The organism is Acinetobacter sp. 24-47-66, from assembly GCF_056779755.1.
In genome coordinates this window covers 1-99,843 of record NZ_JBWYIL010000011.1, presented here as the reverse complement: position 1 = coordinate 99,843, position 99,843 = coordinate 1, and the positions used below count along the sequence as shown (strand labels likewise).

The 99,843-nt window shown below is 38.4% G+C and carries 94 protein-coding genes, 1 pseudogene and 1 riboswitch; of the genes and pseudogenes, 52 read left to right on the top strand and 43 right to left on the bottom strand.

What is annotated here, in order from left to right; genetic code table 11:
- The 4 genes and pseudogenes from AC1M84_RS11015 to AC1M84_RS11000 all read right to left on the bottom strand — a co-directional run.
- Nucleotides 1–271, bottom strand: a pseudogene (locus AC1M84_RS11015) (transposase); the annotation flags it as partial.
- An 863-nt stretch (nt 272–1,134) separates the two neighbouring features.
- Entirely contained in the window at nt 1,135–1,353 is a 219-nt protein-coding gene (locus AC1M84_RS11010) for a hypothetical protein (RefSeq protein WP_481594993.1), read from the bottom strand.
- A gap of 107 nt (nt 1,354–1,460) precedes the next feature.
- Nucleotides 1,461–3,245, bottom strand: a complete 1,785-nt coding sequence (aspS, locus tag AC1M84_RS11005) for an aspartate--tRNA ligase (protein WP_481594992.1) — start codon at nt 3,243–3,245, stop codon at nt 1,461–1,463.
- Between the two features lie 147 nt (nt 3,246–3,392).
- Nucleotides 3,393–4,163: a DUF4184 family protein gene (locus AC1M84_RS11000; RefSeq protein ID WP_481594991.1), complete on the bottom strand. Its 771-nt coding sequence runs from the start codon at nt 4,161–4,163 to the stop codon at nt 3,393–3,395.
- 180 nt (nt 4,164–4,343) lie between these two features.
- Between AC1M84_RS11000 and znuD the strand changes: the two genes are divergently transcribed.
- Together znuD and AC1M84_RS10990 are read left to right on the top strand one after the other, a co-directional pair.
- Nucleotides 4,344–6,491: a zinc piracy TonB-dependent receptor ZnuD gene (znuD, locus tag AC1M84_RS10995; RefSeq protein WP_481594990.1), complete on the top strand. Its 2,148-nt coding sequence runs from the start codon at nt 4,344–4,346 to the stop codon at nt 6,489–6,491.
- 87 nt (nt 6,492–6,578) lie between these two features.
- Nucleotides 6,579–8,042 (top strand): phospholipase D family protein, encoded by a 1,464-nt coding sequence (locus tag AC1M84_RS10990; protein WP_481594989.1) that lies wholly within the window; start codon nt 6,579–6,581, stop codon nt 8,040–8,042.
- Nucleotides 8,043–8,073: 31 nt separating this feature from the next.
- On the opposite strand, the gene AC1M84_RS10985 is transcribed toward AC1M84_RS10990, so the two are convergent.
- Entirely contained in the window at nt 8,074–8,520 is a 447-nt protein-coding gene (locus AC1M84_RS10985) for a hypothetical protein (RefSeq protein WP_035265570.1), read from the bottom strand.
- 199 nt (nt 8,521–8,719) lie between these two features.
- On the opposite strand from AC1M84_RS10985, the gene AC1M84_RS10980 reads away from it, so the two are divergent.
- Nucleotides 8,720–9,187 (top strand): RcnB family protein, encoded by a 468-nt coding sequence (locus tag AC1M84_RS10980; protein WP_481594988.1) that lies wholly within the window; start codon nt 8,720–8,722, stop codon nt 9,185–9,187.
- A 33-nt stretch (nt 9,188–9,220) separates the two neighbouring features.
- Here AC1M84_RS10980 and AC1M84_RS10975 read toward each other — a convergent pair whose 3' ends face one another.
- From AC1M84_RS10975 to AC1M84_RS10960, 4 genes are all read right to left on the bottom strand, one after another.
- Nucleotides 9,221–9,718 (bottom strand): phosphate-starvation-inducible protein PsiE, encoded by a 498-nt coding sequence (locus AC1M84_RS10975; RefSeq protein WP_035265636.1) that lies wholly within the window; start codon nt 9,716–9,718, stop codon nt 9,221–9,223.
- 160 nt (nt 9,719–9,878) lie between these two features.
- A complete protein-coding gene (locus AC1M84_RS10970; RefSeq protein ID WP_481594987.1) occupies nt 9,879–11,660 on the bottom strand; it encodes an acyl-CoA dehydrogenase C-terminal domain-containing protein in 1,782 nt (593 codons plus the stop codon).
- Nucleotides 11,661–11,829: 169 nt separating this feature from the next.
- Nucleotides 11,830–13,632, bottom strand: a complete 1,803-nt coding sequence (locus AC1M84_RS10965; protein ID WP_180028280.1) for an acyl-CoA dehydrogenase C-terminal domain-containing protein — start codon at nt 13,630–13,632, stop codon at nt 11,830–11,832.
- A 310-nt stretch (nt 13,633–13,942) separates the two neighbouring features.
- Nucleotides 13,943–14,569, bottom strand: coding sequence for a hypothetical protein (locus AC1M84_RS10960; protein ID WP_481594986.1), 627 nt, complete (start codon nt 14,567–14,569; stop codon nt 13,943–13,945).
- 133 nt (nt 14,570–14,702) lie between these two features.
- Between AC1M84_RS10960 and baeS the strand changes: the two genes are divergently transcribed.
- Together baeS and AC1M84_RS10950 are read left to right on the top strand one after the other, a co-directional pair.
- Nucleotides 14,703–16,364, top strand: a complete 1,662-nt coding sequence (gene baeS, locus AC1M84_RS10955; protein WP_035265564.1) for a sensor histidine kinase efflux regulator BaeS — start codon at nt 14,703–14,705, stop codon at nt 16,362–16,364.
- Nucleotides 16,365–16,382: 18 nt separating this feature from the next.
- A complete protein-coding gene (locus AC1M84_RS10950) occupies nt 16,383–17,069 on the top strand; it encodes a response regulator (protein WP_092767563.1) in 687 nt (228 codons plus the stop codon).
- A gap of 149 nt (nt 17,070–17,218) precedes the next feature.
- Here the strand turns inward: AC1M84_RS10950 and AC1M84_RS10945 are convergent, their stop codons facing one another.
- The 8 genes from AC1M84_RS10945 to AC1M84_RS10910 form a co-directional block, all read right to left on the bottom strand.
- A complete protein-coding gene (locus tag AC1M84_RS10945; protein ID WP_481594985.1) occupies nt 17,219–17,482 on the bottom strand; it encodes a hypothetical protein in 264 nt (87 codons plus the stop codon).
- Between the two features lie 16 nt (nt 17,483–17,498).
- Complete coding sequence (locus AC1M84_RS10940; protein ID WP_481593575.1) at nt 17,499–17,642, bottom strand: hypothetical protein; 144 nt, start codon at nt 17,640–17,642, stop codon at nt 17,499–17,501.
- Between the two features lie 383 nt (nt 17,643–18,025).
- On the bottom strand, nt 18,026–18,394 hold the full coding sequence (locus AC1M84_RS10935; protein WP_481589239.1) for an MmcQ/YjbR family DNA-binding protein: 369 nt from the start codon (nt 18,392–18,394) through the stop codon (nt 18,026–18,028).
- Between the two features lie 69 nt (nt 18,395–18,463).
- Nucleotides 18,464–19,909 carry a protein adenylyltransferase SelO gene (locus tag AC1M84_RS10930; protein ID WP_481593543.1) on the bottom strand — a complete coding sequence of 482 codons (1,446 nt, stop codon included), beginning with the start codon at nt 19,907–19,909 and terminating at the stop codon, nt 18,464–18,466.
- A gap of 148 nt (nt 19,910–20,057) precedes the next feature.
- Nucleotides 20,058–21,224 (bottom strand): acyl-CoA desaturase, encoded by a 1,167-nt coding sequence (locus AC1M84_RS10925; RefSeq protein WP_481593544.1) that lies wholly within the window; start codon nt 21,222–21,224, stop codon nt 20,058–20,060.
- Nucleotides 21,225–21,455: 231 nt separating this feature from the next.
- Nucleotides 21,456–22,169: a glycerophosphodiester phosphodiesterase gene (locus AC1M84_RS10920; RefSeq protein ID WP_481593545.1), complete on the bottom strand. Its 714-nt coding sequence runs from the start codon at nt 22,167–22,169 to the stop codon at nt 21,456–21,458.
- Between the two features lie 138 nt (nt 22,170–22,307).
- The gene (locus AC1M84_RS10915; RefSeq protein WP_481593546.1) at nt 22,308–22,892 is read right to left on the bottom strand and encodes a cob(I)yrinic acid a,c-diamide adenosyltransferase; all 585 of its coding nucleotides are present in this window, start codon (nt 22,890–22,892) and stop codon (nt 22,308–22,310) included.
- 96 nt (nt 22,893–22,988) lie between these two features.
- Nucleotides 22,989–24,836, bottom strand: coding sequence for a TonB-dependent receptor plug domain-containing protein (locus AC1M84_RS10910; RefSeq protein ID WP_481594984.1), 1,848 nt, complete (start codon nt 24,834–24,836; stop codon nt 22,989–22,991).
- Between the two features lie 37 nt (nt 24,837–24,873).
- Nucleotides 24,874–25,089: riboswitch (cobalamin riboswitch) on the bottom strand.
- A gap of 142 nt (nt 25,090–25,231) precedes the next feature.
- Here AC1M84_RS10910 and AC1M84_RS10905 point away from each other — a divergent pair.
- The 6 genes from AC1M84_RS10905 to AC1M84_RS10880 all read left to right on the top strand — a co-directional run bounded on the left by AC1M84_RS10905 (nt 25,232) and on the right by AC1M84_RS10880 (nt 31,905).
- Nucleotides 25,232–25,876: a phosphoribosylanthranilate isomerase gene (locus AC1M84_RS10905; RefSeq protein WP_481594983.1), complete on the top strand. Its 645-nt coding sequence runs from the start codon at nt 25,232–25,234 to the stop codon at nt 25,874–25,876.
- The gene (gene trpB, locus AC1M84_RS10900; protein ID WP_035265544.1) at nt 25,857–27,101 is read left to right on the top strand and encodes a tryptophan synthase subunit beta; all 1,245 of its coding nucleotides are present in this window, start codon (nt 25,857–25,859) and stop codon (nt 27,099–27,101) included. The genes AC1M84_RS10905 and trpB overlap by 20 nt, the downstream gene beginning before the upstream one ends.
- Nucleotides 27,102–27,653: 552 nt before the next feature.
- Nucleotides 27,654–28,166, top strand: coding sequence for a DUF1543 domain-containing protein (locus AC1M84_RS10895; protein WP_481593548.1), 513 nt, complete (start codon nt 27,654–27,656; stop codon nt 28,164–28,166).
- A 230-nt stretch (nt 28,167–28,396) separates the two neighbouring features.
- A complete protein-coding gene (locus AC1M84_RS10890) occupies nt 28,397–30,040 on the top strand; it encodes a nitrite/sulfite reductase (protein ID WP_179998965.1) in 1,644 nt (547 codons plus the stop codon).
- Nucleotides 30,033–30,518, top strand: coding sequence for a DUF934 domain-containing protein (locus tag AC1M84_RS10885; RefSeq protein ID WP_179998966.1), 486 nt, complete (start codon nt 30,033–30,035; stop codon nt 30,516–30,518). Before AC1M84_RS10890 ends, AC1M84_RS10885 begins: the two co-directional genes overlap by 8 nt.
- Nucleotides 30,519–30,918: 400 nt before the next feature.
- Nucleotides 30,919–31,905 carry a diaminopimelate dehydrogenase gene (locus AC1M84_RS10880; RefSeq protein ID WP_092767536.1) on the top strand — a complete coding sequence of 329 codons (987 nt, stop codon included), beginning with the start codon at nt 30,919–30,921 and terminating at the stop codon, nt 31,903–31,905.
- 164 nt (nt 31,906–32,069) lie between these two features.
- Here AC1M84_RS10880 and AC1M84_RS10875 read toward each other — a convergent pair whose 3' ends face one another.
- Together AC1M84_RS10875 and AC1M84_RS10870 are read right to left on the bottom strand one after the other, a co-directional pair.
- Nucleotides 32,070–33,245 carry a thiolase family protein gene (locus tag AC1M84_RS10875; RefSeq protein WP_481594982.1) on the bottom strand — a complete coding sequence of 392 codons (1,176 nt, stop codon included), beginning with the start codon at nt 33,243–33,245 and terminating at the stop codon, nt 32,070–32,072.
- A gap of 101 nt (nt 33,246–33,346) precedes the next feature.
- Nucleotides 33,347–33,877, bottom strand: a complete 531-nt coding sequence (locus AC1M84_RS10870) for a GspH/FimT family pseudopilin (RefSeq protein ID WP_481594981.1) — start codon at nt 33,875–33,877, stop codon at nt 33,347–33,349.
- Between the two features lie 372 nt (nt 33,878–34,249).
- Between AC1M84_RS10870 and omp38 the strand changes: the two genes are divergently transcribed.
- Entirely contained in the window at nt 34,250–35,302 is a 1,053-nt protein-coding gene (omp38, locus tag AC1M84_RS10865; RefSeq protein WP_481594980.1) for an outer membrane protein Omp38, read from the top strand.
- A gap of 108 nt (nt 35,303–35,410) precedes the next feature.
- Nucleotides 35,411–35,869: an OmpA family protein gene (locus AC1M84_RS10860; RefSeq protein ID WP_481593554.1), complete on the top strand. Its 459-nt coding sequence runs from the start codon at nt 35,411–35,413 to the stop codon at nt 35,867–35,869.
- Between the two features lie 48 nt (nt 35,870–35,917).
- Here the strand turns inward: AC1M84_RS10860 and AC1M84_RS10855 are convergent, their stop codons facing one another.
- The 3 genes from AC1M84_RS10855 to AC1M84_RS10845 all read right to left on the bottom strand — a co-directional run bounded on the left by AC1M84_RS10855 (nt 35,918) and on the right by AC1M84_RS10845 (nt 39,834).
- Nucleotides 35,918–37,372, bottom strand: a complete 1,455-nt coding sequence (locus AC1M84_RS10855) for an amino acid permease (protein WP_481594979.1) — start codon at nt 37,370–37,372, stop codon at nt 35,918–35,920.
- A 10-nt stretch (nt 37,373–37,382) separates the two neighbouring features.
- Entirely contained in the window at nt 37,383–38,408 is a 1,026-nt protein-coding gene (locus AC1M84_RS10850) for a class I SAM-dependent methyltransferase (RefSeq protein ID WP_035270594.1), read from the bottom strand.
- Nucleotides 38,409–38,469: 61 nt separating this feature from the next.
- Nucleotides 38,470–39,834, bottom strand: a complete 1,365-nt coding sequence (locus AC1M84_RS10845; RefSeq protein ID WP_035270592.1) for a uracil-xanthine permease family protein — start codon at nt 39,832–39,834, stop codon at nt 38,470–38,472.
- A 177-nt stretch (nt 39,835–40,011) separates the two neighbouring features.
- Here AC1M84_RS10845 and typA point away from each other — a divergent pair, with 177 nt between their 5' ends.
- On the top strand, nt 40,012–41,844 hold the full coding sequence (typA, locus tag AC1M84_RS10840) for a translational GTPase TypA (RefSeq protein ID WP_035270590.1): 1,833 nt from the start codon (nt 40,012–40,014) through the stop codon (nt 41,842–41,844).
- Between the two features lie 233 nt (nt 41,845–42,077).
- On the top strand, nt 42,078–42,512 hold the full coding sequence (gene mscL, locus AC1M84_RS10835) for a large conductance mechanosensitive channel protein MscL (RefSeq protein WP_035270698.1): 435 nt from the start codon (nt 42,078–42,080) through the stop codon (nt 42,510–42,512).
- Between the two features lie 161 nt (nt 42,513–42,673).
- Here mscL and AC1M84_RS10830 read toward each other — a convergent pair whose 3' ends face one another.
- Together AC1M84_RS10830 and mutM are read right to left on the bottom strand one after the other, a co-directional pair.
- Nucleotides 42,674–42,958, bottom strand: coding sequence for a peptidylprolyl isomerase (locus AC1M84_RS10830; RefSeq protein ID WP_481594978.1), 285 nt, complete (start codon nt 42,956–42,958; stop codon nt 42,674–42,676).
- Nucleotides 42,955–43,809 carry a bifunctional DNA-formamidopyrimidine glycosylase/DNA-(apurinic or apyrimidinic site) lyase gene (gene mutM, locus AC1M84_RS10825; protein WP_481594977.1) on the bottom strand — a complete coding sequence of 285 codons (855 nt, stop codon included), beginning with the start codon at nt 43,807–43,809 and terminating at the stop codon, nt 42,955–42,957. The genes AC1M84_RS10830 and mutM overlap by 4 nt, the downstream gene beginning before the upstream one ends.
- A 247-nt stretch (nt 43,810–44,056) precedes the next feature.
- On the opposite strand from mutM, the gene AC1M84_RS10820 reads away from it, so the two are divergent.
- Entirely contained in the window at nt 44,057–45,175 is a 1,119-nt protein-coding gene (locus AC1M84_RS10820) for an NADH:flavin oxidoreductase/NADH oxidase (protein ID WP_481589231.1), read from the top strand.
- Between the two features lie 97 nt (nt 45,176–45,272).
- Nucleotides 45,273–46,196: an AEC family transporter gene (locus tag AC1M84_RS10815; RefSeq protein WP_481593557.1), complete on the top strand. Its 924-nt coding sequence runs from the start codon at nt 45,273–45,275 to the stop codon at nt 46,194–46,196.
- A gap of 108 nt (nt 46,197–46,304) precedes the next feature.
- Here AC1M84_RS10815 and AC1M84_RS10810 read toward each other — a convergent pair whose 3' ends face one another.
- Nucleotides 46,305–47,105, bottom strand: coding sequence for a tetratricopeptide repeat protein (locus AC1M84_RS10810; RefSeq protein ID WP_092767509.1), 801 nt, complete (start codon nt 47,103–47,105; stop codon nt 46,305–46,307).
- Between the two features lie 291 nt (nt 47,106–47,396).
- On the opposite strand from AC1M84_RS10810, the gene AC1M84_RS10805 reads away from it, so the two are divergent.
- The 3 genes from AC1M84_RS10805 (at nt 47,397) to AC1M84_RS10795 (ending at nt 49,583) form a co-directional block, all read left to right on the top strand.
- Nucleotides 47,397–47,642 (top strand): hypothetical protein, encoded by a 246-nt coding sequence (locus AC1M84_RS10805; protein ID WP_092767507.1) that lies wholly within the window; start codon nt 47,397–47,399, stop codon nt 47,640–47,642.
- Nucleotides 47,643–47,810: 168 nt separating this feature from the next.
- On the top strand, nt 47,811–48,374 hold the full coding sequence (locus AC1M84_RS10800) for a TetR/AcrR family transcriptional regulator (protein ID WP_481594976.1): 564 nt from the start codon (nt 47,811–47,813) through the stop codon (nt 48,372–48,374).
- Nucleotides 48,375–48,401: 27 nt separating this feature from the next.
- The gene (locus tag AC1M84_RS10795) at nt 48,402–49,583 is read left to right on the top strand and encodes an MFS transporter (protein WP_481594975.1); all 1,182 of its coding nucleotides are present in this window, start codon (nt 48,402–48,404) and stop codon (nt 49,581–49,583) included.
- 44 nt (nt 49,584–49,627) lie between these two features.
- Here the strand turns inward: AC1M84_RS10795 and AC1M84_RS10790 are convergent, their stop codons facing one another.
- Together AC1M84_RS10790 and ygfZ are read right to left on the bottom strand one after the other, a co-directional pair.
- Entirely contained in the window at nt 49,628–50,851 is a 1,224-nt protein-coding gene (locus tag AC1M84_RS10790; protein ID WP_481594974.1) for a TPM domain-containing protein, read from the bottom strand.
- A 98-nt stretch (nt 50,852–50,949) separates the two neighbouring features.
- A complete protein-coding gene (gene ygfZ, locus AC1M84_RS10785) occupies nt 50,950–51,672 on the bottom strand; it encodes a CAF17-like 4Fe-4S cluster assembly/insertion protein YgfZ (RefSeq protein ID WP_481594973.1) in 723 nt (240 codons plus the stop codon).
- A 272-nt stretch (nt 51,673–51,944) separates the two neighbouring features.
- On the opposite strand from ygfZ, the gene acnD reads away from it, so the two are divergent.
- The 11 genes from acnD to AC1M84_RS10730 all read left to right on the top strand — a co-directional run bounded on the left by acnD (nt 51,945) and on the right by AC1M84_RS10730 (nt 61,841).
- Nucleotides 51,945–54,560 (top strand): Fe/S-dependent 2-methylisocitrate dehydratase AcnD, encoded by a 2,616-nt coding sequence (acnD, locus tag AC1M84_RS10780; RefSeq protein ID WP_481594972.1) that lies wholly within the window; start codon nt 51,945–51,947, stop codon nt 54,558–54,560.
- A 135-nt stretch (nt 54,561–54,695) separates the two neighbouring features.
- Entirely contained in the window at nt 54,696–56,267 is a 1,572-nt protein-coding gene (locus AC1M84_RS10775; RefSeq protein WP_481594971.1) for a hypothetical protein, read from the top strand.
- Between the two features lie 50 nt (nt 56,268–56,317).
- The gene (locus AC1M84_RS10770; protein ID WP_481594970.1) at nt 56,318–56,545 is read left to right on the top strand and encodes a zinc ribbon-containing protein; all 228 of its coding nucleotides are present in this window, start codon (nt 56,318–56,320) and stop codon (nt 56,543–56,545) included.
- Nucleotides 56,546–56,663: 118 nt separating this feature from the next.
- A complete protein-coding gene (locus AC1M84_RS10765; protein WP_481594969.1) occupies nt 56,664–57,236 on the top strand; it encodes a DUF4126 domain-containing protein in 573 nt (190 codons plus the stop codon).
- Nucleotides 57,237–57,272: 36 nt separating this feature from the next.
- Entirely contained in the window at nt 57,273–57,995 is a 723-nt protein-coding gene (locus tag AC1M84_RS10760; RefSeq protein ID WP_481593566.1) for a hypothetical protein, read from the top strand.
- Nucleotides 57,996–58,240: 245 nt separating this feature from the next.
- Nucleotides 58,241–58,444, top strand: coding sequence for a hypothetical protein (locus tag AC1M84_RS10755; protein ID WP_180028325.1), 204 nt, complete (start codon nt 58,241–58,243; stop codon nt 58,442–58,444).
- 526 nt (nt 58,445–58,970) lie between these two features.
- Nucleotides 58,971–59,636, top strand: a complete 666-nt coding sequence (locus tag AC1M84_RS10750) for an RluA family pseudouridine synthase (RefSeq protein ID WP_180028302.1) — start codon at nt 58,971–58,973, stop codon at nt 59,634–59,636.
- A 166-nt stretch (nt 59,637–59,802) separates the two neighbouring features.
- Nucleotides 59,803–60,183 (top strand): ribonuclease E inhibitor RraB, encoded by a 381-nt coding sequence (locus AC1M84_RS10745; protein WP_035269856.1) that lies wholly within the window; start codon nt 59,803–59,805, stop codon nt 60,181–60,183.
- 140 nt (nt 60,184–60,323) lie between these two features.
- Entirely contained in the window at nt 60,324–60,662 is a 339-nt protein-coding gene (locus tag AC1M84_RS10740; RefSeq protein ID WP_035269853.1) for a zinc ribbon domain-containing protein YjdM, read from the top strand.
- Nucleotides 60,663–60,899: 237 nt separating this feature from the next.
- Nucleotides 60,900–61,364 carry a YybH family protein gene (locus AC1M84_RS10735; RefSeq protein WP_092767489.1) on the top strand — a complete coding sequence of 155 codons (465 nt, stop codon included), beginning with the start codon at nt 60,900–60,902 and terminating at the stop codon, nt 61,362–61,364.
- A 72-nt stretch (nt 61,365–61,436) separates the two neighbouring features.
- Complete coding sequence (locus AC1M84_RS10730; RefSeq protein ID WP_035269847.1) at nt 61,437–61,841, top strand: NUDIX hydrolase; 405 nt, start codon at nt 61,437–61,439, stop codon at nt 61,839–61,841.
- A gap of 10 nt (nt 61,842–61,851) precedes the next feature.
- Here AC1M84_RS10730 and AC1M84_RS10725 read toward each other — a convergent pair whose 3' ends face one another.
- From AC1M84_RS10725 to AC1M84_RS10695, 7 genes are all read right to left on the bottom strand, one after another.
- Nucleotides 61,852–62,802: a tRNA dihydrouridine synthase gene (locus tag AC1M84_RS10725; protein WP_035269844.1), complete on the bottom strand. Its 951-nt coding sequence runs from the start codon at nt 62,800–62,802 to the stop codon at nt 61,852–61,854.
- Between the two features lie 114 nt (nt 62,803–62,916).
- On the bottom strand, nt 62,917–65,658 hold the full coding sequence (locus AC1M84_RS10720; RefSeq protein ID WP_481594968.1) for a hypothetical protein: 2,742 nt from the start codon (nt 65,656–65,658) through the stop codon (nt 62,917–62,919).
- 41 nt (nt 65,659–65,699) lie between these two features.
- Nucleotides 65,700–66,362 (bottom strand): PilW family protein, encoded by a 663-nt coding sequence (locus AC1M84_RS10715; RefSeq protein WP_092767483.1) that lies wholly within the window; start codon nt 66,360–66,362, stop codon nt 65,700–65,702.
- 3 nt (nt 66,363–66,365) lie between these two features.
- Nucleotides 66,366–66,812, bottom strand: a complete 447-nt coding sequence (locus AC1M84_RS10710; protein WP_092767481.1) for a PulJ/GspJ family protein — start codon at nt 66,810–66,812, stop codon at nt 66,366–66,368.
- Complete coding sequence (locus AC1M84_RS10705; protein WP_092767479.1) at nt 66,784–67,311, bottom strand: pilus assembly FimT family protein; 528 nt, start codon at nt 67,309–67,311, stop codon at nt 66,784–66,786. Before AC1M84_RS10705 ends, AC1M84_RS10710 begins: the two co-directional genes overlap by 29 nt.
- 1 nt (nt 67,312) lies before the next feature.
- Nucleotides 67,313–67,726 carry a type IV pilin protein gene (locus tag AC1M84_RS10700; protein WP_481587214.1) on the bottom strand — a complete coding sequence of 138 codons (414 nt, stop codon included), beginning with the start codon at nt 67,724–67,726 and terminating at the stop codon, nt 67,313–67,315.
- 356 nt (nt 67,727–68,082) lie between these two features.
- Nucleotides 68,083–68,892, bottom strand: coding sequence for a cytochrome C assembly family protein (locus AC1M84_RS10695; RefSeq protein ID WP_481593569.1), 810 nt, complete (start codon nt 68,890–68,892; stop codon nt 68,083–68,085).
- A 143-nt stretch (nt 68,893–69,035) separates the two neighbouring features.
- On the opposite strand from AC1M84_RS10695, the gene ffh reads away from it, so the two are divergent.
- Both ffh and AC1M84_RS10685 read left to right on the top strand, forming a co-directional pair.
- A complete protein-coding gene (ffh, locus tag AC1M84_RS10690; protein ID WP_035269264.1) occupies nt 69,036–70,442 on the top strand; it encodes a signal recognition particle protein in 1,407 nt (468 codons plus the stop codon).
- A gap of 123 nt (nt 70,443–70,565) precedes the next feature.
- Nucleotides 70,566–71,120, top strand: a complete 555-nt coding sequence (locus AC1M84_RS10685; RefSeq protein ID WP_481593570.1) for an RBBP9/YdeN family alpha/beta hydrolase — start codon at nt 70,566–70,568, stop codon at nt 71,118–71,120.
- 30 nt (nt 71,121–71,150) lie between these two features.
- On the opposite strand, the gene AC1M84_RS10680 is transcribed toward AC1M84_RS10685, so the two are convergent.
- The 3 genes from AC1M84_RS10680 to AC1M84_RS10670 all read right to left on the bottom strand — a co-directional run bounded on the left by AC1M84_RS10680 (nt 71,151) and on the right by AC1M84_RS10670 (nt 73,240).
- Entirely contained in the window at nt 71,151–71,618 is a 468-nt protein-coding gene (locus tag AC1M84_RS10680; protein ID WP_481593571.1) for a hotdog fold domain-containing protein, read from the bottom strand.
- 102 nt (nt 71,619–71,720) lie between these two features.
- Nucleotides 71,721–72,461, bottom strand: coding sequence for a type III pantothenate kinase (locus tag AC1M84_RS10675; RefSeq protein WP_481593576.1), 741 nt, complete (start codon nt 72,459–72,461; stop codon nt 71,721–71,723).
- Between the two features lie 26 nt (nt 72,462–72,487).
- Nucleotides 72,488–73,240, bottom strand: coding sequence for a biotin--[acetyl-CoA-carboxylase] ligase (locus AC1M84_RS10670; protein WP_092767469.1), 753 nt, complete (start codon nt 73,238–73,240; stop codon nt 72,488–72,490).
- A 27-nt stretch (nt 73,241–73,267) separates the two neighbouring features.
- On the opposite strand from AC1M84_RS10670, the gene AC1M84_RS10665 reads away from it, so the two are divergent.
- The 5 genes from AC1M84_RS10665 (at nt 73,268) to ligA (ending at nt 81,635) form a co-directional block, all read left to right on the top strand.
- A complete protein-coding gene (locus AC1M84_RS10665; RefSeq protein ID WP_481593572.1) occupies nt 73,268–74,068 on the top strand; it encodes a sulfite exporter TauE/SafE family protein in 801 nt (266 codons plus the stop codon).
- Nucleotides 74,069–74,230: 162 nt separating this feature from the next.
- Entirely contained in the window at nt 74,231–74,926 is a 696-nt protein-coding gene (locus tag AC1M84_RS10660; RefSeq protein WP_035269253.1) for a GntR family transcriptional regulator, read from the top strand.
- A 10-nt stretch (nt 74,927–74,936) separates the two neighbouring features.
- Nucleotides 74,937–78,389, top strand: coding sequence for a chromosome segregation protein SMC (gene smc / locus AC1M84_RS10655; RefSeq protein ID WP_035269251.1), 3,453 nt, complete (start codon nt 74,937–74,939; stop codon nt 78,387–78,389).
- Between the two features lies 1 nt (nt 78,390).
- Nucleotides 78,391–79,494, top strand: coding sequence for a cell division protein ZipA C-terminal FtsZ-binding domain-containing protein (locus AC1M84_RS10650; RefSeq protein WP_035269249.1), 1,104 nt, complete (start codon nt 78,391–78,393; stop codon nt 79,492–79,494).
- A 95-nt stretch (nt 79,495–79,589) separates the two neighbouring features.
- Nucleotides 79,590–81,635: an NAD-dependent DNA ligase LigA gene (gene ligA, locus AC1M84_RS10645; protein ID WP_481593573.1), complete on the top strand. Its 2,046-nt coding sequence runs from the start codon at nt 79,590–79,592 to the stop codon at nt 81,633–81,635.
- Between the two features lie 61 nt (nt 81,636–81,696).
- Here the strand turns inward: ligA and AC1M84_RS10640 are convergent, their stop codons facing one another.
- A complete protein-coding gene (locus tag AC1M84_RS10640) occupies nt 81,697–82,761 on the bottom strand; it encodes an SDR family oxidoreductase (protein WP_481594994.1) in 1,065 nt (354 codons plus the stop codon).
- A 321-nt stretch (nt 82,762–83,082) separates the two neighbouring features.
- On the opposite strand from AC1M84_RS10640, the gene ftn reads away from it, so the two are divergent.
- From ftn to bioD, 6 genes are all read left to right on the top strand, one after another.
- Complete coding sequence (gene ftn / locus AC1M84_RS10635; protein WP_035269243.1) at nt 83,083–83,547, top strand: heteropolymeric bacterioferritin subunit Ftn; 465 nt, start codon at nt 83,083–83,085, stop codon at nt 83,545–83,547.
- Nucleotides 83,548–83,710: 163 nt separating this feature from the next.
- Complete coding sequence (locus AC1M84_RS10630) at nt 83,711–84,436, top strand: alpha/beta hydrolase family protein (RefSeq protein ID WP_212771600.1); 726 nt, start codon at nt 83,711–83,713, stop codon at nt 84,434–84,436.
- 82 nt (nt 84,437–84,518) lie between these two features.
- Nucleotides 84,519–85,802, top strand: a complete 1,284-nt coding sequence (gene bioA / locus AC1M84_RS10625) for an adenosylmethionine--8-amino-7-oxononanoate transaminase (protein ID WP_035269226.1) — start codon at nt 84,519–84,521, stop codon at nt 85,800–85,802.
- Complete coding sequence (locus tag AC1M84_RS10620; protein WP_035269224.1) at nt 85,799–86,956, top strand: 8-amino-7-oxononanoate synthase; 1,158 nt, start codon at nt 85,799–85,801, stop codon at nt 86,954–86,956. The genes bioA and AC1M84_RS10620 overlap by 4 nt, the downstream gene beginning before the upstream one ends.
- 8 nt (nt 86,957–86,964) lie before the next feature.
- Complete coding sequence (gene bioC / locus AC1M84_RS10615; RefSeq protein ID WP_035269234.1) at nt 86,965–87,744, top strand: malonyl-ACP O-methyltransferase BioC; 780 nt, start codon at nt 86,965–86,967, stop codon at nt 87,742–87,744.
- Complete coding sequence (gene bioD / locus AC1M84_RS10610) at nt 87,741–88,385, top strand: dethiobiotin synthase (protein ID WP_035269221.1); 645 nt, start codon at nt 87,741–87,743, stop codon at nt 88,383–88,385. The genes bioC and bioD overlap by 4 nt, the downstream gene beginning before the upstream one ends.
- Before the next feature lie 46 nt (nt 88,386–88,431).
- Here bioD and rluB read toward each other — a convergent pair whose 3' ends face one another.
- Genes rluB through AC1M84_RS10595 form a run of 3 tightly spaced genes read right to left on the bottom strand, consistent with a single transcriptional unit; the run spans nt 88,432 to nt 91,018 of the window.
- On the bottom strand, nt 88,432–89,598 hold the full coding sequence (gene rluB, locus AC1M84_RS10605) for a 23S rRNA pseudouridine(2605) synthase RluB (RefSeq protein WP_081403293.1): 1,167 nt from the start codon (nt 89,596–89,598) through the stop codon (nt 88,432–88,434).
- Nucleotides 89,599–89,639: 41 nt separating this feature from the next.
- The gene (gene scpB / locus AC1M84_RS10600; protein WP_035269219.1) at nt 89,640–90,230 is read right to left on the bottom strand and encodes an SMC-Scp complex subunit ScpB; all 591 of its coding nucleotides are present in this window, start codon (nt 90,228–90,230) and stop codon (nt 89,640–89,642) included.
- Nucleotides 90,227–91,018 carry a segregation and condensation protein A gene (locus AC1M84_RS10595; protein WP_035269217.1) on the bottom strand — a complete coding sequence of 264 codons (792 nt, stop codon included), beginning with the start codon at nt 91,016–91,018 and terminating at the stop codon, nt 90,227–90,229. The genes scpB and AC1M84_RS10595 overlap by 4 nt, the downstream gene beginning before the upstream one ends.
- Before the next feature lie 281 nt (nt 91,019–91,299).
- Here AC1M84_RS10595 and AC1M84_RS10590 point away from each other — a divergent pair, with 281 nt between their 5' ends.
- Nucleotides 91,300–92,031, top strand: coding sequence for a GNAT family N-acetyltransferase (locus tag AC1M84_RS10590; protein WP_035269215.1), 732 nt, complete (start codon nt 91,300–91,302; stop codon nt 92,029–92,031).
- Nucleotides 92,032–92,063: 32 nt separating this feature from the next.
- Here the strand turns inward: AC1M84_RS10590 and AC1M84_RS10585 are convergent, their stop codons facing one another.
- Nucleotides 92,064–92,681, bottom strand: coding sequence for an L-threonylcarbamoyladenylate synthase (locus tag AC1M84_RS10585; protein WP_035269212.1), 618 nt, complete (start codon nt 92,679–92,681; stop codon nt 92,064–92,066).
- 81 nt (nt 92,682–92,762) lie between these two features.
- Complete coding sequence (locus AC1M84_RS10580) at nt 92,763–93,425, bottom strand: elongation factor P hydroxylase (protein ID WP_035269210.1); 663 nt, start codon at nt 93,423–93,425, stop codon at nt 92,763–92,765.
- Between the two features lie 97 nt (nt 93,426–93,522).
- On the opposite strand from AC1M84_RS10580, the gene AC1M84_RS10575 reads away from it, so the two are divergent.
- The 7 genes from AC1M84_RS10575 to AC1M84_RS10545 form a co-directional block, all read left to right on the top strand.
- Nucleotides 93,523–94,080 (top strand): YceD family protein, encoded by a 558-nt coding sequence (locus tag AC1M84_RS10575; RefSeq protein WP_035269208.1) that lies wholly within the window; start codon nt 93,523–93,525, stop codon nt 94,078–94,080.
- Nucleotides 94,081–94,157: 77 nt separating this feature from the next.
- The gene (gene rpmF / locus AC1M84_RS10570; RefSeq protein WP_035269206.1) at nt 94,158–94,343 is read left to right on the top strand and encodes a 50S ribosomal protein L32; all 186 of its coding nucleotides are present in this window, start codon (nt 94,158–94,160) and stop codon (nt 94,341–94,343) included.
- 214 nt (nt 94,344–94,557) lie between these two features.
- Complete coding sequence (fabD, locus tag AC1M84_RS10565) at nt 94,558–95,544, top strand: ACP S-malonyltransferase (RefSeq protein WP_035269203.1); 987 nt, start codon at nt 94,558–94,560, stop codon at nt 95,542–95,544.
- Nucleotides 95,541–96,275, top strand: coding sequence for a 3-oxoacyl-ACP reductase FabG (fabG, locus tag AC1M84_RS10560; protein ID WP_035269201.1), 735 nt, complete (start codon nt 95,541–95,543; stop codon nt 96,273–96,275). The genes fabD and fabG overlap by 4 nt, the downstream gene beginning before the upstream one ends.
- An 84-nt stretch (nt 96,276–96,359) precedes the next feature.
- Nucleotides 96,360–96,596 carry an acyl carrier protein gene (gene acpP, locus AC1M84_RS10555; RefSeq protein WP_035269198.1) on the top strand — a complete coding sequence of 79 codons (237 nt, stop codon included), beginning with the start codon at nt 96,360–96,362 and terminating at the stop codon, nt 96,594–96,596.
- A gap of 197 nt (nt 96,597–96,793) precedes the next feature.
- Nucleotides 96,794–97,267, top strand: coding sequence for a peptidoglycan-binding protein LysM (gene lysM, locus AC1M84_RS10550; RefSeq protein WP_035269196.1), 474 nt, complete (start codon nt 96,794–96,796; stop codon nt 97,265–97,267).
- 654 nt (nt 97,268–97,921) lie between these two features.
- On the top strand, nt 97,922–99,843 hold a 1,922-nt coding region (locus AC1M84_RS10545; RefSeq protein WP_481594967.1), incomplete at its 3' end, for a GA-like domain-containing protein.

Sequence of the window (99,843 nt, the reverse complement as noted above, 5' to 3'; positions counted from 1 at the left end):
TCATTGGCGCGTTGCAGTTCTTTATTTTCGCGTTCGAGTTGTTTGATACGTTCTTGGTCTGAAAGCTGCTGTACTTTAACTGGATTTTGTTGATCGAGATGTTTTAAATACCAAACACGTAGTGTTTCAGGAGTACAACCCTTGCGCAGTATACTGCTCAGGGTGCAATTGCTGTGATTGCAGCCCAATTCGATGGATAATCTTTTTCGGATTCAATCACAAGTTGAACCGCTCTATCTCTGATTTCAGGGGTATATTTTACTTTTTTCATCGGGGCATTCTCTCAGGAAAGTTGGTCTCCGACAAACCCGGTACGGTTCAGACAAAAGAAAGTGAACGATTAATTCGCTTACCTTTATGGTATGGGATTTCGAGTGATGAAATAGATTATATTACAAATACGATTATTTGTTTTTTTAATAAACAGTAGAGTATGACTTTGAGTTTCTAAACCGCTTATACCTCCACAGATACTGCTTTAGAGTGGTCTTAATCATACGCTCCATTTCTTGATTCAGTGCGGTGACAGACACGTGTACATCTTTGGATAAAATATCCGAGAGCTGTGAAATATGAGGATCTAAGTCTTATCTTGCTGTGTGGCCTAAACAAAAAATTCTAATTAAGCGAATTTAGGTTTTAGTAAGTGACCATGAGACCAATGTCGCAGATAAATCATCAATACTAAAAATAGTATATTAAAGCTGCTAGCTTAGCACTCTGATTTAGCGAAATAACGGAGATTTTCTATTTTACATGTTTAAATGAAGTGCGTACGGCACTGTAATTTCTCCATACGAAAGTTATTTAAACGTTGATGAGTTTCTAAGAAAGGAAAGTGATTAATGTCAGTATTGTTTTTCTAGTCTATATTGGGAGGATATTTAGTAAGCCCGCATTTTAAAGATGCTACTCACCGTATTCACTAATTTTATAAGCTTGATTTGACACGTTAGTAATTTCTTGTTTTGTAAGCTTGGTATAAGCTGATAAAGATTAATTTCTGTTACTCGTCGAGCAGACGATTAAAATAGCTATAAAATGCTACTGGCTATTTTATTAGACTTTGATGAAAGCCTAATGGTAATTTAGTGAAGTTTTTAAGTAATATATAGATAGAGGAAGAAAACAGAATTAGTCCTTTTCAGCATTTCCTTTAATCACCATATAAATCAGTGCAGCGATTGAACCAAAAGCGGCAATAAAACTACTCGTACTAAAGAACACGATGCGTTGATAAGTGGTGAGGTTAAATAATTGTTCATTTAAGATATAACGCATAAATGCCCATTGCACGATGCAAAATACAATAATAATGATTGTATGACGACGAACATCAGGACGCATAGCCATATGAATGAACTCTAAAATATTTTCTGCGATTATGCCATTTTTGAGCGTTTATCTCAATGAAATAAAAACCCTGCAGTTGCAGGGTTTTTATTTAGATCAACAAAACGTTATTCTTGTGATTCAGCTTTTGGTTTTTCACGTAAGCGAATACCAAGATCACGAAGTTGAGTTGATTCAACTGGTGCAGGAGCTTGTGTTAAAGGACATTCCGCAGTTTTCGTTTTCGGGAATGCAATCACATCACGTATAGAAGAACCACCTGTCATTAACATCACAAGACGGTCTAAACCGAATGCCAAACCACCGTGTGGAGGTGCACCATAACGTAAAGCGTTCAATAAGAAGCTGAATTTCTCTTCTGCTTCTTCTTCACCAATACCTAAAGCTTCAAAAATTGCTTTTTGCATTTCTAGGTTATGAATACGAAGCGAACCACCACCGATTTCAGTACCGTTAAGCACCATATCGTAAGCAACAGACAATGCCGCACCAGGATTGTTCTTCACTTCTTCTACGCTAGATTTAGGCAGCGTGAATGGGTGGTGAACAGACGTCCATTTGCCATCATCAGTTTCTTCAAACATTGGGAAATCAACAACCCAAAGTGGTGCCCACTCGCAAGTTGCCATCTTCATGTCATGACCGACTTTGATACGTAAAGCACCCATTGCATCGTTTACAACTTTCGCTTTATCTGCACCGAAGAATACGATATCGCCATTTTCAGCACCCACACGTTTTAATAGATCAAGCACGATTGGCTCGATGAATTTCACGATCGGAGATTGTAAGCCTTCAATGCCTTTTTCCAGCTCATTGACTTTAATATAAGCTAAACCTTTTGCACCGTAGATGCCGACGAATTTAGTGTATTCATCAATTGCAGAACGTGGAAGTGAACCTGCACCCGGAACACGTAACGCAACAATACGACCTTTAGGATCTTTAGCAGGACCTGCGAATACTTTGAACTCTACATCTTGCATTAAATCTGCAACGTCAACGAGTTTAAGTGGAATACGTAAGTCAGGCTTGTCAGACGCATAGTCGCGCATGGCATCTGCATAGGTCATACGTGGGAACTTATCAAATTGAACATTAAGAAGTTCTTTAAACATCTTAACTGTTAAACGTTCCATTAAATCCATGATGTCATCGTCACTCATGAACGATGTTTCAACGTCGATTTGTGTGAATTCAGGCTGACGGTCAGCACGTAAGTCTTCGTCACGGAAACATTTAGCAATTTGGTAATAACGATCAATACCACCCACCATTAACAATTGTTTAAATAACTGTGGTGATTGAGGAAGAGCGTAGAAACTACCATTTGATACACGGCTTGGTACTAAATAGTCACGCGCACCCTCAGGAGTCGCACGTGTCAAAATAGGTGTTTCAACGTCTAAGAATCCGTTTTCTTCGAAATAGTTACGAATAAGGTTTGTTAATTTAGAACGGAAACGTAAACGCTCTAACATTTCTGGACGACGAATGTCCAAGAAACGATATTTCAAACGAATTTCTTCTGAAATATTAGTATTATCATCATTTAATGGGAATGGTGGAGTTTCAGACGCTGCTAGAACTTCAATTTCTTTACCTAATACTTCGATTTGACCACTCACCATGTTGGCATTTTCAGTACCAGCATAACGACGGCGAACGCGACCAGTTATTTTTAATACAAATTCAGAACGAGCTTTATCAGCTGTTTCGAAAGCTTCTGGTGTATCAGGATCAATAACCACTTGAACTAGACCATCACGGTCACGCATATCAAGGAAAATTACACCACCGTGGTCACGGCGACGGTGTACCCATCCGCAAAGTGTAACGGTTTGATCAATTTGAGCTTCGGTTAATGAACCGCAGTAATGAGTTCGCATCATAGCGTTAAAAATCCAACTATATGGGTTAATGAAAGCGTATACGTAAACAGCGTAACGCCTTTATACAAAGGGTGAATTATGCCTCTTTGAGACTACAGTCACAAGGAGAAGATTATGAAAGCCCTATTATTTAATGCAAATTTAAAATTAAGACGATCCTTCGAATAATTCCAATTGATCTAGGATTTGAAAAACAAGCGCACAAATCGTAAACGTCAATAGAAAGCCTCTAAAGAAATAATTAATTGAGAAGCCAATGTAACCATATAGGTCATATAAAATGGCTGTATTGTAATTAGAGTTGAAATGAATAAATCCAAATAATCCACCTAATATTGAAATTAGCACGGATACCACAGCAAAAATAGTGATAGAACGAGTTACTCTGAATGGTTGACGGTAAGTACAAAAATATTGTTTTGCAAACCATAAAATAAAGGGCAAAACGATAATAGAGGTACCAACCTGTAAAATGCGATGGAGGGGATAGTATTGCCCCAAAAGATTGATTTGCTTAGCTAATAGATCATGAAAAGCAAAGGTTCTGTAATCAACATGAGTTAAACCATCCCAAAGGATATGACTGCTGATACCCAAGATTAATGAAATATTGATCAGCACCAAGAATTGAAAGACAGATCTAAAGTTCGAGAGTTTTAAGGGATTGTAAATACCAATCCATCTAAAAAAAGTAGGTCGTAATAGTGCATACCACAATAGACAGAATGCCATTCCCACCAATAAATTGGGATATAGCAATGCGCTCCATTGATGTGAGATTTGGATATGTTCGTCTGTAAAAAGACGAAATAAGTCAGGGACCATGCAACCAATTGCTAGAGCAGAAATAGGAAGTGTTCCTTTCGATGCTTTATGCAAAATTGGTGCGAGTACAGCATGTGAAATTGTAAAGGGCATTGCTGAAATATATCAAAAAAATGCTATCTGAATTTTATAGATTAACATTGATATGTAACCCATTGGTTTAATTATATGAAGGTAATTAATTTGGAGTAAATGAATGAAATATGATTGAAGTTTGGTTGAAATGTTATATTATAACAACAATTGTAAATTCTCGAATTTTGAGCTTGTCGTATGAACTTTCATAAAAATATCATTACTGCCTCCGTCTTGGCAGTGATAGCATCCGCAGCACATGCTGATCAAAAACAAAAAAATGTTCAATTAGATACAATTTCTTCTACCGCACATCCATTGGTTCAAACAGCTGCTGACTTCGCTGTAGCAGATCATGTGATTGATCAAAAAAAATTATCTGAAAGACCAACAACCATAGGTGATGCGTTAGCCGATGAGTTGGGTGTTTATTCTAATCAGTATGGAACAGGTGCAAGTCGTCCTGTGATTCGTGGCCAAGATGGACCGCGTGTAAAAGTTTTACAGCATGCTTCTGAAACTGCTGATGTATCAACACTTTCTCCTGACCATGCCGTAACGGTTGATCCTATTTTGGCGAAGCAAGTGGAAGTTATCCGAGGACCTTCAACATTACTGTACGCAGCTGGAACTGTGGGTGGTTTAGTCAACGTGACTGATCAAAAAATACCGACACAAATGCCAGCTAATGGTCTAGAGGGGCAAGTGGGCGTCCGCTACAACTCTGGGAGTGATGAAAAACTTGCGAGTGCAGGTGTAACAGCAGCTATAGGTGAAAATTTTGCACTTCGTGTTGAAGGCACGAAGCATAAAGCCAATGATTATATCCCTTTCAAAGGTTACTTCACTGAACATCATCATGAGGGTGAGACAGAGCCTCATCGTGAAAGTGCTAAACGTGTAGAAAATACCTTCTCAGAAGGTCAAACAGTTAATGTCGGCGGCTCATGGATCCATGATCGAGGTTTTGTGGGGCTGTCATATAGTAATCGACAAGATAAATATGGATTACCAGGTCATAGTCATGAATATCATGGATGTGAATTGCATGGAGATCATTTCCATTGTCCACCACCTAATTCAGCGCACGACCATGAACACGAAAATGCTGCAGGTCCATGGGTTGACTTAAAATCTGAACGCTATGATTTGCGAACTGAATTAAATGATCCATTAAAAGGATTTGAAAAGCTGCGAGCTCATTTAAGTTTTACAGATTACGAGCATGATGAACTAGAAGAAAATGAAGTTATTAGTAACTTTAAAAGTAAGGGTTATGATGGTCGTTTAGAGTTGGTTCATATACCGTTGTTAGGTTGGGAGGGTGTTGTAGGTGTACAAGCATCTCAGCAAAAAATAAAACTTAATGCGCCTGAGGGACATGACCATGATGAAGTTGATCATGGTGACCATGATCATAGTGATCACGATCATGAACATTATGGTCATAGTCATGATGTTCTGATGGCGGATACAAAAACCAATAAGTACAGTTTATTTGCACTAGAACATAAACAGCTTGGTCCTGTGCATGTCGAATTGGGTGCTCGTGTAGACCATCAAAAAATTGATGTCGATTCCAATCAAAAGAACTACTCAGGGACTGCTGTTTCAGGATCAGCTGCAGCTAATTGGGAGTTCGCGCCAAATTATAAGTTGTCTCTAGTGGGGTCTCATCAACAACGTTTACCGCTAGCTCAAGAGTTATATGCAGATGGTCTTCATTTTGCAACAAACACATATGAGCTAGGTAATCCAGATATTGATAAGGAAACATCAAATAATCTAGAGTTAGGTCTCCATTATGAAGGTGATCAGCTCGATTATCATGTTCATGTTTATCACAATTGGTTTGATGACTATATTTATGGTGCAACTGTAGCTCAACAAGGCAATTTACGTGGACTTAAATATACGCAGGATAAGGCACGTTTTTATGGAACTGAGGCTCAGCTAGGCTATCAAATTAATGATACTTACAAGGTGAGTGTGTTTGGTGATTATGTAAGAGGCAAGATAGAGGGGGAAAATGCTCCACGTGTTCCTGCTGGACGACTTGGTACAAAGGTGGAAACCAATTTTGCTGATGGTTGGTCTGGTTTAGCTGAGTATTATCATGTATTCACGCAAGATAAATTTGCTGACTTTGAAAAAGAAACCCAAGGTTATAACATGGTCAATGTTGGTGTGTCTTATGCTGGGCAGTTAAACAATCGCAACGATTATCGCGTTTATTTAAAAGCACACAACTTATTGGATGATCAGGTTTATTCGCACAATTCATTTTTGTCGAATATTCCACAAATTGGACGTAATTTTACCGTCGGCGTTGAATACGGGTTCTAATTTAATTCAACGTGTTAAAAACAGTTTAATGCTTGAAAAAACGTAAATTAAAACCTAGTCTGAAAGTATCGGACTAGGTTTTTTGTTATGCGTCTATTTAAACGAATTCACCAAAAATTAAATTGGTCAAACCGACGTTATGTTGGTCTGATTCTAGGTATGCTGACCATCGGCTATTTAGCCTCAGCGCTTTATCATATTTATAAACCATTACCAGAAGGGCTTAATTATTCCGGTAAATTACGGCATGCAAATGTGAAATTCCTAGCAGACCAAACTTATATAGATACGGCGGGTCAGCGACAGCAGCATCAGATTTTTGATGAAATTCTCAATCTTATTGAGCAAGCGCAAACCACAATTGTGTTAGATATGTTTCTGTTCAATCCTGAAACTGGTCAGTCTCAAAATCAACATCGCGCCTTAACACAAGAACTAACCCAAGCACTCATTCAAAAAAAGCGTCTAACACCGAATATTGAAATTAAATTAATCACTGATCCTATAAATTCAGTTTATGGTGGAATAATCCCAGAGCACTATCGACAACTCAGACAAGCAGGAATTGATGTCATAGAAACAGATTTATCACCATTACGCGCATCGAATCCACTGTGGTCGGGCATTTGGTATTTTTGTTGTCAGAGTTTAGGAAATAATGCTGAGAAAGGTTGGTTAAGTAATCCTTTCGGGGAAGAAAAAATTACCATTCGAAGTTATTTAAATCTTTTTAATTTTAAAGCGAACCATCGTAAAACCATCATAGTGGATACATCCGAGGGATGGAAAACACTAGTGACTTCAATGAACCCGCATGATGGAAGCTCAAGCCATTCTAATGTAGCACTTGTGGTCGAAGGGCATACAGCCGTCGATATTTTAAAAACTGAACAATCAGTGGCTTTATTTTCTAAAGCAAATATTCCAATGGTTATTGTGGGAGATGTACCAGAAGATAAACAGTTGCCGCAAGTTCAAGTACTGACAGAAAAGGCAATATATGATGAACTGCTGAAACTGATTGAATCTGCTCAAGGTGCTGATGCAAAAATAGATTTGGCAATGTTCTATTTATCAGAGCGAAAAATTATTGAAGCCTTAATTGAAGCTCACCAACGCGGTGTTGAAGTTCGTGTATTACTAGACCCGAACAAAGATGCATTTGGACGTACTAAAAATGGTATTCCAAATCGTCCTGTCGCGACAGAGCTCTATAAAGCTGGAATAGACGTACGCTGGTGTAATACACAAGGTGAGCAGTGCCATTCAAAAATGATTATTAAGCGTAGTTCAGATCAGGTTGAACTGATTTTGGGGTCGGCTAATTTTACTGCTCGTAATTTGAAAAATTATAATTTAGAAACTGATTTACGTGTTATTGGCTCTTCAAATCAGCAAGTTTTTAAAGATGCAGTACAGTATTTTGATACTGCTTGGATGAATTTAGAGGGTAAGCAAATGAGTGTTGATTACTCAGAATATGCAGAAGATTCAAAAATGAAATATGCCATTTATCGATTCATGGAATGGAGTGGTCTCTCAACCTTCTAAAAAAAATCCCTCTAAAGAGGGATTTTTTCATTTATGGATTCGGTGGAACTAATTTATCGAGTTCCTTATCATCAATCTGATCGAGCTCTTTAATGTCAGTTTTAATTTTCCACTTAGACTCATCCTCAACAGGTTGAGGTAAACGTGCTTCTAACCAATCACAAACCACATCTGGCGTAAAATCAGGATGATTACACTGAATCACCCAAGATAAGAATTGTTTCGCCTCACCATTCATATAGGGTGGAGGAGACACAGGTAAAAACTGAGTGGGTAGGCGTTCATTTTTAGAAATGTAATTCAATACATGACCAAGTTCTTGAACCGTTTGCCAAGCTAAGGCATGGTCGATATTGATTTGAAATTTAAACCACCATGCATGTTCACCATCAGTGCCATAAGAATCGATAAAGTTTTCTTGGACACTCGGAACTTTACAAAAAAATTGGTGCAGGCGATCAAAACTCATTTCAGGCACGGTGGATAATCTCGCAAAGTTAAAAATGGTTAGTCTAGCAGATTTACAAACAGACTCATGCAGATAAATAAAAGGTCTAAAGTATTAAATTTAAAATTTTAAATAATGTTCAAGATTTCTACATGATTGATCTATATTTAAGCTTTAGAATGAATTTTGAAAATAAAAGTAATCTTAAATTTGGAATGAGGTAATAGAGATGAACAATACATTATTGGTTAAGACTCTATTGGGTTCAGTGATTCTTTTAATAACGAGTCATACTTTTGCAGATAGTTGGGCTAATTACCAAGGTTCTAAGGTTCGACCTGTAAAACCAATACAGACTCCAATATATACTGGTAATGCAGATCGTCTAAGTAAGCCAGTCCCATTGCAACAACCACGTTTTGCTCAGAATAGACCTCAATTACAGCGACCATATCCTCCTTATCCAGCGTATCCGCAGCAGAATGGGATTACAGTGATCTATCAACAGTCTTTACCGACCACGACGACATATTCTAGCAAGCAGTCAAGTTTCGTAAATGGGCAGGGTGGTACTATTGAAATGAGTCAGTATATGCTGATTTCAGATTGGCGTCGTTATGGTCTTCCTGCACCACAAGTTGGAATGCATTGGATATACCAAAATGGTCGATATATCCAGATGCCAAATGATCGTTAGATGCTTAATCCAATTTGTCTAAGCCATCTTTATCTAAGCCAACTCATCATCTTCAGGGCGTGGTGTTTTTCCAAGTGGTAAAGGTTTATCTTGGTGTTTATCTCGGATCACTGATGGAAAATTCCAAGAAGCAAAACGCACGACCAATATAGCGAATGCTAGGATTAAAATTGATCCTGTAATAATGACTAAATCAATATCAGCTTTATGGTCATGTTGAATATCTGAAATTAACAGACGTGTCAGGGCAGTGATGGCGATATAGATTAGAAATCTGACGGGCATATGATTGGTCTTAAAATAAATACCTACCATCGCACCTAGCTCTAAATAGATAAATAACAACAGAATGTCATCAATCGTTGCATATTGTTTTACCGTAAGAATATCAATCACGGTATGTCCTGCAGACCAAATTACCATGCAGCCAATAATAAAGAGCGCAATATAGTGGAAGCTCTCAACTGCTAGATTTCCAAAACGATCTAATAAGGATTCGATTTTTTCTACGCTAATATCTTTTTTACTCATGACATCTCCTCCTTTGAAAAAACCTGATGGTTTCATTGGAGTGATGCAAAATTCATGCTCATCTTATGTCTAAGCAGGGAAGACTATTATGAGTTGCTTTGAAAATAAGCAAATTTCAGGTAAAAAAAGCCTGAAGAATCAGGCTTTTTTAAGATAAAACTTATGATTGATTTATGAAGTAATCTTCGCTAAATCCCATCACGATTTCAGAGCTAGCTTTGATGCGAGCTAAACGTGTATTTAATTCAGGTAAAACGCGTTGGATGTAGTAGTTCACTAAAGATAATTTGTTCTCATAGAACTCACCTGATTTTTCACTCGCAGCTTTAGCAATTTTAGCAAACATATAGGTAAAGCTGAGTAAGCCTACCGCATGTAAATAATCAACCGCAGCAGCATTCGCATAATCAGGATTTTCCGCAGCACGTTCAAGAACAACTTGTGTAATCGATTCAAGTTCAGTTGCAGCATCAAGAGTGGCATCTTTGATGTAATTTAAGTCCGCATCTAATGCATTTGCAAAGTCACGAATTTCTTCGATATATTCTGCGATGAATTGTCCATTACATTTAATCGTTTTACGACCAATTAAATCTTGTGATTGAACGCCGTTCGTTCCTTCATAAATTTGTGAGATACGAAGATCACGGATACATTGTTCCATACCCCATTCACGAATATAGCCGTGACCACCAAAGACCATTTGGGCATCTAGTGTCGCATTGAAAGCAGTGTCTGTTAAATATGCTTTTGCGATTGGTGTGAGCAAAGCAACACGATTATTTGCTTTTGCAACTGCTTCTGGATCCGTCGAGAACTTTGTAATGTCAAGTTGTTGACCTACATATACTGCAAATGCACGTGAAGCTTCATTGTTCGCACGAGCATTTAAGAGCATACGACGTACATCACCGTGTACAAGAATACTATCAGCAGGTTTATTCGGAGATTTCACACCTGTTGCACTACGACCTTGTAAACGATCAGTGGCATATTGAGCAGCATTTTGATAAGCAAATTCAGAAGCGCCTAAACCTTGGATACCCATGGACAAACGTTCATAGTTCATCATCACGAACATTGCAGCAAGACCTTCGTTTTCTTTACCGACTAAATAGCCTTTTGCACCGTCAAAGTTCATCACACATGTTGCAGAGGCTTTGATCCCCATTTTGTGTTCAATAGAACCAGGGCCTACAGGGTTACGATCACCCAAGGTACCATCTTCATTCACTAAGAATTTAGGTACAATGAACAGAGAAATACCGCGTGAACCAGCAGGAGCATCAGGCGTTTTTGCTAATACAAGGTGAATAATATTTTCAGCTAAATCATGGTCACCACCGGTAATAAAAATTTTCGTACCCGTGATGTTGTAAGTACCATCTTCATTACGTTCAGCCTTAGTTTTAATAATGCCTAAATCAGTACCTGCGTGAGGCTCTGTGAGACACATCGTACCTGACCATTCACCTGAATAGATTTTAGGAAGATAAGTTTCTTTTTGTTCTTGAGAAGCATAGCTATTTAATGCCATACCCGCACCCACAGAAAGAAGTGGGTAAAGCATAAATGATGGGTTGGTTGCAAAAAGCATTTCATCTGTAAGCACAGTCAGCATTTTTGGCATGCCTTGACCGCCCCATTCTTCGTCAGCACCTAAGCCAATCCAACCACCTTCTGCATACTGTTGGAACGCTTCTTTAAAGCCCGCTGGTGTGGTAACAGATCCATTATTATAAGTTGCGCCTTCTTCATCACCTGTGCGATTTAGGGGAAGGGTTACGTTTTGAGCGAATTTAGCCATCTCTTCTAAAATAGCTTCAGCTGTCGCAGCATCAACATGAGCTAAATTCTCATTTGATTGCCAAAATTGTTCAGCTTGAAATACATCATTCAAAATGAACTTCATATCTGTAAGAGGCGCATTATAGATTGGCATTTTCGTTCACCTTTTTTTGTTTAAATATCTTTAGTTCTTAGCAGTCTATCGAAGCATATTAGGACTTGTTAGACGACTAAAGGTTAATATCTCGAATTATTTATAAAGAAAAAGGACGGCCAAATCTATGACTGTCCTTTTTCTTTTTACACATATTTAATGTGGATCATTAGAATGCAAAGTGTTCAGCATCTAAAGTCATTAATGGCTCTAATCCACCTGCAATTACGTCAACATGTGAGCGAACGCGTGGAAGGATCTTCTTGAAGTAGAAGCGAGCTGTCGTGATTTTCGCATTGTAGAAGTCAACTTCAGTTGAACCTGCTGCAAGTTGTTGTTGAGCAACCTGAGCCATGCGAGCCCATAAGAATGCTAGCGTTACATAACCAGAGAAGTATAGGTAATCTACTGCAGCAGCACCGACTTCATCAGGGTTTTGCATCGCGCGCATACCGATCTGCATAGTTAAATCACCCCATTCTTTATTGAGCGCAGCCAAAGGTTCAACAAACTCTTTCAAGTCTGCATTATCTTTGTTTGCTTCAGCAAATTTATGAATGATTTTGGTGAAATCTTTCAACATCGCACCTTGGGTTTGCAGTACTTTACGACCTAACAAGTCAAGTGCCTGAATTTCAGTGGTACCTTCATATAAGCAAGCAATACGTGTATCACGAACAATTTGCTCCATACCATGCTCTGAAATGAAGCCGTGACCACCAAATACTTGTACGCCTTTGTTTGCAGCTTCATAACCAACTTCAGTTAAGAATGCTTTAGCAATTGGCGTTAATAATGACAGAATATTATCTGCAAATTTACGTTCTTCTTCAGTCGCGCCTTTTTCAACGATATCAGCATAGTGAGCGAGGTAATACACTAGAGCTCGACCACCTTCAGCAAAAGCTTTTTGCGTTAATATTAAGTTACGAACTGCTGGATGCACAATAATAGGATCTGCTTCTTTTTCAGGTGCCTTAGGACCAGAAAGTGAACGCATTGCTAAACGATCTTTCGCATATGCCAAAGCACCTTGGAAAGATGATTCAGCAGCAGACAAACCTTGTACAGCTGTACCAATACGTGCAGTGTTCATGAAGGTGAACATTGCATTCAGACCACGGTTTTCAGGGCCAATCAAGTAACCTGTTGCACGATCAAAATTGATCACACATGTTGCGTTACCATGGATACCCATTTTATGTTCAATCGAACCACAACGAACAGCGTTGCGCTCGCCAACTTCACCATCAGCAGTTAAGTTAAACTTAGGTACGATGAATAATGAGATCCCTTTCGTTCCCTTCGGAGCACCTGGTAAACGCGCAAGAACGATGTGAACAATGTTGTCCGCCATGTCATGCTCACCAGCGGAAATAAAGATTTTCTCACCTGAAATCGCAAAGCTACCATCTGCATTAGGTTCAGCTTTTGTGCGGATAATACCAAGGTCAGAACCCGCATGAGATTCTGTTAAACACATGGTACCTGTCCACTCACCTGAAATCAGTTTTGGTAAGTAAGTATTTTTTTGCTCTTCCGTACCATGGTGTTCAATTGTACGAACTGCACCATGAGATAGACCTGGGTACATACCCCATGCCCAGTTCGAAGAACCGATCATTTCAGAAATGATAATGCCTAAAGAGTTTGGTAAGCCTTGACCACCATATTGTTCTTCAGCAGCTAAAGAGGGGAATCCCAATTCTACGTATTTTTTATATGCTTCTTTGAAGCCTGTTGGAGTAGTGACTACACCATCATTCCAAGTACAACCTTCACGGTCGCCTACTTGGTTGAGTGGAGATAATTCGTTTTCACAGAAATCTGCAGCAGCTTCTAAATATTGATCAACCAACTCACGGCTTACGTTTTCTTGGAATGCAGGGAGTTTTGAAAAGTGTTCTTCAGCATTTAATAATTCATGCAAAACGAATTGCATATCACGTAAGGGCGCTTTGTATTGTGGCATATCGGGTTCCTCAATACTGGTTAAACCAGATTTATAATCCTAATAAAAAATGTCGTGTCATCCACGACACCTATTTTGTTCTATTACATCGTGCAATAAGTTATTGCTTGGTACAAGTTTTATAGCCATATTCTGTGTGACTGTAAAGTCAAAGAAAAAATATTAATTTTGGCTAAGTATTTAGAGTATAAAGTTTTTTCGTGAATTATATGTGAACAGAATAGTCAAAAACGTAATAAGTTATAACATAAAAAAAGGCGCAACATGCGCCTTTTTTATATTCAATCACTTAGTAGTGAGTTGAATTGAATTATGCGGATTTTTTTAAGTCTGGTTTAACGAGTGGTTGATTTGGTTTGAAATAAACTTTACATACACCGTTGATAGTCTGTTCACCCACTTTGATTTGAACTTTTTTACCATCAGTTTGCCCATTGCATGCTTGAAGTTTTGCATTTTGACTAACTTGCTGTTGCATCAAACGTTGATCAAATTTTTGAACAAGCTCAGCACGTTTGGCATCTGTGAGAGGTTCACCTTTTTGTGAACGGTTAGCTTGGACCGAAGTTGGCTTTTCAGCTTTAAATTGGGCACGTGCTTGCTCATGCATTTTTTTCATATCAGCACGATCCGCTACGAAACGGATATGACAAGTACCATCAATATTTTGTTTATCAGTTTTGATTTGAACAGTTTGACCGACAGCTTTGCCGTCGCATGCTTGACGAATTTGCTGCATCATCGCTTTACGGTCAGCACGCGCTTGTTTGAATTGCTCGCGTTGTTCAGGTGTTAAACGTTCTTTATGATGATGTTTTTTATCATAGTGACCCTTTTTAACTTCTTGAGGTGCTTGAGTTGTTGTTTGACATGCAGTAAGTGCGCCCATACTGATTAAACCAGTGGTCACCAATACAATTTTGTTCATCGCTTTCATTATGTTTATCCCCAAAGTTGTTTGGATTCGGTATAGGTAAAGATTAAATAATAAAGATGAAGAAACAATGGAGAGTTTTTTGAATCAGTGTTAGATACAATACTGAAAAACGAAGAAATAATGTGAGTTCAATTTGAATATACGTCGCGTACCAATCGCACTACGCTTATTTTTTACAGTACTGTTAACGACATTGCTCATTACGACGGTTAGCTTAAGTGTGCTGCATTGGACGATGCAAAAAAACTTCACCAAATATGTAGCTGATGTAGAAATGCAAAAGCTTGATCATCTGATCGATAATTTAGCGGGCGTATTCTCTGTTTATCAGGATTGGGGTAATGCCGTTCAAGCTCAGATTTTACAAATTGAAGGTGAAGCTGCACCCGATGATTATGATCGACTATCACGTTGGTGGTTACGTCGCCAATATGATATTGCATTGCAACAGCGTTATTTCAAAGAGCATACATTAATTAGCGAAATTGAGTCGCAAAGAACGCAAACCATTAGTCCTGAAGAGTTGAAAGTCTTAGAAGAAAATTTACCTTCTGCATTTCAGCCATTTGAAGGATTGCGTTTTCCATTGAGTTCAAATCAGAATCAGACAAGAACCACGAACAGTTCTGATAAATCACATGAAAATAAGCTTTCAAGTTTGAGAACCTCTGAATACCAGCAGGGAAAAAAACTATTTATATCTATGTCTGATCACTTAGGTCTAAGCTCTAGACTTTCCTTATACGATGCAAAACAACAGTTTATCTTGGGTGAGCCGTCAGAGAATATGGTGTCGTATCGACCGATCACAGTTGATGGCAATATTGTGGGGTATCTCGGGCTAAGACCTGTTTTAGATCAAGATGATGCTTTAAGTATTAATTTCTTTAGCAATCAAAAGCGTTATTTATTTTTAATATATATTCTGACATTTATTTCGAGTTTGGTTGCTGCCTTATTATTAGCAACTTATTTTAGAAAGCCAATTCAACGCTTATTAAATGCAACACGAGAATTAACCAAAGGGAATTTTCAGCATCAGGTGAAAGTAAATCGTAACGATGAGCTTGGCGATCTTTCGACTGAAATTAATCAGTTAGCTGTGATTCTAGATCAGCATGAAAATTCTAGAAAGCAGTGGGTTGCAGACACTTCGCATGAGTTAAAAACGCCGCTGGCTGTTTTGCAAGCACAAATTGAAGCAATGCAAGATGGAATACGTAAACCAACGCCTGAACATTTTGCTTCAATGTTGGCACAAGTTTCGAGTCTGAAAAAATTAACACAAGATTTGGCTGCGTTAGCACAAGCTGAAGCTCAACAACTCAATTTCGATTTCAATGAAATTGACCCTTGGAGTGTCGTGTTAAATGAGATAGAAAATTTCAAACCTAAATTTGAACAAGCCGATCTCACGATTAGCGCAGAGGGACATGGAACGAAATTACAATTAGATGTAGATCGTTTTAAACAAATTATGGTCAACTTACTCGGCAATACCATTCGCTATACGGAAGCCGGTGGAAGAATTCATGTGCATACGATCGAAAACGATAAGACTTGGTCGGTGATTGTTGACGATAGCCCATTAGGTCTTACTGATGAGCAATTGGCTCATTTAGGTGAGCGTTTCTATCGAGCGGATGATTCTAGAACACGTAGTACTGGCGGAACTGGATTAGGTCTAGCATTATCGTGCAAAATTGCACAAGGCATGAAGGGCTCCTTGAAGTTTGACCACTCACCATTGGGTGGATTGCGCTGCATCCTCACATTTCCAAAGAAATCGTTTTAAATTGAAGAAGGGTGACATATGAAACATGTGATGCTGGTTGAAGATGAAGTAGAACTTGCTCAATTGGTGCGAGATTATCTTGAAGCAGCTGGCTTTGAAGTCAGTATGTTTCACGATGGTCAAGAGGCTTATGATAGCTTTTTACAACGTAAACCAAGTCTAATGGTTTTAGATTTGATGGTACCTCGTATGGATGGTCTCACGATCACCCGTAAAGTCCGTGAGCAGTCTGATTTGCCTATTATCATGGTGACAGCACGAACGGAAGAGATTGATCGTGTACTTGGTTTGAATATGGGGGCGGATGATTATGTGTGTAAACCATTTAGCCCTAAAGAGTTAGTTGCTCGTGTTCAAGCAGTGTTGCGACGTTTAGATCGTAAAGCAGAACCTGAAGAAAATAATTTATTCCGTATGGACAAAGGTCAACAACGAATTTGGTATCAAAACAAATCTTTAAATTTGACACCTACAGAATTTCGACTTCTTGAATTATTTTTAGAACACGTAGGTCAGGTGTACTCTCGTGCGCAATTATTGGATCATATCAACCCAGACAGTTTTGAAGTGGCAGATCGTGTGATTGATAGCCATATCAAAAACTTGCGCCGTAAAATCTCGGATGCCGCGGAAACAGGTAATCGCCATGAATGGGTTCAAGCTGTTTATGGGGTGGGATATCGTTTCGAATATCCTGAAGATTGATTCTTTGTGATAAAAAAAAAGCGAATCTAGAAGTTCGCTTTTTTTTGGTGCGTTGGTTTTGGTTAGGGTCTCTACAATTGGCCATTTCATATGCAACTTTCATGTAACTTTGTTAGGATATGAGCTTATTAGAGGTGGCTATCGCATTTTTATTTAAAGTAAGCTTCGACTCTAGCTTTTACTATAGGATCAACATCATCAACCATATAAAAACAATATCTATATTTTTCGATCAAAACACTAATATATTTTTGTTTATCAGGAACTGTGTGCTTTAAGATTATCTGTGCAGCTACGGTTATTAAGTTATTTGATTGGCGCATCAAGGTGATCAGCATCTCATCTTCATATCCCATAACATCTCTAGTAAATGACTGTTTTACAGTATGTACTATGGAGTTAAGTTGCTTCAAATGATATTTTTTGAAATCACAAAGGGTGAATAGCCACCAAAATTATTGGCTGAGCAGGTAAGTTTGCAGCACCAAGCTTATCAAGCATTTCAGAAATCATTGGACATGTGTCGGATTCAAATTGCTCTTCAAATGTGTAACTAAATTGCAATTTTGATATTTGATGATTACTTGCAAGAAATAATAACCAATATGCTCTGACTACAGCTTCAAATTGTCATCTAAGTAGAATCATAGCTTGTGTTGGTAGATTTGAAGATAATAAACCACTTACTCCAAGCCCATGCTCAAATGAGATGTAAATACATTGTTTAACTAAGTCCAAACGCGGCCCACAATCGATAATGTCACTATTAATAATTTCTTGTTTTAGCTCTAAGATCATCTGAGTTGATAATCCAAAAAGTTGTTATATATCCATAATAAATATCGTACTCATAGAGTTGTAATGATATAACCCAAATATAGAATAAGTTTTTCGTATTACTACTATTTATTAATTTAGCGTAATTATTGTTATAGAAAAGCAATTTTTAACTTTATTCAAATGACTCTGAGTAAAGCGATATGCTTTTGTTCGGCTTTTTTAAGCTTCGATACCACAAGATTATAGGAATTGGAGATCAAATCTTTGATAAGCTCTTCATCCAATTCAGATTCATCATAGATTGAAACCCAGTGTCGTTTATTCATGTGCCATCCAGATCGAATATAAGGATAAATATCTTTTAACATATGTCCATGATCTGGTTCGACTTTTAAATTAATCGCAGCTTTGCCTTGTAAATGAAATGCGAGCAAAAAGACTTTATCCATAATTTTATAAACATCACATCCCTCACCAAACGGTTGACTGACAGTGACTTCAGGAAGTTTTAAAGCTTGTGATGCTGCCAATTGATGTAAATGCATAGTCAAAACGAATGGTTATTGTGGATAATGATTAAATTATCCACAGAATGAGAGAGGTTTGTGAATAACTTATGATGAACAACTGACTTGAATTTCAGGGACATCACTAGCTAAAGGGCCTAAGTCTTCTGGTTGTTCAAGACGTTCTTGTTTGGTGTATGGTGTTTGAAGAAGTTTGAACAAGCGATCAACTTCAGAGAAATCATCACGTTCAGCAAGTTCAATTGCTTTCTGTGCCATATGGTTTCGTAGAACGTAGTGTGGATTGGCTGTTAACATCGCTTGATCGAGATCGTCAGTGTCTTGATTTTCTCGTATTGAGAGATATTGGTGAAGAAACCGCTCAAATGCGATACGATCAAGGCAATCATCTTTGATTTGTTCATACGCTTTATTCTGTAAACGAATAAAACTTTGGGTGTAATCAAGTTGTTCTGTTTGTAAAATATGTAGAAAAGCCATACCACAATCAAAGCTATCTTTATGAAAACTTGGTAATCCCATTTTTTGACTTAAACCAAGTTTATAGTGTTCCAGGAACGTTGGTTCATAGTGTTCTAAACAGTAAGACAAGTCTTGTTTCCATTGCTCTCGATCATAATTTTCTGGACAAAGATAAATGAGACTATTTAACCAAGTCCATAAATTCCAGTGCCCGATACTCGGTTGGTTCTGATACGTATAGCGTCCTTGGTAATCAGAATGATTGTTGATCCAATTAGGACGGAAACGCTCCATAAAACCATAAGGTCCGAAATCTAAAGTTGAGCCGGTAATATTCAGGTTGTCAGTATTCATGACCCCGTGCGCAAAACCAATCAGTTGCCACTTGGCGATCATGATCGCAGTACGTTGAATGACTTGAGTTGCAAAAGAAAGAACAGGTTGTTCTGTCTCCAAACATTCAGGGTAGTGCCATTCAATGCACTTTTGCGTAAATTCTTGCAGTAGATCTGGCTGAAATTGATTAATCCATTCAAAGTGACCCAAGCGAATATGTGTCTCGCACGTACGCAACATCATCGCGCCACGTTCAAGTTTTTCTCGTTGTACACCTTGATCTGATGATACAAAACCAATCGCATTACTGGATTGAACACCTAGGGCATTGAGGGCGTGTCCAGCCAAATATTCACGAATAACGGAACGTAACACTGCACGACCATCGCCTCTCCGAGAATAGGGGGTAGAGCCAGCACCTTTAAGGTGTAAATCGACCGTGTTGTTATTTTGGTCTAGGATTTGAGCAATGAGTAAACCGCGACCGTCACCAAGCTGTCCAGCCCATTGTCCAAATTGGTGACCCGCGTATACCATCGCCAAAGGTTCAAACTCAGCAAAAGTTTTTTGCCCGCTACAGATTTCTACCCAGTTCATCTTATCTTCTTGAGTCCACAGTAACTCATCTGCAAGTGCTTCATTAAAATGACCAGGTTTAGCCCCTTTTAGAGGAAGAGGTTGTTGATGATGATACAGTCGAGCGGGTAGTGTGTTATAGCGAGAATTGAACTGCATATAATTTTTCAAAATGTGATGAACAACTTTGACTATAGCAAAATTCGATACATAAAACTGTGACTGCTACATTGGAAATGGTATCGAAAAAATAAAAAAAGCCCCGATCAACGGAGCTTTGGAGTAACTGAAGAGTCTCTTGAATGAGTTATTCAGATACTGGTGATTTCTTTAAATTACGAACCAATAAGTTCAATGTCTCTCTATGATGAGATAAACGTTGTTCAACCAATTGGAATTCAACTTTCAGTTTACTATCCATTAGGTGAATTTTTTCAGCAACAGCTGCTTTTTTGGCATTAATTTCTTGCTCTTTAAGCTTCGCCCAATCATTTAGAGTTTGCGTAAATGCTTCATATTCTTGAGCAATTTTTGTTTTAACTGTCACGATATCATCATTCACGTTATGGCCGTAGACAGCGAGATCTTGTTGCGCATATTTAAACTTCATTGCAAGCTCAGCTTTTTTAATATTAAAGCTTGGAATACGTCGTAAGTTTTTTGCTAACCCTAGTTTTGAACACGTCCAGATCAACCATTTAGTTGGGTCGTATTGCCACCATTTTACGCCATTGCGATAGTCGTATTGGAAGATATGATGGTAGTTATGATAACCCTCACCCCAAGTCGCAATAGCAAGAACGAAGTTGTCACGTGCAGTATTTTCATCTGTGTAAGGACGTTTGCCCCACATATGGCATAGCGAGTTGATAAAGAAAGTCACATGATGGCTTAAAATTAAGCGCATTAAACCACCCAACAATAACACTCCCCAGACATCACCAACTGCCCATCCAATAGGAAGAAGAATAGCGGCATGAACGACAATCACGAGAGGGATGTAATATTTATCCTGGAACATGACAATTTTGTCAGCCAATAAATCAGGGGCGTTTTTGTAATTTGCTTCAGCTGCTGGATAGTTGCGTAGCATCCAACCGATGTGCGCGTACCAGAAGCCATTGTTAATTGAGTAGGGATCTTTTTCTACATCATCAACATGACGATGATGGGTACGGTGACCTGAGGCCCAATACAAAATGCTGTTTTGTACAGCAAAGGTTCCCATAATCATTAAAATGATTTTGAGTGGTACAGTCGCTTCATAAGCACGATGTGCCCATAAGCGGTGATAACCTGCGGTAATGCCAAGACTACTCAGACCCAACAGCGCAAACATACTGATCCACGCAGCAAGCGAGAAATCATGATGATAAGAATAAAGTGGAATCGCAATAACGGCGACAATAGGTAAAAACACCAATGCAAATACTGCAATCCAGTTGATTGGGGCTTTGGGTAGGGGAGCATTCATCTCCAACAGCACTCCTAGAACCTTTAATAGGTTAAAACTAAATCCACTCACAAATTTGTGAGGTTAGACTCGTTAATACTAACATGGGCGAACATGTGTTCACTAGCATTATTGTACAGTTGTATTGTTTAAACCGTAACAGAATACATAATTGTATAAATTCGACTTTGGACGAATTTCAAAAAATAAATTAGAGAAAAATAATCACTTAAAGCTATGAATTTAAATATATTATAGGTGAGACATCATTAACTTGGGATAATCAGTAATTAAGCCTTGGACTCCTAAATCCTTAAGCTGTTTCGCACGATCTATATGATTGACTGTCCAAATACTAATATTTAAATTTGCGGAAAGTGTGGATGCAATGATCTCATTTGTAGCAAGTTCGTTCATCCAACCAATTTGACAACATTCAAATTTCAAAGCTTGATCAATGGCTGCATGCTTTATATCGGTTTCAACCAGTAATCCACGCTTAAACCTTGATTTTTGCTTTTGAAGGGCTTGATGAATTTTAGGATCGAAACTGGTGATAATGGCTGAATCTTCAAAGCCAATTAATTGTTGATCTAAGGCATCGACAATTTTTTCTGCGGCCTTCATCGATTCAACAGCTTTGACCTCAACTTCAATATGATTAAAATTATGAATAATTTTGAGGGTTTGGTCGAGTAGCGGTGTAGTTTCGACTTTATTCCATTCAGACCACGTTACGGCATGATTATACTGCGCTAAATCTTGCTCATTACATTCGTATAAATGTTTAGCTTGGCCCGTAGTACGAATAAAGTCATCATCATGCATCACGATCAGCGCATTATCTTTGAGTTGACGGACGTCAAATTCTACAGCGCTTATACCAATATCTTGAATATATTGAAAGCCACCGAGGGTGTTTTCAGGTGCTTCCCCACGCGCACCACGATGACCAATTATTTTCATAAAACACCCTGAAATTTCAGGGTGATTTTAGTGCTAAATCATGAATGAAATATGACGATTTTAAATCAAAATTTTGATCAAAAAAGCATTTTAAGTGGATGGGGCAATCAACATGAAGAACTTTTTACACTTTTAAGGTCAGGGCTCAATCGTCTCATTGATATTCTTTTGCCAAAGCACTTCTGAACCACCTTCAGCACGTTGTAGGGTACGAGATGCGACGAATAACCAATCAGATAAGCGGTTCAAAAGTTGCAATGATGTAGCTTGGATATTTTGATCACGTTGATGGACAGACATCACGCTGCGTTCAGCTCTACGGCAGACAGCACGTGCTTGATGTGCATAGCTACAGACTAATGTACCAGCTGGCAAAATAAAGTCTTTTAGCATGGGTAATTCTTCGTTCATACGATCAATATCTTTTTCTAAGAACTCAATTGATACTGGTTGAACCAAGTTAAAGCCCGGGATACATACTTCACCGCCTAAATCGAATAACCAGTGTTGTATCAGACTGAGTGATTTATCCCATTGAGTTTTGTTTTCAATGCTGCTTAAAACAATGTGCGAACGTAATACACCAATGGTCGCATTGAGTTCATCGACATCACCTAACGCATCGATACGTAAATCATCTTTAGGTACACGTGAACCATCTCCTAGTCCAGTCGTTCCGCAGTCACCTGTGCGTGTGTAAATTTTACTTAAACGGTGTCCCATGTTATTTCCTTAATATTTAGATATCGCAATTTAAAAAGGATAATGCCACAGCTGTGACATTATCCTCAAAAAGTATTTAGCTATAGGTTGATGAAATTAGTACTTGAACGTAACACCAACGGAAGCTTGGCGACCACCATTGATGTAATAAATACCATTCCCACTAGAGTATTCAGTTTCATATTGAACATCACCAATATTTTCAATATTAGTGAATAGTTTAATATTGGGGTTTATATTCCAGTAAGCATTTACATCGATGGTTGCATAACCAGGATTATTGTATTGAGTGCTGTAACTTTTAGACTTAGAGCTACCAACTATAGAAGTGCTAATTCCGTAAACCTCATTTTGTAAGCCTGCTGATAGTGTTGCTTTTTGACGAGGGCGCTTTTGCAAATCTTCATCTGTTTCTAAGTTTTTTGCTTGCACATAAGCGTAAGAAGCATTTAAGAATAAATCATCTGTATTCCATTTATAAGAAACTTCACCACCTGTAAATTTAGACTTATTTACATTTATGAGGGTGCTATTTTTTGAAGTAATCAGATTGTCTACTTCATTACGATATACAGATAAAGAAATTAAAGAGTTTTCTGTAACTTTCTGATCTAAACCAACTTCATATGAAAAGCCTTCTTCAGGTTTTAGGTTTGGGTTGCTACCCCAATTTTTTGCATATAAATCATTCATACTTGGTGCTCTAAATGAGCTACCAATATTGGTATAGATACTTGTAGATGGGCTAAAGTGATATTTTACAGCCCCTTGACCAACGGTATGTGAGCCGAAACGTTCATCATCTTCCAAGCGAATGCCAAATTGCGCATCGATATTATTTGCTTGGTATTGATGTTGAGCAAAATAGCCTGTGCTGTTGTTTTTACGACTATATTCAACATCATACATAGGATCCCAATCACTTTTAGATAAAATATCTGCTTCAATATTTTTATGAGTTACCCCCATTAGAATATTTTGAGAAGGTGTGAATTGCCATTTTCCATAAACTTCAGTTTCTTTAGAGGTATTGTGAACAAAGTCAGGCTTGTCCATTTGGTCTAAATCATCTTTAAACTGTGATAAACGGGCATTTAATTCAAGATCTGATGTGATTTTAACCTTACCCTTTAAGTTCACAATTTCATTTTGAAAATCTTGTGAAACTAAATTGCCGTTTAAGTTGTAAGCACCATTTCCTTCATTTTGGCTGTAATCTAAAGATGCAGAAAAAGCTTCTTTGTCGACACCAAATTTTGCGCTGTATCCTTTTTGATCATATGCATATTTTTGATTACTGTTGCTTAATACTTCAGTGCCATCAGATTCTAAACGTTGACCGCGAATTTGTGTATACAAACCATTTTCAGCAAAGTCGGCACCTACAATTGATTTATAAGTTTTGTTTTCACCAATTTCGCCTGTAACAAATGCACCTGTTTTTACCGGTGTTTTAGATACAAGTTGTATGACACCACCAATAGCATCAGTACCATAAAGTACAGATGCCGGTCCTTTAAGAACTTCAATTTGCTTCAGGTCTGTTGTGTCAATAAATTGAATTGATGCTGAACCCTGAGAGGGTGTATTTAAACGAACACCATCACGCATGACTAAAGTATGGTCAGACTCAGTTCCACGTAAAAAAATAGAAGCTTGCTGTCCATATCCGCCAGTCTGAACCATATTGATTGATGCATCATTAATTAATAAGTGAGGTAAAGATACAATAGGGGATTGATCTAGAACTTTAGGCTCAATAATTGAAATCCGCGCAGGCACATTTTCAATATTTTGTTCACTACGAGAAGCTGTAACCACAATCGTGCTTAAAGAAGATTTTGCAGAAGTTTGAGCTTCAGTCGTTGCTGTTACAGACGTTGAAAAACCCATCGCAATAGCGATTGCACCAACCAAAGCTGTTGGTTGACATTGAATAGACATAACATGCTCCATACATTCACTTCCCCGTGAATGATTGAGTGGAAGAACACAACAAGCAGGTATCCGGACTCAAATGTAGTAACTGGATTACTTACATTTCCACCTTCCCACATATGACATGCAGTGGTGTAAATCTCTAAAAATCAGAAATCTATTGAGAAATGCTTTTCATTTTTTACCGTTGCGGGGGCAGTGTTGGATTTTCACCAACTTCCCTAAAGCGATTGCTTTGACTTGTTGCAATTTGAGCGCAGTATAAAGAGCGCTTCTCATTTAAACAATCTTCACACCGAATATTCTGAGTGAACTTTACGCAAGATGAAAAAATTGCTTTACAATGAAGCGCCCAAAAATGATAGATCGGCTATGATGAGGGTGGATTAGAGCTAGAATAGATGCGAACTCGTGCAAAAATATGTGGGATTACCCGATTAGAAGATGTCCAAGCTGTTGTGCAAGCTGGTGCGGATGCAATAGGACTTGTGTTTTTTCCACCAAGTCCAAGACACGTAGATGTTGAGCAAGCAGCACTGTTGGTTCAAGCGATTCCTGCTTATGTGCAATCAGTTGGATTATTTGTTAATAGTTCAGCCGAAGAGATCCAAAATATACTTAAAAAAGTCCCTTTAGATATTTTGCAGTTTCATGGCGATGAAAGTCCAGAACAGTGCAAACAAATTGCTCAAGCAGTGGGTCGCCGCTGGTATAAAGCAATTCAAGTAAAACCAGAACTAGATATCGTTGAAGAAATCAATAAATATCAAAAGTTTGGTGCGAGTGCTGTGTTGTTGGATGCATGGCATCCAGATTTAAAGGGCGGAACAGGCCACAGCTTTGATTGGACAACATTTCCAAAATTAAATATTCCATTGATCTTGGCAGGAGGACTAAACCCTGACAATATCGAGCAAGCAATTCTTACAACACAAGCATATGCTGTGGATGTGAGCGGCGGTGTAGAGTCCGCAAAAGGTATAAAAGACCAACAACTCGTAGAACGCTTTATGCAAGGAGTCCATCGTGGATCAGCAAACCGTTAATCAACAAGATCAAGTGATTGACTATACCCAATACCCTGATGCAAAAGGGCATTTCGGTATCCATGGCGGACGTTTTGTGTCAGAAACTTTAATGGCTGCACTAGAAGATCTAGAGCAACTGTATTTCCGAATGAAAAATGACGAACAGTTTTTGGCAGAATTCGACCGTGACCTCGCTTTTTATGTAGGTCGTCCAAGTCCGCTTTATTATGCTGAGCGATGGTCAAAGGAGTTGGGTGGTGCACAAATCTATCTAAAACGAGAAGACTTGAACCATACTGGCTCCCATAAAGTAAATAACACGATTGGTCAGGCTTTGCTGGCGAAGTTATCAGGCAAAAAACGTATCATTGCTGAGACTGGTGCAGGTCAACATGGTGTGGCAACAGCGACCATCGCAGCGCGATTAGGGCTTGAATGTGTCGTATACATGGGTGCAGATGATGTGAAACGCCAAGCGATGAATGTATATCGCATGCGTTTATTGGGCGCGACTGTTGTTCCTGTCGAAAGTGGCTCTAAAACATTAAAAGATGCCATGAACGAAGCCATGCGTGATTGGGTAACAAATGTCGATTCTACTTATTACGTGATTGGTACAGTTGCAGGTCCACATCCATATCCTCAATTGGTACGTGATTTCCAATCGATCATTGGTCGTGAAGCACGTCGTCAAATTCAGGAACAAGCCGGTCGCTTACCTGATGCCCTCGTGGCGTGTGTCGGTGGTGGTTCAAATGCGATGGGCTTGTTCTATCCATTCCTGAATGATCAAGATGTGAAAATGTACGGTGTTGAAGCAGCTGGTTACGGTATTGAAACTGGTAAACACTCTGCTCCATTAAATGCTGGTCATGTTGGTGTGCTGCATGGTAACCGTACTTATCTGATGTCGGATGCACAAGGTCAGATTATTGAAACACACTCAATTTCAGCAGGTTTGGACTATCCTGGCGTAGGCCCAGAGCATAGCTTCTTAAAAGATATGAAGCGTGTTGAGTATGTTCCAATTAATGACAATGAAGCATTACAAGGCTTCCGTGACTTAACTAAGATTGAAGGTATTATTCCTGCACTTGAAAGTTCGCATGCGATGGCATATGTGACTAAGTTGGCTCCAACGATGTCTAAAGATCAAATTATTATTGCGACGGTTTCAGGTCGTGGTGATAAAGACTTAATGACAGTTGCACGCATTGATGGCGTGGAAATGGTAGAAATGTAATTCACCCTTTAAGTCTCTCCCTTTGGAATGAGAAGCACTGCTTCGTAAGGGGAGAGGTGCTATTTAGAAAATCGCATTTAAGCCATTGGATGCGATTTTTTTTATGCGCTCTAGAAAAGCTAAAACATTTTCCTAAAATTTGATTTTTGGATCGGCGACATGGATGTAGCCTGTATTTCTGTGATACAGGGAAGTATCATCAGAAATACAAAATGGTTTTGTTACTTTTACCGAAAAAAGTAAGGCATTTTGGAGGGTGAATCTATTTGAGATTCAGGTTTGAAGACGTATTTCGTGGACTTACTTTTACGTTACTTTGGAAAAGCCCAAAGTAACCGAAGGCTTTCTGTTGAGCAGATATTACATTCTTGTAATACTGCTCAACGGGGGGCATCCATGTCGCCACCACGTATCCAATATCGTTGAATTAGTCAGGTTAATCTTTAAACCCTGTATAAAAATCAGTAACACAGCCAATCCATTCTTTTCAGTAGTGGCAAATCCAAATTCAGGTATGATTAATGGTCTTGTCAAAGCCAAAGGAAATCAACCATGCCAAGCCTATTTCTTGTAATGCTCGGTGGTCGTCATGCACATGCCAATACTGAAGTGCATGATGTGGTCTTGGCTGTTGGGGAATCACTGGAAGAAGTCTATCCTCAACTCAAAAATGCTTGGTTTGGTGAGCAGAAAGGCTTACATATTGATGCTTGGGCGAAGGTAAATGGAGTGGAATATAATGAGCAGCAATTCCAAATCCATTTTACAGATGCAGCTCCTAATGAAAACGAAATGAAACTCTGGTTGATTAATTTAGGTGGGTACCACGTTAATGAGTTCGGAGAGTTACATCGTTATGTATTAGTACCAGCTTTAAATACTGCATCGGCTAAAGAGCGTGGAAAATCATTCTTTGGAAAAGATTGGCATAAACAACATACGGACCGCGTGCTAGATGTGGATGACTGTATTGCCATTGATCATGTGCATGGTCGTTATGTGCAATTGATTGAGGGTCAATTTAAAGAAGGTTACTGGGAAAATACATACATCACGATCGGATAATTTTTAATAAAGAACAAATTTACTATCTATATGAATTTATGTGCTAAGAATAGCTAAATAAAATCTTTATGTGGAATAAGTGCTGGAATCCAGAGCTTGTCTATATATCAGTGATTCGAGTGATTACATATCAATAAAACCGCTATTAAATATGTAAAAAACGCATTTTATTGATAGATGAATAAAAGCTATGCTGTGCTTCGTTAAAATTAAACTACTAGCTGTACGCCATGTATTTATATACTGATTTCGATCAGCAACTGATCAATGAACGTGTTGCACAATTCCGTGATCAAACGGAACGTTATTTAGCTGGAAAGCTTACTGAAGATGAGTATCGTCCATTACGTTTACAAAATGGATTATATGTTCAGCGTTATGCGCCGATGCTTCGCGTCGCTGTACCTTATGGTTTGATGAACTCTAAACAGCTTCGTAAAATTGCTGAACTCGCTAAAGCGTATGACCGTGGTTATGCACACGTTTCTACTCGTCAAAACTTTCAATTTAACTGGCCAGCATTAGAAAATGTGCCAGACATGTTGCAAGAGTTGGCATCAGTCCAAATGCATGCGATTCAAACATCTGGTAACTGTATTCGTAATACAACGACAGACCAATATGCAGGTGTTGTTGCTGGTGAAATTGAAGATCCAAGACCGACATGTGAGTTGATTCGTCAGTGGTCAACTTTCCATCCAGAATTTGCATTCTTGCCACGTAAGTTCAAGATCGCAGTTTCTGCACTTGCTGAAATCGACCGTGCTGCAACAGCATTTCATGATATCGGAGTGTATATCGTTCGCAATGAAGCGGGTGAAATGGGTTATAAAATCATGGTTGGCGGTGGTTTAGGTCGTACACCGATCATTGGTGCTGTGATCAAAGAGTGGTTACCACGTGAAGACCTTATTGCTTACTTAGAAGCAGTACTTCGTGTGTATAACTTACATGGTCGTCGTGATAACAAATATAAAGCTCGTATCAAAATCTTGGTAAAAGCTTTAACACCTGAAGTTTTTGCTGAAAAAGTTGAAGCTGAATTTGCACATACAATTAAAACTTTAAAAGTTGATGCAGATACTCTGGCGAAAATGGACCAGAACTTTACACCATTTGCGTACCAAGATTATGCAGATGAAGATTTCTCAGAACTGTTTGCTGCACATCCGAAATTCAAACAATGGTTTAACATCAATACCAATGCACACAAAGTGAAAGGTTACCGCATCGTAACAATTTCATTGAAACGTGCAGGCGTTGCACCAGGTGACGTGACCACTGAAGAAATGAACTTGATTGCTGATCTTGCAGATAAGTACACTTTTGGTGAATTGCGTACCACGCATGAGCAAAATATTGCCCTTGTTGATGTACCGCAAAAAGATTTATTTGAGCTTTGGACGATTCTTGAAAAGAATAACCTGGCTCGAGCGCACATTGGTTTCTTAACCGATATTATCTGCTGTCCAGGTGGTGATTTCTGTTCTTTGGCAAATGCGAAATCGATTCCAATTTCTGAAGCAATTTCACGCCGCTTTGATGATTTAGATACGATTTACAACTTAGGTAAATTGGACTTGAATATCTCAGGTTGTATGAATGCCTGTGGTCATCACCATGTGGGTAATATTGGTATTTTAGGTGTCGATAAGAAAGGCGCAGAATTTTACCAAATTACATTGGGTGGTAATGCAGACCATGATGCCTCAATCGGTGACATCTTAGGACCATCATTTGCTGCTGAAAAAGTACCAGATGTGGTGGAAGAAATTTTGAACACTTATCTTGATTTACGTCAAGAAGGTGAAGAGTTCATTGATACTTATCGCCGTGTCGGTATCCAACCATTTAAGGAGCGTGCATATGCTTAATACCGCACTACAAGTGCTCTCTAAAGATGGCACGATTGCAGACAACACCTATCAATTGATCGGTGAAGATGGCGTTTTACCACAAGGTGATGTAGTTCTAAGCGTTGAACAGTTGGATCAAATTGAAAATGTTTCAGGCAAAAAAGCGCTCTACTTAACGGTTGATGCCTCTCCTGAAACCAATGAGTTCCCGCTTGATCAGTTAGATGCAATTTTTATTGAGTTTGCAGGTTTTAACGATGGTCGTGGGTATTCATTTGCCGCATTGTTACGTCGCCAAGGCTTCCAAGGCGAACTTCGTGCAACAGGTGATATATTCAAAGACGTGTTGAACTACATGAAGCGTGCTGGTTTCGATACTTTCGTGATTAAAGAAGGTAAAGACATTGCAGAAGCAGCGGCAGGTTTAAACGACTTTACTCAACCTTACCAAGCGTCGACTGCTGTACCAAAACCAAATTATCAAACGGGTGCTTAATTTTATTAAGTGATAAAAAAGCTGAACTTAGGTTCAGCTTTTTTTATTTGATGGAAACAAGATTTAGGTATTCATAGTTCAGCCTAAGCGCTATTCAAAATGACACATAGAAGGTCAAATTTTAATCATAAGCCTATTTAGAGCAGAATTTTTAATTCATTCAGAAATATATAGCGACAAAGCCTTTAGTGTAGCGGTTTTTTATATGATTCAATTGATCGATTAACACTGATTTAAATGATAAATTTGCTCCAAAAAAGTGCAGTTTATTGTAGTATGTTAGTATTCATTTGATCATTTTTGGTGCGGGTTTTTCTCCATTCAATCAGACTGTTTTGCGGTATATGTTTAGTACTCAGTCTAGTGATCTTGCCATCATTTAAATAGTGAAGCAGTTGTTATGCAAAATTTGATTCGTATTGGTATTGTCGGTTATGGCAACCTCGGTCGTGGCGTTGAAACGTCAATTCAAAAGAACCCAGATTTAGAGCTTGTGGGAATTTTTACACGCCGTGCACCTGAATCAGTGTCTCCTTGCTTTAGTGACACGAAAGTTTTTCATATGGATGACTTAAATGACCTTCAAGACAAAATTGATGTGTTGATCTTATGTGGTGGATCTAAAGATGATCTTCCAAAACAAACACCTGAATTGGCAAGTAAATTCAACACAGTAGATAGTTTTGATACGCATGCACGTATTCCTGAGTTTTTTGAAGCAGTGAATGAGCCTGCACTTGCTAACAAAAAAACGGCAATGATTTCGATTGGATGGGATCCAGGCATGTTCTCAATTAATCGTCTATTTGGTGAGGCATTATTACCAGATGGTGAAACCTATACTTTCTGGGGTAAGGGTTTGAGTCAAGGTCACTCAGATGCGATTCGCCGTGTGGCGGGTGTTAAAGCAGGTGTTCAATATACTATTCCATCACAAGATGCGATTGATAAAGTTCGTAGTGGTTCACGTCCTGTATTAACCACTAAAGAAAAGCATACTCGTGAATGTTATGTTGTGCTTGAAAATGGTGCTGACGCTGAAGCCGTAAAGCAGGCGATTGTGACCATGCCAGACTATTTTGCAGAGTACAACACGACTGTGAACTTCATTGATGAAGAAACGCTTCGTAACGAGCATAATCGTATGCCCCATGGTGGATTTGTCATTCGCAGTGGTAATAGTAGTGCAGAGCAGACTCAAGTAATGGAGTTTTCGTTGAAATTAGATAGCAATCCTGAGTTTACTGCAAGTGTACTTGTGGCTTATGCACGTGCATGCTACCGCATGAATCAAATGGGTCAATATGGCGCGAAAACTGCATTTGACGTTGCACCAGGCTTATTGTCAATGAAATCTCCAGAGCAACTACGTAAAGAAATTCTTTAAGTCTAATAATTCAAAGTTATGCTTTGAATTGAGATTATAAAAAAGCCTCTAGCTAAGTAGAGGCTTTTTTATTTACCCTCCTTCAGTCAAGGAGGGTTTAGGGGAGGATTGATGATTTAAATCTCCCTCAAGCCCCTCTTTGAAAAATAGGGGCTTTAGACGCTTTAGATTAACTCAATCGCCACTGCAGTTGCTTCACCACCACCGATACAAAGCGCAGCAATACCACGTTTACCACCTGTGCGTTTAAGTGCATGGATTAGCGTTAAAATAATCCGTGAACCTGTAGATCCTACTGGATGTCCTAAAGCACATGCTCCGCCGTTGATATTTACTTTTTCAGGGTCAAGTTTGAACTCGTCAATAGGACACATCGTAACCATTGCAAAAGCTTCGTTGATTTCCCAAAGGTCGACTTCTTCAACATTCCAACCTGTTTTATCGAGAACCTTTTGGATTGCACCGACTGGTGCAATCGTAAACTCAGAGGGATGTTGTGAATTAGAGGCATATGCCACAATTTTTGCTAAAGGATTTAAACCCTTTGCATGTGCTTGCTCAGATGAGCTGATAACCAAGGCTGAAGCACCATCAGAAATCGAACTGGCATTGGCAGCAGTGATCGTACCATCTTTAGCAAAAGCAGGACGTAGAGTTGGGATTTTATCGATGTTTGCGTTAAAAGGTTGCTCATCTTTATCTACAATGACATCTCCTTTACGAGTTGACACAGTAACAGGGACGATTTCATCATTGAAGTAACCTTCAGTAATCGCAGTTTGAGCGCGTCTTAATGAACGTATTGCAAAGTCATCCATTTGCTCACGCGTATAGCCTTTAGTGTTGGCCATATCTTGAGCAAATGAGCCCATCAAACGACCAGTTTCAGCATCTTCTAAACCATCGAAGAACATATGATCTTTGATTTCACCATGACCCATGCGGTAACCACCACGTGCTTTAGGTAAGACGTAAGGAGCGTTGGTCATAGACTCCATACCGCCTGCAACCACAAAATTTGCTGAACCAGCTTTAATCATATCAGCTGCTTGCATCACAGCTTTCATGCCTGACCCACATAATTTATTGATTGTCACTGCACCTGTCGAGTCAGGTAGTCCAGCTTTGCGCATAGCTTGGCGAGCAGGGCCTTGTTTTAAACCTGCAGGCAAAACGCAACCCATAATGACTTCTTCAATGTCTGCTGGCTGCAAACCCGAGCGTGAGATAGCCTCTTTAATGGTCACTGCACCCAGTTCTGGTGCAGTCACACTTGATAAACTTCCCTGAAAGCCGCCCATTGCTGTACGTGCACCATTAAGGATGACGATATCAGTCATTATTCTCTCCAATTTATTTAGCTTTGTTTTACAGCTTGAGTATATGTAATATCAGGCCAATTAATATTGGCTATAGTGTGTAAAATGTGACTGATAAGTTGTCATTCACATGTCTTAGTTTCTTCAAGACGAGTCTGTCCCATCATTGAAAGTCTAACGATTAGATTTGATTTATTTGAATGTGCACAGTATTTAAAATGTCCCATTGATCCACGTGGTAAACCAGAGTCTGGTTGGAAGGTGATCGTATTCTTGCTGGTAACACCACCTTTCCAACTGAAATCACCATATTGGTAATCTGTCGAGGTTGCTTGAATAAGCTTTTCGTGAGGATCGAATTCTTGATTGTGATTCTGATCTAGAAAGATGATAAACCCTTTATGCCATTGACTGTTCGTACACGATTTTAAATCTTGAGAAGCACAGATAATCACAGGGCTTCGGTAACTTACAGCATTGGCTTTAGCTTGGCTGATGGCCTGCCGTACCGTGCTAAGAATTTGCGCCCTTTCTTGATTTTCACGAAATTCATGATAATGAGGGAGTGCTATCATCACAAGAATACTAATAATGACGATCGTGAAAATGAGTTCTAAAAGGGTAAAAGCAAGAGATTTACAATAGGAATACATTTTAAAGCTTCTAGTATTTGTTAATTATTTGAATTTATAGATAATCTTGGTGAAGTTATATTATAAGCTGAAGTGCTAAAAAATGATTACTATCACCTTTGAATGCTGTTAATATACCAAAAATGAAAAGATAAGTTATTCATGCTGATAAATTGAGTAAAAAATTACCGAATTACAACGGAAATTGTAAGTAATTTTGTCAATAATTTACTTGATTAAAGTAATCAAACACTTGGAATTCACTTTAAGTGTTTGTATGATTCAACATGAGTAGCTTAAAAAAAATACTGGGGTATAAAAAAGCCTATCTCAGGAAGCCATAATTATTTTAGGCTGAGCTTGAAAAACAATTGTTATCTCTGGAGGATATCCATGAAATTGAGTCGTATCGCACTTGCTATGCTTGTTGCTGCTCCATTCGCTGCTGCTAATGCTGGTGTAACTGTTACTCCACTATTAGTGGGTTACACATTCCAAGACACTCAGCACAATAATAGCTTGGAAGATCATTTAACAGGTGGTCCTGAACTTCAAGATGATTTATTTGTTGGTGCTGCACTTGGTATCGAATTAACACCATGGTTAGGTTTTGAAGCTGAATATAACCAAGTTAAGGGTGATATCGAAGGTGCAATTACTGGTAATACTCTTGATGCAGAATATAAGCAAACTCAAATCAATGGTAACTTCTATGTTACTTCTGATTTAATCACTAAGAACTATGACAGCAAAGTTAAGCCGTACGTTCTTTTAGGTGCTGGTCACTACAAATATGAATACGATGGTGTAAATCTTAAAGATGATGAAGGTACTTTAGGTAATGCGGGTGTGGGTGCTTTCTGGCGCTTGAACGATGCTCTATCTGTTCGTACAGAAGCTCGTGCAACTTATAACATCGACGAAGATTTCTGGAACTACACAGCACTTGCTGGTCTTAACGTAGTTTTAGGCGGTCACTTGAAGCCAGCTGCTGAAGTAGTAGAAGTTGCTCCAGTTCAACCAGCTCCAGCTCCAGTTCAACCAGCTCCACAAGAGTTGACTGAAGATCTTAACATGGAACTTCGCGTATTCTTCGATACGAACAAGTCTAACATCAAAGATCAGTACAAGCCTGAAATTGCTAAAGTAGCTGAAAAATTAAACGAATATCCAAATGCAACTGCTCGTATTGAAGGTCACACTGATAATACTGGTCCGCGTGCGTTGAACGAACGTTTATCTTTAGCTCGTGCTAACTCTGTGAAATCTGCTCTTGTAAGCGAATACAACATTGACGCTTCTCGTTTAGCGACTCAAGGTTTCGCTTGGGATCAACCAATTGCTGACAACGCAACTAAAGAAGGTCGTGCGATGAACCGTCGTGTATTCGCTACGATTTCTGGTAGCCGTACAGTAGTTGCTCAACCTGAAGCAGCAGCTCAATAATCTTTACTAGATTATAAAAGACAGCTCTTCGGAGCTGTTTTTTTTACCCATTTTTTATAAATGTGATATATTTCACAAAATATAATCAACAACACAATGAGAATAAAGATGAAATATAGTTTAATAGCAAGCTTATGCATTGCTTTAACTTTGACGGCTTGTACAACGACAAAGATGCAATCAACTACTGGTGTACAAGACTTGGATCAAAAAATATTAAATGAATTAAAACAAGGTTTACCGCTCTACTTTAATCACAATTCCCGTCAAATTGATGTTCGGTATCAACCTTATTTAACAGTAGCTTCAAAAGTTTTGGCGCAGAATAAAAGTTTTATACTTCAAGTGGATGGACATACAGATAATCGAGGGTCAGTATCAGCGAATCAAAAAGTATCTCTTGAGCGAGCAAATGCTGTCCGTAATGAATTGGTGATGCAATATAATGTTGATCCTAAACAAATTTCGACTCAAGGTTATGGCCCAAATCAGCCAATCGCTGATAACACGACAGAAGAGGGTCGAGCATTGAATCGTCGAGTGAATTTAACCTTAAAAATACAATAAGATCAGAATCTAATAATAAAAAAACAGCTCAAATTGAGCTGTTTTTTATTAATCTTGTTCGACTTGAATTGGTTTTACATCCATATCTTGATATCGAATCAACTTGGTTTTGTACTTGAACTTATACACTAGCCATATTGCTAAGAATAAGAAGATCCCAATATAAGTGGAGATGACAGCAATCCATTCACCATCAAGTATAGCTTGATAATTTTGACCTAACACCACGATTGCACACAAAATAAAAGCGAACCACGGTGCAAAAGGGAAGAATTTTGCACGATATGCTAAATCTTCCAACTTATATCCTTGAGCCAAATAACCTTTCCTGAATCGGTAATGAGAGATTGCGATACCAAGCCATACGATAAAGCCACACATACCAGACATATTCAGAAGCCAATTAAATACTTCCTCTTCACCAATAAATGTCGTCAAGAAGCATAGTGCTGCGATTGCTGTCGTAGCATAAAGTGCGTTCATTGGTACACCGCGACCATCAAGTTTAGAGAAAACTTTGGGTGCACTTCCATTTTTTGCCATATCAAACAGCATTCGTGTGGAAGAGTACATTCCTGAATTTCCGGCAGAAAGGATAGCGGTAAGAATGACCGCATTCATGACACTTGCAGCGAAAGCGAAGCCTGCTTGTTCATAGAGTAAAGTAAAAGGTGATAATGCAATATTCTCATCTGAAGCAGCTTGCATTAGACGAGGATCATCATATGCAATCAATGTACCGATAATAAAGATACATACGATATAGAATAAGAGAATCCGCCAGAAGATCTGTTTAATCGCAATAGGAATGGTTTTCTTCGGATCTTTTGATTCACCAGCGGCAACACCAACCATTTCAGTACCTTGAAATGAGAATCCTGCGATCATCGCAACACCAATTAAGGCTGACAAACCACCTACAAATGGCGCTTCACCCTTCGACCAATTTGCGAAAGTTGCAACATTGGGTGTCATCATGATTTTGGCAATCATGAAAATACCAATGATGATAAATGCAATTATGGCAAGAACTTTAATAAGTGAGAAAAAGAACTCAGACTCACCAAAACCTTTGACTGTTAAGGCATTAATACCAAAAACGATAGCAAGAAAAATGGCACTCCAATAGAAACCTGGGATATCAGGAAACCAAAATTTCATGATGAATTGAACTGCAACGAGTTCAAATGCGACGGTTATCGCCCAGTTGTACCAATAATTCCAGCCTAGCGCGAATCCAAATCCACCTTCGACATATTTGGTGCCATAAGTGAAGAAAGCACCTGATGTTGGATTGTGTGTTGCGAGTTCGCCTAAGCTGGTCATGAGGAAGTAAATCATTACGCCAATTAAACAATAGGCAAGTAATGCACCACCAGGGCCAGCATTGGCAATTGTTGCACCCGAAGCTAGGAATAGTCCTGTACCGATAGAACCACCAATGGCGATCATATTAAGATGGCGTGCTCCAAGCTTTCGCTTAAGTTGACCGGTTTCGCTCATCGAAAGTTCCTTATGATTTCTTTTGAGTACTTGCAAACAGTACTTTAAAGCCTTGTTGATCAGTCAAAGTTTCACATTGACCAAAATTTTGCTCAATGAGAGTTGGGTAGTTTAAAAAACGATTTGCCACGATCCAAAGTTCACCACCAGATTTTAGATGGCGACGTGATGTCTTACAAAGATTCTCACTCGCATTGTAATCAGTGTATATACCCTGATGGAAAGGAGGGTTACTGACGATGGCATGTAAAAATAGTGGCGCATCTTCAATGCCAGTCACAGCTTTGATTTCGAGCTGTTCTGGTGACAAATTATTTTTTTCAAATGTTAGGCGGGTGGAGGCGAGCGCAAAAGCATCCACATCAAGCGCAAAAATACGATTTTTGGGATTCAATTTGGCTAAATATGCACTGATAATGCCAGCACCACAACCGAAGTCAGCGATTTTACCTGAACTCACTCGATTGAGGTAGGGGAGAAATACAGCTGTACCAATATCAAGTTTATTTTGACTAAATACACCAGGTAAAGCATAAATCTGTAATTCGCCATTCGGTGTTTGAATTGTATATTGTTGAGCCCAATTTTCTAAAGCTCGAGGCGTAGGAGTCTGATCGATAATTAATTGCCACATTTGACAATGACGAGCGCTATCTAGTTTGACACATTTTCCAAATGGAACGAGTTGTTTTGCTGCTCGTTCAACGCCACCTTTCTTTTCACCCACAAGAAAAATTGATCCACCAAGACCGAGTTTTAATACCACACTGTGTAGTAAGTAATTCAAAAGCTCTTTGGCTTTAGGCACAAAAACAATGACTTGATCATATTCTGCTTCAGGGATATCCGTCCCAAAATGAACAGGAATATTTTGATTTTGGAAAAATAGAAAGTCGTTATAATTCCATGTCCATACTGAAGCCTGAATATTTTTATCGAGCTGAGTGCTTAAGTCATCAGTTGGCGCATTGACTAATAATATTCGACCTTTCAGAAAGTTATGTTGACGAATAACAACTTCACTTTGAGGAACCATATATTTCTCCACAGAATAAAAGAGCCCAGACAATGCTGGGCAGTCTTTGATTCAATCTAAATTATTTCTTTGCTTCAGGTAGAACGAAGTTCAAGATCAAGGCTGCAATGCCGCCAGTTGCTACACCAGAGCTAAATATATTACGAATGAGTTCAGGCATATGTTCAAGAATCTGTGGAACTTGAGCAACACCTAATCCAAGAGCAAGTGAAATTGCAATAATAAGCAATGCACGGCGGTCAAGCTGAATACCAGAAAGGATATTAATCCCTGATGCTGCAACAGCCCCAAACATCACCATGACAGCGCCCCCCAGTACAGCTTGAGGAACAGCTTGGATGATGGCAGCCACTGCTGGTAGTAAACCCAAAATAACTAATAGCGCGGCGATCCATATACCCACATGGCGACTAGCGACACCAGTTAATTGGATTACTCCGTTGTTTTGAGCAAAAACAGAACTCGGGAAAGTATTAAATAAGCCTGCGAGTAAGGAATTTGCACCGTTGACAAGTACACCACCTTTAATGCGCTCCATCCACTTCGGACCATCAACAGGCTGATTAGACAACTTAGAGGTCGCGGTGATATCACCAATCGCTTCTAATGAAGTAACCAGATAAATAAATGCCATTGGTATAAATAAACTCCAAGAGAAGTCTAAGCCAAAGTGCATTGGTGTAGGGATTTGAACCAAAGGTGCATTTTCTAAGCCAGAAAAATCTAAATGCCCCATGAAGCCTGCTAACGCATAACCTACGATCAGCGCAATTAATATCGCACTACTCTTGACCCATGTAACATTTAAGCGGTTTAAGAGAATGATTAATGCCAAAACAGTACAAGACATAATGAGATTGTCTGTATTGGCAAAAGTGTTATTCCCCATCGCTTGGTAACCACCACCCATTGAGATTAAACCTTCTTTAATCAAGGTTAAGCCAATGAGAAGTACAACAATACCAGTCACAAGTGGAGTAATGAGTTTTTTCACCCATGGTAATATGCGTGAAACGCCCATTTCAATGAATGAGCCTGCAATCACGACACCAAAAATTGAACCCATAACAGTTTCAACTGGAGTTCCCGCGGCAACCATTGCTGAGCCAATCCCAATAATAGGACCGATAAAGTTAAAACTTGTACCTTGAACAATTAGTAAGCCTGCACCGAAAGGACCAACCTTTTTACTTTGTAAGAATGTCGCAATACCTGAAATCACCAATGACATGGAGAGGATCATGTTTGTATCTTCTTTAGAAACACCTAAAGCCAAACAGATCAATAGACCAGGAGTAACAATCGGAACAATAATGGCAAGTAAATGCTGAATGGCAGCGAGAAAAGCGATGAACGGTTTTGGTTTATCGTCTAAACCATAAACAAGATCGAGTTTCGGTTCTTGAGATTGGTCGGGAGCAGACATGGTCTATACCATCTAGATTAAGCGAAAGTGCCGACATTCTAATCGAGTTACATGGGTTTACAAAACCGAAACATAACCATTCGTCAAAAAAAATGAAATTGTAAAGAAACAGTCACTATAAAAGTTTAGGATTTTTCTGTATAATTTGCCCTCAAATTTAAAGCGTATCGAATTTACATGTCAGATATTAAAACTCTCCGTAATATTGCCATCATCGCACACGTCGACCATGGTAAAACGACTCTTGTCGACAAACTTTTACAACAATCAGGTGCTTTGGGTGAACGCGCGGGTGAGATCGAGCGTGTCATGGATTCAGGCGCTATTGAAAGTGAACGTGGTATTACCATTCTTGCAAAAAATACTGCAATCAAATGGTTAGATAAACGTACTGATACTGAATACCGTATCAACATCGTGGATACCCCGGGACACGCCGACTTCGGTGGTGAAGTTGAACGTGTAATGTCGATGGTTGATTGTGTACTTCTTTTGGTAGACTCACAAGAAGGTCCAATGCCACAAACTCGTTTCGTAACGCAAAAAGCGTTCGCACGTGGTTTGAAACCAATCGTAATTATCAACAAAGTTGACAAGCCTAATGCGCGTCCTGACTGGGTAATCGATCAAGTATTCGATTTATTCGATAACCTTGGTGGTACTGACGAACAGTTAGACTTCCCTGTGGTTTATGCTTCTGGTCTTCGTGGTGTAGCAGGTCCTTCACCAGAAGAATTGGCAGAAGACATGACTCCGTTGTTCCAAACAATCGTAGACATCGTTGAGCCGCCAGCAGTGGATGTTGATGGTCCATTCCAAATGCAAGTGTCTTCACTTGACTATAACAGCTTCGTTGGTGTTATCGGTGTTGGTCGTATCCAACGTGGTTCAGTAAAATTGAACACACCTGTAACGGTAATCGATAAAGATGGTAAAACACGTAACGGTCGTATCTTAAAAATTATGGGTTACCATGGTTTAGAGCGTATCGACGTTGAATCTGCTTCTGCAGGTGACATCGTATGTGTAACAGGTATGGACGAACTTCATATCTCTGACACGATTTGTGATCCTAAACATGTTGAAGCATTGCCACCGCTTTCTGTAGATGAGCCTACAGTATCGATGACATTCCAAGTTAACAACTCACCATTCGCCGGTAAAGAAGGTAAGTTTGTGACCTCACGTAACATCCGTGAACGTCTTGACCGCGAATTAATTCACAACGTAGCACTTCGTGTAGAAGATACTGACAGTCCTGACCGTTTTAAAGTGTCGGGCCGTGGTGAACTTCACCTTTCGGTATTGATCGAAAACATGCGTCGTGAAGGCTTCGAGATGGGTGTATCTCGTCCGCAAGTAATCTTGAAAGAGATTGACGGCGAAATGCAAGAGCCATACGAAAACGTAACATTTGACGTAGAAGAACAGCATCAAGGTGCTGTAATGGAACAAATGGGTAACCGTAAAGGTGAAATGACCAATATGGAAGTCGACGGTAAAGGTCGTATTCGTATTGAAGCAACTGTACCTTCACGTGGCTTGATTGGTTTCCGTTCAGAATTCATGACCATGACTTCAGGTACTGGTATCATGACCTCAAGTTTCTCGCACTATGGACCAATGAAACAAGGTTCTGTTGCAAAACGTCAAAACGGTGTGTTGATTTCTATGGTTCAAGGTACATGCTTGGGCTATGCATTGTTCAGTTTACAAGACCGTGGTCGTCTATTTGCTAAACCTCAGTTAGAAGTTTACGAAGGTATGATTATTGGTATTAACTCTCGTTCTGACGATATGGTTGTAAACCCAACTAAAGCGAAACAATTAACAAACGTTCGTGCATCAGGTACTGATGATGCATTAACACTTGTTCCTGCGATTGAATATACGTTAGAACAAGCACTTGAATTTATTCAAGATGATGAGCTTGTTGAAGTTACACCTAAATCAATTCGTATTCGTAAGCGTTGGTTGACTGAAAACGAACGTAAACGTAATAAATCTTAATTGATTTAAATAAAAAAACCGCTCAAAAGAGCGGTTTTTTTATATTTTGACTACATCATTTAAGATATGAAATAAAAGTTGTTGAATTGTTGTAGTTGATTTGGACAAGATCTTGTTTATTTAAACAGAGATACTTATGATTTTGGTGGAAAACCAACGAGTATAGACGGAAATATCATTAAGAATAATGTATATTATGTCACATTAATGCATAGAAAAATTTTGGAGAAAAAATGAGCATTATTAAAGAGTTTAAAGAATTTGCCGTAAAAGGCAATGTAATGGATCTGGCGGTCGGTGTGATCATTGGTGGGGCGTTTGGTAAAATCATCGATTCAATGGTTAAAGATGTCATCATGCCAATTATCAGTTGGATCTTAGGCGGTGATGTAGATTATTCAAACTGGTTTGTTGTATTGGGCGATAATCCAAATAACCTTACAACGCTTGCTGCTGCTCAAGAAGCAGGTTTAAATGTTTTGGCTTACGGTAATTTCTTGACGATTCTCATTAACTTCATCCTGCTTGCATGGGTGGTATTCTGGTTAGTGAAATTGATGAATAAAATGCGTCGTAAGCAAGAGGAGGAAGCTCCAGCACCTGAAGCTACTCCAGAAGATATCGAATTACTTCGTGAAATTCGTGACGAATTAAAACGTAAAGGTTAATGCTTTTACAATGAAAACGGCGCTAAATGCGCCGTTTTTTATATCTCATCATTTTTTTAAATCCCCCTTTGTCAAAGGGAGGCTGGGAGGGATTGATTATTAGCTCTTTCTTGCGAAGCGATGCTTCTCATCTCCTAAAAGGAGAGGGAAATCCAAGAAGTTTAAAAATCCATACGAAATTTAATTTCGAGTAAATGCCAGCCGAATTGACTCTTAATTGGTCCATGTAATTCACGTTCAGCCAAACTAAAAACTGCCTTATCGATAGGACCAACCAATTGTCCTTTCTTAACCTCACCTAATTCCCCTCCTTTTTTTCCTGAGGGACAAGTTGAGTGTTGCTTAGCAATTTTAGCAAAATCAGCACCGCCTTTAAGCTTTTGTTTAAGTTGGATACACAGGTCTTTATCTTTGACTAAAATATGCCGAACAATTGCTGATTTCATTTGGATTTTACCTTTGATACAGGATTCTTTGAGGCTTGAGGTCGCTTAAGCGGTTGACACTCAGGGCAAAAAACAGAAGCACGTTGCCCGAGTTTAATATTTTCTAAAGTTGTTTCACAGTTGATGCACATTTCACCAGCGCGTCCATAAGCCAATAGCGTTTGTTGAAAGTAGCCATTTTCGCCCATGGCATTGGTGTAATCACGTAAAGTAGATCCGCCTAAATCAATTGCTTGCTTAAGGATTCGTTTGATTTCAATGACAAATTTTTCAATTTGTGGCCGTGTAAGACTAGAGGCGGGTTGTGCAGGATGAATGCCCAAATTAAACAGACTTTCAGTTGCGTAAATATTTCCAACACCCACAACAATGTGGTTATCCATAATTGCAACTTTGACTGCAACACTCTTATTTTTAAATTTCTGCTCTAGATAGTCAGCATTGAAAGATTCACTTAAAGGTTCAGGTCCAAGCGTATCTAAAAGTTTGGATTGAGCATGATCATCCAGCCATAAAATGCAACCAAAACGACGAGGATCGTGGTAGCGTAATTGGATATCATCGAATTGTATGATGAAATGATCATGCTTTCTCAACGCATCACGTGAATCACTCAAACGAAAGCTTCCTGACATTCCCAAGTGCCATAACATGGTCGCATTTTCAAATTGTGCCAAAATATATTTGGATCGACGTGTTAGCCCTATCAGTCGTTGACCGACCAATTGATTTACATCATTTGGTATAGGCCATCTCAGACTTGAATTATTGACTTGAACAGAAAATACTTTTTGATTCAGCAAAGGGAGCAAGCTGGTTTTAGTGGTTTCAACTTCAGGTAATTCAGGCATGGAAACTCTGTTAAATGGGCGAGTAGAAAAATATTGGGTTAAATGAGGATATTGCAAGTAGCATCGAGTGAACTACAAGATATTACGCTTGAACAGAATATGATACACAATCCATCTAGTGCCTTCATGGTTAAGTTTTAAAATGTTTTTTAAAGCATTCAATGATGAAATGAACTTAGATGATTTATCACGTAAATGCGTTGTACACTGCTACAAATAAATCAATTTAAAATCAGGGAGATTCAGTGTGGCAAAATTATTTGAGCCAATTCAATTCGGAAATTTATCACTCAAAAATAGAATTATTATTGCTCCCATGTGTCAGTATTCTGCAAATGAAGCAGGGGAGCATAGTTTTTGGCATGAACAACAATGGGCGAGTTATGCATTGTCGGGTGCTGGATTATATATTATTGAGGCAACAGCGGTACAAGCTGTAGGTCGTATCAGTTTTGCAGATTTGGGGTTATGGAATGATTTACAACGTGCACAATTAAAAGCATTGATTGATAAGGTAAAATCGATTGCTCCAACGCCAATCGCCATTCAGTTAGCGCACGCGGGACGTAAAGCTTCAACTGATAAACCATGGTTGGGACGTGGTCAATTCTCATCGAATCATGAACATGGCTGGCAAACGGTATCTGCAAGTGATTTACCATTTAATCCAGATGATCAGGCTCCTCATGAATTAAGTATCGAGGAAATCAAAAAAATTATCGATGACTTTGCAACTGCAGCAGTCAGATCTGTAGATGCAGGTTTTGATCTCATCGAAGTCCACGCGGCTCATGGTTATCTATTACATCAATTTATGTCCCCTTTATCTAATCGAAGAACAGATGAATATGGTGGAAGTTTTGAGAATCGCATTCGTCTAACTTTAGAGGTTTTTCAGGCGATCAAAAATGCTGTTCCAGACAACTATCCAATCGGTGTTCGTTTGTCTGCAACAGACTGGATGGAGCAAGAAAAGGGATGGAATATTGATGACTCAATTGGGTTATCAAAGGCATTAGAAAAACTTGGTGCAGTTTATATCCATGCATCATCTGGTGGATTACATGTCGATCAAAATATTCAGATTGGTCCTAATTACCAAGTTCCATTTGCGGAAGCAATCAAGAAACACGTAGACATTCCAGTGATTGCTGTTGGGCTGATCACTGAACCTCAACAGGCGGAAGATGTCTTACAACAAGGCAAAGCTGATGCAATCGGGCTCGCAAGGGCAATACTATTTAATCCAAGATGGCCATGGCATGCTGCTGCTCAATTAAAAGCAGAGGTTGAAATTAGTCCGCAATATTTACGATGCCAACCGCATGATGTGAAATCATTATTTAAGCCATATGCTGATAGATAAAATAGGCATAAAGGTATACTTAAAAAGTCATCTTGGGTAATTACGGCTGTTGTATGATAATTTGACTAACTCATACAATAGCTAGGGATGCTAAGTCATGGTTTTATCGGTCATTATTCCGATTTTTTTACTGCTTTTTTCGGGATATGCCTCGGTTAAACTGAATTTACTTAGCAAGGAACAAGTCTCTATTGTTGGTACATTCGTCATTCGAGTCGCTTTACCTGCTCTATTTTTACAAGCGCTTTCATCAAAAGATCTTGGTGCAATATGGCAACCTGAACTTTTTTACAGTTATATTGTGGTGACCGCCTTTGTATTTGCAATCGCTTTAGGGATTTTGGTAAAGCATTTTAAAAACAATTTAAGTGATGCTGCCATCCTCTCGATTGGAGCGTCAATGTCTAATACTGGACTACTTGGTACGGCCATTTTAAGTCTATTGATTGGTCATATTGCGCTTGCTTTTACTTCTTTAATTGTAATTATCGAAAGTGTTTTTCTTGTTCCAGCAGCTTTATTTATTGCGGGGTTGCAAGCTCAAAATCAGCAAGCAGTACTCAATACATTAAAAAATAACTTTATAAACTTATGTAAAAATCCATTGTTTATTGGTGTGGTAATCGGAATTTTGTGCGCGGTTTTTCAGGTTAAACTGCCGCATTATATAGATCAAGTTTTCTTAATGATTGGTCAGACGGCATCTCCTTTGGCGTTATTTGTGATTGGCGGGAGCGTCGTAGGTTTAACCTTAAAATATGTCAACCAGCAGAGTCTTTATATTGTTCTATCATCCAACTTTATTTTTCCAATACTCATGTATTTGACTCTACGATTTATTGCTCAAGCACCGATGGATATCGTGTATGTAGGGACATTGATTGCAGCTTTACCTACACCTGCATTATTTGGAATGCTGGGACAAGCATATGGACTCAATGATCGTGCAATTACACCTTTATTGATGAGTACAGTCATTGGATTTATTGTGACTGCTGGATTAATTATTTTATGGTGGTAATTGAATAAAACTTAGAATTTAATCATAAATCTCCTTTTCATATAAGAAAACCCTATCTTGCGATAGGGTTTTTGTATTTGAGCATCGGTTTAATATTTAAATTAATGCTTAAGATTTAGCTTTCGTATTTGCTGCAGGTTTTTTTGCATTCTCAGCAATCAGTTTGTTCACGATCGCTAGATTTTCTTTGGCTTGAGGAATATTTTCATCTGCTAAAGCACTAAATATTTTTTTTGCCTCAGGTAGGTTTTGCGGAACGATATTTCCGTTTACGAACATGTTACCAATGGCCATAAGCGCAGGGATGTATCCTTTTTTACCTAAATCTTGAATGCTCGCTAAACCTTTTTTCACAGGCGCTTCAGTTTTGGTTTTGAAGCCTAATGAAATATCGTATAAAGCACGAGCATGAATGGCTGGATAACTTCCTTTCTTAATTAAAGGATCAAGTTTTTGCAAAGCGAGCTTATCAGATTGTTCTTTACCTTCAGAGAACAGTAGAACAGCAGATTCAACAATCGCATCTTCAAAACCTTGAGCTGCAGCTTTATCTAAGTATTCACGAGATTTTTTTTCATTTTTGGTCAGACCCAAGCCGCCAGTGGCATAGTTTTGCGCCAATACATAATTGGCTAAAGGATAGCCTGCAGTGCCAGCTTGTTCATAGAGTTGTACTGCTTTTTTGTTGTCTTGTTTGGTTCCTTGACCAGCTTGAGTGAGATATGCCAAGTTATAAGTCGCTTGAGGATTCCCTGCTTTTGATAAGCGTTCAAGTTCTTGGTAGGCCGCATTGTAATTCTTTGCTTGAATCAGTTCCTGTACTTTGCTGAATGCAGGATCGACTGGTGCGGCAGCGAAGCTAAATGAGGTGGCAACAGCGAGTAAAGCACCACATAATATTTTTTTCATAATTGTTTTATACCTATCTTAAAAAGCAACCCTATTTATTTGATGTAAATAGAGTTTTATACCATTTCATCATAGTCCGAATTATGTGAATGTAAATATAGAATATGTATACATCCTTCAAATTTATCTTCGCTTTGTGAATAAAGTGTGTGTATTGCAGTATAAGCATATAAACGACACTGGATTTATGTTGTTCAGCCTTGAATATATGGATTTAACCAAAATTTTAATCCACTAGTAGTTCTTCGATGTTTTTGCTTAAATACGCATTGTGCAATGAGGTGGTCAACGATGTTTATAAAAGGCATTAAACGTAATTACGATAAAGTTTTTCAAGATGATTCAATCCCAGATGAACAAAAGATAGATGCGCTCTTATTGAAACTTGGGGAGCAGTATTTGGTGAGTCAGGAGAATCGAGTGTATGTATTCCAAAAAGGTGATTTAACCGTAAAGTTTGATGCTAAACACGCGAGAGCATTTCATTTTAAAGATTATGTGGTGAAGGATATGAATAAACTATTTCATGGCTTTTAGAATAAACCTCCTAGCGATATAGGAGGTTTTTTTTATGAGTCATCTCTCAATCGATTGAGAGTTAAAATCTATTCTATCTAATGCCTTGGTCTTATTTTCATATCTTTATCAATAAAAACTCTTTATTATAAAACGATACGAAACGTATCGTTTTATTTCGGGGATTTCATGGCAAGCGAAGACAAAAGTGCACGACGCCGATCATGTATTTTAGCTTCAGTCAAACAGGCTTTGAATGAAGTGGAATATCACCAACTGACAGTAGAAGACATTGCTTCACGTGCTGGGGTGGGAAAGTCGACTATTTATCGATGGTGGTCACATAAATCTGAATTGGTTCTGGACACCTTTAAAGAGCTCACACTCTCAATTTTTGAGTTTGAGCCAGAGCTCGACCTTGAACAAAATCTTAATCAACAATTGCTTCGTTTGGCTAAGGCTTTAGATCATCCAGTGGGACGAGCGATGTTGGTGGTTATGGCGAATCATCGTGAATTGGCTGCAACATTCTTCAAGCAATATTTATTACCTAAACGAGTTCAACTGCATCAACTGATCCAACAGGCGATTGAGGCGGGGGAGCTGATTGAACATGATCACTATGATTTGGTACTTGATCGACTGTATGGTCCTATTCATTACCAAATTATTTTCTTTAATCATTTGCCTGATGAGCACTATATCCGTCAATTGGTCAAACTGAGTTTAGATCCATTACGTCCTCACGCCTAAACATTAATGCGACAAGAGTAGATTTTCATGAGTGTAACCACCGAACGACTTTGGAATCGTTCATTTATCTTGTGTGTATTAAATAATTTATTTGTTTTTATTTACTACTTTGCCATGTTGGCTGTCCTTCCGATTTACATTGTGAAGGATTTAGCGGGATCAGTTGAAGAAGCAGGATTAGCGTTAACGCTTTTTCTCGCCTCATCAATAGCAGTACGACCATTTTCAGGCATGATCATTCAAAAAATGGGTAAGCGACTCACTATGCGTGGATCGAGCACGTTTTTTGCGGTCTTTGCATTTGCTTATTTATTCATTGATAACATGTGGTCATTGTTGCTTATACGATTTTTACATGGGATATGGTTTAGTGTGTTGACCACTGTGGCTGTTCCAGTCGCGAATGACTTTATTCCTGAGCATCGTAAAGGTGAAGGCATGGGTTATTATGTGATGTCCACTAACCTAGGTGTGGTATTTGGACCATTAATTGCGCTTACCATGATTCAATTTTATAGCTTCCAAATTTTATTCGGTGCTCTCGCGGTGCTCATCAGTTTAGGTCTAATTTTTAGCTGGCTATTAAATATTCCAGCGAATCAGATACCTCAGCAAAATAAAATGAATAAAAAAGGTTTTAAGCTAGATGATTTTCTTGAGCCTAAAGTTTTTGCTGTAAGTGGTGTTGCTTTACTTACAGCTTTTGCTTACTCGAGTATTACCAGTTTTATTACGGTTTACAGTGAGAGCAAACAGCTGCTGGCGTATACCAGTGTATTTTTTATATTGTTTGCGGTTTCGATGTTAATTGTAAGACCTTGGGTTGGTAAAATTTATGATCGTCAAGGTCCGCGTGCTGTTATCGTTCCTTCTTTTATATTTTTTGCGATTGGACTTGTGGTCGTAACACTAGTCAATAATCAGTGGATGTTGTGGTTATCTGCAATTTTTATTGGAATTGGATATGGTTCAGTATTTCCTTGTTTGCAAACGCTCACCATTCAAACCGTAGATAAACATCGGATGGGGCATGCAATATCAACATTCTTTATTTGTTTTGATATTGGTCTGGCAGTTGGTTCAGTTGTAATGGGATTGGTTATTGCACAATGGAGCTTTGAATTTATGTACTGGTGTTGTGCGGTATTGGTCATATTAAACCTGATCATTTACCGGAAATATGTTCCAAATCCTCAGCCTATTAGTTAATAAAAAAACCTCCTAAATGGAGGTTTTTTTGAATAAATGTAAATTTACCATGAGCCAGAAGCACCACCACCGCCTGAATCTCGTGATGAAGATGAGTTGGTGCTAGATGAAGAACTATGGCTTGAAGAAGAGCTTGATGAATCCGATGAGTTATTGGTATTAGTCGTGGATTCCTCACTCTTAAACCAGTCAGCATAGAACCTTGGATAGAGGGATTTATTTTGTCTCACAATCAAAATTGTTAGAAGCCACAAGAAGAACAATGGCACACTTAAGTAAAAAAATACAACAAAGACAGATCCGATTGATAACTTATCCACCTTTTTTGCAAAAGTCGCAGCGAAAGCAAAACAAATAGCCAATAATAGAATTTTTTCTTTAATTGAAATAATTTTCCACTTACTGTGTAGGTCATATTTATGGTGAATATACGATAATGTCACCAACAGTAAGAGCGTACTGAAGAAAAGAACGAGAATATTTAATGCAGTTAAAAACCAACAAATTAATAAATGGATGGGCAAAATACCGATCAAAAGTTTTTTATAACCCTTAAAATATTCTTTACCTCTTAATAGATAGTCATAAATAGGTGATAAATAAATGATTAACATAGCACACACTAAAAAATTCCATAGCGCAAAAATCCAGTAATTAGTCACGAATTTAGAAGGTTTACCCAAATTGATTATATTGTTTTCTGTTTTCGAATCGACTAAGGACTCAAATTTAATTTTATTTGATGATGAATTTTCTAAGGATAAATTGGCTATAAGTTTTCTTTGAAGATGTGAAAATCCACTAAAATAATTATGATTTTTAAAGTTAGGTGCTAACGTATTTCTAATTAGGTGTGCTGCCTCTATATCAGTGAAGTCACGCTCTAAACCATAACCAACTTCGAAGCGCATTTTACGATCGTATTTTGAAACTAAGAGTAATAAACCATTATCGAGCTTTTCGTTGCCAATTTTAAGTGTATTAAAAACATCAAGTGCATATTGCTCAATAGATTCACCATTAGTGTTTGGAATCATGAGAATTTTAAATTCTACATTACTTTCTTGATAAAGCTGTTCATTTTGCTCTATAAGTTCAATGATTTCAGATGTACTCAGCGTATTTGTTGTATCTACCACATTTTCTTTTTTTAGCTGCTCTAATAATCGAGCATCAATTCCAGCATAGCTTAGTGTTGGGGCAATTAGACTAAGCACATAAATAAAAAAAATAAAAATGTTAAAGCGTAAAGGAAAAGAGTAATACATTATTTGTTATATCTATTTTTACTTTGCTGACATTTTAAGGGAGTGCATAAAAAAAGCCAGAATAATTGATATTCTGGCTTGTAATTTGAGAATGAACTTTACTGTGGTCTAGCCACATCACCATTTAAATACTCAGGCAAATCTAAAACAGTCACGTCTAACTCTGCTAATGCTTCAGGACGTGCTACCACCAAAGCGATATAACCGTTTTCGAAAGGCGCACTATTGACGACTTGTACACTTTTATCGAGTTGTTCAGCTTCTGCAGGTACAGCACCTGTACCCTGAATTAAATGTAACCACGCTTTCGGTTTAGCTTTAAACCATAAACGTGCAATCACTTCCTGACCCAAGTAACAACCCTTGTCATAGTGAACGCCTTCACGTTGATGTAAACGAAGTTCTTGGGGTTGGAACACGTGTTCTATGACTTGATCAATGTAAGCTTGACCCTGTTGAATAGCTTGAACTTGCCAAGCGGCAATATCTGTTACTTCTGCTGAGAACGTTGTGGTGTCACCTTGAAGCGTAGGATAGACCTGACTAGCTTCTTCAAGTTTCATTTTGGAAAAAGCACCGAATTTTTTAATGTGTTTGGAAAATTCTTCAGCTTGATCTTGAGTGGTTACAATGACGAAGCTTTCAGGATTCAGCTTTGTTAGCCATAAACCAAAGTGAATTCGACCTTTTAAATCACAAATTGCTGTGTAGCGCGTGATATTTTCTTCAAGGCGTTCAACATGCAACGTCACTTGACCTTGTAAAAATTTTTGAGCATCCACGCCATTAAGCGTAAATGAGGAGAAAGATAAATTGTTCATTTTCTATGCTCGAATCTGAATCTAATACTAAAGAATTATCCCAATTTTCCACTATTTTTCAAAAAAAAGCACATAACTGCTAATTTAACTGCGTTATTTGAAACAAAATATTTCAAAAACCCTGTTTTTTATACCTAAGTGTATGAAATATATAAGATTTGGGAAATGGACTTTCAGCAGTGTACTATGCCAACACAAATGATGAAGTCTCATCAACAACAAAATGTTTAGAAAGTTTAGAAAAAAGATGCTCAAGGCAAGGCAGGAACGCGATGAATAACAACTACCGTAAACCACTGCAAGGTACCCAGCTCGAATATTATGATGTGCGTCAAGCCGTTGAAGATATTCAGCCAGGCGCATACGCAAAACTCTCATATACTTCTAAAGTGCTTGCAGAGCAATTGGTACGCCGTTGCGATCCTGCAATTTTAGAGCAGTCTCTTAAAGAATTAATCTTTAATAAACAAGACCACGATTTCCCTTGGTATCCAGCACGTGTGGTTTGCCACGATATTTTAGGTCAAACAGCATTGGTGGACCTTGCAGGTTTGCGTGATGCGATTGCCGATCAAGGTGGAGACCCATCTAAAGTCAATCCAGTGGTACCAACTCAGCTGATTGTCGATCACTCACTCGCAGTCGAGTACGGTGGTTTTGATCCTGATGCATTTGAGAAAAACCGTGCGATTGAAGATCGCCGTAATGAAGACCGTTTCCATTTTATTGAGTGGACAAAAACAGCATTTGAAAATGTAGATGTAATCCCTGCGGGTAACGGCATCATGCACCAAATCAATTTGGAAAAGATGTCACCTGTGATTCAAAACCGTGGTGGCGTAGCTTTCCCTGATACGTGTGTGGGTACTGATTCACATACCCCACATACCGATGCTTTAGGTGTCATTTCAATTGGTGTCGGTGGCTTAGAAGCTGAAAACGTGATGCTTGGTCGTGCATCTTGGATGCGTTTACCTGACATTATTGGTGTAGAGCTTGTTGGTCAGCGTAAGCCGGGCATTACGGCAACTGATATCGTATTGGCTTTAACAGAGTTCTTGCGTAAAGAGCGAGTCGTCGGTGCTTATTTAGAGTTCTTTGGTGAAGGTGCCGACACCATGTCAATTGGTGACCGTGCAACGATCTCAAACATGACCCCTGAATATGGTGCAACGGCGGCGATGTTCTATATCGACCAAAACACCGTTGATTATTTAACGCTTACAGGTCGTGAGCCTGAGCAAGTGAAGCTTGTTGAAACCTACGCCAAAGAAATTGGTCTTTGGGCAAGTGACATGACTAAAGCCGAGTACCCACGTGTACTCCGTTTTGATTTATCTACAGTCACTCGTAACATTGCAGGGCCATCTAATCCACATGCGCGTGTATCAACAAGTGATTTAAAAGCCAAAGGTATTGCAGGCAATTTAGAAGCAGCGCGTGCGCAAGAAGCAGAAGGCTTAATGCCTGATGGTGCAATCATCATTGCGGCAATTACATCATGTACCAATACCTCGAATCCACGTAATACGGTTGCAGCAGGTTTATTGGCACGTAAAGCAAACGAGTTAGGCTTAGTGCGTAAGCCGTGGGTGAAATCATCTTTTGCACCGGGTTCTAAAGCCGCAGCATTGTATTTAGAAGAAGCAGGTGTACTCGGTGATTTAGAAAAACTCGGTTTTGGTATCGTGGCGTATGCATGTACCACATGTAACGGGATGTCAGGTGCGTTAGATCCAAAAATCCAACAAGAAATTATCGACCGTGACCTCTACGCAACGGCTGTTTTATCAGGTAACCGTAACTTTGATGGTCGTATCCATCCTTATGCAAAACAAGCGTTCTTGGCATCTCCACCTTTAGTTGTGGCGTATGCGATTGCAGGGACGATTCGGTTTGACATCGAAACTGATGCGCTAGGGCACGATAAAGACGGCAACCCAATTTACCTCAAAGACATTTGGCCATCAGATGAAGAAATTGATGCATTGGTGAAAGTTGCGGTTAAACCTGAGCAATTTAAGAAAGTGTATATTCCAATGTTTGATTTGGGTGAGAAAGTTCAAGCTGCAAGCCCATTGTATGACTGGCGTCCGCAAAGTACGTATATCCGCCGTCCGCCATATTGGGAAGGCGCACTTGCTGCACCTCGTACTTTAGCCAATATGCGTCCGCTTGCGATCTTGGGCGATAACATCACCACAGACCATTTATCACCATCGAATGCGATTATGATGGATTCGGCAGCAGGTGAATATCTACATAAAATGGGCGTTCCTGAGGAAGACTTTAACTCATATGCAACGCACCGTGGTGACCATTTAACCGCACAACGTGCGACCTTTGCCAATCCGAAATTGTATAACGAAATGGTAGTACGTTCGGACGGTACAATTAAGCAAGGGTCTAAAGCGCGTGTAGAGCCTGAAGGCGAAGTGATGCGTATGTGGGAAGCAATTGAAACCTACATGAACCGTAAACAGCCTTTAATTATTGTTGCAGGGAAAGATTACGGACAAGGTTCTAGTCGTGACTGGGCTGCTAAAGGTGTGCGCCTTGCAGGTGTTGAAGCGATTGTGGCGGAAGGTTTTGAGCGTATCCACCGTACCAACTTAGTCGGTATGGGCGTATTACCGCTTGAGTTTAAGGCAGGAACTGACCGTAAAACTTTAGGTTTGGATGGTACAGAGCTGTATAGCGTGATTGGAAACATCGCACCTCGTTCGACTTTGACTTTAGTTATTGAGCGTTCAACGGCGGATGGTAAAAATCAAACGATTGAAGTGCCTGTAACGTGTCGTTTGGATACCGAAGAAGAAGTTTCTGTGTATGAAGCGGGTGGGGTATTACAACGCTTTGCACAGGATTTCTTGGAAGGGAATGTTTAAGAATCTCCCCTAACCCCTCTTTCTCAAAGAGGGAAACTCCCTTCTTTTTAAAGGGGTTTAGGGTGGATTAAAGTTTTTGATATTGTTGAATAAAGACCTTACTGTTAAGTGGGGTTTTTAAATTGGGATAATTTAGTGTCAGTTTTAGAAAAATTAGAAAAGTATATAGAATTTATTAAAACCAATCATGGATATGACAATTGGATAACTGTCTATAAAACATTACCGATTAGTGATAAGGATAATGATGCAGGAATGTATTGTGCCTTAGTTTCTAAAGATGAAACGAATAATGCCTTGCAAAATAATGGTTGGGATGTATCAGTTGGCAAGGGTGGTTCAGGCTTTAGCTATTCTTATGAGAATGCTGAAAAAGTTGTGCGTTATCATTCAAATACTGATGAGCCCTTTTTAAGGTTAGTATTGGTTATCGATTATCATGGTATTGTGGATAATTCAGTAGAGATTTTGGAAGAGTTCAGATTGTTGTTTAATCTGTATCATGATCAAAAAAATAACAGATATTTAGATTTTGACGATTTAGGGGAGCTGATAGAAGTTATAAAATTTGAAAACGATGAAGTGAAAATAAGAAGAAGATATTTGAAATCATTTATAGCTTTTAAACAAATGGACTTTTTATTGTATTTTGAATCTACTTGGCATACTTCAGAACCTATTGCGTTGGAATATGATGTTAAAGAAGAAAACTTAACGTACACCGTGTATTCTGGTGATAGTTATGTAGATGGTTATTCAAGGTTTATAAGAATTTGCGGGAAAAAATTAATAGCATGTGAAAATATAGAGAGTTGTAATATTTGGCCATTTGAGAAAGAAAAAAAGTATCAGTCATATATCATTGGCGGTGATGAGGATAAATTAATTGAATTTACTTCTAACCCAGAGAAACTATCAAATTATTTCGGTAAAAATCCTCAGTCCCCACATTATTTAACACCTGTCTTTTTTAAAAATGAAGTAATGAATAAGTATTATGGTAATTCTGACTATATAATTGAAGATGGTTATTTAATTAGAAATGGATTATGGCGATTAAGGTTTGATAATAATTCAAATGAGCATATCTCCGTTTTTTTAGGTGATTTGGGGCGTGATTTACCTGAAAAAGAACAATTGTATTGGAAAAGTTTTAATTTAATTCCTGATGGAAGAAAAATCAGTACGGCAAATTATGAAAGGAGCTTTTTAGGAAATTTTTTTGATTCAGAAAAAGCTGAACACATTTTTAAATCAGAGTTCAAGACTTTCCAAGAATATTGGTTCAAAAAAAATAGTTGGTATTTTTTCTTACCGTTAGCTGAGAAAGACCAACATTTTTTTAATTCTATCAGAACATTACTCTCAAATGAGCAAGCTGAGTTTGATTCTCAGGTTTTAGCTTTAGCAAAAACTACAATAGATTCTGTAAATGTAAAAGAACTTAGCAAATTTTTAAATAGTGAAGAAAGTAAATCAATCAATTTAATTTTAATGTTAGTCGAAAAATCAGAAAGATACAGAGATTTCACAGATTTGCTTAGAGGGCTCCAATCTATCAGATCAACAGGCGTTGCTCATCGTAAAGGTTCTGAATATGCTAAGCAGATGAATAAATATGAAATTAATGAAGAAAATTATAGAGATAGTTTTGATAAGTTTTTAATAGGATTGGTTATGTTATTTAGAGAATTACAGACTATCTAAAACTTTTATTAATCCAAGAACTCATACATTTATTATCATTTTTAGCTTTTATGCCATCATCATCTGTCGAAATGGACAATAAAAAGTCATTCACACTCCGTTATAGTGACTTCACCATTTCTAAAAATATACGGAGAACAAAAATGGTTACAGCTGGCTCTAAACCGGGAACAGGTTTCTATTTTTGCGTTCAATGTGGGCATCGTGCTTACTTAGAAATTGGTACTGATCGTTTACCACCGTGTACCAAATGCTTAAGCAATCAATTTAAAAAATAATTCGCTCAAGCAAACACACTAAAACAGACACCACTGTTTTAAACAAAAGCCCTATTACACCATAGGGCTTTTTTGTTACCTTAAGAAAATTAAAAACATATAAATAAAAAGGTTTGCTATGGAAACAATACTCGGTTTATGTCTTGGTATAGGATTGAGTGCTGCATGTGGCTTCCGCGTATTTGTTCCCTTATTGGTGATGAGTATTGCCTCCCTCATGGGATGGTTTGAACCGATGAAAGGCTTTGAATGGCTTGCGATGCCATCGGTTTGTATTGCATTGGGTGTTGCCACCATTTTTGAAATCGGGGCGTATTACATTCCTTGGATTGATAACTTACTGGATACTATTGCGACGCCTGCGGCATTGGTGGCGGGTACACTGACCATGATGGCGGTCAGCTCTGGCGAAATGTCGCAATTTGCAAGTTGGGCTGCTGCAATCATCGTCGGTGGTGGAACAGCAGGAGCAGTGCAACTTGGGACAGTTGCAGCACGGGGTGTATCGACCGCAACCACGGGTGGCGTGGCAAATCCTGTGGTTTCTACAGGTGAGTGGGTCAGCGCATTGGTGATTTCCGTATTGTCATTCTTTATACCAGTATTGGTAGTAATCGTTTTACTAATTGGTGTGGTTTGGACAGTACGTTGGTTCAAAAAGAAAAAGCAGCGTCAAGCTGATGCTCAGTAAATTTATAAAAGAAGTATTAAAAATCTCGGATAAAGAATGAAAAATATATTGGCATTATTTCAAGTTTTAATTGGGCTTTACTTTTTGGGTGATCTGATTAGACAGAATCCAAAGATTGATGGTTTTTTACAAAATACTGAAAAAAATTTTTCAAATTGGAATCACAAGCTCAAAGATTCAAATGCAAAATCAGGCTTATTTTTGTTGAAGAAGATTCATGGTTACTTATCTATAATTTTTATCATTATATTTCTCGTTATCCAAAAATTATGGCCTTCACAAATTTATTTGCTTCATCTTCTGTCCGCTGCATTTGTTGCTTGTATATTTGTTTGGTTGTCTTTGACCTGGACAATTGATCATAAAAACATGATCCTTTCGATGGCAAAGCAAGTTGCTTTTTTAAGTGTAACGCCTTTTATTGCAGGAATAATGGACTATCTTTTTTCATTAAATTTTACAGCAATATTTGTTCAGATATACAACACGCTCGCACAGACACTGCATTTGGAACCGAGCGGGATGCATCATCCAATTATTATGGGGCTTGTAGGTAGTCTTATTTTGACAAGCTTATTTGTCATCTATTACATAATAATGTGGGTGATTTCGCTACCAACACTACTGATTTTTCTATTATTTATGCTGAGTGCTCAGAGAATTGCCAGATTAATTAACAGTATTGCGCCTAAACAGCCTTTAATGGGTTTAGCTGTAATATTGTTTATCATTCTGACGTTTGTTCAAGCAAATATCTAAATTATTCAGTGGATGAATTGAATTTACAGACTTCTGAATAAACTATATCTTTGATTTTTAAGTGAGATTGTTTAAATATTTAAAAACCACGATCAATTTTACAGCTATTTTAGCTCAGCATTGGTCTAAAGCTTGCTTTAGATTTATAGCACTTAAGCTCATTGAAGACTGAAATAAACTTATAGGATCACCCTGTGAATACAGTACAAGAAAAATCCCGCGCAAAACTTCCTTTTAAAGTCCACATGATGGCAGGCTGGCCGTTGTTACTACTGATTATTGGTGGTGCTGTGGGTGGTTCACTCGGTGCAATTGCTTATACAATTAACCTCAAAATTTATAAATCTGAATTATCTCAACTACAAAAAGTAATAGCTAATCTTATGTGTGGCATGTTTGCCATGATGTTGTGGTGGAGCATTGCATCTTGGATTCAAGCCAGTCTCTAAAATGGAAGGTCAACTTGAATTTTAATTGCAATATTTAGCTAAAAATCGCTAAAAAAAGTGTATCAATGAACCTATTTGGGAAAAAATATTATATTTATAAGGTGATATGAAATATTTTTTTATTCGATGCTAAAATTCGTTAATCTTAGGAAATTAATCCCGACGCAGTCTCGCTATTATATATCTCAAGGGTGTGACGGGATCGAAAAGAGTAGATTGCTACCAGTTGCGTACGGCGTGCGTGTAGTACTTACCCAAAAGGTCTTGATTCGGCTTAGGACGCTATAAACCAGAAGTTTATAGGCAATAGGGTTATAACTTACAAAGTTATAATAGTTGAAGTAAACAACATGTTTTCCCTGACACCCTCAAAATTCTCTTAAAAAAAATTATAATTCTCAATTCTCAATTCTCAATTCTCAATTCTCAATTCTCAATTCTCAATTCTCAAATCGCTCATCTTATAAATTGACACTGAGTTGATCAGTTGCTATTTTTCCGCATCCCAAAGAAATGCTCTGTTCACATGCCTTTAGACGATAATTTTGTATATATGCCACCTCAAGGTCCGCTTAACATCGTCTATGAAGATGATGATTTGGTGGTCATTGATAAACCAGCAGGATTATTGTCTGTGCCAGGACGCTTGCCTGAGCATCATGACAGTGCGTATTTAAGAGTGATAGCTCAATATCCAAATGCAAAAATTACCCATCGTTTAGATATGGCAACCTCTGGAATTTTGATGTTTGCAAAACATCGCGATGCTGAAGTGGCTGTGAGCAAAATGTTCCAAGCGCGCACCGTGAAAAAAAATTATGTGGCACTGGTGCAAGGTAAAATTGCACAACAGGGACAAGTAGACTTGCCTTTAATTACGGACTGGGAAAACAGACCGAGACAAATCGTTCATTTTGAACTTGGAAAATCAGCCTTAACACTGTTTGAATTGGTCGCTTATGATGCGCATTTAGATGTTAGTCGTGTCTTGTTGACGCCAATTACGGGGCGTTCACATCAATTACGCGTACATATGCAAGCCATAGGTCATCCGATCACAGGTGATAAACTCTATCATCCAAACCCTAAACTCAGTGATTTAGGGCGTATGGCTTTGCATGCGAGTTATTTAGAGTTTCAACAACCGTTGAGTGGTATTGAAATTAAAATTGTGAGTGAAGTTCCATTTTGAATGAAACGCTTCAAGCAAAATACGTATTGTGAGTGCCTAACTAAAATTTAACAATTACGATCATATAAAGTTAAGAACAATTTCTAATGAATTCTTCTCCAAAATGAAATAAATATAGGCTACTCTAGGATATTGTATACGCAATAACCACAATAAGGATGAACGTATGAGCCGTGATTTAGAACAATTTCCAAATGATGATAATGGCGATGTACTGTGGCAAATGTTCCAGGATGGAGATGATTTAAGCGAGCCGCATGAGATTGAGTACTCAATTGCTTTTAGCTCTAAAGACAAAGCTGAAAAATGTGCCTTGTTCTTGCTTCAGGAAGAACAAAAGATCAGTTTATTTATTGATGAAGAGTCTGAATCCGCAGAATGGATTATCACGATTTATGTGTATATGGAGCCAGAATACTCAGATATTGTGGATTTAGAAGAGTGGTTTACCAAAATAGCCAATGACTATGACGGTGAGTACGATGGATGGGGATGTATGGCATATGTATATGATGATGAAGATATAGAAGATGAGTTTCAAAGCTAAACAAGGCTAGAGCCAATAAAAGAACCTAAGTGATTGAACTTAGGTTTTTTTTATTTAAACCTTATAAAATTTAAGGTTTTTTTCTATTCGCTAGATGAAAGTGGTATATTGAGCAAAATTTTTTATTTTTTGGATTTTTTATGTCTTTGCCAAATTGCCCAAAATGTTCCTCTGAATATACTTATGAAGATGGGGACCTCTTGATCTGCCCAGAATGTTCACATGAATGGAAAGAAGGAGAGACACTCGAAGAAGTGGTTCAGATCAAAGATGCAAATGGCAATCTTCTTGCAGATGGCGATACCGTAACGGTTATCAAAGATTTAAAAATTAAAGGTTCATCATCCGTAATCAAAGTCGGTACTAAAGCAAAAAGTATTCGTTTGTTGCCAGATGCAACGGATGGTCATGATATTGATTGTAAAGTAGATGGTTTTGGCGCAATGAAACTTAAGTCCGAATATGTAAAGAAAGCATAAGCTCTTATAATGGCTTCAGTGAAACTGGGGCCAATTTTTTTATGTGATAATAACTCGTCGTTGGTTTTAATTTGATCATAATGATAAGTTTTAATAAATAATGGTTGTTTTTTATCAATTTAAATTGAATTTTAGATACAAATTAGAATAAAAATTTCTTTGCTTGGCACAAAATAACATTACAGTTTTTCTTTAAAAGTGTTAACTTCATCACACTAATAACAATAAGGTCACATCATGTCTATTCAGATTGAGGGTAATGTTGTTGCTGCTCATGAAGTATTAGCGCAATTAAAAGAATGGGATTCAGCATTAGTAGGTAATAATGTTGATGCGTTAATCGAACAATGTGCGCAAAATGTAAGTATGTTTGATGTCAGCACCCAACTTGAGGGAGCTGAAGCTTATCGAAAAGAATGGCAAAAATTTAGTCCCTATTTCTTCGATGGAATGCAAATCACTCGCCGTGATGTAAAAGTGCATGCGAGTGATCATTTGGTTGTATTACATTGTCACTCTAAAGTGGAACATAAAGCCTTAAAAGGTCAGTTGCAAATGCCTTGGTGTCGTACAACATTATGTCTACAAAAAACCAATGAACAATGGGTGATGGTACACCAACATATTTCTATGCCTGTAGACTTAGCAACGGGAAAGGCTATCATCTTGAAGGATAAATCAAAATTAAGGCTTGTGGTTTAGCTTATCTTGAGCATTTAGATGGGCTTAAACAGTGTTATCTTTCATGAATGAGTTAAATTCTGGAGACGTGTCATGGGATTTTATGATTTTTATCGTTTGAGTTCTCATGCGGTGATCACCAACCCAGAGGGACAAGTCTTATTACTGAAAGCAAACTATGCCAATTACAGTTGGGGGTTGCCAGGTGGTGGTTTAGATCAAGGTGAAACCATACATCAAGCTTTGCTCAGAGAATGTAAAGAAGAAATAGGTTGTGATGTAAGCATCCAATATTTATCAGGGGTCTACTATCACGCACATGTAAACTCACATACCTTTATCTTTAGATGCATGATTGAAAATAACGCCCAAATTCAACTCTCTGAGGAACATACGGAATATGCATGGTTTAGTCCAGAGCAACTGTCTGAAGTTCAACGCACTCGCGTTCAAGACTGTCTGAATTTTCAAGGTGAAGTTCGGAGTTATTCATTCTAGAATTTAGAAATTAGACAGTTTGCATAATGTTTTGAAAATGATTGAGCTTAGCAATGATTTCATCTACTTGTTTCAGACGTTTCACCTCATCCCATAACAGTTTTGCTTCAGGATAATGTTTAGACATCATACCTAGCCATTGCTTATAACGTCCGACCATATTCATTTCTTTTTTATAAGAACCATTTAAGAAGCGAATTTGGAGTGTAATTAAATCGCTCCATTGTAATATCGCTTCGTCTTTATTTTGTCGGATGCATTGTGTGACATCGGGTGTTGTCACTGCTGCACGACCAATCATTAGATCTTCACAACCTGACTCTAGTAAACACTGGCGCGCATCTTGGTTATTCCAGATTTCACCATTGGCTATCACATTAATGCTAAGCGCATGACGAATGGGTTGAAGTTGATCCCAAAAGGCGGGTGGGGTGTAGCCATCTGCTTTTGTTCGTGCATGAACGGTAACCCAAGCGGCACCAGCATCTTCTATCGCATGTGCATTTTCTAGGGTGAAATTACGATCCATATAACCTAAACGCATTTTTGCTGAAACTGGTATTTCAGCAGGCACTGCATCACGTACAGCTTTAACCAGTTGATACACTGTTTCAGGTTCATCCAATAATACAGAACCACCTCGATGCCTGTTTACTGTTTTAGCTGGACAGCCAAAATTCATATCAATTGCAGGTGCACCTAACTCCACCGCTCGAACGGCATTTGCAGCCAACATGGTTGGATTATTCCCTAAAAATTGAACATGAACGGGTGTTCCTGCTGCTGTTTTGCCATCGTTCAATAATTCGGGACAGTAAGAATGATAGATGTGATCTGGAAGGACAGAATCAGTGACACGGATAAACTCAGTTACACACCAGTCGAAGCTGCCGACATGTGTGAGAACATCACGCATGATGGGATCAGTTAAACCTTCCATGGGTGCTAAAACGAGTTTCACTTGGTCACCTGAATATGGGAAAAACGGTGTTATACGGTGTTTTGTATAGCTTGTCTAGTCAGAAATTTCACACAAAAAAAAGCCCAAACTTATGTTTGGGCTTTTCGCTTCCAATTATTGATATTTAGCCCATTGTAGGTCTGCATTTTTAATGGCGATGAAATCATTGGCATTCACATCATCAACTTTATTTAAATTTTTATATTCATTTTTGGGAATATAAATATTTGTACCAGCACCCATTGTATTGTGTTGTTGAACACTAGTATACGGTGGGACACCTTGAGAGCTGATATTACCAAAGATTCCATTTTTTTCACCGATACCACATGCTGCACTACCTTCAACATTACTTCTTGCTAATACGTCACCATAAATTTGTGCACATGCACCAATACGCACAACTTGATTAGACATCAAGGCAACTAAACCAAGTTCTAACTTTGTTATTTCTTTATTATCAATAGTCACTGTATCAAGCGTACCGTTAGGTAATCTATTGGTATTTTTATACATCGTATTCGCATCTTGGCACAAATTCACTGGCGTCAAGAATTTGTTCGATAAAGTTGCAGGTGTTGTTGCAGGTGGACTAACACTAAACTTAGTATTAGACGTAGTGCCTAAGTTACGTGAACAAATTAAGGCATCTGTTGCATTTGGATTTCGCGTAATATTACGAGGCGAATAAATGCGAGGAGACATCGCAATCGCATCAATATCACCTTCAGCAAGGAAAGTATTGGTGAATACAGAATCAGTACTATCCGCCGCAAGATTCGCTTTACCAGAAATAATTAATTTACCTTCGAAATACAGAATACCTGGAGCAAAACTTGCGTTATCGAATGTAGATGTATCCATTGAACGAATATACCAAGTGTCTGGTAATGTATAGTCATAATCTTTAGGCCAGCCAAATATATAACGATCTTTACCATTAAGACCATTGAAGTCTAAGCTGACCCGTGGAAGATATCCAATAATTTGACTCGTACAATAACCGCTCTTATGCTCAGTACGTAGCCCTAAACTATTGGTCATGACCTGTTCTTCATGAATAGTTTCACAAATAGCACCGACATAATCTTTGCTATTCAAGGTGTATTTCCCTAAATAGAAACCTCGTGAGTTTGAGTTATCAGGGTCAATTTTCATGATTTGAGTTTTATTTCCTGAAGCATCTACAGCAAACTGTTTGTGAATATTATTAGTAGCGTCATACTCATACATGTAAGTGATTTTAGAGCTCTCATTGCGAAGATGATTTAAATATACGCGAGCAGCGCCATATTCACGTACGAAAATATAGTTTGCATCGTTTCGATATTGACGAACATCGACTCTGGTTTCAAACGTCATATTTTGAATTGCTTCTTGAATACTGGCTATGGTTTCAGAAACGTCGTATTTAGGAATATCTGGAAAAGTACTGAGCTGAGGGATGCTTGTGAGTTTTTCATAAATTTTTCCACTAATTGCATTCTTAAATCCTTCAACTACACCATTCTGGTTTGAAGTACTAAAGTTGGCAAGATAGACATCACCTTTTACGTCTTCAATAATAAGACCATCTAATAAGCGTAATGGACCGTTAGAATACACATTTCCACCAATCCAACTTGTACTTAAGCGGACTCCAGCCTTGTACACGCCAATCCCTTGTTTCGACTGATTGTGAGCATAGGCCGATTGTTCAATTTTGGAGAAGGTATCAAGGTCAATAAATTCTTTGGCTCTTACACTGCCCTTAACGTCACTACTAGAAATATTAACTTTACCGCCTGATGTAATATCACCCGTAACAACACTAGTTCCGATCATTGTTACGTTGCCACCTGCCATGACATTTCCGTTGACTTTACTAGAAACGGAAAGATTGACATTCCCTTGGTGTGTGGTGATAGAAGACACTTCAACATTCGTGCGTAGTGTTACATCTTTATTGGTATGTAAGTTTGCAGCATAGCCACCTTCTGTAAGACTAATATTTCCGTCAGTGGAAATATTTTGAGCTTTAGAACCAAGAGAAAGTGTGACATTACCAATTGCTTTAATATTTTCTGCTTTGACATTGGTTAACAGTTTAACCCACTCACCAGAAGAAATATTGCCAAAATTTCCGCCGTTAATAATGTGAACATAGCCCTCAGCATTGATGTTAATTACAGCCCCATTTCTTGTACCACAGGCATCAATTAAACAATCTATATAGACATTTCCACCTTTACCATCTTTGTCTTTCTTAACGTTAATAGTTAAGTTTTTAATATTTTTGATTTTGAAACCAGCTTGTAAGGACAGGCTGCCACCATCGACATTCAGTTCGACATACTCATCTGGTTTAGTTGGATCTTCGCCGGAAATGGTAGTGCCAGACATAAATGTTTGACCAGTGAAATTAATAACACTCTTGTACTTAATCAGGTCTGCTGCAAGATCATAGATTGCTTGTATCGTAGTAGCTGATTGAGCTGACCCACTTTTCGACAGAATATTTGCGATTACAATACATTTGGTTCCAGTAGAACCATCTGGGTTATTGGTTAAACCATTGCAACCTTTTACATCTTTTACTTCAACCGTGACATAACGTTGGTTGGTATCATCATTTAAAAGCTGAATTTCACCTGTATTTAATAAGCTTTGGCGAAAGTCATTGATATCGGTATCCTTATATTTTTTTAATAAATATTCACGAAAGGCGCTAACACCTGACCATCCCATGAGTTGTACGTTGGTTTGTGCATGCGCAGCTACATTTGCTTCTTTGTTGGAGATGAGTGATTTTGCAACAGTCGATGTTATGATCATCACTGTAAGCCCGATGAGCAAGACCAAAAGAATAGTGGCCATGCCTTGCTGCTTTCTTAAACTATTCATCTTTAATCTCGCTCTTAAAGGTTAACAATGTTATTAAGACAAACGGTATTACTCACTGTTTGACCAATATTTGAATTTTGCATTTCATCTGCGTATTGACGATTAGCAGTAATCGTCAGTTGGCGCGTACCTTTGGAGTTGTTTTTATCAATTCCAAAAGGTGTACAATTTCCCGGTGTTAATACAAAGTTAAAAACGGTGCCTGTTTCTAAGGTCTTAAAGGAAACAATATGCTGTTTTTCATCAGGTTGGCTAAAAGTTTCTATATTTAATACTGCTTCAGACCCACAGTTATTCTTTTTAAGAAAGATTAAGCGATATGTATCACCTTCTTTTTCTTGAGTTAATGCTTCACAGTTGTAATTAATCGTTGTATTTGCAGACATTAAGCTTGTTACAGGATCTGGATTCATTCGCCAGAAAACAGCAGGTAAATTTTGAGTGTCCACTCCTACAGCAATATCTGATGTTTTTCCTGAACCATAGCCTGCATTTTGAACGAGCTTCTGTGCAACTGATAATGCTGTTCGTATTTGAGCATCGTATTCCGAATCACGAGAAGAACTAATACCAATTTGAGTCGTCTGTTTAAAAAGCATGAGCATCATTAGCATGCATAACATTGCAATGACTAATCCAACCATCAACTCAACGAGCGTAAATCCTTTTTGACTCATGATTTATCTCCCGACTCGATAACAATCTAAGCCTTCCATACTGTCTTCAGCGCAGGTCTTGGCATTAGATTGATTTGTACTCGCAGCTAACACAGGCCATGTAATTTTTGTACCTGCGACACCGCTCGTTTCACTAATATTTTCAGAATTCAAATTGCAATAAATGTAGTAGGTATTACCATTTAATGTGAACGATTTACTTTCGGTAGATTGGTTATTGAATGAAGCACAAACATCAGTTGAGTCAGTTGATATAGTGATGGTTTGTAAGCGATTTTGCAGTTCGTTTATCACTATATTGTCAATGTTCATATATCGTTGCGTGTTCAACATTTTGCTGATTGCTAAACCGCTACCAAAAACAATAATCGAGAATATAAGTAAACCAACAAGAGACTCCAACAATGTGAAACCACGTTGATTAGTTGATTTGAATGTTTGCTGATTCATTATTCTTCTCAACTGTAACGGTTAAATTTAAATTTGAATTGCACGTTGCTGATGCTGAACTTGCAGCAACCAACATCCCATTCGAGTTAAAAGATAGACAATAAAACTCTGTATTGTTTACTTTGAAAAATACATTCGATGCATAGGGGATTTTTTGAAGGATATAGTTTTGGTCAGGCGAGTTGCCGTCACTTGTTGAACACGCATCAGTATTGTCCTTAGCAACACGAATGACTCTAATTTCTTGATGGGTTTTATCTATACAAACAGATGCTGCTGCAAGTGAAGACTCTTGATTATTCGTGTTTCGAATTGCTGCAGAACGGGCTTGATAAGTCGCATTTTTAATACCTGCTAGCGCTCCATCAACATGACTTTGATCTACCCAAGCTCTGGTTAAAGAAGTACCTACAAATAACAAAATAGCCAGTACAACGATCGTAATCATTAGTTCGATCAGCGTGAAACCAAGTTGTTTTCTATAACCAGTATTTTGCATATTATTTCACCCAGTCAGTATATGAACCACAACCGGACACGGTACGAGTTCCATCATTTTTGAGTGTTAATGTACAACCTAAAACTCTTGCTTCAGTTCCTATTGCCTGAACCGCATAATTCACACCATCTGATGAAGTGTACGTAAAATTAAATGAATCAGAACTCGGATTCCAAGTTGTAAATTTAGTTTTTACTGCATTGGTATTTGACAAGGTTTCTTTAGGGTAGTTTAGTGTTCTTTGATATGCATTTTCAGCACCTAATGAAAGTGCGATTAAATTTGATTGAGCTTCTTTGATTTTGGCTTTGGTGACGTAGTTTTGATAACTTGGTACTGCAATTGCGGCCAAGATTGCAACAATAATGATGACGATCATTAATTCGATTAAGGTAAAACCTTTTTGCAATTTCATACATACCCCAAAATAATCATCAAAAATATCCATTTACTAACTGTAACATTAGTTACTAACCTAAATAATAACAACTTATAGGGGATTAATGGGGGCTATTAAGCGATGAACAGATTATTAATATTAATTAATTAAATAATTCAAATAATATTAACTATTATTTATTAAATCATCAAAAAGGTTTAATGTATTTTCTTATTTTAAGTAATTGATTTTTATCAATATTTTTATATGAAAATTTTATTTATACTTAAAATTTATTTACCTATATTTTAAATGTATTTAAAATATATAAAATTTAATATGATGTGATATTTATTTAATTATTATTTATTGTGATTTAAATCACACAATTATTATTTTCCTAGAATCATTTCTAATACAAATTTTGATCCAATAAAGCCTATTGCAAGTAAAATAAAACCAATAATGGTAAAGCGTCTCGCTTTTTGACCGCGCCAACCAAAACGATAATGTCCAAATAAAAGTGCACCGTAAACAAACCAAGAGACAATACTAAACGCTGTTTTATGTGCCAAATGCTGTGCAAAAAAATCATCAATCGTAAAAAAGCCGAAGATAAGTGCAGTACTTAATAAAATGAAACCTGTAACAAGCATATCGAATAACAAAGATTCCATTGCTTGATAGGAGGGTAATAGATTTACCCAAACACGATGTTTCTGTTTGTTTTTTAACTCACGATCTTGTAACCACAACAAAACTGCGTGAATTGTTGCCATTAATAGCACTGCATAAGCTGAGAGTGACAAAATAATATGGACATCAAGTCCAAACGTGTTCTGTTTAAGTGTAAGTATAGGCTGGCTCAGGGAATAGCCTAAAATTAAACCCAATGCAGCTACTGGTATTCCAATCAGATTTAGCGCAAGTACAGGTCGATAAGTGCTATAAAGCAGGCTCAATAACAGCATGAGTGCTGAAGTAAATGAAAGGAGATTAAAAACGTTATAGTTAATGCCGAAAGGCGTTTTCATATCTACCAATAAGACGACAGCATGCAAGATCAAGCCTAATCCAGCTACGAGACTGATAAACCAATGATTAGGGACACGTTTAGTCATTAAATGGGTAAACAAATACCAAAAGGCAGTGGTATAGGCGATCAATGCTAAAATTGTGTAAACCAAAGGGAGGCTAATCATGTCAAACCTTTTTATGGATGCTGAATATTCATCTAATAAGATATAAATTCCAAACGAACTACAGTATCCTATAGCATCTTATGCATAAATTTTCTATTTTAAGAAAGATTTTTTTGCAACAACCATTTTAAGCGGATTTTGCAATGTTTGATACCTTAACAGAACGACTCACGCAGAGTTTAAGAAATGTTACTGGCTCTGGGCAACTGACCGAAGACAATATTAAAGATACGTTACGCGAAGTGCGTATGGCACTTCTTGAAGCCGATGTTGCACTTCCTGTAACTCGTGAATTTATCGCGAAAGTTAAGGAAGAGGCATTAGGTCAAGAGGTGATGTCACAGTTATCTCCAGGCCAAGCATTCGTCAAAATTGTTCATGATGAACTCACCAAAATGATGGGTGAGGCAAATGAAAGTCTTGATCTTGCTGCAAAGCCTCCCGTTGTTGTTTTATTGGCTGGTTTACAAGGTGCAGGTAAAACGACGACTGCTGCAAAATTAGCTCGTTTTTTACAAGAGCGTCAAAAGAAAAAAGTCGCAATGGTTTCTGCCGACGTCTATCGTCCTGCGGCGATTAAGCAGCTCCAGACTGTAGCAGGTGAAGTCGGCGCGATTTTCTTTGAATCAAGTGCTGATGAAAAGCCAATTACGATTGCAAACCGAGCAATTGAACAAGCCAAAATTCAATTTGCGGATGTATTGATTGTCGATACTGCAGGTCGTTTACATATCGATGACGATATGATGGGCGAAATTAAAGAATTGCATGCAGCGATTAATCCTACAGAAACACTGTTCGTTGTAGATGCAATGACCGGTCAGGATGCTGCAAATACAGCAAAAGCATTCAATGATGCATTGCCTTTAACCGGTGTGATTCTTACAAAAACTGATGGTGATGCGCGTGGTGGTGCGGCACTTTCTGTTCGTGCAATTACTGGTAAGCCTATTAAATTCTTGGGGATGGGGGAGAAACTCGATGCCCTTGAACCATTCCATCCTGAGCGTGTAGCACAACGTATCTTAGGTATGGGTGATGTTCTTTCTTTGGTCGAAGAGCTGGAACGTAAAGTCGACAAAGAAAAAGCTGAAAAAATGGCGAAAAAACTGCAAAAAGGCGGCAGCTTCAACTTTGAAGATATGCTGATGCAGTTTGAACAAATGAATAAAATGGGCGGTATGATGGGCTTCTTAGACAAGTTGCCTGGCATGAGTAACTCAGGAATTCAGGATGCGATTGCTCAAGCAAATCCTGAAAAGCAAGTGAAGAAAATGGAAGCGATTATTCAATCGATGACCATCAAAGAGCGTCGCAATCCTGACTTGATGAATCCAAGCCGTAAAAAACGTATCGCAGCAGGTTGTGGTATGGATGTTGCTGAAGTCAATAAACTGATCAAACAACATGCCCAAATGGCAAAAATGATGAAAAAATTTGCGAATCCATCGGGTATGGCGAAAATGATGAAATCATTAAGCGGTATGCAAAAGAAATTTGGTGGCGGCGGTGGCGTTGGTCCGTTATTTGGTGGAAAAGATCCAAAATAATTCCCAAAATTTAAAAAGGCGCTGTGGCGCCTTTTTTCATGCTACATAATTTTGCAAACTTACTATTTAGTTTAAAAAATAATCAATTCATGATGTTGAGAATACAGTCAAGAGTGCAAGAAAATGACACAGGTTTATGTTGTGCATGGATATACGGCAAGCCCTGAAGAAAATTGGTTTCCATGGATACAACAACAAGCTGATCAGTATGGTATTCCATTAAAAGTATTGAGATTAGATCCTTCTGAGACGCCACAATTAGGAACGTGGGAACAACAAATGAAAGAGCAAATAGCTCAAATTGATGATCAAACAATTTTTGTTGCTCACAGTCTCGGGTGTATTGCAACTTTACATTACTTAAGCCACGTACTTTTAAACCAAAAAATCAAAAAAATAATTCTAGTTGCTGGTTTCAATGGACGTTTAGGGCGGCTTGAGCAAGTCAATCCATTTATTGATGCTGCTGATATAGATTTTGAACTCATTCGTGACCAAGTTCATGATCGCGTGGTCATTTATTCTGAAGGTGATGAGCGCGTTCTGCCTAAATTTAGTTTCCAGCAAGCTGAAAGTATTGATGCACATGTCGTTGCTGCTGAACATCAAGGCCATTTTATTGATTCAGAAGGTTGTACGGCATTGCCTGAGGTCTGGGCTGAGATTATTCGAGATTAATTCAGAAGCTATAAGCTCTCACTGACGTGTTTAACGTGATGTCACCCACATAGTGATTTCTGCTCTAAAGACAAGCGCTTGGTTTTGATCATGGACTTCGACACACGCTACAAATCTATTTGGTATGGATTGCCCCGCTTGAATTGGCGTCAGAGGATAAGCAACTGCTATTAAATTGGTCGTAGCTTTTTTAATATATTTGACTTGCATACCGTCGGGTATCCATCGATGACTTGGTGGAAGAGTAACTTCTGTCATTAGGCCACCAGTAAGCTCTGCCAAATTACACAATGCGATCGCATGTACAGTATCGAGGTGATTTAAAACCCTTTTTTCTTTAGACATCTGGACCTGACAAAAATCTGGTCTCAATTCAATAATTTTCGTGCGAATAGACTTGAAATAAGGTGCTTTGAGTTGGATCACTTGATTGAAAAGTATTTTCCCAAAGGGCAGTTCCTTCGCGATATTCCAAACGTTTAACGTCCTGTTATTCATGTTGTTCAGCCTGTTTTTTTATATTTTGGATGTGTGTACTGACACTGAGTGAATAATTTTTTGTTTTAAGAGACACTCAGTTCAGCAGACCTGATGACCAAGTTATGTTTTTTGTTGCGTGACAGCAAGATAGCGTTGTAAGCCTTTTAATAATAAATCGGTTTCAATTTTCGGGTCATAAGATTGTAAATATTGAGCAAAAAGTGCTGCATCTCCACCTGTAAGGATTAATTTTCTTGGAGATGTTGTTAAAACTTTTTCGATCATACTGACCAATCCCAATAAAATACCATGATGAACAGCATCCATTGTATTTTGCCCAGGACTTAACTCATCAAATGCAGCATCAGGGATTTTGATCCCTTTGGTATTTTGAATAAGTGAGTCTCGTTGTAGATAGAGATTAGGTACGATATATCCCCCTAAATGTGTAAATCCATTTGCTAAATCAATTGTTAAGGCCGTTCCACAACTGATCACGCAATATTTCTCTTGAGGATCGGTGACGACCGCTAGAACTTGTAGCCAACGATCGATACCCAATTGATTCGGTTCTGTATATCCACATTGGAGTCCTGCATATTCTTGATGAACTTTAGCGACGACAATTGGGATATCCAGCAGTTTTAAAATTTTGAGTATACGATCGTTATTTTTCTTGTCTTGAACAGATGAGATACCGACTTCTGATAGGTTTTGAGATTTAAAGTGTTGGATGAGACCCAACATTAAGTCCGCAGGAGATTGTAGATGAAGCTCCGCCACATGCTCCAAGATTTGCTCACCTTCCGTGATCCAATATTTTAAACGCGTATTGCCTATATCTAACCAAAGACGTTTCATCATGTATTCGCTGACCTATCTTTTCTTTATTTTTTTAAGCGTAAACGCCCTTGATACAAACCGATTAAACCTTGTTCAGTCAAAATATTAATTCGACCATCATCTCCAATACCTTTAAAGATACCTTGTACTGTTTTATTCACTTGCTCAAACTCTACAGTCTGATTCATAAAAGCAGCATAGTGATTGAAACGTCCCGAGAGGTTATAACTTCCATGCTCAAACCATTGTCCAGCTTGCATGATTGCGAGATAAAGCTCTGAAATAATCTTAATTCGATTTGGATGAGCTAAACCCAATTGCATGATTGATGTGGTTTGCTGTTCGATTGCTGCATCAGAAACAGGCAATAAATTAATACCAACACCAACAATCGCCTGATGTGGGGTTACAGGCTCTACCAAAATGCCACCCCATTTGCCTTGCGCACTATAAAGGTCATTTGGCCATTTGATTTGTAAATGATCCAATGACTTAAATGAAGGAATTTGCAAAATATTAAGTGCAATCTCAAGGGATAGTCGACCATCTAAGGGTGTTTTGGTTTCTAGCAATGTGCTTAAATAAATATTCCCGACTGGGGAAACCCATTGTCGTTGATGTTGTCCACGTCCCTGAGTTTGAGTCTCACTGCATACAAGAATACCCTGTACACCTTTTTTGATGAGTGCGCGTACTTCATCATTGGTTGAAGTGGTGCTCTGTTTTAACAGTAAAACTTCTGGAAGTTGTTGAGCTTCAGTTAAAAGCTGACTGAGGTGGCGAGTCTCTAAATCCATGTTGAATCTGAGAAGAGTAAAAGATTTATGGAGTTAATCATATATTTAGCTATTGGTGCAATCGCTGGTTTTACTGCAGGGTTGTTTGGCGTGGGCGGTGGATTAATCATCGTACCCATTTTATTTATTGTATTTACCCAAATGGGTTATGACCCAACTGTCATTATGCACATGGCGCTTGGAACATCATTAGCTACGATTGTGGTCACATCGATTAGCTCAGTTATGGCACATCATAAAAAAGGTGCAGTGCTATGGTCAGTATTTAAAAATTTAGCGCCAGGTTTGGTACTGGGTTCATTTTTTGGTGCTGGATTGGCCAGTATTATCTCTGGACCAATGCTGCAATTGATTATCGGTTGTTTCGCAATTTGGGTTGCATACCGTATGTTCCGTGGTGCTAATGTGGTGGTCGATCAATCTAAGCAACTACCTTCTGTACCTGCTCAATTGGCTGCGGGAAGTGGAATTGGGGTGGCTTCAGCAATTTTTGGGATCGGTGGAGGAAGTTTAACCGTACCTTATTTAAATCATCATGGGGTGGTGATGCAAAAAGCTGTTGCAACATCTGCTGCATGTGGACTGCCGATTGCTTTAGCAGGTGCATTTGGATTTATGTTCTACGGACAAAAAGCACCTGCTGAAATCGAAAATGCCATTGGATATGTTCATGTTTATGCATTCATTGGCATTAGTGTAATGAGTTTTATCACCGCAAAAGTAGGAGCAAAAGTTGCACATAAACTGTCAGCAGCGATGTTGAAAAAATGTTTTGCATCTTTGCTTACAACTGTAGGGATTTATTTTATTTATCAAGGCGTATTTTGAGAAAAATATGCCAAATCATTCTCGAAAATAATGATGTGTATTGACTTAAAAATTTGATAAATTGTCAGACAAAGACATAGTCAGTATGATGCTATTGGTATAAAAACAATAAAATAGCATCATGCTTGATGAAGTGTGAGTAAAAAAATAAATAGGAATATTATGCAATTGGAAGAAGTGGACAGCCTTTCAGAGCAAATAGCCAGACATATAAGTGAACAGATTATTAGTGGCGAATTGGTCGAAGGTGAACGTATACAAGAATTGCGTATCGCTAAAGAATTAGACGTGAGTCGAGGTTCGGTACGTGAAGCTTTATTATTACTTGAACGCACGCATTTAATTGAAATTTATCCAAGACGCGGCGCAATTGTGTCAGAAATGTCTGCCCAACAAGTGCGAGCTTTATTTGATACGAGTGCTCTTATGTTAGGGCAGATCGTCCAGCGTATGAGTGAAACTTGGCGTAATCATGAAGCTGAGGCGCTTCAGCAACTTTTGCAATATTTAATTGAACAAGTTAAACAAAGTAATACTGAAAAATTTTACGATGGTGTATTTCAATTTTTAGCTAAGCAACAAGATATGGTAGCCAACCCTTACTTAATGAAGTTTTATCGCGAACTGTTGCCATCTATACGTCGTAGTTATTTTTTAACCTTAAATACTTCGCGTAGAGAGCTCCAAGAAGCACTTGAATTAATTAAGCTCGTGATCGATGCAATTTTGATCCGAAAATCACAACAAGCTACTTTATTTATGGAAGATTTTTGCCGACACTTGCGCAATCTAGTGTTAGAGTCACTGACACGAATGAAACAAATTGAACTAGCTTGGGCGCGGAGATCGCGCAGATAATCAGGACACTATGCGATTAAGCAGCTTAAAACTCTCTGGCTTTAAATCTTTTGCGGATAGCAGCACCTTACAATTTAAAGCCAACCGTACCGCAGTCGTGGGACCAAATGGTTGTGGTAAATCCAACGTCATCGATGCAATCCGATGGGTGATGGGAGAGTCAAGCGCACGCCAGTTACGTGGTGGAAGTATGCAGGATGTCATTTTTACTGGGACAGCAAAGCGTAAACCAGTGGGAATGGCGAGTGTAGAATTACGCTTCGAAAATACCTATGGAAAATTAGGTGGAGCATATAACGCTTATAGTGAGTTGGCGGTACGTCGCCAAGTCAATCGCGATGGTAAATCTGAATATTTTCTTAATGGTACAAAATGCCGCCGCCGTGATATTACAGATATTTTTTTAGGAACAGGCTTAGGTCCTCGTTCGTATGCGATTATTGAACAAGGCATGATTAACCGTTTGGTCGATGCAAAACCAGATGAAATGCGCGTTTATATCGAAGAAGCTGCTGGAGTATCACGTTATCAAGCACGTCGTCGTGAGACGATGCAACATTTAGAACATACTCATCAAAATTTAAGTCGTCTAAATGACATTGCTGTTGAATTAAAATCCCAATTAAAGACACTAAAGCGTCAAGCAGAAGCTGCACTTCAATATAAAGCTTTAGAGACTGAAATTCGAACTTTGAAAGTTGAGATACTTTCATTTCAATGCCATCAAAGTGAACGAATTCAACAAGAATATACAACTGAAATGACTGAATTGGGTGAGCAATTTAAGCTTGTTCGTTCTGAACTCACCACTGTTGAGCATGATTTAACAGCAACAAATGAGTTATTTCAGCGATTAATGCAACAATCCACACCACTTCAGCAAGAATGGCAACAAGCTGAAAAAAAGCTGGCTGAATTACAAGCCAATTTGGATCAAAAACAGCAATTGTTTGCTCAAAATACTTTAACTTTAAAGCAGCTTGAAGAGCAAAAAATACAAACCAAAGAGCGGATGCAACTGATTGATATTCAGTTGGAAGATTTGATCCTCCAGCAAGAACATCAAGCAACAACATTGAGTGATACTGAATCAAATGCACAGCTTGATTTACAACAATTCAATGAGCTGAAGGCAAAGCAACTTGAAGCGCAAAAATCATTTTCTGAAATAAAAGCATTGGTTGAAAAGCAACAACAGCAACGTGCACAAATGTTGGCGCAGAGTGATCAATTGGCTAAAAATGTGCTTCGAATTGAGCAGCAAAAACAAACTTTGCTCGAACAAAAATCTCAAAATCAAGCACAGTATGAACAGGATGATATTGACAATCTCCTGCATGAAAAAAATGATGTACAGATTGAAATCGTTCGTCTAGAAGAAAGAATTGAGAAATTAGAAACTCAATTGAAACGTGATCAAATCTCATTGACTGAGCAAAAAAGTAAATGCACAGATTTGAATTCACACATACAGATTTTGAAATCTGAACAAAAACAATTACAACAGCTTGTGGTGAAAGTCAGTCGACATGCATCGAAGAGCAATGACCCTTTAATGCAAATTTTGAAGCTAAAAGATCAGGCGAAACCATTTGCAGCATTGGTCGAAAAATTTCTGTCAAAGTGGCTGCATGCGAATACGTTAAAGAGTGAAGATTTATTTCAGACCGAATCTGCCCGTCAATTAAAAGTTATTCAGCAAGATGTATCTGGGACTGTACTTGGTTTACCCACATTAGCGAGCTGGATTGATTTCCCCCAAAACTCATTATGGTTAAACGTTGCGATAGCTCAAGATTTTGAGCAGGCGCTTCAATTACAGCCTCAATTAAAACAAGGTGAGTCTATTTTAAGTTTGGATGGCTATCATATGGGTCCTGACTGGATGATTGGTCTGTACTTTGATGAGTCGAGTCAAGATGCTCAAGGAGCACTTAGCCACCGAATTCGATTAGATGAAATTGATTCAGAGTTGACACAAATGGTGAAAGCACATGAGTCAATGACGCTCGAACTCGCTGAGATGCAATTAAAGCTTGAACAAAAAAATAGTGAATGTACGGAGTTGCAAAAAGCGTTAAAAAATCATCAAGCCCTTGCTCACCAAGTTGAAGTGAAGATTGCAAAACAGCAAATGGCTCAGCAGGCTTTCGAGTCGCAAAATCTACACATCGAGTCACAAATTGCTCAACTTGATGCGCAGCTTGAAGAAGATGCGATGCAAAAAGATGATTTGGAAATCGATTTACATGCATTGATGCTTAAAATTGAACACAATCTTCCACACTACAAAACCTTAGAGTTTCAAGTTGAAGAATTGAATGATCAGGTTGAGCATCTTCAGGACTTAGTCTACAAAAAACAACAAGAGTTAGAAACAAACCGCCGTACTCATACGCAAAATCAGCAACAAATTGAGCTGTTGGAAAAAGATGCAAGTTTTCTAAAAACGCAATATCAGCAGATCATCACTCAAATTACACAAGCTAAAAATTTCGTGGATCCGATTCAATTAGAATTACCCACTTTGCAAAGCCAATATGAGGTTCAAAAGCAGCAGACTGAAAAGTTACAAAAGACTTGGTCCTCATGGCAAGTCGAACTTAATGAAATACAGTCTAAGCAACAAAAATTGACGGAGCTACGGTTAAATCATCAGCAAAGTGATGAGCACTTTAGAACCCAGTTAGAAGAGAAGCGTTTAGCATGGCAAGTGGCTAAATCTGATTTACAACATTATGCTGAACAATTAAAAGAGCTTAATGCAGAATTATTAGAAAATGTGAAAATTGATTTGAGTCAGCACCAACAGCAGTTAGAGCAGGCACAGCGTCAGTTTGACAAAATAGGCGCTGTGAACTTAGCAGCTTCAGAAGAGTATGAAGAAGTATCAAAGCGCTATGAAGATTTAAGCCATCAAATTGAAGATCTTGAAAAAACAGTCGCACAATTAAAGGATGCGATGAAAAGCATTGATCAAGAAACTAAAAAGCTATTCATGACTACCTTTGATCAAGTAAATGCGGAATTGCAAAACTTATTCCCAAAGGTGTTTAATGGTGGTGAAGCAAGTTTAAGTTTAGAAGATGATTGGCAATCTGGTGTAAAGCTAATGGCTCGACCACCAGGAAAGCGAAATAGTTCTTTAGCATTGTTATCAGGCGGTGAAAAAGCACTAACAGCACTAGCATTAGTTTTTGCTATATTTCGACTGAATCCAGCACCATTTTGTGTATTGGATGAGGTTGATGCACCGTTAGATGATGCAAATGTTGGACGTTTTTGTAATTTAGTAAAAGAGCTTTCTGAACAGGTCCAATTCATTTACATTACACACAATAAAGTTGCGATGACGATGGCTACTGACTTACTTGGTGTAACAATGCCTGAGCCAGGAACATCGAAGTTAGTCACTGTTGATCTAGAAGAAGCGAAAGAATACGGTTTAGCTGCGGAGTCTTAATATGGAAATCAGTACCATTATCGGAATTGTGATCGCAATCGTGATCTGTTGCATAGGGTTGTTTATGATCCTGCGCAAGCCGAGTGATGCAGCACCGTCATTAGATGCTGAATTACATATAAATGAACAATGTAATCAACCCGTCATTCCTCGTCATGTTCGTAGTCTTTTACAGGCGCAAGCCGCACCATTGGCTTCTTCTGAGCGTGTAGAACCAAGTTTGAAAGACATTGAAGCGAGTGATGTGGCTCGAGTGGATCAAACAGCTGATCAGCATGCTACAAAGACGCCTGAAAATATTCAAAAAACTGTAGAAGTGGTAGATACAGTGCAACTGAATACTTCAGTAGACCTTGCAGAGAAAGAAAGTAAATCTCTGCTCGACTCCAGTAAAAACTCGGACAGCACTGAGACTGACCCACTAGAAAAAAATACAGAAACAGTCGAGAGTAAAGCTCAGTCGATTGATGGTGTAACAGACACTCAAAGTGCAGATCTTATTTCCAAAGATTCAATCGTAGAAACTACAATTGAAGACTCTAAAAAAGTTGAGCCAAGTTTTGTATTAAATCCGAATATTCAAACTGCTGAAATCAAAGAATTTGAAGAGGAAAGCAGCATCTTGGATGTGCATTTACATGAACAGCAACGTTTTGATGATGAAAGTGCTTTAGCAAATGCCGAATACATTATTAGTTTGAATATGTATCCGAACCCTCGAAAAGCACTTTCAGGTGATAAAGCTTTGAAAGTGTTAATGAAATATGGATTGCGCTTTGGCGAAATGAACTGTTTCCATCGTTATGAAACTCCTGATGCAGTCAGCCCATTGCTGTTTTCCGTACTCAGAATCACAGATCAGGGTCCTGCAGGTTTCGATTTAGAAACATTATCCGGTGAACAAGTTCAAGGTTTAGCATTCTTCTTAGCATTACCGCATCATAATGTTCAAAAAGGCTATGACAGTATGGTGAGTATTGCAGGGCTTATTGCACGTGAAACAGATGGTACCGTCTATGACGAAAATAATCTTGAATTTACACCGCAGTTAAAAGAACACTGGCGCCATAAAGCGATCGACTATAGATCAGGTCAAGCTGTTTAATCCCTAGGTGACTTACTGAATTTGTGTAAAGTCATTTATACTGTTTAGGTTGAAATTATTGGGCGGAATTTTCCGCCCTTTTATATGGTGAAAATATGGATCAGAACGCTGTCGTTGCGCAAATGCGCCAACTCATTCAATTACTGGCTCGGCATAACCATGCTTATTATGTGATGGATCAGCCGATGATTGAAGACAGTGAATATGATCAATTGTTTCATCAACTAAAAAACTTAGAAGAACAATATCCTGATTTAGTGCAGGCGGATACACCGACCAATAAAGTGGGTGATAAACCTTTATCTAAGTTTGAAAATATTACACATACTGTTCCAATGTTGTCTTTGGGTAATGTGTTTAATCAGGATGAACTTTTTGCCTTTGCACGCAGAATTGAAGAGCGTTTACCGAACCAAAAAATCCAATACGACGTCGAACTTAAATTTGATGGGCTTGCGATCTCGCTATGGTATGAACACGGTGTGTTGATTCGAGCGGTTACACGTGGGGATGGTGAAACAGGAGAAGTCATAACCCAAAATGTAAAAACAATTCGTAATTTGCCTAAAGTACTCATGATGTCTCAAGGTGTACCACCAGCGTTGTTAGAAGTTCGTGGCGAAGTACTAATGCCTAAAGCTGGATTTGTAAAGTTAAATGCTGAAAATGAGGCCAAAGGTGAGAAAACTTTTGCTAACCCAAGAAATGCAGCAGCAGGGAGTTTGCGTCAACTTGATCCGACCATAGCAGCATCACGACCACTTGCATTCTATGCTTATGGTATTGCGCAATGCATGCCACATCATGGTCTGAACACGATGTCAGAGAGCTTAAATTGGCTTGAACAGTTGGGCTTTGCTGTTGGGGAAAAACATTTTGTTTGTGACAGTATTGAAGAGGTTCAAGCGGCTTATGAATCTGTAAATCAGGAGCGTCCAAACCTGTCAGTTGAAATTGACGGGATGGTGATCAAAGTCAATGATTTGAAGCAACAACAACAATTAGGCTTTTTAAGTCGTGAACCTCGATGGGCAACAGCATATAAGTTCCCTGCAGTGGCTGCGCTAACAACGGTTGAAAATATTGATTGGCAGGTAGGGCGTACAGGTACTTTAACGCCTGTAGCGCGATTAAATCCTGTATCGGTTGGCGGAGTCACAGTATCAAACGTGACTTTACATAATATTGGTGAAATACATCGCTTGGACGTGCGCGTTGGAGATACGGTGAGTGTCTATCGTAGCGGAGATGTTATTCCTAAAGTTGAAAAGGTTTGGCCAGAATTTCGACCTCTAGAAACCACTGAAATTCAATTGCCAGAACAATGTCCTGTATGTGCTTCTCCAGTTGTGATGCCCGAAGGCGAAGCTTTAGCACGATGTTCAGGGGGGCTTTATTGTGCGGCACAGCGTATAGAGGCGATCCGTCATTTTGTATCACGTAAAGCAATGGACATCGAAGGTTTGGGTGATCGTTGGGTTGAGTCTTTATTACATCTTGAACTCCTCAAAGATGTTGCAGATATTTATCACTTGCACGAGCATCGTGAAAAATTACTGACTATTGAAAAAATGGGTGAGAAATCTGTACAAAATCTCATAGACTCAATTGAAAGTAGTAAAAAAACAACATTAGCGGCATTTATTTACGCACTAGGCATTCGAGGAGTAGGCGAGACTACGGCTCGAATGTTAGCCAATACTTTCCAGACTTTAGATGCGCTGAAATCTGCTGATTTAGAAGCATTGAAGAAAACCCCTGATGTAGGTGATATTACTGCAGAATGGATATTAGACTTTTTCAAAGCTGAACATAATATTGAAGTATTAAATCGATTAATTGAGGCTGGAATTCATTGGGATGCACCGATAGCACCGACTCGACAACCTTTAAATGGTGAGAGCTGGGTGGTGACTGGTACTTTAAGCAGTATGGGACGAGATGAAGCGACTCAACTCTTACAGGCATTAGGTGCACGTGTGAGTGGTAGTGTATCCAGTAAAACGAAATGCTTGGTTGCTGGTGAAAAGGCAGGTTCCAAACTTGAAAAAGCAGAAAAACTAGGTATTCCGGTGATGAATGAAGCTGAGTTTATTGCATTTATGATTGAGCATGGTCAGCTCACTGAACCTGAGTCTTAAGTGTATCTTGCACATAACGAAGGGCATCAATAGATGCCCTTTTTTCTTGAGTAATTAGATATTAACCACGTTTTTTGATAATGCCATCGTCAAGTAGCTGTTGAAAATGTTCTACGATACTTGTCTCAACGTCACGATATTGCATGCCTAATTCTTGCTTACTACGCTCAGCATTGAAGTAAATGGGGTAACCCACATTCAAGTCAACGAATTTTCGCGTATAGCCGAACAGAGGAGCGAGTAATTTGAATAAAAACTTGGGGGCAATCATTCGTGGGAAAGGATAGCGTCCACCAAAATGTTGTCGTAATGTTTTAGCCATTTCGAGTAGCGTCATCGTTTTAGCATTAATAATATATCGTCCATGTGCTTTAGGGTGAAGTGCTGCTTGGATATGCGCATGAGCGACATCTCGAACATCGACTAACCCATTCCACATTGGAGGAACACCAAATAAAGTCATGCCATTTCCAAATTGTTGAATGACTTCAACACTTCCAGATTGTGTAGAAGGTGTGAGTGATGGTCCAACAACCAATGAGGGATTGATACACACTAAATTCCATCGAGATTGTGCCTTTTGCATATCCCATGCTTTGCGTTCTGCTGCGACTTTAGAGTAAAAATAAGGTTGGTGTTCGGCACTACTGGTGGTATTCCAATGGCTTTCTTCAAACTGGTTCTGCTCAGTTTTCAAAATATCCACTGCATCGCCATAAGTTGAAGCAATACTAGATGTGACAACCACACGTTTTACTGTATCTGTACGATTGACACTGTTCAGTACATTGGTCGTACCTTTTAGTGCAGGGTCAATCAAGTCTGTGACTGGATCTTTAAAGTTAGTCACTAAAAAAGGTGACGCCATATGGATCACAATTTCACAGTCTTTCATTGCTTCATCAAACGAACCTTCTTCTAAGAGATTTGCTTGAAATAACTTTAAAGCGCCTGAAGTTTGAGATGCGATTTGTTCTAAATGTTGAAAACTTGAACTTTTAGTTAAGTCTCGTACAGTGGCGTGAACGGTGTATCCTTGTTCTAATAATTGTTTAATTACCCAACCAGCAATATAGCCAGTTGCACCTGTCACCAAAATCGGGGCAGTAGTCGTCATCATTGTTATTGCCTGATGGTCAAATAGATTCATTCTAAAATTAAAAAAAGGATTTGTCCTTGATCATTTTCAACATCAACTCAAATGTAATGAGAGTCACTTCGATTGGTTACAAAATTAAATAGAGCTAAAATTTGTTTAAAACTGCTCTCGAATTTTTTTAACTGTATGCAAGGGGTTATTTTTTAAGTAAAAAATAAGTGATTCAAACTGCAAATGCGTATGTTTCTCATTTTAATTATATAAAAATCATAAACTTACACATTATATTTTTTGCAAAATAAGCTCTGATTGTTCATAATGTTGCTATTAAAGAATGGAGTGATTGAAATGCGTGGCAATCCAGAAGTCGTAGATTACTTAAATATGTTGATCGGTGGTGAACTGGCTGCTCGTGATCAATATCTCATTCATTCACGTATGTATGAAGATTGGGGTCTCACTAAGATTTTTGAGCGTATCGATCACGAAATGCAAGAAGAAGCACAACATGCTGATGCTATTATTCGCCGTGTCTTATTCTTGGAAGGTACACCGAATATGAGTCGTGATGATATTGAAGTAGGTGAAGACGTCGTTTCATGTTTAAAAGCTGATTTAAAGCTTGAGTACGAAGTGCGTGAAAAATTAGCGCAAGGTGTAAAGCTTTGTGAGGAAAAAGGCGATTACGTGACACGTGATATGTTGCGTCAACAAATGTCGGATACCGAAGAAGATCATACTTATTGGTTGGAAAAACAGCTTCGCTTAATTGAACTAATTGGTTTACAAAACTATATTCAGTCTCAAATGTAAGTTAAAACCCAGCAAGGCTGGGTTTTTTTATATCTCAATTTTGCTTAAATTGACTCATTTTTAATAATTATCTAAAAATCAAAGTGAAATTGAATGATTTGCTCAATGAGTTATTGTGCTTGGCTTTATATACTGACCGAAAACGATCAGCTAAGGATTGGCAATCATGAGTAAAATCTTATTAATTACCGGTTGGGGACTCGGAACAAAACCACTCGAAAACTTAAAAACTGCTTTGGATATGGCAGGATTTCAAATCGATCTGATTAATATCTTTAATGCACTCGACCCTGTTGAATTATCTAAACATGTTGAGTTAGCTAAAAAAGTCGATGTCATTATAGGGTGGTCTTTAGGCGGGCAATTAGCAACATTGCTCACCCAAAAGGTTTTCGAGCTTTCAGGTCAGGCAAAAACGTTAATTACTTTAGCATCGAATCCTTGCTTCGTTGCCAATGAACGCTGGTCTACAGGTATGCCGCTTTCTACTTTTCAAAGTTTTAGAGAGTCTTTTGAAAATGACCCCATGACCACTTTAAAGCGATTTTGTTATCTGGTCTCACAGGGCAGCCAAACTGCTAAACAAGATTGGCAATCTTTGCAAAATTCAATTACGAGTGAAGAGCTAGATTTAAAAAAGCAGGGCTTGGATTTACTATATCATCTTAATACTGTCGAGATATTGAAAAATTATGTCGGAAAACAATTACATGTATTTGCTGATGATGATGGATTAGTTAGTAACAAAGTTCTAGATAATATCCGAAAGATAGATGCAAAGTTTTTTAAATTCGAAATTATCCCAGGCTCTCACTGCTTTTCAATTTTTAGAGCTACACAACTAAGTGACAAAATCGTTCAATATCTAAGAAAGAATGAGAAATCCTGATGAATATTGTCTAATCAGGCAATTCATAACAAAAATAATTCGCGTTATGCTCTGTCTAGATTAATAAGGAAATTCTTCCAGGATGGTTGACGAATTCGATTTAGCACACTTATGGCACCCTTATACTTCGATGTTAAACCCACTGCCGACATATAAAGTAAAAAAGGCTACAGGGGTGATGATTGAACTTGAAGATGGCCGTCAACTCATTGATGGTATGTCATCTTGGTGGTGTGCCATTCACGGATATAACCATCCTCAACTTAATCAAGCTGTGTCGGATCAATTGCAGCACATGTCACACATTATGTTTGGTGGGCTTACTCATGATCCTGCGATTGAATTAGGGAAGGCATTATTAAAAATTACACCACCTCAATTAGATAAAATATTCTATGCGGACTCAGGTTCTGTCGCTGTTGAAGTCGCACTAAAGATGGCAGTTCAATATTGGACCGCACAAAATAAGAAAGATAAAACCAGTTTTATCACGACGCGTTCTGGTTACCATGGTGATACATGGAATGCAATGTCAGTATGTGATCCAGTTACTGGGATGCATCAGGTCTTTGGTTCTAGTTTACCTTCTCGTTATTTTGTTCCTGCACCGCAGACTCGATTTGATGAAGATTGGAATCCAGCAGATATTCTTGTATTGGCAGAAACTTTAAAAAACCATCATGCCACTATCGCTGCCATGATTATTGAGCCGATTGTGCAAGGTGCTGGAGGCATGCGTTTCTATCATCCTGAATATTTACGCGAAGCCAAGAGGCTATGCGATCAATATCAGGTGTTAATGATATTTGATGAAATTGCCACGGGGTTTGGGCGAACAGGTAAATTATTTGCTTGGGAACACGCTCAAGTTGAACCAGACATCATGTGTATTGGTAAGGCGCTGACCGGTGGGTATATGACTTTATCTGCAACACTGACCACACGACATGTCGCTGAAGTGATCAGCTCTGGTGAAGCTGGCGTATTTATGCATGGACCTACATTTATGGCGAACCCCTTGGCTTGTGCTGTCGCCTTAAAGAGTACTGAGCTTTTATTGTCACAAGATTGGCAGTCCAATATTCAAAGAATAGAGCAAATTCTAAAACATTATTTACATAGATTAGATGATCAAGCGCATATTCAAGATGTTCGTGTGCTCGGTGCTATCGGTGTTGTTGAGCTTAAACAAAATGTTGATATGAAAACGCTGCAACAGCGTTTCGTAGAACGAGGCGTGTGGATTCGTCCTTTTGGAAAATTAGTTTATGTCATGCCACCTTTTGTGATTTCAGATGTCGAACTTACTGAGTTACTAACGCAGTTGGTGAGTGTTGTGATGGAACTTGCAGAGGAAATGAGATGAATCTGTTGGACTACTACGCAGAGCAGTTAGACTCATTAAAACAAACTGGAAATTTTCGGCAGTTTAAATCCATCGTTCAGCATGGAAAATGGGTTGAGCTTCAGCAACAAAGAATGTTGAATCTATCGAGTAATGATTATTTAGGGATTGCGTCAGATCTACAAATAAGAGAAGCATTTTTTGATCACTGTTCAGCAGATTCAAAAAGAATGAGCTCTTCATCTTCAAGGTTACTCACAGGAAATTATCCTGAATATGAGCAATTTGAATATGACATGAGTCAATCATTCAATCAAAGGGCAGTTCTGTTATTCAACAGTGGCTATCACATGAATATTGGTATTCTGCCTGCGATTGCTGATAGTCAAACTTTAATTCTCTCGGATAAATTGATTCACGCCAGCATGATTGATGGGATTCGCTTAAGTAAAGCGAAGCTGATACGTTATCGACATAATGATCTGCTTCATTTAAAGCAATTGATCGAGCAATATCATGATGATCCCTTGTATCAAAGAATCATTGTGGTAACTGAATCAATTTTTAGTATGGATGGTGATGAAACTGATTTAACTGCGTTGGTGAGTCTGAAATATCAGTTCAGTAAAATCATGTTATATGTTGATGAAGCACATGCTATTGGTGTTCGGGGAGAGCAAGGGCTCGGTTGTGCTGAACAATATGCTGTCATAGATGATATCGATTTCTTGGTAGGAACATTTGGGAAAGCACTCGCATCTGTTGGTGGATACATTGTGTGTCATCCAATCTTAAAAGATTATTTAATCAACAAAATGCGCTCTTTGATTTTTAGTACCGCACAACCACCCATCAACATGGCTTGGACGCATTTTATTTGGAATAAAATGAAAAAAATGCAGGAGCAACGTGCTCATTTAAGTGATTTGAGTCTGCAACTGCGTCAATATATTCTTGAGCAAGGTTACGAATGTCCTTCAAGCTCGCAGATTATTCCTTTAATTTTAGGTGATTCTCAGCGTGCACTTGAGCGCGCACAACAATTACAACAATCTGGTTTTTATATTTTGCCGGTTCGGCCACCAACGGTTCCACAAGGAAGTTCACGCCTGAGAATTTGTATGAATTCTCAGCTGAATCAAGATGAATTGGAGCGTTTGAAAGAACAATTATGAATGACTCTATGTTGAACAAATTTATTCAAAAAGAAATGATTGCTACTCGATTTGCAAAATCGCATTGGACTTATGCAGATCAGGCACGTATTCAACAAAATGTAGCGAAACATTTAAGCGAGCTGATGCGTCTTTATGTTTCATCTTCTGAGCTTGCTAAAGTATTTGAAATTGGATGTGGAACTGGAAATCTAACTCAAGAGATGCTTCATCATTTTAAAATGGATCAAGTCATTTTGAATGATTTATATGCTGATGTTGAGCATACCATCAGTCATCATCAGCCTGTCGAGTGGCGTATTGGTGATGTCGAAAAAATTGAGTTACCCAAAGACCTTGATTTATGTGCCTCAAGCTCTGCATTACAGTGGATGTCTGAGTTTGAAAGATTGATACAGAAAATTTATTCGGCTTTAAAGCCCAATGGTTATTTTTGCTTTTCAACTTATGGGCCTCAGAACTTAAAAGAAATTAAATCCTTAACTGGACAAGGATTAAAATATTTTGATCAAAGCCAAATTAAAAGCTTACTAGAGCAGAACGGATTTGAAGTGATGCACTGTGAACAACAATTGGCTCAATTACACTTCGCGCACCCAAAATTGGTCCTAAAACATTTACAGGCCACAGGTGTGACGGCAACCTCACAGGGATTTCGTTGGACGAAGGAAAGTTTGAATCAGTTTTATCTAGGTTACCGACAATTTATTGCGACTGATGAGCAAGAGAATCTTGTATATCCTTTAACGTATCACCCTATATTTTTTATCGCACGGAGTAAGTCATGAGTGCTCAAATCTACTTTGTGAGCGGTATTGATACTGGAATTGGAAAAACATACGTCACTGGTTATTTGGCAAAAATTTGGCGTGAACAAGGGCGGAATGTCATTACTCAGAAATTAATTCAAACGGGTAATGTGGATGTTTCTGAAGATATTGAAAAACATCGTGAAATTATGGGATGTGGTTGGTTAGAGGAAGATACTCAAAAACTCACTATGCCTGAAATTTTCAGTTATCCTGCATCGCCTCACTTAGCGACACGTATAGATGGGCGAAGTATTGATTTCGCTAAAATTGAACAAGCGACTCAACAGTTGTCCTCTTCATATGAAGTTGTTTTACTTGAAGGGGCGGGTGGCTTGATGGTCCCTCTAACAACACAATATTTAACCATTGATTATTTGGTGGATAAAAAATATCCCATAATTTTGGTGAGTTCGGGGCGTTTGGGAAGCATCAACCATACTTTGTTGAGCTTAGAGGCACTGAAGCATCGTGGGCTTGAGTTATATGCTCTAGCATATAATTTGAATGCTGAATCTGACGATGAGCTTATTTCACGTGATACATCTACCTACTTAAAAAAGTATTTATCACAACATTTTCCATCTGCTAAATGGTTTGATATTCCTGTTATTGAATAAATGAAAAAAACCGCTCTATTGAGCGGTTTTTTTAGGGATTTCAAAATTAGAACTTCTTAAAGCCTTTGTTAATACCAAAAGGTTTGCGTTGACCGAATTTATTTTCGTTGCGTGGTTTGTAATCAACAGAATTGCCGTTTACTTCACCTTTGTTTTCAGGACGTTTATTGCGGAAATCCTGATTTTCAGTGCGAGGGGCACGATTGTTGAATCGATTCTCAAATCCTTCTTGACGTGGTGCACGTGCATTGAAACGGTTTTCTGAGCCTTCTTGACGCGGTGCGCGATTGTTAAATCGATTATCACTGCGGCTTTGATCAGCACCACCTTGACGGAAGTCACGGCGTGGTTCTTGATGCTCGCCTTCGTCACGGCGTTGTTGGCGTAAATAACCACCACGACGTGCTGCAAGTGGTTTCTCTTGCATACGTTCATTGCGGCGTTTCGCCATACCGTAAAGACCAGTACCTTGACGTGGTTTGAGCTCAACAGACTTAGTTAAGTTATCAATGTCATTTTTATCAAGTTCAATCCAACGACCTGTACGTAATTCACGTGGCAGAATGACTGTACCATAACGTGTACGTAATAGACGGCTGACTTTCAAGCCTTGTGATTCAAAGATGCGGCGTACTTCACGGTTACGTCCTTCTTTTACAACCACTTGATACCAACGGTTAATCCCTTCACCACCAATTTCAGAGAATGACTCAAATTTTGCTGGACCATCATCGAGCATGACACCATCTGTCATGTTCTTTTTCAGTTGAGGGGTCACTTCACCCATCACACGTACAGCGTATTCGCGTTCAATTTCACTAGATGGATGCATTAAGCGGTTTGCAAGCTCGCCATCGTTTGTGAAAAGTAATAATCCTGTTGAGTTGATATCTAAACGACCAACCATGACCCAACGATCACCCGGAATTGATGGTAATTGATCAAATACAGTTGGGCGATTTTCAGGGTCGTTACGTGAACAGATTTCACCTTCAGGTTTGTAGTAAATCAATACACGACGACGGATTTCATCTTCAATTTGGAACTGTACTTTACGACCATCGATACGAAGCTCATCGGTTGGTTCGATACGTTCACCTACTTGAGCAACTTGACCGTTGACACTAACACGACCGGCAGCAATGACTTCTTCCATATAGCGGCGAGAACCCAAACCTACACGTGCCAATACCTTTTGCAATTTTTCACTCATAACAGCATAACCTTAGAAATAATCATCAACAGTTCACCTATTTACGACTTGGGTGCGTGAGCATCCAATGCCATAAAAGCTTCCTTGGCATCCTGTAGGGGAGGCAGTTGATTTAAATCACTTAAACCAAAAGCATTTAAAAATTGTGGCGTTGTAACCAACAACGCGGGTCTTCCTGGAAGTTCCCGGAAACCAGACTCTTTAATCCAGTTCCAATCGAATAACGTTCTGAGTTGCTGACTGTTATTCGTGACTCCTCGAATTTGCTCAATATCGGCTCGGGTAACGGGCTGATGATAAGCAATCACTGCTAGAGTTTCTAACAATGATGGTGATAATTTAGTTGGACGTTCTGGCCAAGTTTGTGCAATCACTTGTCGATACTTAGCACGAACTTGAAAGCGAAAACCTTGAGCTGTTTCAGTCAGCTCAATTGAACGACCGTGTTGTAACACTGCAAGCTGTTGCAAATATGCGCGCAGTTGTTGTTTGGAAAATTGGTTTTGAAATGCCTCTTTCAAGCGTGCAATAGAAACAGGCGCTTCACTGGCAAAAATAATAGCTTCGAGCTGCATGAGCACTTCGTGGTGTAACTCATCAACTTGAAAGGAGTTTGATTGATCAATGGTCATATCATTACCCCTTGAATTGCCAGCGGGGCTTCAATACCTGATGCAATAATTTGAACTTTTTGCTGACGTGTTAGCTCTAATATTGCCATAAACGTCACCACTAACCCCATACGACCTTGACTTGGTTTTAAAAGTTGATCAAATTTCAAAACCTCACCTGATTTTGTCATCTGTTCAATATAGGCAATACGTTCTTCAAGCAAAACAGGTTCTTGAGTAATCTGGTGTGTAACAGGCTCTGGGCGATTAAAAATACAAAACATAGCATCGCGCAGAAGAGAGGCTTCATAACCCTCATTTACTGTATTAATTTGTCCAAGGCTAACGTTGGGTAGAAAAGTATCACGGTCCAAAATAGGCATTTGACCGAGACGCTCAGCAGCTTGCTTGATCCTTAAATATGTCTCTAAGCGATCTATTAATTCTTGTTTTGGATCTTTTTCAATTTGGATTGATTTAGGTTTAGGCAGCAGTAAGCGTGATTTTAAATCTGCTAATAATGCCGCCATCACCATATAATCTGCGGTTAACTCAATATTGAGTGACTTCATACTGTCAATATATGACAAATATTGCGTTGCAATCGGAGCTATATCGAGCTGAAGTAGATCGAAACCATTTTTTTGGATGAGGTAAATTAAAAAGTCGAGTGGTCCTTCGAAATGTTCTAATAGAATTTCGAATGCTGCAGGCGGTATATATAAATCTTCAGGAATCGTATCTTGCCACTCATCTAAAACACGGATGTGTGGAAGTGCGTCCATGGGATTATGGATAGCTTGAGTCATTACAATTATTAGCCACGCGAATTTTCAAAAGCATGTTGGGCGATTCAGGAGATCACATATCGAAATCAGTAAAAGGACAGTGATTCGAATAGCATAAAAACAATATGGGTATTCTAAATTAAATCGAGTGCTGAATATATCTTTATCCGCAGTTTTACGATAAAAAAATTGAAATAAATAGGTGGTATTTTTTAAGGTTATATGGATGTATTTAGTGTTTTAATTGATAAATGTAAACTGGTATTCATTGTTAGCGTGTGTTCGACGAGAAGTAAAAGAGTATGAATAATTTTCAAAAAGTAGAACAAAATGTATATAAACAAAGTGTAGGTATAAAAGTTCACTCAAATACTCACCCTATAAACTCATTCAAAGCGTTGAGTGGAACGTATGTAAATTTATATCCTTTAAATTTAATTGAAAATATTGAAGAGCTTGCGAGAAATCTATTCCCAATTAAGATTACAGACGAGTTTATTTCAAGCTTTACCTATTTGCCTTACGAAGCGCCAACTTCGATTGAAGACTTGTCATATAAACTCTCATCGCAATTTGGTACACAAGGGAATATTTATTATGTTATTCGCATAGCGAACAAACCAGTGGGGTGGATCGCATTGATGAATATCGGGTTGGATGATGGAGTGGTTGAAATTGGGAATGTATACTTCTCAGCAGATTTAAAACGGTCTAGAGCTGCTACAGAAGTATTATTTTTACTGTTGAATGAGTGTTTTACTTTAGGATTTAGGCGTATAGAGTGGAAGTGTCATGAGTTGAACTTAGCTTCCAAAAAAGCCGCACTACGATTCGGTTTTCAATATGAAGGAATGTTTAGACAACATAAAGTGGTCAAGGGAAGAAACCGAAACACGCTTTGGTTTTCAATGTTGGATGAAGAGTGGCTGACTTTAAAAGAAAGTTATTTAGCTTGGCTTGAACCAAGCAACTTTACGCAAGAGGGTCAACAAATAAAGACCCTCCAAGCAATCTATAACGAAAAATCAGCGTAAATCAAATAAAGAGAGATGAATGGTGAGGCATTTTACTCAAAAGCACTCACATCACCCACGCCACGGCGGATAATTTCAGGTTGACTTCCTGAGAGATCAACAATACTTGTCGTAGTTAATGTACCAAGTCCACTATCAATAAAAACATCAATTCTTTTACTTAATTGTTGTTCTATTTCATATGGATCATCCAAAGGCTCAGTTTGACCTGGAAGAATCAGGGTGCTGGTGAGTAAAGGTTCACCCAACTCTTTAAGAAGCATTTGACAGACTGGGTTGCTCGGTACACGTAAACCAATGGTTTTCTTTTTGGGGTGCATCAAGCGACGAGGGACTTCACTTGTCGCTTGCAAAATAAAGGTGGTAATCGCAGGTGTGTTATTTTTAAGCAAACGATAAGTTGCATTATCCACTTTTGCATACGTTGCAATATCTGAGAGATCCGCACATAAGATCGCATATTGATGCTTAGCACCAAGATCACGGATTTGAGCAATTCGTTCCATCGCTTGCTTATTACCAATTTGGCATCCGATGGCATAGGCTGCATCTGTTGGATAAACCACGACATCGCCTGCACGTATTCTTTCTACTGCTTGAGTAATAAGTCGAGATTGTGGATTGTCAGGATGTACTCTTAAATGAAGCATTTTATTTTCTCCTGATTATTTTTTCGTATTATTGCGTGCATGGACATTCACTTCAATGTCATGAGTATATATTTACTAGACTTAATCTAGCGATGCACGAGAAAATTCATGCAAATGTAATGTTTTGCCACTTCTGAGACACTTACAGATGCACTGAATAAAGTGTTGAGCATCTCTTGGAAGCTGAGCTTCACCTGAAAAATAGCGTTGTACTTGAGCATAAACATTGTCTTTAAAAGACTGCCCATCACCACCTTCACCCGTTAAATTGTCCAGAGAAACGCGGAATTTTCGACTAAAGGCTGTGGAAAACATCCATTCAATTGCTTGAGGTTTAATTTCGACTTGTTCAAATAGGGCTTGTTGTTCAGCAGTTCGACCATCTGGTGCGTACCAATAGCCAAGATCAGGAAGAGTGCGACGATGATCTCCTGCGATTGTCCAATGGCTTATTTCATGTAAAGCACTATTGAAAAATCCATGTGCGAATTGGATGCGAGCAGGTTGTTGGTCTGAGGCAGGGAAGTATTCAGGTTCAAAGTCGCCTTTGACTAATGTGACATTTAAGTGGGAAAACCAATGATTAAAGTGTAAGATAAGCCAGTCTACCTGTTGAGCTTCTGTTTGCAGATTTACCCAAGGTGCGAGTTGCACGCGGTCTAAGTGATCGGTCAAATTTGAGGTCGAAGGATAGTGTAACTGTAATGAAGTTGTGACTTCAGGTTGCGGCTGCAACTGATGCATGACTTGATTAACCCAAATGATCTGTCTGAATAAGTGCAAAATTGTATCTTAATCTTTGACAGAGTACTTATGAATTTGTAGAATTGCCGCCTTAATTATGTCAGCAAATACCTTTCCGGCACAGATTGAGCCGTTTAAATGGGCTGAACAGGGCTTCACATGGTCAGGTACACTGCCATTGTCGCGCTTTGTTCGTATATCCCGTGAAGCTGTTGGGTCAATTGATAATCAATTGATCAATATAGACTGTAAGCTATCAATGGATGCGTATCATCGTATCGTTTGGCTTGATGGTAGTGTTGAAACGAAGGTTCCAATGGAATGCCAACGTTGTTTGGATACTGTTGAATTACCTCTCGAATTGGACTTTCATCTGGCTTTAGTCGATGATGAGTCACTGATAGAGCGCTTGGATGAGGATGCTGATTTCATCGTCTTAGGTGAGAGTGAAGCAACGACAAAAGGTTCATTTGATGCACCTGCAACCGCTGATTTACTTTCTCTCATAGAAGATGAATTGTTATTGTTGATTCCTTTGTCACCAAGACATGCGTCTTGTGAGCATAAGCATCAACCTGCCCAAGAAGAAGTTGTTGAAGAAAAACGAGATAATCCGTTTGGTGTTTTGGCAGCTTTGAAGGGTAAACTTAACTAATTTTTGTGTTATACTCTTAGGTATAAGACAATCGAATTTGTTCTGATCCATTTTTTCGATCTTTGTAAGGAGCCATCATGGCCGTTCAGCAAAACCGTAAAAGTCGCTCTCGCCGTGACATGCGCCGTTCACATGACGCTTTAACCGAGAATGCATTAACAGTAGACCAAACGACTGGTGAAACTCACCGTCGTCACCACGTAACTAAAGATGGTGTCTACCGTGGTCGTCAATTATTCGCTAAAGCAGCTGATGCTGAATAATTGGTGATGTATTAAGCGTCAAGCTTAGTAGAAAAAATGGGAGCGTAAGCTCCCTTTTTTTATTTCTATTTTTTGTTGTATTTGGCAATTACCAAAGCTTTTTTTTAATGATAAATTTCGCTCCATCAAATCAGTTAAGACTTGAGTTTGATGTTCAAGATGATCGAAATGAATCAAAATAGAATAGTCAAAGCTCTGAATAAAGGATTTTTATATGTCTGCTAAACGCCTCGAGCAAGCCGTTCTTGCGACCAAAACTGCATTTGTTTTTCCTGGACAGGGTTCTCAAAAAGCAGGAATGTTAGCGGAGCTTGCAGAACAGTTTAGTAGTGTGCAAGAAACGTTTGCTGAAGCTTCTGAAGCACTCGGCTTTGATTTATGGCACATTGCGCAAAGTGGTGAAGGGTTAAACCAAACTGAATTTACACAACCAGTGCTACTCACAGCAAGCATTGCTTTATGGCGTGTATGGTTAGAGCTTGGTGGTGTCGTTCCTAAATATTTAGCGGGACATTCACTAGGTGAATACAGTGCATTGGTTGCTGCAGAATCTTTAAGCTTAAAAGATGCAGTTAAATTGGTGAACTTACGCGGTAAGTTGATGCAAGATGCTGTCCCTCAGGGTCAAGGTGCTATGGCTGCGATTCTTGGTCTTGATGATGCTAAGGTTGTAGAACTGTGTGCTCAAGTCACCGCTCAAGGTGAGGGTTCAGTGGAAGCTGCAAACTATAATGCACAGGGTCAAGTTGTGGTGGCAGGTGATACTGCACAGGTTGAAGCGTTAATAGCTTTGGTAAAAGAGCAAGGTGCAAAAGCAATTGCGTTACCAGTATCAGTACCATCACATTGTTCATTAATGAAGCCAGCGGCAGCAGAGTTTGCCAAAGCTTTAGCAGATGTTGATATTCAATTACCTCGCATTCCAGTGATTCAAAATGTCAATGCACAAGTGGCTGACAGTGTTGATGAATTGCGTACAGCGTTGACATCACAACTTTATGAGTCTGTCCAATGGACTAAAACACTTCAAGTATTGGCTGATCAAGATGTGAGCTATGTTGTTGAATGTGGTCCTGGGAATGTATTAACAAATTTAGCAAAACGTTTAGAACATGTTGAAAAAGCATTGCCTTTAGATACTAAATCTCGTTTAGAAGATGCTTTAAATACTGTATTAGTTGCAGAAGGGAAAATTGCATGACGCAGGAACGTAAAGTCGCGTTAGTGACAGGTGCAAGCCGTGGTATTGGTGCTGCGATTGCACAACAGCTGATCGAAGATGGTTTTTTTGTCGTAGGTACGGCTACATCTGAGTCTGGTGCTGAAAAATTATCTACACAATTTGCTGAACATGGTGTAGGAAAAGTACTTGATGTTCGTGATGGAGCTGCAATTGATGCACTCATTACAGATATTGAACAAAGTTTTGGCCCTGTACTTGTTCTTGTGAATAATGCAGGTATCACTAAAGATAATCTACTGCTTCGTATGTCTGAAGATGATTGGGATGATATCCAAAATATTCACCTTAAAGCAGTATTCCGTCTCTCTAAACGTGTATTGAAAGGTATGACGAAAGCGAGATTTGGACGAATTATCAATATTAGTTCTGTCGTTGCGCATTTTGCAAATCCAGGTCAAGCAAATTATTCAGCTGCGAAGGCTGGGATTGAAGCTTTTAGCCGCAGTTTGGCTAAAGAAATGGGCAGTCGTCAAATTACTGTCAATAGTATCGCGCCTGGCTTTATTGCAACTGAGATGACTGAACAGTTAAGTGATGAAATTCAGAAAAAAATGAGTGATCAAGTGGCATTGAACCGTTTTGGTCAGCCTCAAGATATCGCAAATGCAGTAAGTTTCCTTGCTTCTGATAAAGCAAGTTACATTACTGGTACGGTATTACACGTGAATGGTGGTTTATACATGGCGTAATGCGATGTATAAACTTTCAAATATATCAAGATTCAATTAAACTATAGGCATTATACGCCGCCACAAGCAATGAGGAGAATTCCTGTGAGCGATATCGAACAACGTATCAAACAAGCAGTAGCTGAACAACTTGGCTTAAAAGCTGAAGAGATTAAAAACGAAGCATCTTTCATGGATGACTTAGGTGCTGACTCTCTAGATCTAGTTGAGCTTGTAATGTCTTTCGAAAATGATTTCGACATTACTATTCCTGATGAAGATTCTAACGAAATTACAACTGTTCAATCTGCTATCGATTATGTAACTAAGAAATTAGCTTAATCATCAGATTCAGTTCTTTTCGAACTTAAAAGCTACCTTTATGGTGGCTTTTTTTTATTAAGGAATAAATTGCAATATTACATTAAGTTACCTTAAGTTTAAGAAAGATAACGGCGTTAGGTATAGTTCTTCTGTATAAAAATTAAGGGATCTAAATTATTTGATCACCAAACTGAAATAACAATAGGAGAATAACAATGGGTCTTTTTGATTTTGTGAAAGGTATTGGGAAAAAGAATACCGCACCAGCTGAGCAACAAGCTACACCAGCAACGCCAGCAGAGCCATCTGCTCAAGAAATTGCGAATAAATTATTGGGGCATATTAAATCACTTGGCTTACCAGTAACAGGACTGTCTGTGACTTATAATGCAAGCAGTGATTTAGCGACTGTAAAAGGACAAGTGCAAACTCAAGCAGATCGTGAAAAGATCATCTTGGCTGTGGGAAATATTGATCATGTTGCTCAAGTCGATGACCAACTTACTGTTTCATCTCCAGAGCCTGAAAGTAAATTCTATACAGTAAAATCAGGGGATAATCTTTCAAAAATTTCTAAAGAGTTTTATGGTGATGCAAATCAGTACAACAAAATTTTTGAAGCAAACCGACCATTACTTAAAAATGCAGATGATATTTTCCCGGGACAGGTTCTAAGAATTCCAAACTAAAATATCAATGAATCTAAAAGACCGAGATTTAAATCTCGGTTTTTTATTTTAAAGTAACTTAATAACTTAAAACTGATTCTTAAATTATCAATATAAAACAATATTTTAACGGCTAGAAAATTTCTATAAATATATTTTAACTTCCACATTGCAATGGTGTTTTTGGCCATTTTTTAAGTTATTTCGAAGTAATAAGAATAAAAAAATTGAAATAAATTCATTAATCCTAACTTTATGTTTTATATAGGAAAAATAAATTAGTAAAAATAAGTGTTTGAAAATAAATAAAATTTAATTTGTTTCAAGAAATAAAATATTGTTTCATTGGGTTTTATTATGTAACTTTAATTAAGTAATAGTGTAATTTTGTTTCTGGTGTTTTTTTGCAATATTTAAAAATTTTATGTCTAACTTATATAAAATAATAAATAATGAGATTTTTTTCACTATTAGTTTATAAATTGTGACTTTGTTTAAAATTAAATTTTATCAATAAAAACATTGCTTTAAGAATCTCGAATGGGGTGTAAAAAATTTTTTTTAACTATGAATTTTTGTTGATTTTCAACTGACTTTTTATGACGTTTACATTGATTCTCAATCTGATAAAAAAATAGAGGGTTAAAGAATATCTTAATAATACTGGGTGACGTCATGAAAAATTTAGAAATATTATCAAAAAACGATGGGGCGGTTTTAGAAAAGACTACTGCTAATAAAATCGTATTAAACCAGAACTCAATTGTGAAAATTGATGCATCAATCGAAGAGGTCTTAAATTTTCAGAAAGAAGGAAATTCTTTAGTTATTAATTTTAAAAATGGCGAACAATTAGTTGTAGAAAGTTATTTTGATGATCCCTTAAATAGTCATAATATTTTATTTAATGACAATGGTCAGCTTTATTGGGTTGAGTTCACAGATGCTGCCAATGAAATAGCTTCGACTATTAAATATTATCCAATTGATGATATTTCAGCACTTATCGCTGGAAACTCAAGTACAGCTTTGACAGGGTTAACTCCATGGTTAATTGCAGGGGGATTAGCTGCTGGAGTAGTTGCTATTGCAGATAATATGAGTGATTCAGATAAAAAATCTAATTCTGTATCGCCGGAACCAGAACCACCAAATAACGATGAATTAGAAGAAGCAAAACAGCTCGTTAATGATGCAGAGAAAGCTTATCAAGATCTTAAAGATTTGATTGAAGATAAATTAAATGATGGGTTAATTACTCCTGAGGAAAAAGCTGAATTAGAGGAAGCATTACAAGATGCAAAGGATGCTAAAGATGCTGCTCAAGATAAAGTCGATAACTTGGTAGATGGCGAGGAAAAATCTGATTTACAAGATCGACTAGATGATTTGGTTGATGAAGAGTTGCCACCAATTAATGATCAAAATGGTGATGGTGTACCAGATGATCTCGAGCAAGCTTTACTAGATGCTGAAGAAGCTGTAGCCAATGCTGAACAAGCGTACGAAGCATTAAAAGATTTAATTTTAGAGAAGAATGAAAACGGCCTGATTACACCTGCTGAAAGAGCGGAATTAGATCAAGCTAAAGAGGCTTTCGAGAGTGCCAAAGCCTTAGCAGAAACTAAAACAAATTTATTACCAGAATCAGTTCAATCTCAAAAAGATGCTTTGCAGGAACGTCTTGAAGATTTAGTGGATATCATCCTACCTGAAATTAATGATGAAAATGATGATGGTATCGTAGATGATATCGCTGAAGCACTCATTGAAGCAGAGTTGGCTGTTGCGGAAGCTGAAGCAAAGTATGCAGCTGCTGAAAATGCTTTAACTGTTGCAAATCGTGATGGATTAATTAATCCAACAGAGCTTAATGCTTTACAGAATGCTTTAGAGCAGGCACAAATTGCTAAGTCAACTGCTCAAAGTAAAGTAAATGCTCTACCTGAATCTGTTCAGGAACAGAAAGATGCCTTTCAAAATCGATTAGATGATCTGACTGACATAAGTTTGCCTGAAGTAAATGACGCAGATGGTGATGGCATTGTAGACGGCTTACCAGAAGCGATTCAGGAAGCGCAGTCAGCCGTAGAAGCAGCTGAAGCTAAATATGCTGAAGCTCTTAATAATTTAGCTTTGGCTCAAAAAGATGGCTTAATTAACCCGCTTGAACTCAGTATTCTTGAACAGAAAGTACAGGCTGCACTTGATGCAAAAGAAGTTGCCCAAGATAAGGTAAATGTATTGCCAAATGGAGCGATTAAAGATGGTTTACAGGATCGTCTAGATGCTCTTGTAAATATTGACTTACCTGAAGTCAATGATGCAGATGGTGATGGCGTACCAGACGGCGAAGATATTACACTTGAAGAAGCAACAGAGGCAGTAGAGGCGGCTGAAGCAGCATATGCTGAGGCAGAGCAAGCACTAGCAGATGCAGAATCAGATGGTTTAATCACGCCAACAGAACTTGCTGAGCTGACTCAAGCACGTGATGATGCACTTGCTGCTAAAGAAGATGCACAAGCGAAAGTTGATGCACTTCCAGAAGGAGCAGACAAAGACGCATTGGATGCACGCTTAGATGATCTAGTCGA

Bases quoted from the DNA above. Each gene is read 5' to 3' on its own strand.
- AC1M84_RS11010 (WP_481594993.1), bottom strand. From the start codon at position 1,353: ATGGCTATGCGTCCTGATGTTCGTCGTCATACAATCATTATTATTGTA.
- aspS (WP_481594992.1), bottom strand. From the start codon at position 3,245: ATGATGCGAACTCATTACTGCGGTTCATTAACCGAAGCTCAAATTGAT.
- AC1M84_RS11000 (WP_481594991.1), bottom strand. From the start codon at position 4,163: ATGCCCTTTACAATTTCACATGCTGTACTCGCACCAATTTTGCATAAA.
- znuD (WP_481594990.1), top strand. From the start codon at position 4,344: ATGAACTTTCATAAAAATATCATTACTGCCTCCGTCTTGGCAGTGATA.
- AC1M84_RS10990 (WP_481594989.1), top strand. From the start codon at position 6,579: ATGCGTCTATTTAAACGAATTCACCAAAAATTAAATTGGTCAAACCGA.
- AC1M84_RS10980 (WP_481594988.1), top strand. From the start codon at position 8,720: ATGAACAATACATTATTGGTTAAGACTCTATTGGGTTCAGTGATTCTT.
- AC1M84_RS10975 (WP_035265636.1), bottom strand. From the start codon at position 9,718: ATGAGTAAAAAAGATATTAGCGTAGAAAAAATCGAATCCTTATTAGAT.
- AC1M84_RS10970 (WP_481594987.1), bottom strand. From the start codon at position 11,660: ATGCCAATCTATAATGCGCCTCTTACAGATATGAAGTTCATTTTGAAT.
- AC1M84_RS10965 (WP_180028280.1), bottom strand. From the start codon at position 13,632: ATGCCACAATACAAAGCGCCCTTACGTGATATGCAATTCGTTTTGCAT.
- AC1M84_RS10960 (WP_481594986.1), bottom strand. From the start codon at position 14,569: ATGAAAGCGATGAACAAAATTGTATTGGTGACCACTGGTTTAATCAGT.
- AC1M84_RS10950 (WP_092767563.1), top strand. From the start codon at position 16,383: ATGAAACATGTGATGCTGGTTGAAGATGAAGTAGAACTTGCTCAATTG.
- AC1M84_RS10935 (WP_481589239.1), bottom strand. From the start codon at position 18,394: ATGCATTTACATCAATTGGCAGCATCACAAGCTTTAAAACTTCCTGAA.
- AC1M84_RS10930 (WP_481593543.1), bottom strand. From the start codon at position 19,909: ATGCAGTTCAATTCTCGCTATAACACACTACCCGCTCGACTGTATCAT.
- AC1M84_RS10925 (WP_481593544.1), bottom strand. From the start codon at position 21,224: ATGAATGCTCCCCTACCCAAAGCCCCAATCAACTGGATTGCAGTATTT.
- AC1M84_RS10920 (WP_481593545.1), bottom strand. From the start codon at position 22,169: ATGAAAATAATTGGTCATCGTGGTGCGCGTGGGGAAGCACCTGAAAAC.
- AC1M84_RS10915 (WP_481593546.1), bottom strand. From the start codon at position 22,892: ATGGGACACCGTTTAAGTAAAATTTACACACGCACAGGTGACTGCGGA.
- AC1M84_RS10910 (WP_481594984.1), bottom strand. From the start codon at position 24,836: ATGTCTATTCAATGTCAACCAACAGCTTTGGTTGGTGCAATCGCTATT.
- AC1M84_RS10905 (WP_481594983.1), top strand. From the start codon at position 25,232: ATGCGAACTCGTGCAAAAATATGTGGGATTACCCGATTAGAAGATGTC.
- AC1M84_RS10895 (WP_481593548.1), top strand. From the start codon at position 27,654: ATGCCAAGCCTATTTCTTGTAATGCTCGGTGGTCGTCATGCACATGCC.
- AC1M84_RS10890 (WP_179998965.1), top strand. From the start codon at position 28,397: ATGTATTTATATACTGATTTCGATCAGCAACTGATCAATGAACGTGTT.
- AC1M84_RS10885 (WP_179998966.1), top strand. From the start codon at position 30,033: ATGCTTAATACCGCACTACAAGTGCTCTCTAAAGATGGCACGATTGCA.
- AC1M84_RS10880 (WP_092767536.1), top strand. From the start codon at position 30,919: ATGCAAAATTTGATTCGTATTGGTATTGTCGGTTATGGCAACCTCGGT.
- AC1M84_RS10875 (WP_481594982.1), bottom strand. From the start codon at position 33,245: ATGACTGATATCGTCATCCTTAATGGTGCACGTACAGCAATGGGCGGC.
- AC1M84_RS10870 (WP_481594981.1), bottom strand. From the start codon at position 33,877: ATGTATTCCTATTGTAAATCTCTTGCTTTTACCCTTTTAGAACTCATT.
- omp38 (WP_481594980.1), top strand. From the start codon at position 34,250: ATGAAATTGAGTCGTATCGCACTTGCTATGCTTGTTGCTGCTCCATTC.
- AC1M84_RS10860 (WP_481593554.1), top strand. From the start codon at position 35,411: ATGAAATATAGTTTAATAGCAAGCTTATGCATTGCTTTAACTTTGACG.
- AC1M84_RS10855 (WP_481594979.1), bottom strand. From the start codon at position 37,372: ATGAGCGAAACCGGTCAACTTAAGCGAAAGCTTGGAGCACGCCATCTT.
- AC1M84_RS10850 (WP_035270594.1), bottom strand. From the start codon at position 38,408: ATGGTTCCTCAAAGTGAAGTTGTTATTCGTCAACATAACTTTCTGAAA.
- AC1M84_RS10845 (WP_035270592.1), bottom strand. From the start codon at position 39,834: ATGTCTGCTCCCGACCAATCTCAAGAACCGAAACTCGATCTTGTTTAT.
- typA (WP_035270590.1), top strand. From the start codon at position 40,012: ATGTCAGATATTAAAACTCTCCGTAATATTGCCATCATCGCACACGTC.
- mscL (WP_035270698.1), top strand. From the start codon at position 42,078: ATGAGCATTATTAAAGAGTTTAAAGAATTTGCCGTAAAAGGCAATGTA.
- AC1M84_RS10830 (WP_481594978.1), bottom strand. From the start codon at position 42,958: ATGAAATCAGCAATTGTTCGGCATATTTTAGTCAAAGATAAAGACCTG.
- mutM (WP_481594977.1), bottom strand. From the start codon at position 43,809: ATGCCTGAATTACCTGAAGTTGAAACCACTAAAACCAGCTTGCTCCCT.
- AC1M84_RS10815 (WP_481593557.1), top strand. From the start codon at position 45,273: ATGGTTTTATCGGTCATTATTCCGATTTTTTTACTGCTTTTTTCGGGA.
- AC1M84_RS10810 (WP_092767509.1), bottom strand. From the start codon at position 47,105: ATGAAAAAAATATTATGTGGTGCTTTACTCGCTGTTGCCACCTCATTT.
- AC1M84_RS10805 (WP_092767507.1), top strand. From the start codon at position 47,397: ATGTTTATAAAAGGCATTAAACGTAATTACGATAAAGTTTTTCAAGAT.
- AC1M84_RS10800 (WP_481594976.1), top strand. From the start codon at position 47,811: ATGGCAAGCGAAGACAAAAGTGCACGACGCCGATCATGTATTTTAGCT.
- AC1M84_RS10795 (WP_481594975.1), top strand. From the start codon at position 48,402: ATGAGTGTAACCACCGAACGACTTTGGAATCGTTCATTTATCTTGTGT.
- AC1M84_RS10790 (WP_481594974.1), bottom strand. From the start codon at position 50,851: ATGTATTACTCTTTTCCTTTACGCTTTAACATTTTTATTTTTTTTATT.
- ygfZ (WP_481594973.1), bottom strand. From the start codon at position 51,672: ATGAACAATTTATCTTTCTCCTCATTTACGCTTAATGGCGTGGATGCT.
- acnD (WP_481594972.1), top strand. From the start codon at position 51,945: ATGAATAACAACTACCGTAAACCACTGCAAGGTACCCAGCTCGAATAT.
- AC1M84_RS10770 (WP_481594970.1), top strand. From the start codon at position 56,318: ATGCCATCATCATCTGTCGAAATGGACAATAAAAAGTCATTCACACTC.
- AC1M84_RS10765 (WP_481594969.1), top strand. From the start codon at position 56,664: ATGGAAACAATACTCGGTTTATGTCTTGGTATAGGATTGAGTGCTGCA.
- AC1M84_RS10760 (WP_481593566.1), top strand. From the start codon at position 57,273: ATGAAAAATATATTGGCATTATTTCAAGTTTTAATTGGGCTTTACTTT.
- AC1M84_RS10755 (WP_180028325.1), top strand. From the start codon at position 58,241: ATGATGGCAGGCTGGCCGTTGTTACTACTGATTATTGGTGGTGCTGTG.
- AC1M84_RS10750 (WP_180028302.1), top strand. From the start codon at position 58,971: ATGCCTTTAGACGATAATTTTGTATATATGCCACCTCAAGGTCCGCTT.
- AC1M84_RS10745 (WP_035269856.1), top strand. From the start codon at position 59,803: ATGAGCCGTGATTTAGAACAATTTCCAAATGATGATAATGGCGATGTA.
- AC1M84_RS10740 (WP_035269853.1), top strand. From the start codon at position 60,324: ATGTCTTTGCCAAATTGCCCAAAATGTTCCTCTGAATATACTTATGAA.
- AC1M84_RS10735 (WP_092767489.1), top strand. From the start codon at position 60,900: ATGTCTATTCAGATTGAGGGTAATGTTGTTGCTGCTCATGAAGTATTA.
- AC1M84_RS10730 (WP_035269847.1), top strand. From the start codon at position 61,437: ATGGGATTTTATGATTTTTATCGTTTGAGTTCTCATGCGGTGATCACC.
- AC1M84_RS10720 (WP_481594968.1), bottom strand. From the start codon at position 65,658: ATGGCCACTATTCTTTTGGTCTTGCTCATCGGGCTTACAGTGATGATC.
- AC1M84_RS10715 (WP_092767483.1), bottom strand. From the start codon at position 66,362: ATGAGTCAAAAAGGATTTACGCTCGTTGAGTTGATGGTTGGATTAGTC.
- AC1M84_RS10710 (WP_092767481.1), bottom strand. From the start codon at position 66,812: ATGAATCAGCAAACATTCAAATCAACTAATCAACGTGGTTTCACATTG.
- AC1M84_RS10705 (WP_092767479.1), bottom strand. From the start codon at position 67,311: ATGCAAAATACTGGTTATAGAAAACAACTTGGTTTCACGCTGATCGAA.
- AC1M84_RS10700 (WP_481587214.1), bottom strand. From the start codon at position 67,726: ATGAAATTGCAAAAAGGTTTTACCTTAATCGAATTAATGATCGTCATC.
- AC1M84_RS10695 (WP_481593569.1), bottom strand. From the start codon at position 68,892: ATGATTAGCCTCCCTTTGGTTTACACAATTTTAGCATTGATCGCCTAT.
- ffh (WP_035269264.1), top strand. From the start codon at position 69,036: ATGTTTGATACCTTAACAGAACGACTCACGCAGAGTTTAAGAAATGTT.
- AC1M84_RS10685 (WP_481593570.1), top strand. From the start codon at position 70,566: ATGACACAGGTTTATGTTGTGCATGGATATACGGCAAGCCCTGAAGAA.
- AC1M84_RS10680 (WP_481593571.1), bottom strand. From the start codon at position 71,618: ATGAATAACAGGACGTTAAACGTTTGGAATATCGCGAAGGAACTGCCC.
- AC1M84_RS10675 (WP_481593576.1), bottom strand. From the start codon at position 72,461: ATGAAACGTCTTTGGTTAGATATAGGCAATACGCGTTTAAAATATTGG.
- AC1M84_RS10670 (WP_092767469.1), bottom strand. From the start codon at position 73,240: ATGGATTTAGAGACTCGCCACCTCAGTCAGCTTTTAACTGAAGCTCAA.
- AC1M84_RS10665 (WP_481593572.1), top strand. From the start codon at position 73,268: ATGGAGTTAATCATATATTTAGCTATTGGTGCAATCGCTGGTTTTACT.
- AC1M84_RS10660 (WP_035269253.1), top strand. From the start codon at position 74,231: ATGCAATTGGAAGAAGTGGACAGCCTTTCAGAGCAAATAGCCAGACAT.
- smc (WP_035269251.1), top strand. From the start codon at position 74,937: ATGCGATTAAGCAGCTTAAAACTCTCTGGCTTTAAATCTTTTGCGGAT.
- AC1M84_RS10650 (WP_035269249.1), top strand. From the start codon at position 78,391: ATGGAAATCAGTACCATTATCGGAATTGTGATCGCAATCGTGATCTGT.
- ligA (WP_481593573.1), top strand. From the start codon at position 79,590: ATGGATCAGAACGCTGTCGTTGCGCAAATGCGCCAACTCATTCAATTA.
- ftn (WP_035269243.1), top strand. From the start codon at position 83,083: ATGCGTGGCAATCCAGAAGTCGTAGATTACTTAAATATGTTGATCGGT.
- bioA (WP_035269226.1), top strand. From the start codon at position 84,519: ATGGTTGACGAATTCGATTTAGCACACTTATGGCACCCTTATACTTCG.
- AC1M84_RS10620 (WP_035269224.1), top strand. From the start codon at position 85,799: ATGAATCTGTTGGACTACTACGCAGAGCAGTTAGACTCATTAAAACAA.
- bioC (WP_035269234.1), top strand. From the start codon at position 86,965: ATGTTGAACAAATTTATTCAAAAAGAAATGATTGCTACTCGATTTGCA.
- bioD (WP_035269221.1), top strand. From the start codon at position 87,741: ATGAGTGCTCAAATCTACTTTGTGAGCGGTATTGATACTGGAATTGGA.
- rluB (WP_081403293.1), bottom strand. From the start codon at position 89,598: ATGAGTGAAAAATTGCAAAAGGTATTGGCACGTGTAGGTTTGGGTTCT.
- scpB (WP_035269219.1), bottom strand. From the start codon at position 90,230: ATGACCATTGATCAATCAAACTCCTTTCAAGTTGATGAGTTACACCAC.
- AC1M84_RS10595 (WP_035269217.1), bottom strand. From the start codon at position 91,018: ATGACTCAAGCTATCCATAATCCCATGGACGCACTTCCACACATCCGT.
- AC1M84_RS10590 (WP_035269215.1), top strand. From the start codon at position 91,300: ATGAATAATTTTCAAAAAGTAGAACAAAATGTATATAAACAAAGTGTA.
- AC1M84_RS10585 (WP_035269212.1), bottom strand. From the start codon at position 92,681: ATGCTTCATTTAAGAGTACATCCTGACAATCCACAATCTCGACTTATT.
- AC1M84_RS10580 (WP_035269210.1), bottom strand. From the start codon at position 93,425: ATGCATCAGTTGCAGCCGCAACCTGAAGTCACAACTTCATTACAGTTA.
- AC1M84_RS10575 (WP_035269208.1), top strand. From the start codon at position 93,523: ATGTCAGCAAATACCTTTCCGGCACAGATTGAGCCGTTTAAATGGGCT.
- rpmF (WP_035269206.1), top strand. From the start codon at position 94,158: ATGGCCGTTCAGCAAAACCGTAAAAGTCGCTCTCGCCGTGACATGCGC.
- fabD (WP_035269203.1), top strand. From the start codon at position 94,558: ATGTCTGCTAAACGCCTCGAGCAAGCCGTTCTTGCGACCAAAACTGCA.
- fabG (WP_035269201.1), top strand. From the start codon at position 95,541: ATGACGCAGGAACGTAAAGTCGCGTTAGTGACAGGTGCAAGCCGTGGT.
- lysM (WP_035269196.1), top strand. From the start codon at position 96,794: ATGGGTCTTTTTGATTTTGTGAAAGGTATTGGGAAAAAGAATACCGCA.